Annotated in this window: 95 protein-coding genes, 3 tRNA genes and 3 pseudogenes (2 of these 101 cut by a window edge); 47 read left to right on the top strand and 54 right to left on the bottom strand. The window is 73.0% G+C overall.

Features of this window, described 5'->3' with window-relative positions:
- On the top strand, positions 1-310 hold the end of the coding sequence (locus ACFYMP_RS15325; protein ID WP_388856402.1) for an adenosine deaminase. It extends 695 nt beyond the left edge of the window; the window shows 310 of its 1,005 coding nt (coding positions 696-1,005); the start codon falls outside the window, past its left edge; its stop codon occupies positions 308-310.
- 102 nt (positions 311-412) lie between these two features.
- On the opposite strand, the gene ACFYMP_RS15320 is transcribed toward ACFYMP_RS15325, so the two are convergent.
- Both ACFYMP_RS15320 and ACFYMP_RS15315 read right to left on the bottom strand, forming a co-directional pair.
- Positions 413-1,738: an MFS transporter gene (locus tag ACFYMP_RS15320; protein WP_388856399.1), complete on the bottom strand. Its 1,326-nt coding sequence runs from the start codon at positions 1,736-1,738 to the stop codon at positions 413-415.
- A 469-nt stretch (positions 1,739-2,207) separates the two neighbouring features.
- Positions 2,208-3,512 (bottom strand): 6-phospho-beta-glucosidase, encoded by a 1,305-nt coding sequence (locus ACFYMP_RS15315; protein WP_388856396.1) that lies wholly within the window; start codon positions 3,510-3,512, stop codon positions 2,208-2,210.
- Between the two features lie 36 nt (positions 3,513-3,548).
- On the opposite strand from ACFYMP_RS15315, the gene ACFYMP_RS15310 reads away from it, so the two are divergent.
- Positions 3,549-4,742, top strand: a complete 1,194-nt coding sequence (locus tag ACFYMP_RS15310) for a carbohydrate kinase family protein (RefSeq protein WP_388856393.1) — start codon at positions 3,549-3,551, stop codon at positions 4,740-4,742.
- Between the two features lie 105 nt (positions 4,743-4,847).
- Here ACFYMP_RS15310 and ACFYMP_RS15305 read toward each other — a convergent pair whose 3' ends face one another.
- Both ACFYMP_RS15305 and ACFYMP_RS15300 read right to left on the bottom strand, forming a co-directional pair.
- Complete coding sequence (locus ACFYMP_RS15305; protein ID WP_388856390.1) at positions 4,848-5,084, bottom strand: hypothetical protein; 237 nt, start codon at positions 5,082-5,084, stop codon at positions 4,848-4,850.
- 151 nt (positions 5,085-5,235) lie between these two features.
- A complete protein-coding gene (locus tag ACFYMP_RS15300) occupies positions 5,236-5,769 on the bottom strand; it encodes a hypothetical protein (RefSeq protein ID WP_388856387.1) in 534 nt (177 codons plus the stop codon).
- A gap of 165 nt (positions 5,770-5,934) precedes the next feature.
- Here ACFYMP_RS15300 and ACFYMP_RS15295 point away from each other — a divergent pair, with 165 nt between their 5' ends.
- The 5 genes from ACFYMP_RS15295 to ACFYMP_RS15275 all read left to right on the top strand — a co-directional run bounded on the left by ACFYMP_RS15295 (position 5,935) and on the right by ACFYMP_RS15275 (position 10,296).
- A complete protein-coding gene (locus ACFYMP_RS15295; RefSeq protein ID WP_388856384.1) occupies positions 5,935-6,822 on the top strand; it encodes an alpha/beta fold hydrolase in 888 nt (295 codons plus the stop codon).
- A gap of 72 nt (positions 6,823-6,894) precedes the next feature.
- The gene (locus ACFYMP_RS15290; protein WP_388856381.1) at positions 6,895-7,965 is read left to right on the top strand and encodes a PhoH family protein; all 1,071 of its coding nucleotides are present in this window, start codon (positions 6,895-6,897) and stop codon (positions 7,963-7,965) included.
- 13 nt (positions 7,966-7,978) lie between these two features.
- A complete protein-coding gene (ybeY, locus tag ACFYMP_RS15285; RefSeq protein ID WP_388856378.1) occupies positions 7,979-8,476 on the top strand; it encodes an rRNA maturation RNase YbeY in 498 nt (165 codons plus the stop codon).
- Between the two features lie 43 nt (positions 8,477-8,519).
- The gene (locus ACFYMP_RS15280) at positions 8,520-9,872 is read left to right on the top strand and encodes a hemolysin family protein (RefSeq protein WP_388856375.1); all 1,353 of its coding nucleotides are present in this window, start codon (positions 8,520-8,522) and stop codon (positions 9,870-9,872) included.
- A gap of 1 nt (position 9,873) precedes the next feature.
- The gene (locus ACFYMP_RS15275) at positions 9,874-10,296 is read left to right on the top strand and encodes an MmcQ/YjbR family DNA-binding protein (RefSeq protein WP_388856372.1); all 423 of its coding nucleotides are present in this window, start codon (positions 9,874-9,876) and stop codon (positions 10,294-10,296) included.
- Between the two features lie 100 nt (positions 10,297-10,396).
- Here ACFYMP_RS15275 and ACFYMP_RS15270 read toward each other — a convergent pair whose 3' ends face one another.
- Positions 10,397-11,893: an MFS transporter gene (locus ACFYMP_RS15270; RefSeq protein WP_388856369.1), complete on the bottom strand. Its 1,497-nt coding sequence runs from the start codon at positions 11,891-11,893 to the stop codon at positions 10,397-10,399.
- 190 nt (positions 11,894-12,083) lie between these two features.
- Between ACFYMP_RS15270 and ACFYMP_RS15265 the strand changes: the two genes are divergently transcribed.
- The 4 genes from ACFYMP_RS15265 to era all read left to right on the top strand — a co-directional run bounded on the left by ACFYMP_RS15265 (position 12,084) and on the right by era (position 15,015).
- Positions 12,084-12,920, top strand: a complete 837-nt coding sequence (locus ACFYMP_RS15265; protein ID WP_388856743.1) for a helix-turn-helix transcriptional regulator — start codon at positions 12,084-12,086, stop codon at positions 12,918-12,920.
- Positions 12,921-13,031: 111 nt separating this feature from the next.
- Positions 13,032-13,445 carry an SRPBCC family protein gene (locus ACFYMP_RS15260; RefSeq protein ID WP_388856366.1) on the top strand — a complete coding sequence of 138 codons (414 nt, stop codon included), beginning with the start codon at positions 13,032-13,034 and terminating at the stop codon, positions 13,443-13,445.
- A gap of 123 nt (positions 13,446-13,568) precedes the next feature.
- Positions 13,569-13,934 (top strand): cytidine deaminase, encoded by a 366-nt coding sequence (locus ACFYMP_RS15255; protein WP_388856364.1) that lies wholly within the window; start codon positions 13,569-13,571, stop codon positions 13,932-13,934.
- Positions 13,935-14,064: 130 nt separating this feature from the next.
- On the top strand, positions 14,065-15,015 hold the full coding sequence (era, locus tag ACFYMP_RS15250; protein ID WP_388856361.1) for a GTPase Era: 951 nt from the start codon (positions 14,065-14,067) through the stop codon (positions 15,013-15,015).
- Between the two features lie 233 nt (positions 15,016-15,248).
- Here the strand turns inward: era and ACFYMP_RS15245 are convergent, their stop codons facing one another.
- The 3 genes from ACFYMP_RS15245 to ACFYMP_RS15235 form a co-directional block, all read right to left on the bottom strand.
- Positions 15,249-16,178: a GNAT family N-acetyltransferase gene (locus ACFYMP_RS15245; protein WP_388856358.1), complete on the bottom strand. Its 930-nt coding sequence runs from the start codon at positions 16,176-16,178 to the stop codon at positions 15,249-15,251.
- Positions 16,179-16,646: 468 nt separating this feature from the next.
- Complete coding sequence (locus tag ACFYMP_RS15240) at positions 16,647-16,919, bottom strand: protealysin inhibitor emfourin (protein WP_388856355.1); 273 nt, start codon at positions 16,917-16,919, stop codon at positions 16,647-16,649.
- 85 nt (positions 16,920-17,004) lie between these two features.
- Positions 17,005-18,036 (bottom strand): M4 family metallopeptidase, encoded by a 1,032-nt coding sequence (locus tag ACFYMP_RS15235; RefSeq protein ID WP_388856740.1) that lies wholly within the window; start codon positions 18,034-18,036, stop codon positions 17,005-17,007.
- A 350-nt stretch (positions 18,037-18,386) separates the two neighbouring features.
- Between ACFYMP_RS15235 and leuA the strand changes: the two genes are divergently transcribed.
- Complete coding sequence (gene leuA, locus ACFYMP_RS15230) at positions 18,387-20,165, top strand: 2-isopropylmalate synthase (protein WP_388856352.1); 1,779 nt, start codon at positions 18,387-18,389, stop codon at positions 20,163-20,165.
- A gap of 465 nt (positions 20,166-20,630) precedes the next feature.
- Positions 20,631-21,329: a TerB family tellurite resistance protein gene (locus ACFYMP_RS15225; protein WP_388856737.1), complete on the top strand. Its 699-nt coding sequence runs from the start codon at positions 20,631-20,633 to the stop codon at positions 21,327-21,329.
- 50 nt (positions 21,330-21,379) lie between these two features.
- Here ACFYMP_RS15225 and sigJ read toward each other — a convergent pair whose 3' ends face one another.
- Entirely contained in the window at positions 21,380-22,288 is a 909-nt protein-coding gene (sigJ, locus tag ACFYMP_RS15220; RefSeq protein WP_388856349.1) for an RNA polymerase sigma factor SigJ, read from the bottom strand.
- Between the two features lie 105 nt (positions 22,289-22,393).
- On the opposite strand from sigJ, the gene ACFYMP_RS15215 reads away from it, so the two are divergent.
- A complete protein-coding gene (locus ACFYMP_RS15215) occupies positions 22,394-22,759 on the top strand; it encodes a hypothetical protein (RefSeq protein ID WP_388856346.1) in 366 nt (121 codons plus the stop codon).
- A 168-nt stretch (positions 22,760-22,927) separates the two neighbouring features.
- On the opposite strand, the gene ACFYMP_RS15210 is transcribed toward ACFYMP_RS15215, so the two are convergent.
- From ACFYMP_RS15210 to ACFYMP_RS15165, 10 genes are all read right to left on the bottom strand, one after another.
- Positions 22,928-24,202 (bottom strand): beta-ketoacyl-[acyl-carrier-protein] synthase family protein, encoded by a 1,275-nt coding sequence (locus ACFYMP_RS15210; RefSeq protein WP_388856343.1) that lies wholly within the window; start codon positions 24,200-24,202, stop codon positions 22,928-22,930.
- A complete protein-coding gene (locus ACFYMP_RS15205) occupies positions 24,195-25,403 on the bottom strand; it encodes an MFS transporter (RefSeq protein WP_388856340.1) in 1,209 nt (402 codons plus the stop codon). Before ACFYMP_RS15205 ends, ACFYMP_RS15210 begins: the two co-directional genes overlap by 8 nt.
- Positions 25,404-25,500: 97 nt before the next feature.
- The gene (hemA, locus tag ACFYMP_RS15200; RefSeq protein ID WP_388856337.1) at positions 25,501-26,712 is read right to left on the bottom strand and encodes a 5-aminolevulinate synthase; all 1,212 of its coding nucleotides are present in this window, start codon (positions 26,710-26,712) and stop codon (positions 25,501-25,503) included.
- Positions 26,713-26,742: 30 nt separating this feature from the next.
- Entirely contained in the window at positions 26,743-28,287 is a 1,545-nt protein-coding gene (locus ACFYMP_RS15195) for a 3-hydroxyacyl-CoA dehydrogenase (protein ID WP_388856334.1), read from the bottom strand.
- Positions 28,288-29,091: 804 nt separating this feature from the next.
- Complete coding sequence (locus ACFYMP_RS15190; RefSeq protein ID WP_388856332.1) at positions 29,092-30,012, bottom strand: DMT family transporter; 921 nt, start codon at positions 30,010-30,012, stop codon at positions 29,092-29,094.
- A gap of 60 nt (positions 30,013-30,072) precedes the next feature.
- Positions 30,073-30,975: an NADP-dependent oxidoreductase gene (locus ACFYMP_RS15185; RefSeq protein WP_388856330.1), complete on the bottom strand. Its 903-nt coding sequence runs from the start codon at positions 30,973-30,975 to the stop codon at positions 30,073-30,075.
- Between the two features lie 128 nt (positions 30,976-31,103).
- The gene (locus ACFYMP_RS15180) at positions 31,104-31,943 is read right to left on the bottom strand and encodes an alpha/beta fold hydrolase (protein ID WP_388856327.1); all 840 of its coding nucleotides are present in this window, start codon (positions 31,941-31,943) and stop codon (positions 31,104-31,106) included.
- A gap of 76 nt (positions 31,944-32,019) precedes the next feature.
- Complete coding sequence (locus ACFYMP_RS15175) at positions 32,020-32,220, bottom strand: DUF397 domain-containing protein (protein ID WP_388856324.1); 201 nt, start codon at positions 32,218-32,220, stop codon at positions 32,020-32,022.
- 86 nt (positions 32,221-32,306) lie between these two features.
- Positions 32,307-32,510 (bottom strand): DUF397 domain-containing protein, encoded by a 204-nt coding sequence (locus ACFYMP_RS15170; RefSeq protein WP_388856321.1) that lies wholly within the window; start codon positions 32,508-32,510, stop codon positions 32,307-32,309.
- Positions 32,492-33,331: a helix-turn-helix domain-containing protein gene (locus ACFYMP_RS15165; RefSeq protein ID WP_388856318.1), complete on the bottom strand. Its 840-nt coding sequence runs from the start codon at positions 33,329-33,331 to the stop codon at positions 32,492-32,494. Before ACFYMP_RS15165 ends, ACFYMP_RS15170 begins: the two co-directional genes overlap by 19 nt.
- Before the next feature lie 116 nt (positions 33,332-33,447).
- Between ACFYMP_RS15165 and ACFYMP_RS15160 the strand changes: the two genes are divergently transcribed.
- Positions 33,448-33,678, top strand: coding sequence for a hypothetical protein (locus ACFYMP_RS15160; RefSeq protein WP_388856316.1), 231 nt, complete (start codon positions 33,448-33,450; stop codon positions 33,676-33,678).
- Entirely contained in the window at positions 33,675-33,890 is a 216-nt protein-coding gene (locus ACFYMP_RS15155) for a hypothetical protein (protein ID WP_388856313.1), read from the top strand. The genes ACFYMP_RS15160 and ACFYMP_RS15155 overlap by 4 nt, the downstream gene beginning before the upstream one ends.
- Positions 33,891-33,969: 79 nt before the next feature.
- On the opposite strand, the gene ACFYMP_RS15150 is transcribed toward ACFYMP_RS15155, so the two are convergent.
- A complete protein-coding gene (locus ACFYMP_RS15150) occupies positions 33,970-34,311 on the bottom strand; it encodes a hypothetical protein (protein ID WP_388856310.1) in 342 nt (113 codons plus the stop codon).
- Between the two features lie 419 nt (positions 34,312-34,730).
- Between ACFYMP_RS15150 and recO the strand changes: the two genes are divergently transcribed.
- Positions 34,731-35,477, top strand: a complete 747-nt coding sequence (gene recO, locus ACFYMP_RS15145; protein ID WP_388856307.1) for a DNA repair protein RecO — start codon at positions 34,731-34,733, stop codon at positions 35,475-35,477.
- A 77-nt stretch (positions 35,478-35,554) separates the two neighbouring features.
- Positions 35,555-36,427 carry an isoprenyl transferase gene (locus ACFYMP_RS15140; protein WP_388856304.1) on the top strand — a complete coding sequence of 291 codons (873 nt, stop codon included), beginning with the start codon at positions 35,555-35,557 and terminating at the stop codon, positions 36,425-36,427.
- A gap of 159 nt (positions 36,428-36,586) precedes the next feature.
- Here ACFYMP_RS15140 and ACFYMP_RS15135 read toward each other — a convergent pair whose 3' ends face one another.
- The 5 genes from ACFYMP_RS15135 to ACFYMP_RS15115 all read right to left on the bottom strand — a co-directional run bounded on the left by ACFYMP_RS15135 (position 36,587) and on the right by ACFYMP_RS15115 (position 41,157).
- Positions 36,587-37,519 (bottom strand): VOC family protein, encoded by a 933-nt coding sequence (locus ACFYMP_RS15135; protein ID WP_388856301.1) that lies wholly within the window; start codon positions 37,517-37,519, stop codon positions 36,587-36,589.
- Between the two features lie 266 nt (positions 37,520-37,785).
- On the bottom strand, positions 37,786-38,205 hold the full coding sequence (locus tag ACFYMP_RS15130) for a Fur family transcriptional regulator (RefSeq protein ID WP_363145065.1): 420 nt from the start codon (positions 38,203-38,205) through the stop codon (positions 37,786-37,788).
- Between the two features lie 10 nt (positions 38,206-38,215).
- Positions 38,216-39,178 (bottom strand): metal ABC transporter permease, encoded by a 963-nt coding sequence (locus ACFYMP_RS15125; RefSeq protein WP_388856297.1) that lies wholly within the window; start codon positions 39,176-39,178, stop codon positions 38,216-38,218.
- Between the two features lie 23 nt (positions 39,179-39,201).
- The gene (locus tag ACFYMP_RS15120; protein ID WP_388856294.1) at positions 39,202-40,023 is read right to left on the bottom strand and encodes a metal ABC transporter ATP-binding protein; all 822 of its coding nucleotides are present in this window, start codon (positions 40,021-40,023) and stop codon (positions 39,202-39,204) included.
- 144 nt (positions 40,024-40,167) lie between these two features.
- On the bottom strand, positions 40,168-41,157 hold the full coding sequence (locus ACFYMP_RS15115) for a metal ABC transporter substrate-binding protein (protein WP_388856291.1): 990 nt from the start codon (positions 41,155-41,157) through the stop codon (positions 40,168-40,170).
- 346 nt (positions 41,158-41,503) lie between these two features.
- On the opposite strand from ACFYMP_RS15115, the gene ACFYMP_RS15110 reads away from it, so the two are divergent.
- The 3 genes from ACFYMP_RS15110 to ACFYMP_RS15100 all read left to right on the top strand — a co-directional run bounded on the left by ACFYMP_RS15110 (position 41,504) and on the right by ACFYMP_RS15100 (position 47,274).
- A complete protein-coding gene (locus tag ACFYMP_RS15110) occupies positions 41,504-42,886 on the top strand; it encodes a glycine--tRNA ligase (RefSeq protein ID WP_388856288.1) in 1,383 nt (460 codons plus the stop codon).
- Positions 42,887-43,035: 149 nt separating this feature from the next.
- Positions 43,036-43,881, top strand: a complete 846-nt coding sequence (locus tag ACFYMP_RS15105; protein ID WP_388856285.1) for a pentapeptide repeat-containing protein — start codon at positions 43,036-43,038, stop codon at positions 43,879-43,881.
- Positions 43,882-44,139: 258 nt separating this feature from the next.
- Positions 44,140-47,274 (top strand): ATP-binding protein, encoded by a 3,135-nt coding sequence (locus ACFYMP_RS15100; protein WP_388856282.1) that lies wholly within the window; start codon positions 44,140-44,142, stop codon positions 47,272-47,274.
- Here ACFYMP_RS15100 and ACFYMP_RS15095 read toward each other — a convergent pair.
- The 3 genes from ACFYMP_RS15095 to ACFYMP_RS15085 form a co-directional block, all read right to left on the bottom strand.
- The gene (locus tag ACFYMP_RS15095; RefSeq protein ID WP_388856279.1) at positions 47,252-48,040 is read right to left on the bottom strand and encodes an ABC transporter permease; all 789 of its coding nucleotides are present in this window, start codon (positions 48,038-48,040) and stop codon (positions 47,252-47,254) included. The two genes, ACFYMP_RS15100 and ACFYMP_RS15095, sit on opposite strands and share 23 nt — an antisense overlap.
- Positions 48,037-49,077, bottom strand: coding sequence for an ATP-binding cassette domain-containing protein (locus ACFYMP_RS15090; RefSeq protein ID WP_388856276.1), 1,041 nt, complete (start codon positions 49,075-49,077; stop codon positions 48,037-48,039). The genes ACFYMP_RS15095 and ACFYMP_RS15090 overlap by 4 nt, the downstream gene beginning before the upstream one ends.
- A gap of 251 nt (positions 49,078-49,328) precedes the next feature.
- The gene (locus ACFYMP_RS15085; RefSeq protein WP_388856273.1) at positions 49,329-53,618 is read right to left on the bottom strand and encodes a discoidin domain-containing protein; all 4,290 of its coding nucleotides are present in this window, start codon (positions 53,616-53,618) and stop codon (positions 49,329-49,331) included.
- A gap of 554 nt (positions 53,619-54,172) precedes the next feature.
- Here ACFYMP_RS15085 and ACFYMP_RS15080 point away from each other — a divergent pair.
- The 4 genes and pseudogenes from ACFYMP_RS15080 (at position 54,173) to ACFYMP_RS15065 (ending at position 58,611) form a co-directional block, all read left to right on the top strand.
- Positions 54,173-56,635 (top strand): PQQ-dependent sugar dehydrogenase, encoded by a 2,463-nt coding sequence (locus tag ACFYMP_RS15080; protein WP_388856270.1) that lies wholly within the window; start codon positions 54,173-54,175, stop codon positions 56,633-56,635.
- A gap of 5 nt (positions 56,636-56,640) precedes the next feature.
- Positions 56,641-57,810 (top strand): annotated as a pseudogene (locus ACFYMP_RS15075) (ThuA domain-containing protein); the annotation flags it as partial.
- 260 nt (positions 57,811-58,070) lie between these two features.
- Positions 58,071-58,301, top strand: a complete 231-nt coding sequence (locus ACFYMP_RS15070; protein ID WP_388856267.1) for a DUF6243 family protein — start codon at positions 58,071-58,073, stop codon at positions 58,299-58,301.
- 166 nt (positions 58,302-58,467) lie between these two features.
- Positions 58,468-58,611 carry a hypothetical protein gene (locus ACFYMP_RS15065; RefSeq protein ID WP_388856758.1) on the top strand — a complete coding sequence of 48 codons (144 nt, stop codon included), beginning with the start codon at positions 58,468-58,470 and terminating at the stop codon, positions 58,609-58,611.
- Positions 58,612-58,641: 30 nt separating this feature from the next.
- Here ACFYMP_RS15065 and ACFYMP_RS15060 read toward each other — a convergent pair whose 3' ends face one another.
- On the bottom strand, positions 58,642-60,033 hold the full coding sequence (locus tag ACFYMP_RS15060; RefSeq protein ID WP_388856734.1) for an MFS transporter: 1,392 nt from the start codon (positions 60,031-60,033) through the stop codon (positions 58,642-58,644).
- Between the two features lie 185 nt (positions 60,034-60,218).
- Between ACFYMP_RS15060 and ACFYMP_RS15055 the strand changes: the two genes are divergently transcribed.
- Positions 60,219-61,184 (top strand): helix-turn-helix transcriptional regulator, encoded by a 966-nt coding sequence (locus ACFYMP_RS15055; protein ID WP_388856264.1) that lies wholly within the window; start codon positions 60,219-60,221, stop codon positions 61,182-61,184.
- 42 nt (positions 61,185-61,226) lie between these two features.
- Here ACFYMP_RS15055 and ACFYMP_RS15050 read toward each other — a convergent pair whose 3' ends face one another.
- The gene (locus ACFYMP_RS15050; protein WP_388856261.1) at positions 61,227-62,726 is read right to left on the bottom strand and encodes an alpha/beta hydrolase; all 1,500 of its coding nucleotides are present in this window, start codon (positions 62,724-62,726) and stop codon (positions 61,227-61,229) included.
- A gap of 102 nt (positions 62,727-62,828) precedes the next feature.
- Positions 62,829-64,268, bottom strand: a complete 1,440-nt coding sequence (locus ACFYMP_RS15045; RefSeq protein WP_388856731.1) for an MFS transporter — start codon at positions 64,266-64,268, stop codon at positions 62,829-62,831.
- 235 nt (positions 64,269-64,503) lie between these two features.
- Between ACFYMP_RS15045 and dusB the strand changes: the two genes are divergently transcribed.
- From dusB to ACFYMP_RS15025, 4 genes are all read left to right on the top strand, one after another.
- Positions 64,504-65,655 carry a tRNA dihydrouridine synthase DusB gene (dusB, locus tag ACFYMP_RS15040; RefSeq protein ID WP_388856258.1) on the top strand — a complete coding sequence of 384 codons (1,152 nt, stop codon included), beginning with the start codon at positions 64,504-64,506 and terminating at the stop codon, positions 65,653-65,655.
- A gap of 7 nt (positions 65,656-65,662) precedes the next feature.
- On the top strand, positions 65,663-66,394 hold the full coding sequence (locus ACFYMP_RS15035) for a leucine-rich repeat domain-containing protein (protein ID WP_388856255.1): 732 nt from the start codon (positions 65,663-65,665) through the stop codon (positions 66,392-66,394).
- A gap of 174 nt (positions 66,395-66,568) precedes the next feature.
- Entirely contained in the window at positions 66,569-67,375 is an 807-nt protein-coding gene (locus ACFYMP_RS15030; protein ID WP_388856252.1) for an SAM-dependent methyltransferase, read from the top strand.
- 84 nt (positions 67,376-67,459) lie between these two features.
- Positions 67,460-67,783 (top strand): transposase, encoded by a 324-nt coding sequence (locus ACFYMP_RS15025; protein WP_388856249.1) that lies wholly within the window; start codon positions 67,460-67,462, stop codon positions 67,781-67,783.
- On the opposite strand, the pseudogene ACFYMP_RS15020 reads toward ACFYMP_RS15025, so the two are convergent.
- From ACFYMP_RS15020 to ACFYMP_RS15000, 5 genes and pseudogenes are all read right to left on the bottom strand, one after another.
- Positions 67,767-68,102, bottom strand: a pseudogene (locus ACFYMP_RS15020) (transposase); the annotation flags it as partial. The gene ACFYMP_RS15025 and the pseudogene ACFYMP_RS15020 overlap by 17 nt on opposite strands.
- A 389-nt stretch (positions 68,103-68,491) precedes the next feature.
- On the bottom strand, positions 68,492-69,223 hold the full coding sequence (locus ACFYMP_RS15015) for an RHS repeat-associated core domain-containing protein (protein ID WP_388856246.1): 732 nt from the start codon (positions 69,221-69,223) through the stop codon (positions 68,492-68,494).
- Positions 69,224-69,270: 47 nt separating this feature from the next.
- Complete coding sequence (locus tag ACFYMP_RS15010; protein WP_388856728.1) at positions 69,271-69,702, bottom strand: DUF5753 domain-containing protein; 432 nt, start codon at positions 69,700-69,702, stop codon at positions 69,271-69,273.
- Between the two features lie 55 nt (positions 69,703-69,757).
- Positions 69,758-70,018, bottom strand: a pseudogene (locus ACFYMP_RS15005) (helix-turn-helix domain-containing protein); the annotation flags it as partial.
- A gap of 117 nt (positions 70,019-70,135) precedes the next feature.
- The gene (locus ACFYMP_RS15000; protein ID WP_388856243.1) at positions 70,136-70,867 is read right to left on the bottom strand and encodes an SDR family oxidoreductase; all 732 of its coding nucleotides are present in this window, start codon (positions 70,865-70,867) and stop codon (positions 70,136-70,138) included.
- 154 nt (positions 70,868-71,021) lie between these two features.
- Here ACFYMP_RS15000 and ACFYMP_RS14995 point away from each other — a divergent pair, with 154 nt between their 5' ends.
- Entirely contained in the window at positions 71,022-71,483 is a 462-nt protein-coding gene (locus tag ACFYMP_RS14995) for a nuclear transport factor 2 family protein (protein WP_388856240.1), read from the top strand.
- A gap of 68 nt (positions 71,484-71,551) precedes the next feature.
- On the opposite strand, the gene ACFYMP_RS14990 is transcribed toward ACFYMP_RS14995, so the two are convergent.
- On the bottom strand, positions 71,552-73,504 hold the full coding sequence (locus ACFYMP_RS14990; RefSeq protein ID WP_388856237.1) for a glycogen debranching N-terminal domain-containing protein: 1,953 nt from the start codon (positions 73,502-73,504) through the stop codon (positions 71,552-71,554).
- Entirely contained in the window at positions 73,501-75,279 is a 1,779-nt protein-coding gene (locus tag ACFYMP_RS14985; RefSeq protein WP_388856234.1) for a hypothetical protein, read from the bottom strand. The genes ACFYMP_RS14990 and ACFYMP_RS14985 overlap by 4 nt, the downstream gene beginning before the upstream one ends.
- Before the next feature lie 150 nt (positions 75,280-75,429).
- On the opposite strand from ACFYMP_RS14985, the gene ACFYMP_RS14980 reads away from it, so the two are divergent.
- A complete protein-coding gene (locus tag ACFYMP_RS14980) occupies positions 75,430-76,668 on the top strand; it encodes an ROK family protein (protein WP_388856231.1) in 1,239 nt (412 codons plus the stop codon).
- Positions 76,669-77,330: 662 nt separating this feature from the next.
- Positions 77,331-80,024: a pyruvate, phosphate dikinase gene (gene ppdK, locus ACFYMP_RS14975; RefSeq protein ID WP_388856725.1), complete on the top strand. Its 2,694-nt coding sequence runs from the start codon at positions 77,331-77,333 to the stop codon at positions 80,022-80,024.
- A gap of 178 nt (positions 80,025-80,202) precedes the next feature.
- Here ppdK and ACFYMP_RS14970 read toward each other — a convergent pair whose 3' ends face one another.
- Together ACFYMP_RS14970 and ACFYMP_RS14965 are read right to left on the bottom strand one after the other, a co-directional pair.
- Positions 80,203-80,928 carry a histidine phosphatase family protein gene (locus ACFYMP_RS14970; RefSeq protein WP_388856722.1) on the bottom strand — a complete coding sequence of 242 codons (726 nt, stop codon included), beginning with the start codon at positions 80,926-80,928 and terminating at the stop codon, positions 80,203-80,205.
- Positions 80,929-81,220: 292 nt separating this feature from the next.
- Positions 81,221-82,120 carry a LysR family transcriptional regulator gene (locus ACFYMP_RS14965; protein WP_388856228.1) on the bottom strand — a complete coding sequence of 300 codons (900 nt, stop codon included), beginning with the start codon at positions 82,118-82,120 and terminating at the stop codon, positions 81,221-81,223.
- A gap of 209 nt (positions 82,121-82,329) precedes the next feature.
- On the opposite strand from ACFYMP_RS14965, the gene ACFYMP_RS14960 reads away from it, so the two are divergent.
- Positions 82,330-83,790, top strand: a complete 1,461-nt coding sequence (locus ACFYMP_RS14960; RefSeq protein WP_388856224.1) for an MFS transporter — start codon at positions 82,330-82,332, stop codon at positions 83,788-83,790.
- A 76-nt stretch (positions 83,791-83,866) separates the two neighbouring features.
- Here ACFYMP_RS14960 and ACFYMP_RS14955 read toward each other — a convergent pair whose 3' ends face one another.
- From ACFYMP_RS14955 to ACFYMP_RS14945, 3 genes are all read right to left on the bottom strand, one after another.
- Entirely contained in the window at positions 83,867-84,793 is a 927-nt protein-coding gene (locus ACFYMP_RS14955; protein ID WP_388856221.1) for an oxidoreductase, read from the bottom strand.
- A 110-nt stretch (positions 84,794-84,903) separates the two neighbouring features.
- Positions 84,904-85,716 (bottom strand): SDR family NAD(P)-dependent oxidoreductase, encoded by an 813-nt coding sequence (locus tag ACFYMP_RS14950; protein WP_388856217.1) that lies wholly within the window; start codon positions 85,714-85,716, stop codon positions 84,904-84,906.
- 245 nt (positions 85,717-85,961) lie between these two features.
- The gene (locus tag ACFYMP_RS14945) at positions 85,962-86,546 is read right to left on the bottom strand and encodes a TetR/AcrR family transcriptional regulator (protein WP_388856214.1); all 585 of its coding nucleotides are present in this window, start codon (positions 86,544-86,546) and stop codon (positions 85,962-85,964) included.
- Positions 86,547-86,683: 137 nt separating this feature from the next.
- Here ACFYMP_RS14945 and ACFYMP_RS14940 point away from each other — a divergent pair, with 137 nt between their 5' ends.
- On the top strand, positions 86,684-87,463 hold the full coding sequence (locus ACFYMP_RS14940; RefSeq protein ID WP_363145098.1) for a TSUP family transporter: 780 nt from the start codon (positions 86,684-86,686) through the stop codon (positions 87,461-87,463).
- A gap of 72 nt (positions 87,464-87,535) precedes the next feature.
- Here ACFYMP_RS14940 and ACFYMP_RS14935 read toward each other — a convergent pair whose 3' ends face one another.
- Positions 87,536-88,174, bottom strand: a complete 639-nt coding sequence (locus ACFYMP_RS14935) for a hypothetical protein (protein WP_388856210.1) — start codon at positions 88,172-88,174, stop codon at positions 87,536-87,538.
- Between the two features lie 163 nt (positions 88,175-88,337).
- Positions 88,338-89,180 (bottom strand): aminotransferase class IV, encoded by an 843-nt coding sequence (locus tag ACFYMP_RS14930; protein ID WP_388856207.1) that lies wholly within the window; start codon positions 89,178-89,180, stop codon positions 88,338-88,340.
- Positions 89,181-89,408: 228 nt separating this feature from the next.
- Here ACFYMP_RS14930 and ACFYMP_RS14925 point away from each other — a divergent pair, with 228 nt between their 5' ends.
- The 4 genes from ACFYMP_RS14925 (at position 89,409) to dnaG (ending at position 95,305) form a co-directional block, all read left to right on the top strand.
- Positions 89,409-90,089, top strand: coding sequence for an NADPH-dependent FMN reductase (locus tag ACFYMP_RS14925; RefSeq protein WP_388856204.1), 681 nt, complete (start codon positions 89,409-89,411; stop codon positions 90,087-90,089).
- Positions 90,090-90,245: 156 nt separating this feature from the next.
- Positions 90,246-91,733: a deoxyguanosinetriphosphate triphosphohydrolase gene (locus ACFYMP_RS14920; protein WP_388856201.1), complete on the top strand. Its 1,488-nt coding sequence runs from the start codon at positions 90,246-90,248 to the stop codon at positions 91,731-91,733.
- Between the two features lie 286 nt (positions 91,734-92,019).
- Complete coding sequence (locus ACFYMP_RS14915; protein ID WP_388856198.1) at positions 92,020-93,288, top strand: NAD(P)/FAD-dependent oxidoreductase; 1,269 nt, start codon at positions 92,020-92,022, stop codon at positions 93,286-93,288.
- Between the two features lie 97 nt (positions 93,289-93,385).
- On the top strand, positions 93,386-95,305 hold the full coding sequence (gene dnaG, locus ACFYMP_RS14910) for a DNA primase (RefSeq protein ID WP_388856195.1): 1,920 nt from the start codon (positions 93,386-93,388) through the stop codon (positions 95,303-95,305).
- An 18-nt stretch (positions 95,306-95,323) separates the two neighbouring features.
- Here the strand turns inward: dnaG and ACFYMP_RS14905 are convergent, their stop codons facing one another.
- Complete coding sequence (locus ACFYMP_RS14905) at positions 95,324-95,962, bottom strand: NAD(P)-dependent oxidoreductase (protein WP_388856192.1); 639 nt, start codon at positions 95,960-95,962, stop codon at positions 95,324-95,326.
- Positions 95,959-96,885 (bottom strand): EamA family transporter, encoded by a 927-nt coding sequence (locus ACFYMP_RS14900; RefSeq protein ID WP_388856189.1) that lies wholly within the window; start codon positions 96,883-96,885, stop codon positions 95,959-95,961. The genes ACFYMP_RS14905 and ACFYMP_RS14900 overlap by 4 nt, the downstream gene beginning before the upstream one ends.
- A gap of 124 nt (positions 96,886-97,009) precedes the next feature.
- Between ACFYMP_RS14900 and ACFYMP_RS14895 the strand changes: the two genes are divergently transcribed.
- Complete coding sequence (locus ACFYMP_RS14895; RefSeq protein WP_388856186.1) at positions 97,010-97,498, top strand: MarR family winged helix-turn-helix transcriptional regulator; 489 nt, start codon at positions 97,010-97,012, stop codon at positions 97,496-97,498.
- Positions 97,499-97,883: 385 nt separating this feature from the next.
- A complete protein-coding gene (locus tag ACFYMP_RS14890) occupies positions 97,884-98,933 on the top strand; it encodes an RNA polymerase sigma factor (RefSeq protein ID WP_388856182.1) in 1,050 nt (349 codons plus the stop codon).
- Between the two features lie 22 nt (positions 98,934-98,955).
- On the opposite strand, the gene ACFYMP_RS14885 is transcribed toward ACFYMP_RS14890, so the two are convergent.
- A complete protein-coding gene (locus ACFYMP_RS14885) occupies positions 98,956-99,378 on the bottom strand; it encodes a MarR family winged helix-turn-helix transcriptional regulator (protein WP_388856179.1) in 423 nt (140 codons plus the stop codon).
- Positions 99,379-99,581: 203 nt separating this feature from the next.
- Here ACFYMP_RS14885 and eno point away from each other — a divergent pair, with 203 nt between their 5' ends.
- Together eno and ACFYMP_RS14875 are read left to right on the top strand one after the other, a co-directional pair.
- Positions 99,582-100,940 carry a phosphopyruvate hydratase gene (gene eno, locus ACFYMP_RS14880; RefSeq protein WP_388856176.1) on the top strand — a complete coding sequence of 453 codons (1,359 nt, stop codon included), beginning with the start codon at positions 99,582-99,584 and terminating at the stop codon, positions 100,938-100,940.
- A 148-nt stretch (positions 100,941-101,088) separates the two neighbouring features.
- Positions 101,089-102,603 carry an FG-GAP-like repeat-containing protein gene (locus ACFYMP_RS14875; protein WP_388856173.1) on the top strand — a complete coding sequence of 505 codons (1,515 nt, stop codon included), beginning with the start codon at positions 101,089-101,091 and terminating at the stop codon, positions 102,601-102,603.
- Positions 102,604-102,787: 184 nt separating this feature from the next.
- On the opposite strand, the gene ACFYMP_RS14870 is transcribed toward ACFYMP_RS14875, so the two are convergent.
- From ACFYMP_RS14870 to ACFYMP_RS14855, 4 genes are all read right to left on the bottom strand, one after another.
- Complete coding sequence (locus ACFYMP_RS14870) at positions 102,788-104,719, bottom strand: ABC transporter ATP-binding protein (protein WP_388856170.1); 1,932 nt, start codon at positions 104,717-104,719, stop codon at positions 102,788-102,790.
- Positions 104,719-106,452 carry an ABC transporter ATP-binding protein gene (locus ACFYMP_RS14865; protein ID WP_388856167.1) on the bottom strand — a complete coding sequence of 578 codons (1,734 nt, stop codon included), beginning with the start codon at positions 106,450-106,452 and terminating at the stop codon, positions 104,719-104,721. Before ACFYMP_RS14865 ends, ACFYMP_RS14870 begins: the two co-directional genes overlap by 1 nt.
- 202 nt (positions 106,453-106,654) lie before the next feature.
- On the bottom strand, positions 106,655-108,106 hold the full coding sequence (locus ACFYMP_RS14860; RefSeq protein WP_388856163.1) for an FGGY family carbohydrate kinase: 1,452 nt from the start codon (positions 108,104-108,106) through the stop codon (positions 106,655-106,657).
- Between the two features lie 79 nt (positions 108,107-108,185).
- Positions 108,186-108,482, bottom strand: coding sequence for a hypothetical protein (locus ACFYMP_RS14855; RefSeq protein ID WP_388856719.1), 297 nt, complete (start codon positions 108,480-108,482; stop codon positions 108,186-108,188).
- A 226-nt stretch (positions 108,483-108,708) separates the two neighbouring features.
- Here ACFYMP_RS14855 and ACFYMP_RS14850 point away from each other — a divergent pair.
- From ACFYMP_RS14850 to ACFYMP_RS14840, 3 genes are all read left to right on the top strand, one after another.
- Positions 108,709-108,781: transfer RNA gene (locus ACFYMP_RS14850), tRNA-Asn, on the top strand.
- A gap of 5 nt (positions 108,782-108,786) precedes the next feature.
- Positions 108,787-108,859: transfer RNA gene (locus ACFYMP_RS14845), tRNA-Asn, on the top strand.
- Between the two features lie 235 nt (positions 108,860-109,094).
- A tRNA-Ile gene (locus ACFYMP_RS14840) sits at positions 109,095-109,168 on the top strand.
- 151 nt (positions 109,169-109,319) lie between these two features.
- Here the strand turns inward: ACFYMP_RS14840 and ACFYMP_RS14835 are convergent.
- Positions 109,320-111,209: a tyrosine-type recombinase/integrase gene (locus ACFYMP_RS14835; RefSeq protein WP_161275610.1), complete on the bottom strand. Its 1,890-nt coding sequence runs from the start codon at positions 111,207-111,209 to the stop codon at positions 109,320-109,322.
- Between the two features lie 516 nt (positions 111,210-111,725).
- Here ACFYMP_RS14835 and ACFYMP_RS14830 point away from each other — a divergent pair.
- Positions 111,726-112,691, top strand: a complete 966-nt coding sequence (locus tag ACFYMP_RS14830) for a zinc ribbon domain-containing protein (RefSeq protein WP_388856159.1) — start codon at positions 111,726-111,728, stop codon at positions 112,689-112,691.
- On the opposite strand, the gene ACFYMP_RS14825 is transcribed toward ACFYMP_RS14830, so the two are convergent.
- Positions 112,688-113,167: the 3' portion of a hypothetical protein gene (locus tag ACFYMP_RS14825; RefSeq protein ID WP_093542764.1), read on the bottom strand. It continues 303 nt past the right edge of the window; only the last 480 of its 783 coding nucleotides appear in the window; the start codon falls outside the window, past its right edge; it ends in the stop codon at positions 112,688-112,690. The genes ACFYMP_RS14830 and ACFYMP_RS14825 overlap by 4 nt on opposite strands.

The following is a 113,167-nucleotide window of genomic DNA, read 5'->3' as shown; positions in this document are numbered from 1 at the left end:
GCGCGAGGGCGTTCCGCTCACGCTGTGCCCGCTCTCCAACGTCCGGCTGCGCACCGTCGACACCCTCGCCGAGCACCCGCTGCGCGCGATGCTCGCCGCCGGGCTCAAGTGCACCGTCAACTCGGACGACCCCTCGTACTTCGGCGGCTACGCCGAGGACAACTTCCGCGCCGTGCGCGAGACGCTGGGCCTGGGCCCCGAGGAGCTGCGGACCCTGGCCCGCAACTCCTTCGAAGCCGCCTTCCTCGACGACGAGGAGGAATTGCGGGCCCGCTACCTCGCCGAGGTCGAGGCGCACGACTTCGGCTGACGGGCGGGCTCCCGCCCCGCCGGACCTCCTGGCGGACGCCGGGACGAACCCCCGGACGCGCTGCGGGACGAACCGTTCCTCCTGAGGTCCGCGGCCGGCCGGTCAGCCACCGGACGGCCGCGGACCCGCCGGACCGTACGCGGCCCGCGCCGGGTCGGCGACCGGCACCGCGATCGCGGTGACCGGCTGTTCGGGCGCGCCGAGCCGCGGCACCGTCCCCGAGGGCGCGCCCGCGCCGGCCGCCACGAACGCGGCCGCCGCCCCGCCCCTGCGCCGTACCGCGCCGAGCACCAGCGGACGCCCGCCGGTGTGCAGCGCGACGGCCGTGAGCGGCACCGCGAGCAGGAGCAGGACCGCGCACAGCACGAGCCCCATGCCCGCGAAGCCGACCGTCTCGACCAGCACGCTGCCGCTCAGCGGACCACAGGCCACGCCCAGCGAGGAGGCCGAGCCGACCAGGACCGCCCAGCGGCCGCGCGGGTCCAGCGAGGCGGCCAGGCCGATGAGGTACGACAGCACCACCGGGTAGCCCGTGTTCCACAGGATCTCGCCGCCCGCGAAACCGCCCAGTCCGTCCGCCGAGGCGCTGACCGCGATACAGCCCGCGATGAACACGGTGCCCACCCCGATCGGCACCGCCCGGCCGAGCCGGGAGCCGAGCAGACCCGCGCCGAGTATCCCGAGCAGCCCCGAGCCGAGCGCCACCGCGAAGACCGCGCCGACGGTCACCTCGTCCAGCCCGGCCTGCTCCTGGCCGATCCTGCTGCTCACGCCCCACAGCGCGTTCTGCGCCATGGACCAGCCCACGATCGCCACCGCGAGCACCAGGCCGGAGCGGCGGTACGGGAGCGGGGCGGCGCCACGCCCGGTGGCCGGGGCCCGGCCCCGGTCCGCCGCGCCCACCGCCGGCAGGGACCGCGTCGCGGGCCAGGCCAGGGCGGCGACCACCGCGATCGCGGCGAGCGGCAGCCGGTGCCCGCCGCCCAGGTGAGGCAGCGTCAGGTAGAGGGCGCCCGCGACCACCGAGACGGAGAGCAGTCCGGCGGTCGAGGCGCGGTGCGGATCGCGCAGCGCGGCGATCCCCGAGGCCGCGACCGTCGTCGCCGTACCGGAACCGAAACCGCCGACGACCGTGCCGAGCACGACGAGCGGGACATCGCTGCCGAGCGCGGCCAGCGCGTAGCCGGCCGCCGCGAGCAGGAGGCCCACACGGGCCGCTCTGCGCGCGCCGACCCGCTCCACGCGGCCCGCCAGGGTGAACCCGGCCGTGGCGGAGCTGAGCAGCAGACCACTGCCCACGACACCGGCCTCGGCCGGGTCCAGTCCGAGACCGGAACCGATGCGGCCGACGACGGTGGGGAGCAGGTACGAGGCGAGGTAGCCGGCGGTGAAGAGGGCGACGAGGGGCCGGGCGGGGCGCGGGGACACGGGCTGTTCCAGGGCGTGCGGAGCGACAGGGCGGGGGCCGGGGCGTGCGGTGCCGGAAGGCAGGGCTGTGCCCGGGGGAGGGAACGCGAGAAGACGACGCGAAGAGGGAATTCGCCCCCGTACGCCGGGCTCTGTGGCCGGATCGACGGGTGCGCGAGGCAATTTGTATCAAGCGCGCGCCCGGCGCGAGAAGCCGGGGAAGTGTGACCTGTATCACGTTTTGTTTGGGTGGGGAGTGAGCGGGTAGCCAGGCCGTTTCCGCAGGTTGGGAGCGCTTTCGCGAAGCCCTGGAACAGTGGGTGTCTACGCCCTGTCTACGCCGCGCGTACGCCGGTCACGTGAATCTCGTCCATCCCGCCCCGGCGCACGCCAAGCGCACGTACGCGCACGCTCGGTCACCGGGCGCACGCCGGAAAAGCCCCGCGCGGGCACCGTGTGCGCGGGGCCGGAGTCCGGCAGGGAAGGGCGGCTACCGCGCGACGCGCTCCAGGATGCGGTCCGCGACCGCCGGGGAGTCCACCAGGGGATGCAGGGCCAGCGCGCGCAGCGCCGCCGTCCGGTCCTTGAACACCGCGGCCTCGACCGTCGCCCGCTCCACCGCCTTCAGCTGGAGCATGAGGCCGAGTTCCGCCTCGCCCAGCGGCGCGCACGGCAGGGGCCGGGCACCGCGCGCGTCGACCTCGCACACCGTCTCGATGATCGCGTCGGCCGGCAGTTCCGGCACGGTCGAGCCGTTGCGGACGTTCAGGATCAGCCGCGTCCCCCTCGCGTCGCCCGCGATGGCCCGCATCAGGGCGAGGGCCACCCGGTCGTAGCCGCCGCCCGCGAGGTCCTCCTCCTCGCGCTCCCAACCCCCGCTCGCCGCACGGCTGTCCGCCATGTACGTCTCCTCGCGCTCCCGCCGGGTCCGCTCCCACAGCTCGGCGGCCCGCTCCGGTTCACGCGCCGCCGCCGCGAAGAACGCCTCCTGCTGCTCGGCCAGGAACTCCCCGCGCGTACGGTCCGCGGCGCGCACCGCGGCCAGCGCCTCCCGGCGGAAGTAGTAGTAGTGCAGGTACTCGTTGGGCAGCGAGCCCAGCGCCCGCAGCCACTCGGCGCCGAACAGCCGGCCCTCCTCGAAGGACTCCAGCGCCGCCCGGTCCGCGAGCAGCCGCGCCAGCAGGTCCGTACCGTCCGCCGCCGTCAACGAGCGCAGCCAGCCGAGGTGGTTGAGCCCCACGTAGTCGTAGGTCACGGTGTCCGGACCGGCGCCGGCGGCCCGCGCCGCGCGCCGGACGAGCCCCACCGGCGAATCGCAGATCCCGATGACCCGCTCGCCCAGCACCTGCGCCATCGCCTCGGTCACCGTGCCGGCCGGGTTGGTGAAGTTGATGACCCAGGCCCCGGGCGCGAGCGCCTTGACCCGCTCCGCGATCCGCAACGCGACCGGCACCGTCCGCAGCCCGTACAGGACGCCGCCCGCGCCGACCGTCTCCTGGCCCAGCACCCCCTCCTCCAGCGGGACCCGTTCGTCGGCGACCCGGCCCGCCGTACCGCCCACCCGGATCGCGGAGAACACGAAGTCCGCGCCGCGCACCGCCTCGTCGAGGTCGGTGACCGCGCGCACCGGGGGGCCGCCCGGGACGCCGTCGAGCACCGCGCGGACGACGGACAGCCGCACCGGGTCCGTGTCGTACAGCGTCACCTCGGTGACCTCCGCCGCACGCCCGCCCGCGAGCGCCCCGTACACCAGCGGGACCCGGAATCCACCGCCGCCCAGAATCGTCAGCCTCATGCTGGTGGAACGTACCTCACCGCCCGTGCGCGCGGGATGTTGCACACTGTCCGGACCCGCACCAGGCAAGGGGAGCGCACCGTGAGCACGTACGAACCGCAGCGAACCGACCCGGCGCGGCGCACCGAGCGTCCGCAGTGGACGGAACGGCCCGCCGCCCTCGATCCCCTCGCCGCGATCCGCTCCGCCGAGGGCCCCCCGTGCGACGTCTACCTGACCGGCACCGTCTTCCTCGACATCATCTTCACCGGTCTCGACTCGGCCCCCGTGCGCGGCACCGAGTCCTGGGCCCGGGGCATGGGCTCCAGCCCCGGCGGCGTCGCCAACATGGCCACCGCCCTCGCCCGGCTCGGCCTGCGCACCTCGCTGGCCGCCGCGTTCGGTGACGACCACTACGGCGAGTACTGCTGGGACGCGCTCGAACAGGGCGAGGGCATCGACCTGCGGCCCTCCCGCCGGGTCCCCGGCTGGCACTCCCCGGTCACCGTCTCCATGGCGTACGAGGGGGAGCGCACGATGGTCTCGCACGGCCACGTCGACTCCGCCCAGGAACCGGAGCCCGCCCGGGTACCGGACGCGCTCGCCGCCGTCGCCTCCCTCGCCCCGGGCCGCCCCGCGCCCTGGATCGCGCCCGCGGCGGCCCGCGGCACCCGTGTCTTCGCCGACATCGGCTGGGACGACACGGGCCGCTGGGACCTCTCCGCCCTCACCGACCTCGCGCACTGCGAGGCCTTCCTGCCGAACGCCGAGGAGGCGATGCGCTACACCGGCACCACCTGCCCGCGCGCCGCCGCCCACGCCCTCACCGAGGTCGTCCCGCTCGCCGTCGTCACCCTGGGCCAGGACGGCGCCTACGCCGTCGACCGGCGGACCGGGGAGAGCGCCGAGGTCCCCGCGATCGAGGTGCCCGCCCTCGACCCGACCGGCGCCGGGGACGTCTTCGTGGCCGGCTTCGTCACCGGCAGCCTGGCCGGCTGGCCGCTCGCCGACCGCCTCGCCTTCGCCGGGCTCACCGCCGCCCTCTCCGTCCAGGAGTTCGGCGGCTCCCTCTCCGCCCCGGGCTGGGCCGAGATCGCCACGTGGTGGCGCCACGTCCAGTCCTACGACGACCAGGACCCGGCCGCCCTGCGCCGCTACGCCTTCCTCGACGCGCTGCTGCCGGACACACCGGGGCAGTGGCCCAGGCGCCGGGCGGTGCCGACGATCGGGTTCGGGGCGCGCTCGGTATGAGTCAGCGGCCCTCGGCGGCCACGCGGGCGGACCGGGCGCGCAAGTCGTCGAGGCGGGCGCGCTGACGGCACAGCCGCACGGGGCCAACGGCCCAGAGCGCCAGGCTCAGCAAGTCCAGAGCGCCAGGCTCAGCGAGTAGAGACCGGCGAAGCCCCCGTGCCCCTCCAGCGGTTGACGCACGGCGAACACCGGCCACACCGCCAGGAGGAGCCAGCTGAGCCACCGCATGTCGTGCTGCTTCTGCCGGCTCCTGCTCATCCGCTCCATCTGGTCCCGTGCCGCCGCGTGCTCGCCGGGGTCGGCGGGGAAGCGCCCGCGCCGGACCGCCCGCGCCACCTCCACGTAGCGCCTCGTGATGAGCCCGAGGCCCCCGGCCCGCCGAATCCTGCCCGACGACGGGGAGATGACGGGACCCCTCGGGCCCCCCGCCGAGGCCGCACATCAGCGCACGCGCCCCCGCGGACCGCCGGAGGACAGGCTTCCGGCCGGCCGCTCACCGGACGTCCAGGGCCGCGTCCGCCCGCTGGTGCAGCCGGCGCAGTCGCTCGTCTTGACGGCGCCGGGACGCGGGGTAGCAGGCGATCCCCGTGACGACCAGCACCATGAGCGCGCCCGTCACGGGCCGTCCGGCCGCGAACTGGAGCGCGGCCATGAGCGGGAAGAGGACCAGTTCACCGACGTACAGCCAGCGCGGTAGCCGGCTGGAGCGCGCGAACTGGTCCAGCCGGCCGATCTGGTCCCGGGCGGCGACCTGTTCGCGCCCGTCGGTGGGGAAACGGCCCTCGCGCACGTGCCGCTCCGCCGCGACGTACGTCCCGAGGTCCAGACCCAGGCCCCGCGCCCGGCGCCGTGTCCGGAGCGTCAGTACCAGCGCCAGGCACGCGCACGCCACCGGAAGGACCGCTCCCGTCAGGAGAGCGGCCCGCCGGGACAGCGGGAGGCTCTCGGTCAGGGCCCAGCCGACCAGCGTCCCCACGAGCGCGCTCCACAGGACCAGAAGGACCAGACGCCACAGATAAGCCCTCATGCCCGGTCGCCGTCCCCTGCCCCGCCCATTCCACGCCACATGGCCAACTCCCCCTGGCTTCGCGGATACCCGCGCTCCGGGTACCCACGAGCGACACCGGCAGTGCTGCCGCGGCGCACCGGATATCGCGCGCGCGTCGGGCCCCCGCCCTGCGAACATCCGCCCATGCCCCTCCTCTCCCAGGACCACCACGCCCCGCTCGTCCACTCCGTGACCGGTGCGGGCCCCCCGGTCGTGCTCGTGCACGCCGGGATCGCCGACAGCACCATGTGGGACGAGGCCGTGCCCGCGCTCGCCGCGCGGCACACCGTCCTGAGGTACGACCTGCGCGGCTTCGGGCGCTCGGCCCCGCCCACCGCCGCGTACAGCGACGTCGAGGACCTGCGGCGCCTGCTCGACCACCTCGGGTACGAACGGGTGCACCTTGTCGGCGCCTCCTGGGGCGGGCGGATCGCCCTCGACTTCGCGCTCACCCACCCCGGGCGGGTCCGCTCGCTGGCCGCGTTCGCCCCGCCGTGGCCCGGCTGGGACTGGGGCGCCGCGATGATCGCGTACGACGCGGCGGAGACGGCCGCGCTCGCGGCCGGTGACCTCGACGCCGCCGTCCGCGTCGACCTCGACATGTGGCTGCGCGGGCCCGAGCGCACCGACGCGGAGGTGGACGGCCGCCTCCTCGACCGGATGCGGGGCCCGGTCCGCACCGCCCTCGTCCACCAGGAGGCCGTGGAGCGGTACGCGGCCGGACCCGGCGGAGGCGACCCCGGCGCGCTCACCGTCCCCGCCCTGATCGGCGTCGGCACGCTCGACGTACCCGACTTCCAGGACATCGCCGCCCGCTACGCCCGCGAGATCCCCGGTGCCCGCCTCGTCGCCTTCCCCGGCGCGGGCCACCTCCTCACCCTGGAACAGCCCGAGTCCCTCACCCGGGCCCTCCTGCCGTTCCTCGCCGAAGCGGACGGACAGGGCCCGGGGAGAGGGCCGCGCGCGCCGGGCGCACAACGGTTCGGACGCGGCGCGGAAAAGCTCTACGGGACCGGGCCCGCCGGGTCGTAGGCTGGTAGGCACGAGGTTTTCGACCGGCGAGGACCCGATACAGGAGGTATGCGCAGGCCACAGTGCCGGCCCATGACTCAGACACCGACTGCGAAGACCCCTGCCGACGAGCAGGCGCGCGCCCACTTCACCGTTCCCGCGAGCCATCCGATGGTCACCGTCCTCGGTTCCGGGGACGCCCTCCTGCGGGTGATCGAAGCGGCCTTCCCCGCGGCCGACATCCATGTACGGGGAAACGAGATCACCGCGACGGGTGAGGCGGCCGACGTCGCCCTCATCCAGCGGCTTTTCGATCAGATGATGCTGGTGCTGCGGACCGGGCAGCCCATGACGGAGGACGCCGTGGAACGTTCGATCGCCATGCTCAGGGCGAGCGGGAGCGGCGAGGGCGACGGCGAGGAGACCCCCGCCGACGTCCTGACCCAGAACATCCTGTCCAACCGGGGCCGCACCATCCGGCCGAAGACGCTCAACCAGAAGCGCTACGTCGACGCGATCGACAAGAACACGATCGTCTTCGGCATCGGCCCCGCCGGTACCGGCAAGACCTACCTGGCGATGGCGAAGGCCGTACAGGCCCTCCAGTCCAAGCAGGTCAGCCGCATCATCCTGACCCGGCCGGCCGTCGAGGCGGGAGAGCGGCTCGGCTTCCTGCCCGGCACGCTCTTCGAGAAGATCGACCCGTATCTGCGCCCGCTGTACGACGCGCTGCACGACATGCTCGACCCCGACTCGATCCCCCGCCTCATGGCGGCCGGGACCATCGAGGTCGCGCCCCTGGCCTACATGCGGGGCCGCACCCTGAACGACGCCTTCATCATCCTGGACGAGGCGCAGAACACGAACCCCGAGCAGATGAAGATGTTCCTCACCCGGCTCGGCTTCGAGTCGAAGATCGTGATCACCGGGGACGTCACCCAGGTCGACCTGCCCGGGGGCACCAAGAGCGGGCTGCGGCAGGTGCAGGACATCCTCGAAGGGGTGGATGACGTGCACTTCTCCCGCCTGACCTCGCAGGACGTCGTCCGGCACCGGCTGGTGGGCCGTATCGTCGACGCCTACGAGAAGTACGACAGCGAACACCAGCGCGACGAGGACCGCTCGCGCCAGCCCGGCCGCTCACGCGGTCGCGACGGGAAGTAGACCGGACAGCACCATGTCGATCGACGTCAACAACGAGTCCGGGACCGAGGTGGACGAGCAGGCGATCCTGGACGTCGCCCGCTACGCCCTGACCCGCATGCGCATCCACCCCCTGTCCGAGCTGTCGGTGATCGTCGTCGACACGCCGGCGATGGAGCAGCTGCACGTGCAGTGGATGGATCTGCCCGGACCCACCGATGTCATGTCCTTCCCGATGGACGAACTGCGTCCGCCGTCCAAGGACGAGGAGGAGCCCCCGCAGGGGCTGCTCGGTGACATCGTGCTGTGCCCCGAGGTCGCCAAGAAGCAGGGGGAGGAGGCGCCGACCCGGCACTCCATGGACGAGGAGCTGCAACTGCTCACCGTCCACGGCGTCCTCCACCTCCTGGGCTACGACCACGAGGAACCCGACGAGAAGGCCGAGATGTTCGGCCTCCAGCAGGCCATCGTGGACGGCTGGCGCGCCGAGCACGGACTGACGGGGCCCTCACCCGCCCCGACCGTGTCATGAGCGCCGCCCCCGGCGTCCCCGCCCGGTCCCCCGGAGCGCCCTCATGAGCACGACCCTCGTCCTGGGCGCGGTCGCCCTCGTCGTCGTGGCCTGGCTCGCGGCCTGCGCCGAGGCCGGGCTCGCCCGCGTCTCCGGCTTCCGCGCCGAGGAGGCCGCGCGCTCGGGCCGGCGCGGCGGCGCGAAGCTCGCGCAGGTCGCCGCCGACCCGACCCGCTACCTCAACGTCGCGCTCCTGGTGCGGGTGGCCTGCGAGATGGCCGCCGCCGCCCTCGTGACCTACGCCTGCCTCCAGGAGTTCTCCGCGACCTGGGCCGCGCTGCTCGTCGCCATCGGCGTGATGGTGCTGGTCAGCTATGTGGCGGTCGGGGTCTCCCCCCGCACCATCGGCCGCCAGCACCCGCTGAACACGGCGACGGCGGCCGCGTACGTCCTGGTGCCGCTGGCCAAGGTCATGGGCCCCATCCCGCCGCTGCTCATCCTCATCGGCAACGCCCTGACCCCCGGAAAGGGCTTCCGGCGCGGGCCGTTCGCGAGCGAGGCGGAGCTGCGCGCCCTCGTCGACATCGCGGAGCAGCAGTCCCTCATCGAGGACGAGGAGCGCCGCATGGTGCACTCCGTCTTCGAACTCGGCGACACCCTGGTGCGCGAGGTCATGGTGCCGCGCACCGACCTCGTCGTCATCGAGCGGTTCAAGACCGTCCGCCAGGCGCTGACCCTCGCGCTGCGCTCCGGTTTCTCGCGCATCCCGGTGACCGGGGAGAGCGAGGACGACGTGGTCGGGATCGTCTACCTCAAGGACCTCGCGCGCAAGACGCACGTCAACCGCGAGGCCGAGTCGGACCTCGTGTCCACCACGATGCGGCCCGCGACCTTCGTGCCCGACACGAAGAACGCGGGGGACCTGCTGCGCGAGATGCAGCAGGAGCGCACGCACTGCGCCGTCGTCATCGACGAGTACGGCGGGACCGCCGGGATAGTCACCATCGAGGACATCCTGGAGGAGATCGTCGGGGAGATCACCGACGAGTACGACCGCGAGCTGCCGCCCGTCGAGAAGCTCGACGGGGAGCGCTACCGCGTCACCGCCCGGCTCGACATCGGCGACCTCGGTGAGCTGTACGGCATCGAGGAGTACGACGACGAGGACGTCGAGACCGTCGGCGGACTGCTCGCCAAGGCGCTGGGCCGGGTCCCGATCGCGGACGCCTCCTCCGTCGTGGAACTGCCCGACGGCCGGGAGCTGCGGCTGACGGCGGAGTCCTCGGCGGGACGCCGCAACAAGATCGTCACCGTGCTGGTGGAGCCGGTCGGCACCGGCGCCGGGCACCGCACCGGGGACGAGACCTCCGCGAGCGGAGCGCGGGCCGCCGAGCGGGAGAGCGAGAGGACGGGCTGACATGGGCGCGCACGAGCGCGGGAGCGGGGCCGGCGGCGCGGACGCAGGTCCGGCGGCCGGGCCGCCCCTCGACGCGGCCGGGCTGCGCGCCTTCTGCCTGTCCTTCAACGCCTCCGTCGAGGAGTTCCCCTTCAACCCGACGACCTCCGTCTTCAAGGTCCTCGGCAAGGTCTTCGCGCTGAGCGAGCTGGACGCCGAGCCGCTCAAGGTCTCGCTCAAGTGCGAACCGGAGGACGCGCTGCGGCTGCGCGCCGCCCTGCCGGAGGCCGTCGCCCCCGGCTGGCACCTCAACAAGCGGCACTGGAACACGGTGACGGCCGGGCTGCTGCCCGGCCGTCAGGTGTGCGACATGATCGAGGACTCCTACGACCTCGTGGTCGCCGGACTGCCGAAAGTCGAACGGCTCAGGCTCGACCGGCCCTGAGCCCGGTGCGGGGACCGCGGCCCCTGAGCCCAGTGCGGGGACCGCGGCCCTGAGTCCGGTGCGGGGACCGCGAGCGCGAGCCCCCGAGCCCCGGTGGCCCTCAGGCAGCCTTCCGGCTCCCGCGCAGCCCGAGCCCCACCAGGACGGCGGCGCCCACGACCACCAGCGCGTCGACCAGCAGCGCCAGGCGCACCCCGTGCGCGAGGTCCCCCGCCGTCGTCGCGATCGCGCCGAGCAGCGGGATGCCGACCGTCAGGCCGACCTGCTGGGTGCTCGTCACGAGCCCCGTCGCGAGCCCCTGCTCCTCGTCGGGTACGCCCGAGGTCGCGGTCAGCCCGTACGAGACGATCACGCCCAGGTGTCCCACGCTCGCCACCGAGACCCCGGCCGTCGCGAGCCACACCGAGCCGGACCCGGTCCCGAGGGCGAGCAGCGAGAGCACCGACAGGCCCTGGACCAGCAGCGAGCCGACCAGGACGGAACGCGAGCCGAAGCGGCTGACCAGCCGGCCCGCGCCGACCCCGGCGACGACCGACAGGAGGCCCTGCACCCCGAAGACCAGCCCGGTGCGGAACGGGGACAGGCCCAGCACCTCCTGGAGGTACAGCGTCAGCACGAACACCACGGTGCTCATCATCGAGAAGGTCGCGAGACCTCCCAGGTTGCTCCAGGCCACCGTGGGCCGGCGCAGCATCGGCAGGGACACGAGCGGCTGGTCGGCGCGGGACTCGACGCGGACGAACAGCGCGAGCAGCGCCAGGCCGGCGAGCAGCGCCACCAGGACGTCGGCGCGGCCGAACCCCTGGTCGGCGGCGGTGGACAGCGCGTAGATCACCGCGAGCAGACCGCCGGTCACCGTGACCGCGCCCGGTACGTCGAGCCGGGGCCGCTCAGGGGTCCTCGACTCGGTGAGCAGGACCGGGGCCAGGGGCAGCACCAGCACCGAGAACAGGGTCAGCAGGCCCATCGTGGAGCGCCAGCCCAGCGTGTCGGTGAGCACCCCGCCGGCCACCATGCCGACGGTGAAGCCGAGGGACAGCAGGGTCCCGCTGATGCCGAGGGCGCGGTCCCGCAGCGGCCCCTCCGGGAAGGTCGTCGTCAGCAGGGACATCCCCGTCGGCACGATCGCGGCGGCGCCCAGCCCCTGAAGCGCGCGGCCCGCCAGGAAGGAGGCCGGGTCCCAGGCGAGCGTCGCGAGCAGCGAGGCGGCGCCGAACAGGGCGAGCCCGGTGAGGAACAGCCGCCGCCTGCCGTACAGGTCGCCCAGGCGCCCCGACAGGAGGAGGAAGCCGCCCGAGGGCAGCGCGAACGCGGTGATCCCCCACTGGAGCCCCGCCTCGCCCATCCCGAGGTCCCGGCCGAGCGCGGGCAGCGCCACGTTCAGCACGGAGAAGTCGAGGGCCACCATGAACTGCGCGGCGCACAGCACGAACAGGACGAGCGCGGCGCGCGCGCCGAGCCGGTCCGGGGCCGGGCCGGGAACGGGCGCAGAGGCGGTCGGGGGAGCGGAGGGGCGTGCGGCGCTCGCGGGGGGCGGGCCCGCCGGGGTGGTCGCCGCGGGTTCGAGGACGGTCTCGACGATCCTTGCTTCGGTCATGGCAAAGAGCTTCCGATGACGGGAACAAGCGTGGGGAGCTCCTCCTTATGCTGGTGGCGGCACCACCAGACAGGCGGCCAGGGGGGCTTCAGCGGTGACGACTACGCGGACCGGTACAGAGACGGCGACGCGCCCCGGCGCGCTCGCGGGGGCGGACACCCGGCCCGGCAGATCGCGGCGCCACAGCGAACTGCGCGCGTTCCTGATGAGCCGTCGCGCCCGGGTCAGCCCCGCCGACGCGGGCCTGCCCGACGGCGGCGCGCGCCGCCGCACCCCGGGCCTGCGGCGCGAGGAGGTCGCGGTCCTCGCCGGGGTCGGCGCCTCGTGGTACCAGTGGCTGGAGCAGGGCCGGGACATCTCGGTGTCCCCGCAGGTCCTCGACGCCGTCGCCCGCGTCCTGCGGCTCACGAGCGCCGAACGCCGCCACCTCTACGTCCTCGCGGGCCTCAACCCGCCCGCGCCCGAGGTGGACCCGGGCGACGCGGACATGTGCCAGGGGCTGCAACGGCTGCTCGACCACTGGCTGCCGTTCCCGGCGCACATCATGGACGCGTACTGGAACACCGTCCTGTACAACGACTCGGCCGCCGCCGTGCTCGGGATGAACCCCGACCAGCGGCAGAACTGCCTCATCACCTTCTTCACCGATCCCGTCTACCGCTCCCGGGCCAAGGACTGGGCGGCGATCGCCCCGAGGGTCGTCGCGCAGTTCCGCGCGGCCTGCTCCGAGTGCCCCGACGACGACGGCTTCCAGCTCATCGTCGAGGAGGCGCTGGCCGCCAGCTCCGAGTTCGCCGCACTCTGGGCCCGCAGGGACATCGCCCCCGGCGGCCAGTTGCGCAAGGAACTGGAGCATCCGCAGGCGGGCCGCCTGTCGCTGGAGGGCACCCAGTTGCGGGTACCGGCCAGGCCCGACCTGACGATCGTCCTGCACTCCCCGTGGCCCGGTACCGACACGGCCGCGAAGCTGGAGTGGCTGCTCTCCCCGGAGGGCCGCCGCCGGCAGATGCACGGGATCGCGGGCTGAGGCCCTCCCGGCGCGGTACGGGGCGGCCGGGCGGCGGCGCGCGGGGCCCCCTTCGAGTGGTGCGGCCCTCCCGCCGCCATAGCGGGCCGCCCCCGCGGGCAGAGCGGACACATGGGTGACTACGACAACTCGATCCTGGTCGCGGTGGGAACCGAGCGGCTCTTCTCCTACCTCGCCGACGTGGAGAACCTGCCCGCCTACCTGCCCCGGCTGACCTCCGCCCGTCCGCGCGAGGACGACAAGGTGACGGTCACGGCGCACATCGACCCGCCGGACGCCCCCGAGAAGGACGTCACGAGCGAGGCGTGGATTCACGTCCTCGAAGACGGCAAGAGCCTGGAATGGGGCGCTCCGGGTCCCCATGACTACCGGGGCCGCCTGCACGTGGACCCCGGCGAGGGGCCGGACAGTTCCCGGCTCACCGTCCAGCTCCACACGCACAGCACGGAGGGCGCCCACGTCGACCACGGACTGGAGGAGGCCCTGAACGGCATCAAGGCGGCCGTCGAGAGCGCGGAGCGGTAGGCGGGAGGCCCCGGCCCGTCCGACCTGACCGGGCACGGTGCCCAGGGCGCGGCCGGGCACCCGGGGAGGGCGGCGGGAGGCCCGGCCGCGGGGCCGGGCCCCGGCGGTTCGTATGCTCGGATCATGAGCGAGAGCACCCAGCCGCCCGCCGCGCTGGACCCCGAGGACGGCAAGATCGTCACCCTGGCCCGTTCGGCCCGCGCCCGTAACGGCGTGCCCGAGGGCGCCGCCGTACGCGACGAGACCGGCCGCACCTACGTCGCGGGCAGCGTGGAGCTGCCCAGCCTGCGGCTGAGCGCGCTGCGCACGGCCGTCGCGATGGCGGTCGCCAGCGGGGCCGGGTCCCTGGAGGCCGCCGCAGTCGTCTCGGCCGCCGCCGGGCTGTCGCCGGAGGACCTGTCCGCCGTCGCCGACCTCGGCGGCCCCGCCACCCCCGTCTTCCTCGCCGCGCCCGACGGCACGGTGCGGGAGCGGCTGACGGCGGGCTGAGCACCGGCCCGGAGACACGCGGGGCCGGCCTCGCGGGAGCCGGTGCGGGGGCGCGGTGAGAGCCGGGCCGGGCCCCCGCACGGCCCCGTACGGGCGGCCCCGGTCTGCCGCGCGCGCCGGATCGGGGACAATGGGCCGCATGAGCGAACCCTCCCCCTCCTCCTCCGCCCCGCACCGCGCGGGCTTCGCGTGCTTCGTCGGCCGCCCCAACGCGGGCAAGTCGACCCTGACCAACGCACTGGTGGGCCAGAAGGTCGCCATCACGTCCAACCGGCCGCAGACCACCCGGCACACCGTGCGCGGCATCGTGCACCGCGAGGACGCGCAGCTGATCCTGGTCGACACCCCCGGGCTGCACAAACCGCGCACCCTCCTCGGCGAGCGGCTCAACGACGTGGTCCGCGCCACCTGGGCCGAGGTCGACGTGATCGGCTTCTGCCTGCCCGCCGACCAGAAGATCGGCCCCGGCGACCGCTTCATCGCCAAGGAACTCGCCGGGATCAGGAAGACCCCGAAGATCGCGATCGTCACCAAGACCGACCTCGTCGAGGGCAAGGCGCTCGCCGAGCAGCTCATCGCGGTCGACCAGCTCGCGAAGGAACTCGGCTTCGAATGGGCCGAGATCATCCCGGTCTCCGCCGTCTCCGGCGCCCAGGTCGGCCTGCTCGCCGACCTCATCGTCCCCTTCCTCCCCGAGAGCCCGCCGCTCTACCCCGAGGGCGACCTGACCGACGAGCCCGAGCAGGTCATGGTGGCCGAGCTGATCCGGGAGGCCGCGCTCGAAGGCGTACGCGACGAGCTGCCGCACTCCATCGCCGTCGTGGTCGAGGAGATGCTGCCGCGCGAGGGCCGTCCCGCCGACAAGCCGATGCTCGACATCCACGCCAACCTGTTCATCGAGCGCCCCAGCCAGAAGGGGATCGTTATCGGCCCCAAGGGCCAGCGGCTGCGCGAGGTCGGCACCAAGTCCCGCAAGCACATCGAGGCGCTGCTCGGCACCCCCGTCTTCCTCGACCTGCACGTCAAGGTCGCCAAGGACTGGCAGCGCGACCCGAAGCAGCTCCGCCGCCTGGGGTTCTGAGCCCGGGGCCGCAGGCGGCCGGCAGCCGTGGGGGCGCCGCCCCGGCGCCGGGAACGCCGCGACGCGCCCCCGCGAGGGGAACGTGCACGGGTGCGCCGCGAGGGGTCCCCGGGAGGGGAACGCGCACGGGAACGCCGCGAGGGGCCGCGCCCCCGCGAGGGGAACGTCGTTCCTCCAGACTCCAGACGCGCGCCCGTCTTACGGGGACGTGCCCGCCCTGCCGGAGCGTCCGCCTACCGGGGCGTGCCCGCCTCCAAGGACGTGGCCACCGGGCGGAAACCGGTCCTGGCGTAGACCCGGGCCACGGCCTCGTCGTCGGCCGAGAGGAAGACGTGGCGCAGGCCCCTGGCGCGGGCCTCGGTCACGAGGACCGAGGTGACCGCGCGGGCCAGGCCCGCACGCCTCCCCTGCGGCAGCGTCGCGACGGCGACGACCTCGGCGGTGTCCTCGACCACGTTGAACTGCCCCGAGCACAGCGGCAGCCCCTCCTCCTCCCCGGCGACCGCGACGGCCTTCCCGCCGGCCCGTATCCGGGCGGCGGCCCCCTCGGCGCCCGGTCCGTCCGGGTGCCCGGCCAGCCACTCCCGCAGGGAGGCGAGCCCCTCGGGACCCCGGTCGGTGCCCGGGTGGCCGAAGCCGAGATGCGGGACGGCCAGGGCGGCCGGGAGCGCCGGGTCGTCCGGGCCGAGCAACCGCGCCCGCGGCTGCGGTCCGGGCACGGGCGCGGCCGGATCGAGGACCATCAGCGGGTGCTCCCGGACCTCCAGTCCGGTGGCCTCGACCGCGCTCCGCAGCCCCGGCGTGCTCTCGTCGACCCACTCGAAGCTCTCCGGGACCCGCAACTCCCGCTGCCGGGCCCGTACGCGCCGCACGTCCTCCTCGTTCGCCGCGCGCCCCGTCCAGCCGTACGTGGGCCGCGCGTAGAACCTCCAGTCCTCTTTGCCCAGCAGCGGATCACGGACGAACAGGGTCAGCGGCCCGAAGTCCTCGGCGCGGGCCACGAGACGAGGGACGGTGTCGTAGTACCTCTCCAGGACGGGGAAGAGGGCGGCGGCGCCCCCGGGAGAAAGGCCGGGAGAACCGGGAGAACCGGGAGAAGGGGAGGCGGCGGCGGGCCCGGACGGCCCGGCGGGCGCGGAGTGCGTGGGTTCGGCGGACGGCATGCGGCCCATCCAAGCGCTTCCGGGCGGCCGCCGCACCCGTACCAGGGCGGACCCCGAACCGCTGTCCGGCGACAGCCGGCCGGTGACGGCGGGCCGGGACCGCTCGCCGTCCAGTCCGGCCCCCCCGGAACTCACCCGCCGCACTCGTGGCGCGTCTTCGCGCCGCCGTCCGCGCCGCCGTCCTGTGTCCGCCGGCCCCGCCGTGCGAGCCGGCGTCCCAAGAGCGCGGCCGGCCTGATCGCCAGGTACACGCAGGAGAACACCACGCAGCGAGACGCCGCCCCGGAGGCCCACGCCCTGTCCGTCACCAGGGTCGTGACGGCGCCGGCCGCGATGCCCAGGACGACCGGCGCCCCTGCCCACACCCACCAACGCCTCATGGAAGGCGGATACCCCGCGGGCAGCCCTTGTCGCGTCCCTCCCCGCCCCAAGGGGCGGGACGGCCGCCCAGCCTCCCGGCCCGCTCCTTCAGGCCCCTTCCCGCAACACCCGCGCGAACAGATCGCGTTGGGCGTCGCTCAGGTGGGGGTCGGCGCAGTGGATCGTGCGGTCGCCCACCGTCAGGTCGTAGTGGAAGCCGTCCGGGACCCCGGAGGGGGCGGGGTCCCGGGCCCCGGCGTCGGCGAGGGCGTGCTCGGCGAGCTTGTGCCACTCCTCGGCGTCCGGCAGGTCCTCCGTGTCCACGCTGCCCTGTCGCCGCAGCCCGGCGAAGCCTCCCGTACGCGTCACCTGGATTCGCATGTACTGCCGCCTACCCGCTCGTCCTCGCCGGCTATCCACGCCGGACCCCTGTTCTCCGTCCCCGTCCGCCGCACGGGCCCCGTCCTCAGGACAGGTCGACGCCCACCTCCGACCACGCCTTGGTGACCGCCTCCTGCTCGTCGCGGCCGTCGGCGGCGGCCTTGGTGAGGCGGGCGAAGTCGGCGAACTCGGCACTGGCGGACAGCTCGCCGCCGGTCAGCACGTCGTACCAGATGCGCCCGGCGCGCTCCCAGGCGAAACCGCCGAGGCCCGTGGCGAGCAGGTAGAACGCGCGGTTGGGGATGCCCGAGTTGATGTGCACCCCGCCGTTGTCCTCCTGGGTGTCGACGTAGTCGTCCATCGAGCCGGGCTGCGGGTCCTTGCCGAGCACGTCGTCGTCGTACGCCGTGCCCGGGGCCTTCATGGAGCGCAGCGCCTGGCCCTCGACGCGCGGGGCGAGCAGGCCGTCACCGATCAGCCAGTCGGCGTCCTCGGCGCGCTGCTGCTTCGCGTGCTGCTTGATGAGGGAGCCGAAGACGTCCGAGATCGACTCGTTGAGCGCCCCGGACTGGCCCGAGTACTCCAGGTTCGCCGTGTACTGCGTGACGCCGTGCGTCAGTTCGTGGCCGATGACGTCCACGGGGAGGGTGAAGTCGAGGAAGATCTCCCCGTCCCCGTCCCCGAAGACCATCTGCTTGCCGTCCCAGAACGCGTTGTTGTACTCGCGGTCGTAGTGCACGCTCGCGTGCAGGGGCAGGCCCCGGCCGTCGATCGAGTTGCGCGCGTAGACCTGATGGAACAGGTCGAAGGTCGCGCCGAGCCCCGCGTACGCGCGGTTGACGCTCGCGTCCTTGCCGGGCTTCTCGCCCTCCGCGCGCACCTGGCGGCCCGGCAGCCGCGTGTGGTGCTGCGCGTCGTAGATCGTGCGGTCGGGCTTCGCCTCGGCGGCCGCCCTGGGGGCGGCGGCGGCCCGCACCGTGGCGAGCGCGGCCTCGTGGCGCACCTGCCGGCGCTGGTGGTCGCCGTCCAGCGTGCGGCGCGCGGGGCCGGACAGGGCCGGGTCCGCGTGGGAGGCGAGGTGGTTCAGCAGGTGGGGCGGGATGATCGAGCAGAACATGGGGCGGCCCTCCAGGTGTCGAGTCCGGTCGCTTGGTGTGACGTCCACGACACCCACCGTTACACCTGTCCTTCCTCCTGTCGCCACCTGTGATCGATATTCGTGCGATAGAGGGATAGGTCACCCGTGGATGTTTACCGAGGGCGAGAGCGGGTCCCGCATACTGATACACGGACACGCACAGCGCACGACTCGGCTAAGGTGCGGGACATCATGCGTTTCGGGCTGCTTCTTCTTAGCTGCCGCGGCGAGGGTCTGTAGTCGTAGGCCGACCCCCTCCCCGCGGAGTGAGGTGTTGCGGTTTTCCGCACCGTCGGCCGCCTCAGCGGACCCAAGAGGAGCCCCACGCAATGAGCACCAGCCAGCCTGTCGATCCCGGAACCTCCGCGCGCAGCCCCCTCAGCAACGCCACGCACCTCCAGCGCCCCTCCGGGATGCCGATCCACAAGTACGGGCAGTACGAGCAGGTCGACATCCCCGACCGCACGTGGCCCGGCAAGCGGATCACGAAGGCCCCCCGCTGGCTCTCCACGGACCTGCGCGACGGCAACCAGGCCCTGATCGACCCGATGTCCCCGGCCCGCAAGCGCGAGATGTTCGACCTGCTCGTACGCATGGGCTACAAGGAGATCGAGGTCGGCTTCCCCTCCTCCGGGCAGACCGACTTCGACTTCGTGCGCTCCATCGTCGAGGACCCCGAGGCGATCCCCGAGGACGTGACGATCTCCGTACTGACCCAGGCCCGCGAGGAACTGATCGAGCGGACCGTCGAGTCCCTGGTCGGCGCCCGCCGCGCCAACGTCCACCTGTACAACGCGACCGCGCCCGTGTTCCGCGAGGTCGTCTTCCGGGGCTCGCGCGAGGACGTCAAGCGCATCGCCGTCGACGGCACCCGGCACGTCGTGGAGTACGCCGGGAAGCTGCTCGGCGAGGAGACCGTCTTCGGCTACCAGTACTCGCCGGAGATCTTCACCGACACCGAGCTGGACTTCGCGCTGGAGGTCTGCGAGGCCGTCATGGACGTCTGGCAGCCCGGCCCGGGTCGCGAGATCATCCTCAACCTGCCCGCGACCGTGGAGCGTTCGGCGCCCTCGACCTACGCGGACCGCTTCGAGTGGATGTCCCGCAACCTCTCCCGCCGCGAGTACGTCGCCCTGTCCGCGCACCCGCACAACGACCGGGGCACCGCCGTCGCCGCCGCCGAACTGTCCGTCATGGCCGGCGCCGACCGCGTCGAGGGCTGCCTGTTCGGCCAGGGCGAGCGCACCGGCAACGTCGACCTCGTGACCCTCGGGATGAACCTGTTCTCGCAGGGCATCGACCCGCAGATCGACTTCTCGGACATCGACGAGATCCGTCGCACCGCCGAGTACTGCAACCAGATGGAGATCCACCCGCGCCACCCCTACGCGGGCGACCTCGTCTACACCGCCTTCTCCGGCTCCCACCAGGACGCCATCAAGAAGGGCTTCGAGGCGATGGGCGTACGCGCCCAGCAGGCCGGCAAGAGCGTCGACGAGATCGAGTGGGCCGTCCCGTACCTGCCGATCGACCCGAAGGACGTCGGCCGCTCCTACGAGGCCGTGATTCGCGTCAACTCCCAGTCCGGCAAGGGCGGGATCGCATACGTCCTGAAGAACGACCACAAGCTCGAACTGCCGCGCCGCATGCAGATCGAGTTCTCGAAGATCATCCAGGCCCGCACCGACGCGCAGGGCGGGGAGGTCACCCCGGCCGACATCTGGGCCGCCTTCCAGGACGAGTACCTGCCGAACCCGGACAACCCGTGGGGCCGCGTCCAGGTCAGGCACGGCCAGACCACGACCGACACCGACGGCGTCGACACACTGACGGTGGAAGCCGAGGTCGACGGCGCGGAGACGACCCTCGTCGGCTCGGGCAACGGTCCGATCTCGGCCTTCTTCCACGCCCTGACGGGCATCGGGATCGACGCCAGGCTGCTGGACTACCAGGAGCACACGATGAGCGAGGGCGCCTCCGCCGTCGCCGCCTCGTACATCGAGGTCGCCATCGGCGACAAGGTCCTGTGGGGTATCGGCATCGACGCCAACACGACGCGGGCCTCCCTGAAGGCCGTCGTCTCGGCCGTCAACCGCGCCACCCGCTGACGGCCGCCCGGCGCGGCGGGCGCGGGGCGCCGCCCCTCGCCGCGCCGGACGCCGGACCTCCTCGCAGTCGCCGCACCCCTGTTCGCCTCGCGGGCCCCGCCGGTTTCCGACCGGTGGGGCCCGCGTCGTATCCCGGCCATGTCTCGGCCGAGTAACACGTGGGTACTGACGACATCACGCGGATGTGGCTAACATCACGCCCATGCGGTTCCTCGCCCGGCTGGTTCGGGGGAGCGCCGCCCGCAGCCCCGGGCCGGCCGGGCCCGCCGTCCCGCACGGCGGCACCCGCCGGGCAGGGACGGGGGCGCGGAACGGGAAAGCGCAGCGCAAGGAAGCGCTGCCGCTGAAGGGAGGTGCCTCGTGGCACGAGCCGGAGGTCAGGGCCAGGACCACAGCGGCGACCGGGTTCAGGACGGGCGTACGGGGTACGGCCGCCGGGTTCACGGGGGAGGCGCCCGCGCCCTTCTGCGCTGGGCTGTTCGCACGGGCGCGCGAATCGCCCACGTACGCACGAGCTGGACGACCGTCGGCGACGGCGAGTTCTTCTGCCCCGACTGCGGCGGGGACCGCAACTACCTGCGCCGCACCGGGCGTCGCCGGCTCACCTTCCTCGGTGTCCCGGTCCTCGGGCGCGGCAGGACCGGCCCCGTCGTCGAATGCGGTTCCTGCGAGGGCCGGTTCGGCCCGGAGGTCCTCGACCACCCCACCACCCACCGGTTCGGCGCGCTGCTGCGCGACGCCGTGCACACCGTCGTCGTCGCCGTCCTCGCGGCGGGCGGCACGGCCTCCCGTACGACGATGGAGACGGCCGCCGCGACCGTGCGCGCCGCCGGGTTCGAGGACTGCGGCGAGGACCAGCTCTACATGCTGATGCGGGCCCTGTCGGAGGACCCCGGCTCGGCCGCCTGCCCCGACGACCCGGCCGAGGCGGAGACGGCGGCGCTCACGCTGGCCATAGAGCTGCACGAGTCCATCGACCCGCTCGCCCCGCACCTCGCCCCGGTCGGCCGCGAAACGATCCTGCTCCAGGGCGCCCGCGTGGCCCTCGCGGACGGCCCCTACACGGCGGCCGAACGCGACGCCCTCGAACTCGTCGGCACGGCACTGACCCTGGACGCCGACGAGGTGACACGGCTGCTGGAGGAGGCGCGGATGCCGTCCTGAACGGGCGGGCGCCCTGGCCCGTCGGCTGTCGCCCGTCCTGAGCCGCGGCCTCAGCCCTCCCGCTCCCACGGCCGCAGCTTCTCCGGGTTGCGGACCACCCAGATCCGGGTGACGCGGCCCTCCGCGACCTCGAAGGCGGCCACGGTCAGGACGGCGCCGGCCCGTCGCGCCACCAGTCCGGGCAGCCCGTTGACGGACCGCTCCAGGAGTTCGAGCCCCGGCGCCCGGTCGGCGACGGCGACCAAGTACCGGGCGACGGCGGCGCCGCCCTCGATCGGGTGCGGCGCGGCACCGGCCGCGCCGCCGCCGTCGGCGGTCATCACGGCGGCCGGGTCGAGGAGGCCGACGAGGGCCGCGATGTCCTTGGTCTCCCACGCCTCCTTGACCTGCCGCACGGCCTCGGCCTGCCCCGTCGCCGTCGCCGGCCTCCGCGCCTCGCGCACCCGGCGCCGCCCCGAGGCCGCGAGCTGCTTGCAGGCCGCGGGGGTCCGGCCGACGACGGCGGCGATCTCGGCGAAGGGGTACCGGAAGACGTCGTGCAGGACGAACGCCACCCGCTCGGCGGGCGTCATCGACTCCAGGACGACGAGGAAGGCCATGGTCACCGACTCGTCCAGGACCAACTGGTCGGCGGGGTCGCCCTCGTGGCCGCCGCCCCACTCGGCGCGGCCGGGCAGCGGATCGGGCAGCCACGCGCCGACGTAGCGCTCCCGCCGGGCCCGCGCCGAGCCGAGCAGGTCCAGGCAGATACGGCCGGTCACCGTCGTCAGCCAGGCGCCGGGGGAGGCGATCTCCTCCCGCCGCCGCGGCGGCAGCGCGTACCAGCGCGCGTACGCCTCCTGCACGGCGTCCTCGGCCTCGGCCAGTGAGCCGAGCAACCGGTAGCCGACGTTGATCAGTTGACGCCGTTCACCGGCCGTCCCGTCGGTGTCCTCCCCGGCCGCCTCCGCTGCCTCCATGCCGCTGTCCGCCCCCGTCGCCTTACCTTTCGGCGGCCCGTTTCGTCGGGCTGGTGAGACCTTACCGATCCACTGCCCGCACCGGGCGGAAAAGGGGACCGCGGCATGACCACCCAGGCGACGGCACCGCACCGCTTCTCGTTCCTCCAGGTCGCGATCGCCTTGCAGACCCTGACCGTCTTCGTCCAGGCGATCTCGGCCGGACTGCTGTTGACCTCGCACTACGGGGAGACGATCCACGGCGTCGGGGCCCGCGTCGTGTACGGCGCCTCGATGCTCTACGTGCTCGCCGCCGTCCTCGCGTGGAAGCCGGGCGGCGGCTCGCCCCGGCCGATAGGGCACGCGACCGGCTTCCTCGTCCTCGCCTCGGTCCAGGTCGTGCTCGGCATCGCGCACGTGCCCTCGGTCCATCTCCCGCTGGGCGTGCTGATGTTCGGGCTGAGCCTGGTGGCGCTGGTGCGGCGGCGCTGACGTCCGGTGGGCGGGCGAATGACGGCGGGCGGACGGCTGTACCGCCGGAGGACGGGTGACGCGTCCTCATGAACCGTCCACCATTCAGCGGGGGTTCGGCCGGCCGCCGCCGCCCGGGGCGTCGCGGGGCGGGAAGCGGCTGGACGACCGCACGATGATGCTCGTCTCTCAGGCCGCCGCCCCCAGCGCCAGCACCGAGGTCTGGCTCCCGAAGGCGAACGACAGGGACACCGCGAGATCGAACGAGGTGTCGCGGGCGCCCTCCGCCACGTGGTCGTGGTCGCACTCCGGGTCGGGCGTCGTCAGGTTGATGGTCGGCGCCAGCCGCTGGTGGTGCAGCATCAGAGCGGTGGAGGCCGCGTTGATGATCCCGGCCAGGCCGAAGGTGTGCCCGTAGATCGGCTTGTTGGAGCTGATCGGGGGCAGCGCCCCGGGGCCGCGGCCGGGGTACAGCGCACGCAGGGCCCGGCTCTCGGCGAGGTCGTTGTAGCGGGTCGCGGTCCCGTGGGCGCAGAAGTAGCCCACCTCGTCCGGGCGGCGCCCGGCCTCCTCCAGGGCCTCGACCACCAGACCGGCGGTGACCTTGCCGGTCAGGTCCATGGTGGTGGGGTGCTCGGCCTCGTTCATCGAGGCGTGGGCGAGGACACGGGCGTACACCCGGGCCCCGCGCCGCAGGGCGGTCGACTCCCGCTCCAGGCACAGCACCACGGAGCCCTCGCCGAGGGCGAACCCCTCCCGGTCGGCGCTGTAGGGGCGCACCGCGCGGGACGGGTCCGCGGACTCCGTGGAGAGCACACCGTCGCCCAGCGCCCGGTAGCAGTGCGCCACCTCGGGCAGGATGGGGAACTCGTGGCCGCCGACCAGGACGGCGTCGCTGCTACCCGCCCGCAGCTCCCGCAGGGCCAGGCCGATCGCCTGGTGGCCGCCGACGCAGGCGTTGCTGACGGTCGTGACGAGGCCCTTCGCCCCGGTGTGGATGGCGGCCAGGCTGGCCGGGGTGCCGGGCAGCCCGCGGAACATGGCGCCCTTGTCGTCGTACGCCGTCGGGTCCTCGCCGCGCAGCACCGGTTGCCACCAGGAGAGCGGGCCGCGCGACGAGGAGAAGATCACGCTGAGCCGCCGGGGATCGACGTCCCCCTGGCCGAGTCCCGCGTCGTCGCGGGCCTGAACGAGCGCGGACAGCGCGATCAGGATCTCCCGGCTGTACTTGCGGGCGTGGGAGGGGTCGAGGCCCGGCAGGCGGGCGGCGTGGTCGAAGTCGCGTATCTCGGCCGCCGCGTGCACGGGCACCCCCTCGGCGGGACCGTCGAACCGGGTGAGGGCCCCGATCTGGGACCGCCCGCCCGATACATGCCGCCAGAATTCCGCGGCCGATCCGGTGCCGGGCAGCAGGGTGCCTATCCCGGTGACGACGACGGGGTCGTCGGCAGGTCGGTCAGTCATCGTCGAGAACTCCTTGCCGCGCGGGATCGTCGCGTGTCTCCCGCACCGGGCCGGCGGGGGTGGGGCGTCCGTAGGTGAGGGCCGCGACGGTGACGGCGACGGCCGCGAGGACGAAGGCGGGCACGGCGGTCGATCCGGGGCCCCAGGTGTTGACGAGGAGGCCGCCGAGCACGCCGCCGAGGGCGATGCCCAGGTACAGGGCGGAGCTGTTGAGCGCCACGGTGAAGGGGCCGCTCGCCTCGCTGAGCGAAAGCAGCCGGTGCTGCTGGGGCACGAGGTACATCCACCCCGTGGCACCCCAGACGAACAACGCGACGCCCGCCCCGGTCAGGGACCCGGACCACAGCGGCAGCAGGGCCAGGTCCACCGCCATGCCGCCGACGGCGAGCAGGAGCACCGCCCGGTTGCCCAGCCGGTCGGTGGCGATCCCGGCGAGGGCGTTGCCCGCGACGGCGCCGACGCCGAAGACGAACAGCAGCACCGACAGCGCCCGCCCACCGTGGGTGGCGTCCTGGAGCACCGGGCCGATGTACGTGTAGACCACGTGCTCGGAGGTGACGGCGAGCAGGGTGACCGACAGGGTGATCAGGACGGCCGGATCGCGCAGGCCCGAGAGCCGTTCGGCCAGCGGGTGCCTGCCCGCGGGCGCCAGCCTCGGCAGCGCCGCGCTCCCCAGCAGCGCGACCGCGCCCAGCGCGGCGACCGCCCACAGCGTGGCCCGCCAGCCCGCCACGCCGCCGATCCAGGTGCCGATCGGCACCCCCAGCGCGGTGGCCACGGTCAGGCCGCCGATGACGATGCCCAGAGCCCGGCCCCTGCGCTCCTCGGGGACCAGGGACGCGGCGGCGGCGGAAGCCTGCGGCGTGTACGAGGCGGCGCCGAGCGCGGCGACGAACCGGCCCGCCGCGACCCATCCGTAGGAGTCGCCGAGTGCGGAGACCACGTTGCCGACGACGAACGTGCCCAGCCCGCAGGCCAGTACGGTCCGGCGGGACAGCGAGCCGGTGACCGAGGCGCTGACCGGGGCGAACAGCGCGTACGTCAGGGAGAACACGGTGATCAGCTGACCGGCGGCACCGGGGGAGACACGGAGGTCGTGCGCGATCTCCGGCAGCACACCGGCGATCACGAACGCGTCCGTGCCGATGGCGAAGGCGCCCACCGCGAGCAGCCAGAGCACAGGTGGGGTGGCGTTTTTCACGAGAATCCTTGAGATCTTGGGTGCGGTTTCGGCCGTCGCCCCGGCACGAGAACGGTTTCGGAACGCGTGCCGGGGCGACGGCCTCCGGCCGGTGCGATCAGCGGCTGCGGGGAAGACCGGCCGCCGACCACACGGCGTCGAGCGCCTCGACGAACGCCTCGACGTCCTCGGCCGTGTGACGGGAGGTGGGCGTGACGCGCAGCCGCTCGGTGCCCTCGGGCACGGTCGGCGCGTTCACCGGCTGGACGTATATGCCGTGGTCGCCCAGGAGCAGCGCGCTGACCTCCTTGTTGCGGTGCGGATCGCCGACGAGCACCGGGACCACGTGGCTGTCGCGCGAGATGACCGGGATGCCCCGCGCGGCCAGCCCCTCCTTCAGTTCCGACGCACGCGCCCGCAGCAGGTCCCGCTGCGTGGAGTCGTGGCGGACCAGACGCAGCGCGGACAGCGCGCCGGCCACCAGCGGCGCCGGGGCGGACGTGCTGAAGACGAACGGGGCCGCGAAGGTCCGCACGCTGTCGATGACGGAGGCGGGCCCGGCGATGTAGCCGCCGGCCCCGCCGAGCCCCTTGCCGAAACCGCCCTGGAAGACGGTGATCCGGTCACGGACGCCCTGCTCCTCCGCGTAGCCGGAGCCCTCCTCGCCGTAGATGCCGACCGAGTGGATCTCGTCCAGGTAGGTCAGGGCGCCCAACTCCTCGGCGAGGTCCACGATCTCCCGGACCGGGGAGAAGTCGCCCTCCATGGAGTACAGGGACTCGAAGGCGACGAGCTTGGGCGCGTCCGGGTCGGTCTCCTCCAGCAGCTTGCGCAGGTGACCCGTGTCGTTGTGGCGGAAGATCCTCTTCTGCGCGCCGCTGTTGCGGACGCCCTGGATGATCGACGCGTGGTTCAGCTCGTCGGAGAAGATCACCAGCCCCGGTATGCGCCGGCCCAGCACCGTCAGGGTGGCGTCGTTGGCCGCGAAGCCGGTACTGAAAAGCAGCGCCCGCTCCTTGCGGTAGAGCGAGGCGAGTTCGCCCTCCAGGTCCTCGTGGAAGGTGCTGGTGCCCGAGATGCTGCGCGCGCCGCCGGTGCCCAGGCCCACACCGCGCACCGTGTCGGCGACCGCGTCGACGACCGTCGGGTGGTGGCTCAGCGAGAGGTAGTCGTTGGAGCACCAGACGGTGATCTCGCGCGGGCCGTCCCCGGCGTGGAGCACGGCCCGTGGGGCTGTCTCGGCGCGGCGCTCCAGATTCAGGTACGTCCGGTAGCGCCCCTGCTCCTTGGCCGACGCGACGTCCCGGGCGAGGTGTGACAGAGCCTGCATGCGTGGTGTCTCCGTTTCTGGAAGAGGAGGTCAGACCGCGAGTGGGCCGGCGCGCAGCGCGCCACGGCGCAGCGCGGGGGAGGGGCGGTAGCGCCCGTCCCGGTGTTCGTCGTCGAGGTTCTCCAGCAGGGCGAGGACCGAGGGCAGCCCGATCCGCTCGCCCCAGGCGATCGGCCCCAGCGGGTAGTTGGTGCCCAGGCGCATGGCGGTGTCGACGTCGTGGGCGCTCGCCAGGCCCTCGGCCACCGCGTCCAGCGCGAGGTTGACGAGCATGGCGACGGTGCGGAACACCAGCAGCCCCGGGATGTCGTCCACCGTGCTGACGGCCTTGCCCAGTAGCTGGAACAGGCCCACCGCGGCCTCCCGTGAGGCATCGGACACCCCGCCGCTCACTGCCAGGGCGGTACGGGAGGAGGCGGCGAAGTCCAGGCTCAGGTCGAACAGGACGACCGGACGTCCCGTACGCCGGGCGTGCCGGTCGGCTGTACGCCCGTCGGTCAGACGCAGCAGCGTCCCGTCGGGCAGCTCGAACATCCCGTCCAGCGCGCTGGACGCGGCCGCCGCCACCCGTTCGACGGGGACTCCGGCCGCGACGAGCACGTCCACGAGTCCTCCGGCGGCCCCGGCGTCACCGTGCAGACGCACCTGACGCGGCGGCGGTACGGAGACCGGGGCACGGGTGTCGGGAGCGGGCGGGGCGCCGCCGGGCCCGTGGCCGTAGAAGCCCCGGCCCGCCTTGCGCCCGAGGTACCCGGCCTCCACCAGCTTGCGCTGGACGAGGGAGGGGGCGAAGCGCGCGTCGTGGTGGAAGGCGCTCCACACCTCCCGGGTGACCGCTTCGTTGACGTCGTGGCCGATGAGGTCCATCAGCGCGCAGGGACCCATGGCGAAGCCCCCCGAGCCTGTGAGGACCGCGTCGATGGTGGCCGGTGAGGCCGCTCGCTGTTCCCGGGTGCGCAGCGCCTCCCCGTAGAAAGGGCGTGCCACCCGGTTGACGATGAATCCGGGCAGGTCGGCGGAGAGCACCGGGGTCTTTCCCCAGCGTTCCGCGGTCCTGCGCAGGAAACGGGTGGTGCGCTCGGCCGTGGCCGTCGCGGAGACCACTTCGACCAGCGTCATGAGGGGAGCCGGATTGAAGAAGTGCAGTCCCGCGAACCGGGCCGGGTTCTCCAGGCCGGCGGCGAGAGCGGTCACGGACAGGGAAGAAGTGTTGGTGGCGATAACGGCTTCCTCGCCCACGTGCTTCTCGATGCCCGCCAGGACCGCGGACTTCGCCGCCATGTCCTCGCGCACGGACTCTATGACGAGGCCGGCCGAGGCCGCTTCCGGTAAGTCCTCGGAGGTGGTCAGCCGGTCCAGAGCGGCGAGCGCTTCCTCCTTGCCCAGGCGCCCCTTGCCGACCAGCCGGAGAACGCGGCTCTCGATCTCCTCCCGGCCTCGCCGGGAACTCCCCGCACGGCGGCTCAGCAGGAGCACCCGGTGGCCGGCGAGGAGCGCGACCTGGGATATCCCGGTTCCCATGGCGCCGGCTCCGACCACGGCCACAAGGTCGTCCGGTTGCTTGTGCGACTTCACAGGAATCCTAGGGGAATAGGCTTAGGGACTGAGGCGTCCGAGCTTCTGTGGCAGCGCCCTCACTCAACGTAATCCACCCGCTCGGGGCCTGGCCGGGCGTGCAACACGCCCTTCATGGAAGGTTCATAGGGGGCTATGCGCAGGCGTGTTGTCGAGTGGCTTCTTCGGCGGAGAACCGGTTGGCGGGCCGGGATTTTCCCAGAGTTTCCTCTTCGGCGCATCGGCCGTCGACCAGGGGCGCGTCGGCGCGACGGCGGTGGGGCGGCCGGCCGGAGAGAGACCGTCCTGGCGCGACCGGCCGACCGCGAGGCGGCGCGCCGCCGGTGACCGGACGCCCACGCTCCGCGGGACCCGTCGGGACACCCGGGAACAGCCCCGAGTGTTCCGCGCCGCATCGGGCCCGTGGAGTTCAGGGCATTCGTGCCCGGCGCTCGTGCGTGTGCCGGATACTCGGGCCGGGCTCGCGGCTTTCCGCGCGCGTGTGCCGCGCCGGTTCCACATCTCCCCTCCCGAGTAGCTGCGGCGCCCGGGAGCTGACTGCGGACGCTCTCGCACGACGGACCACGGTCGGGTGATGAGCGACATGAACTGCCCGTTGCCGGGCGCTGGTTCGTCCGGCCGCTGCTGCCCGGACATCGCGGTGCGGGAAGCGGCGGGAGGACCGAACGGGCCCCAACGGGATCGGGGGGGAAGTGTCGCACCGGGACCCCTTGGCGTGACGTGCCGGAGCGGTACGGTGGAGCCCCGAGCGCTGATCCCCAGGTGGGTCGGCCGCCCCCTCGTCCCCTCTGTTTCGGCGCCCGTTCAGCCGGCCGGGCCGGTGCCCCGCGTCGCGCCCACGGACGCGGCCACCACGCACAGCACCGCGATCCACTGCGACAGGTGCAGCGACTCGCGGAGCACGACGAAGCCGATGAGGGCCGCCATCGCCGGCTCCAGGCTCATCAGGATGCCGAACACGCGGGGCGGGACTCTGCGCAGCGCCTCCAGGTCCAGCGTGTACGGGATCACCGAGGACAGCAGCGCCACCCCGAGCCCGGCGATCAGCACCCACGGCTGGATCAGCGCCGTCCCGCTCTCGGCCACGCCGAACGGCACGGCCACCAGCGCCGCGACGGCCATGCCCAGCGCCAGCCCGCCGCCCTCCGCGGTGTGCCGGCCCAGCGCCGCGCCGACGAGGATGTACAGGCCCCAGGCCGCTCCCGCCGCGAGAGCGAACAGCAGCCCCACCACGTCGAGTTCGCCGCGCCCTTCCATCAGCAGGACCACTCCGCCCGTCGCGAGCAGCGCCCAGAAGGCGTCCAGCCACCGCCGCGACCCGGCCAGGGCCACCGTCAGCGGCCCGAGGAACTCGACGGTCACCGCGATCCCCAGCGGGAGGCGGGACAGCGCCTGGTAGAAGCACAGGTTCATCCCGCCGAGCACGACGCCGTACGCGAGCACCACGGCCCACGTACGGCGGTGCACGCGCGGGGACGGCCGCCACACCAGCAGCAGCACCGCCGCCGCGAAGAACAGCCGCAGCGCGACCGTCCCGAAGCTGCCCACCGCCCCGAACAGGTGCTTGGCCACCGCCGAGCCCAGCTGGACACTGACGATGCCGAGCAGGACCAGCGCCGTGGGCGGGACCGCGTCGAAGGTACGTCCCGCCATCGCGGTCAGCGAGACGGAGCGGGCGCGGGGAAAGGGGCCGCGTCCGCTCCCGTCGACGTTCATGGTGGCCATGCGGGCATTCTCAACGACCGGGCACGACACGGCACATGCTTTTCGCCCCGCAGACGCGGGTCAGCCGACCAGCAGGACGAGCTTCCCGCGCGGACGGCCGTCCTCACCGGCGCGGTGCGCCGCCGCGACCTCGGCGAGCGGGAAGGTGTGGACGGCCGGGAGCGCGAAGCGCCCGGACTCGATCAGCTCACCGATCCCGGCCAGCGCGTGGAGCGCGCGGCCCTCGTCCCCCCGGCTGAACCGCACCCCGTGCTCCCGCGCGCCGGGGAAGTCGGCGAGGGTCACGACGTGCTCCGGACCGCCCGCGAGCGCGATCAGCTCGGGCAGTACGCCGCTCCCGGCGACGTCGAGCGCCAGGCCGACGCCTTCGGGCGCGAGCGCGCGCACCCGCTCGGCCAGGCCCGCGCCGTACGCGACGGGTTCGGCGCCCAGCGAGCGCAGGTAGGCGTGGTTCGCGGGGCTCGCCGTGCCGATCACCCGCGCGCCGCGTGCCACGGCGAGCTGCACGGCGGCGCCGCCGACGCTCCCGGAGGCACCGTTGACGAGCAGCGTGGCGCCGCCTCCGGCACCGAGCTGATCGAGCGCGCGGGTGGCCGTCTCGACGGCGGCCGGCAGCGCGGCCGCCTCGGCGAAGCCGAGCGAGGGCGGGAGCGGCGCCCAGTGGGACAGCACCGCCAGTTCGGCCTGCGCCGCCCCCTCGGTGCAGAAGCCGAACACCCGGTCGCCGACCGCCACGTCCGCGACGCCCGCGCCGAGCTGGTCCACGACCCCGGCCGCCTCGTAGCCCATGGTCTGCGGAAGCTCCTCGTCCATCAGCCCCGCGCGCTTCTTCCAGTCGCTCGCGTTGACCCCGGCCGCGCGCACCGCGATCCGCACCTCGCCGGGCCCCGGAAGAGGATCGGGAAGCTCCACGATCTCCAGGACCTCCGGGCCCCCGAAGCGGCTGAACTGGGCTGCCTTCATCGCGTGTTCCGCTCTCGGCTCCGGGGCGTCGCCCGTGCCGGGTTCGACCGTGTACGTCCTTCGCTCCGCACACCCTAGGTGTACGCCGCGGCAGGTGGACGGCCGGGCGCGCCCAAGGAGGCGAGCGCTCACCCGAGGAAGGCCGCCGTCGCCCTGACGAACAGGCCCGCGTCGTCCAGCCACGGGTAGTGGCCCGCCTGCGGCTGTACGAGGAAGACGGCCTCCCCGAACAGCTTCGCGAAGGCGGCGACCGCCGGGGGCGGGCTGTTCAGGTCGTACTCCCCGGCCAGCAGCAGCGCCCGGACCCCGCTCGCGGCCAGCCCCGCCCGCGTCTCCTCCGGGTCGAACGCGCCCTCGGAACCGAAGGCGGCGACCGCCTCCGGATTGTCCGGCTCGCTGGTGGCGGCATGGAAGGCGCGGGTGGCGTCGTCCCAACGGCCGTACTGAAACGGGGCGATGGCCTCCCAGTCGGCGTTCGCTCCGGTGCCGCCGGTGACCGCCTCCAGAGCCGTGTACGCCGCCGGGAACCAGGGCTCGTCCGCGCGCAGCCGCGCCGTCTCGCGCCGCGTGGCCCCGTCGATCCCGATGCCGACCGCACGGGTACCCGGCGTGATCAGGGCCAGCGCGTTCACCCGCTGCGGGTGGCGGGCCGCGTACCGGGCGGCGAGGTTCGCGCCCGCGCTGTGCGCCAGCAGGTCCATCCGGTCCAGCCCGAGGTGCGCCCGCAGCGCCTCGACGTCCTCCGCCATCCGGTCGCAGCGGTAGGACCCGGTGTCCTCGGGAACGCCGGAGGCGCCGGTGCCGCGCAGGTCCAGGACGCACAGCCGACGCCGGGCCGACAACCCGCCGAGATCCCCGAGGTACGCGGAGTCGGTGGGGCCCCCGGGAACGCAGATGACGGGGTCCCCCTCGGTGCCGTGGACGCGGTAGGAGAGCGGGGTGCCGTCGAAGGCGGGGAAGGTGGGCATGACGGGGAGGCTGGCATCGATCAGCCCGTCCCGCAACGAGCTTGTGTGGTGGGCGGCCGTGTCGCCGGGGGCACGGTCAGCGGTCGACGGTCACGTCCTCGATGAACCGGGTCCAGGTGGCGCACTGGAAGAGGAGGACCGGGCCGGTGGGGTTCTTGCTGTCGCGGACGGGGACGGGGCCTACTGGGAGGTCAGCGACTTCGAGGCAGTTGTCCCCGTTGCCGCCGCTGTAGCTGCTTTTGCGCCACACCGTTGCTGTCGCATCGTCTTCGCGCATAGCCGGTACTCCTTGGCTGTTGGTGCGAGCGGAATCGGGGCCATGGGTGATGGGTGTGCCCCTGAACGAATCCGATGGCCTGCCGGTCAGCGCGGAAGGGTGCCCACCACGTCTTCGATGAACTGGGACCAGACAGGGCCGCGGAAGAGCAGGACGGGACCAGTTGGCTTCTTGCTGTCACGGACCGGAACGACGCCTGGGCAGGTGGTGACCTCCAGGCAGTCGCCACCATCGCCGTTGCTGTGGGTGCTTTTGCGCCACTCAGCAGTCGTCAGGTCGCGCTCGCGCATCGCCGGTACTCCTCGGCCGCCGACGAGATCAGTTCGAGGGACGCCGCTGGCGACAACGCGTCGGCCCTGAGCTGATCGTACGTATCGGTCAGCTTCGAAACCAGGCGTGGATCGTCCAGAAGCGACCCGGAGTACAGCCCCTCTGTGTAAGCCACACCCGGCATGTCCTCGAACGCCATGAGACGGAAAGATCCGCTCATGCCCGCGGTGGCACCAGCCCGGAAGGGGAGTACCTGGAAACTGAGCCAGCGCGATCGTGCCATGGTGGCGATGTGCTCAAGCTGCCTTGCCATGACCGGATTGCCACCCACAGCGATGTGGAGCGCCGCCTCGTGAACAATCGCGTTGTAGAGCGGGCGAGTCACGTCGGCCAGAAGTCGTGCTCTACCCACGCGGGCCGCCACTTTTTCCTCGACAAACTCATCAGTGGCGTACGGGTGGGCGGCGATGATCAGGCTTCGCGAGTAGTCGGCCACTTGAAGTAGCCCCGGGATTGCCATGGGATAGAAGTCCAGCACCTTTGTGGCCTGGGCTTCCAGTGCGGCTACCTGAGCGAAGTATTCGGCGTGTCCGGACTTACGGATCAGTTTCCTGACCATGCGGGCCAACATGCCGCCTGTCCGTAGTACTTCATCAATCCGCTCCGCCACGTCGAGCTGCGGCTTCCGTTGGCCGATCTCGAACTGGGCCACATAACTCCCCGAGATGAAGACCAGGGCCGCCAGCCCCGACTGCGTCAACCCCGCCGCCACCCGCGCCCGCTTCAGCTCCTCCCCGAAGTACTCCCAGGTCAGGATCTTGAACTCTTCGTCAAGGCTCAACGCCCGCTCCTCACAGTGCTGGTGTACGCCCACAAAGGCTTCTCACTGTAGGGAGTAACGCCCATCGTCGTGGTGAGGTTCAGGCACCTCACCACTTCTGATGAAGGGCAATCACCATGTCGAACAAGCGGACGCACGCGGCGGTTTGTGTGGACGAGGCCAAGGAAACGGTCGAGGAATTGCGCGCGGCGCTTTCCGCCGTGGGGATCAAGCTGCCGTCCCTCGGGCTCGATCTCGCCTCCGTGGCCCGGGAGAAGCCGTGCCCGCACATTCAGCTCGGCGGGTGCGCGCCGGAACTCGCCGCGCGGCTCGCCGCCGTACTGCGCCGCAAGACGGCCGCCGCGTGAGCGTGCTCGTCGGGACGTACGCCGTCGACACGCGCACCGGGCGGGTCGGGCTCGTCGTGACCGCCGACGAGAGCGCCGTGCGGCTCAGGCCGATCGGCGTGGGCGACGTCTGGGACGCCGCCCCCGCCACCGTACGGACCGCGACCGTCCTCGAACGGGTCCGGGCCTGCACGGCGTACGCCAACGCGCGCAGCCGGGGCGAGGTGCTCTGAGCGGCCACCGGGCGGGAGCCGGATTCGTAGCCCCCGCCGCGCGGACAGCGGCGGGGGCTACGGGCGGCCGGTCGCCGGATCAGGACCGGCACTGGCCTTCGCGTACCAAGGCGGTCCCCACGACCCACTTCGCCGTGCCGATCTTGATGAAGCCGTTGCTCGTTGTCGAGCCCGTCACCAACTGGCCTTTGGCGAGCGAACCGACGATCGGCGCGGTGGGGCGGGCCGCGCTCCTGACCGGGGTGCTGTCGGCCTTCACCCGGTACGGGCAGTAGACCTCGGCCGCCGCCGCACTCCCCGCCTGCGGCGAACGGGCGGCGGGTCCGGTGATGTGCGAGTCGGCGGTGGCGGTCGTGACGGTGGCGGTGGTCAGGGCCGCGGCCAGCGCACAGGCAAGGGTGATACCTCGGGCACGGGACATGTGGTTCTCCTCCGCTGCGGTTCAGTACAGGAGTGCCCGACCGGGCCGGGCGTTCCCGAACCTAACCGGCGCGGAAATCCCTCGGCGGGAACCTTCCACAGCCTTCACAAGGAGATTCAAGGCGTCCGCTCCCGGTCGCTCCCTTCGTACCGTCTCCCGGGGCGCGAGTCCTGCCTCAGTCCTCCGCCCCGCCCGCCGTCCCCAGCCGCTCCGGCTCCGCCGGGCTCAGCCGCAGCGCGCCCGCCGCCGGGTTCTCGTCCAGGCGCGCCGGGTCGCCGGTGCCGGGGACGCGTGGGTGCCTCCCGCGGCCGCGTCCGTACGCGATCGCCCCCGGCCCCCCCGCGACGCGTCCGGACCGGGGCGTCGCGCCCTCTCGCCCCTCTCCCCGCCTCACCCCCTCCGTACGCGACAATGGCCCCATGAGTCTGTTCCGCGACGACGGCATCGTGCTGCGCACCCAGAAGCTCGGGGAGGCGGACCGGATCATCACGCTGCTGACCCGGGGGCAGGGGCGGGTGCGGGCCGTGGCGCGGGGGGTGCGGCGGACCAAGTCGAAGTTCGGGGCGCGGCTGGAGCCGTTCTCCCACGTCGACGTGCAGTTCTTCGCGCGCGGCAGCGAGCTGCTGGGGCGCGGGCTGCCGCTGTGCACGCAGAGCGAGACCATCGCCCCCTACGGGCGGCACATCGTGACCGACTACGGGCGGTACACGGCCGGTACCGCGATGCTGGAGACCGCCGAGCGGTTCACCAACAACGAGGGGGAGCCCGCCGTGCAGCAGTACCTGCTGCTCGTCGGCGGACTGCGCACCCTCGCGCAGGGCGAGCACACCCCCTCCCTCGTCCTCGACGCCTTCCTGCTGCGCTCGCTCGCCGTCAACGGCTACGCGCCGAGCTTCACGGACTGCGCGCGCTGCGGGCTTCCCGGGCCGAACCGGCACTTCTCCGTCTCCTCGGGGGGAGCGGTCTGCGGGGACTGCCGGGTGCCCGGTAGCGTCGTACCCTCCTCGGAGGCCCTCGCCCTGCTCGGCGCCCTGCTGACCGGCGACTGGGCCACCGCGGACGCGTGTGAACCGCGTCACGCCAGGGAGGGCAGCGGGCTCGTGTCCGCCTACCTTTCCTGGCACCTGGAGCGCGGGCTGCGGTCCATGCGGTACGTCGAGAAGTAGGGCGGACGGCACGCGCGGGCAGGGGGGCGGCCAGGAGCCGGCCGTACGAGTAGTCAACACCGGGAGATGTGAGACCCATGGCAGGACGCGGGATTCTGGGACGGCAGCGCCGCGAGTACAAGGTGCCCGAGCCGCACCCCTCCGGGGCGACCCCGCCCAAGCTCCCCGCGGAACTGATCCCGGGCCACGTCGCCTGCGTCATGGACGGCAACGGCCGCTGGGCCAAGCAGCGCGGGCTGCCCCGCACCGAGGGCCACCGGGTCGGCGAGGGCGTCGTCCTGGACGTGCTCAAGGGCTGCATCGAGGTCGGGGTGAAGAACCTGTCGCTGTACGCCTTCTCCACCGAGAACTGGAAGCGCTCCCCCGAGGAGGTCCGCTTCCTCATGAACTTCAACCGCGACGTGATCCGCCGCCGCCGCGACGAGATGGACGAACTCGGCATCCGCATCCGCTGGGTGGGCCGGATGCCCAAGCTGTGGAAGTCCGTCGTCCAGGAACTACAGGTCGCCCAGGAGCAGACCAAGGACAACGACCTGCTCACGCTGTACTTCTGCGTCAACTACGGCGGGCGCGCCGAACTCGCCGACGCGGCCCGGCGGATGGCCGAGGAGGTCGCCGCCGGACGGCTCGACCCGGGCAAGGTCAACGAGAAGACCATCCAGAAGTACCTGTACTACCCGGACATGCCGGACGTCGACCTGTTCCTGCGCCCGAGCGGTGAGCAGCGCGTCTCCAACTACCTGATCTGGCAGAGCAGTTACGCCGAGATGGTGTTCCAGGACGTGTTGTGGCCCGACTTCGACCGCCGCGACCTGTGGCGCGCCTGCGTGGAGTACGCCTCCCGCGACCGCCGCTTCGGCGGGGCCGTGCCCAATGAGGAACTGGCCAGGATGGAGGCCGCGATGCGCGGTGGGCCGCAGCCCGGGGCCGGAGCCCTCGGCGAAGGCTGACACCGCCGCGGCACCGGGGCCGGTGGCGCCACCAGGGCCCGGAGCGCCGGGCTCCGGGCCCAGGCGGCGCTCCGGGCCCAGGCGGCGCTCCGGGCCCTGGTGGCGCTCAGGCCCTGATGGCGCTCCGGGCCCTGGTGACACTCAGGCCCGGCGGGGCGCTCAGGCTCGGGCCAGGGCGAACACCGTGCCGTCCGGGGCGCGCAGCAGACCGCGTCCGCGTACCGTCCGCGTCGCGTCCTCGACCAGCAGCGAGGCGCCCGCCGCGAGCGCCGAGGCCACCGCGGCCTCCACGTCCGGCACCAGGAACTCCGGCTGCCAGCGGGCCCGGGGGCCGGCCGGCCGGTCCGCTCCGCGCCGCCCCCGGGGCGCCGGGGCCACCGACAGGAGCCGCTCCGGGCCGCGCAGCAGCACCGTCTCGGAGGGCAGCCGGCGCGGGTCCGCCGAGAGCACCGACCGGTAGAACGCGACCGAGTCGACCGCGTCGGGGCTGTACAGCCGGTGCCGGGCGATTGGAGCGGGCCGGCCCGCGTCGGGGCCCGGCTCCCACAGCGTGAAACCCGCGCCCTGCCGGTCGGCGGCCAGCACCCCGCGGCCGCCCTCCAGGGACAGCGGGCCCACCGCGACCGTCCCGCAGCTCTCCCGGACCCGCTGGGCCGCCGCCCACACGTCGGGCACCGTGAAGCACGGCGCCCACAGGCCCGGGGCGGTCCGAGCGGAGTAGGAACGGCCCAGGGTGAGCACCTGCGCCCCGGAGGCGTCCAGACCGCGCCACAGCGCCCCGGGACCGTCGCCCGGCTCGAAGGTCCAGCCCATCACCCGGCCGTAGAAGGAACGCGCGCTCACCGGGTCGGCGCACTGGAGACCTGTCCACGCGACCCGGCCCGCCCCGGCCACCGCCGACGCGGCCCCGGCCGCGCCCACCGCCCGCAGCGGCGCGTCCTCGTGCGAAAGCGCGGTCTTCGCGGCCCGCGCGGCCCTGGCCACCGACTCGGAGAAAGCCTCCGCCGCCTCGGACACGGCGCCCGCCGCCTCGGACACGGCGCCCGCCGTCCCGCTCACTGCGCCCGCCGCCTCGGTCACGGTCTCGGTCACCACAACCTCCGGGAATCCGTCACGGACAACCTCCGGGAATCACCCAGGGCGCGACGCGTACGTCACCTCGTGCGACGTGCGCACACCCACCATGTTTCCCGCCGCCTACCCGCGATCCGCCGGAAAATCCCCACTCAGTCCATGATCTTCCGGACGAAGCCGCGGAACATGCCCCCGGCAACGCGAAGGGAGGGCGCGAGGCGATCCGCCTCACGCCCTCCCCGGTGGTCCGGCCCGGTGTCCCGCCAACTCGCGCGCTGACGCGCTCAGTCCGCGCACTCCCGCACGCAGTCCGCGCAGGTCCCGAAGATCTCGATCGTATGCGCCACGTTGACGTACCCGTGCTCGCTCGCGATGGCCTCGGCCCACTGCTCCACCGCCGGCCCCTCCACCTCGACCGCCTTCCCGCACATCCGGCACACCAGATGGTGGTGGTGCTCCTCGGAGGCGCACCGGCGGTAGACCGCCTCGCCCTCCGTGTTGCGCAGGACGTCCACCTCGCCCGCGTCGGCGAGCGACTGGAGTGTGCGATAGACGGTGGTCAGCCCGACGGAGTCGCCACGGTGCTTCAGCATGTCGTGGAGATCCTGGGCGCTGCGGAATTCGTCGACCTCGGACAGGGCCGAGGCCACGGCGGCCCGCTGCCGCGTGGAACGGCCGCGTACCGGGGGTCCAGCGGTGGTCACCGTTGCCTCCTCACGTCTGCTGGCTGGTCATTGTGCCAGGTGTTCCCGGGTCCGCGCCCGTGGCGGACGAGGCGCGAGCGGCCACAACCGCCCCCCGCCCCGCCTCCGGGAGGACACACTCGGCCGGATCACCCGCCCCGTGCGCCACCGCCCGGGACCGCGCCGTGCGCCGCGCCAGGGGCGTCGCGAGCAGGGACAGCACGACGAACACGCCGATGGCCATCAGCACGATCGTCGCGCCGGGCGGCACCTCGCGGTAGTACGACAGCGAGGTCCCGCCGAGGGTCGTGGCCACCCCGATCGCGACGGCGCCCGCGAAGGTCGCCGCGAAGCTCCGGCTCAGCTGCTGCGTCGCCGCCACCGGGATCACCATCAGGGCGCTCACCAGCAGCAGCCCCACGATCCGCATCGCGACCGTCACCGTGAGCGCCGCCGTCACCGCGATCAGCAGGTTCAGCAGCCGCACCGGCAGGCCCGTGACGCGCGCGAACTCCTCGTCCTGGCTCACCGCGAACAACTGCCGGCGCAGCCCCACCGTCACCAGCACCACGAGGGCCGCGAGCACGCACATCGAGACGACGTCGCCGCGCGAGACCGTGGAGAGCGAACCGAACAGGTACGAGGTGAGGTTGGCGCTGGAGCCGCCCGGCGCCAGGTTGACGAGCAGTACCCCGCCCGCCATGCCGCCGTAGAACAGCATGGCCAGCGCGATGTCCCCGCGCGTCTTCCCGTACCAGCGGATCAGCTCCATCACGACCGCGCCCGCGACCGACACCGCCGCCGCCGTCCACACCGGGGAGGCGGACAGCAGGAAGCCGAGGCCCACGCCGGTCATCGCGACGTGGCCGATCCCGTCGCCCATGAGCGCCTGGCGGCGCTGGACGAGGTAGATGCCGATCGCGGGGGCGGTCACGCCGACCAGTACGGCGGCCAGCAAGGCCCGCTGCATGAAGGGGTCGTGGAGCATGTCCATGAGAGTGCTGCCTTCCTGGCCGGTCAGCCGAGCAGTCCGGAACGGACCGGCTCGGCGCCGCTGTGCGGGTGGACGTGGTCGTGGCCGGGCAGGGCGTGCTGGCCGACGGCCTTCGGGGGCGGCCCGTCGTGCAGGACGCAGCCGTCGCGCAGGACGACCGCGCGGTCGATCAGCGGCTCCAGCGGCCCGAGTTCGTGCAGCACCAGCAGCACCGTCGTACCGAGCGCCACCTGTTCGCGCAGCGTCTGGGCCAGTACGGACTGGCTCACCAGATCCACCCCGGCCATCGGCTCGTCCATGATCAGGACCTCGGGCTCACAGGCCAGCGCGCGGGCGATCAGGACCCGCTGGTGCTGACCGCCGGAGAGCGCGTCCACCGAGTCCTTCGCCCGGTCCGCCATCCCGACCCGCTCCAGCGCCCTGCTCACGGCCGCCCGGTCCGCGCGGCCCAGAAATCCGAGCCGGCCGCGGGAGAGCCGCCCCGAGGACACGACCTCGGTCACCGTCGCGGGCACCCCGCTCGCGGCGGTCGTGCGCTGCGGCACGTAGCCGATCCGCGACCAGTCGCGGAAGCGCCTGCGCGGGGTGGAGAACAGCTCGACCTCCCCGCCGCTCACCGGGACCTGGCCGATCACGGTGCGCACCGCCGTCGACTTGCCCGAACCGTTCGCGCCGAGCAGCGTCACGACCTCGCCGCGCCGCACCTCCAGGTCGATCCCGCGCAGCACCGGGCGCGCCCCCAGCTCGGCGTGGACGCCGCGCAGCGCGATGACGGGCTCGCGGGAGCCCGGGGAGCCGGTCGGGCGGTTCTCGCCGCCCTCGCCGGACGGGGTGAGGGGAGTCATACGCGCGCCTCCTGGGGTGCGGACCGCGGTGGTGCCGCGGTGGTGCGGATGTCGGGGGAGACGCCCGGCGGGTGCGGGCCGTCACGGACGGGTGGCGAGGCCCCTCAGGGCCCTGTGACAAGGGACCCGGAGAGGTCCCTCAGGTCAGGAGCGGGCGCCGAGGGCCTTCTGGAGGGCCCGGAGGTTCGACTCCATGACCTGGAGGTAGTCCTTGCCCCGGGACTTGTCGGTGATGCCCTCCAGCGGGTCGAGGACGTCCGTCCTCAGCCCGCTGTCCCCGGCCACGGTCTTCGCCGTCTTGTCCGAGACGAGCGTCTCGTAGAAGACGGTGCTGACCCCGTCCGCCTTCGCCATGGCGTGCAGGTCCTTGATCCGGGCCGGGCTCGGCTCGCTCTCCGGGTTCAGCCCGCTGATGGCCTCCTCGGTGAGGCCGTAGCGCTCGGCGAGGTAGCCGAAGGCGGCGTGCGTCGTGATGAAGACCTTGGTCCTCGTGTTCCTCAGGCCCTCGGCGTAGGCGGTGTCGAGCTTGCCGAGCTTGCCGAGCAGGGTGGTGGTGTTCTTCCGGTAGGCGGCGGCGTGGCCGGGGTCGGCCTTCTCCATCGCCTTGCCGACGCCCTTGGCGACCTCGGCGTACTTGACCGGGTCGAGCCATATGTGGGGGTCCTGGCCGCCCGCCTCGTGGTCGTGGTCCTCGTGGCCGGCGTGCTCCTCGTGCGCGGCCGCGTGCCCGCCGACCTCGTCGCCGTGCTCCTCCATCTTCGTGAGCGTGGCGGCGTCCACCTTGTTCTTGACCGAGGACTGGGCGACGACCTCGTCCACGGACGGCTGGAGGCCCTTGAGGTAGAGGATCAGGTCGGAGCGCTCGACCTTGGAGGTCTGCCGCGCGCTGATCTCCAGGTCGTGCGGCTCCTGACCGGGCTTGGTCAGGCCGGTGACGTTCACGTGCGTTCCGCCGATCTGCTCGGCGAGGTACGCCATCGGGTAGAAGGACGCGGTGACGTCCAGTTTCCCGTCGCCGGAGCCCGAGTCCCCGGAGGAACAGGCGGAGAGCAGGGTGGCACCCAGAGCGGCGACCGCGGCGGCGGCGGTCACGGATATGAGGCGGGGACGACGACTGGTGTTCATGACACTCATTTTCAACAAACATGGAAACGATTGTCAATAATCGTACGGTAGGGATGCGGGGCGCCGGTCGCGGGCCACCGTGAGAGCCGCCCCGCGGGCCGCCCGGGGAACGCCCGGGGCCCTCGCCCGGAGGGTCCCGCGAGGGCCGCCCCGAGGCCCCGGCGGCGCGGTGCGGGCCCCCCGCCGCGGAACCGATTTGATCCCGGGGGCCGGGCCGCCGGTAACCTGAGTCATTCGCTGGGCAGCGGCGGGTCCGCGGGACCCGGCGGATGCGTACGAATCCGTGCAGAAGAGCTCCAGGTCCGCGCGGGACCGGCGCAGAAGACCGCTTCGTCGTCGTAATGAAGAGAGCACCGTGGCCGCCGACAAGATCGACACCATCGTCAGCCTGAGCAAGCGCCGTGGCTTCGTCTACCCGAGCAGCGATATCTACGGCGGCCAGCGCGCCGCCTGGGACTACGGACCGCTGGGCGTCGAGCTCAAGGAGAACATCAAGCGCCACTGGTGGCGCTACATGGTCACCTCGCGTGACGATGTCGTCGGTATCGACTCCTCGGTGATCCTCGCCACCGAGACCTGGGTGGCCTCGGGTCACGTGGCGACCTTCTCCGACCCGCTGACCGAGTGCACCTCCTGCCACAAGCGCTACCGCGCCGACCACCTGGAGGAGGCGTACGAGGCCAAGCACGGCCACCTCCCCAAGGACGGCCTCGCCGACCTCAACTGCCCCAACTGCGGCAACAAGGGCACCTTCACCGAGCCCAAGGAGTTCTCGGGCCTGCTGAGCACCCACCTCGGCCCGACCCAGGACACCGGCTCCGTCGCGTACCTGCGGCCCGAGACCGCGCAGGGCATCTTCACCAACTTCGCCCACGTCCAGCAGACCTCGCGCCGCAAGCCGCCCTTCGGCATCGCGCAGATGGGCAAGTCCTTCCGCAACGAGATCACGCCCGGCAACTTCATCTTCCGCACCCGCGAGTTCGAGCAGATGGAGATGGAGTTCTTCGTCAAGCCGGGCGAGGACGAGAAGTGGCAGGAGTACTGGATGGAGCAGCGCTGGAACTGGTACACCGGCCTGGGCCTGCGCGAGGAGAACATGCGGTGGTTCGAGCACCCGAAGGAGAAGCTCTCCCACTACTCCAAGCGCACCGCCGACATCGAGTACCGCTTCCAATTCGGCGGCTCCGAGTGGGGTGAGCTGGAGGGCGTCGCCAACCGCACCGACTACGACCTGTCGGCGCACGCCAAGGCGTCCGGCCAGGACCTCGCCTACTTCGACCAGGAGGCCGGCGAGCGCTGGACCCCCTACGTCATCGAGCCCGCGGCGGGCGTGGGCCGCACCATGCTGGCCTTCATGCTCGACGCGTACAACGAGGACGAGGCGCCCAACGCCAAGGGCAAGCTGGAGAAGCGCGTCGTGATGCGCTTCGACCCGAGGATCGCCCCGATCAAGGTCGCCGTGCTCCCGCTCTCCCGCAACCCGCAGCTCTCCCCGAAGGCCAAGGGCCTCGCGGCGGCGCTGCGCCAGCACTGGAACATCGACTTCGACGACGCGGGCGCCATCGGCCGCCGCTACCGCCGTCAGGACGAGATCGGCACCCCGTACTGCGTGACCGTCGACTTCGACACCCTCGACGACAACGCCGTCACGGTCCGCGAGCGCGACACGATGAAGCAGGAACGTGTCTCCCTCGACCAGATCGAGAGCTACCTGGCCGGCCGCCTCATCGGCTGCTGACCCCCCTCCGGTGAACCCGGACCCGGTCCCGGCCGCGTGCGACGCGCGGCCGGGACCGGGCCTTTCCCCCGCGCGTTGATCTCTCTCCCCTCCTCGCAGTCCCTCCCTGCCAGCCCCCCCGCCGCCCTTCCTCGCACCAGGAGCCGACCGTGCCCGAGCCGACCGTGCCGAGGACGCGCGCGCTCGAACTCACCGCGAACTGCGCGGACTGCTTCGGCCTGTGCTGCGTCGCGCTGCCCTTCACACGCTCCGCCGACTTCGCCCGGGACAAGGCGGCGGGCACCCCCTGCGGCAACCTCGGCGCCGACTTCGGCTGCGTGATCCACGAGGGGCTGCGCGAGAACGGCTGGTCCGGCTGCACCGTCTTCGAGTGCCACGGCGCGGGCCAGCACGTCTCGCAGGGCACCTTCGCGGGCGTCGACTGGCGCACCCGGCCCGGTACCTCCGCCGCCATGTTCCGCTCCTTCGGCGTGATGCGTCAGCTCCACGAGATCCTGCGGTACGTCACCGAGGCGCTGGAGCGGGCGGAAACCGCCCCCGTCCACGCCGAGCTGGCCGAAATACGCGCCCACGTAGCCGAGTTGAGCGAGGGGACGGCGGCGCAGCTCACCGCCCTCGACGTCCCGGCCCTGCGCGCCGCCGCCAACGGCCCGCTGACCCGCGCCGCCGCACTCGTCCGCGCCGCCGCCCGCCCCGGCCGCGCCCCCGACCACCGGGGCGCCGACCTCATGGGCAGCACCCGGCTGCGCGGCGCCGACCTGCGCGGGGCGAACCTGCGCGGCGCCTACCTCATCGCCGCCGATCTGCGCGGGGCCGATCTGCGCGGCGCCGAACTCCTCGGCGCGGACCTGCGCGACGCGGACCTGCGCGGGGCCGACCTGCGCGGCGCCCTCTACCTCACGCAGGCCCAGGTCAACGCGGCACGCGGGGACGGGACGACGCGCGTGGCCGCGGAGTTCACGCGGCCGGGGCGCTGGGGCGGGCAGGGCGGCTGAGGCTCTGCCCGTACGGTCCTCGCGCACGCTCCCCGTACGGTGTCGGCGCACGCTCTCCATGCGGTCCTCGCGCATGCTCCCCGTACGGTGTCGGCGCACGCTCTCCATGCGGTCCTCGCGCATGCTCCCCGTACGGTGTCGGCGCACGCTCCCCATGCGGTCCTCGCGCACGCTCCCCGTACGGTCGCGCGCACGCTCCGCCCACGGGCCGGCCGTCCGGCCTGCCGGCCGTGCCCACCCGCTGGCTACTCTGCACGCGTGGCCATCGAACTCGCCCTCCTGACCGGCGTCTCCTACCGGGGACAGGAGATCACCGCGCCCCGGCTGCGGGCACTGCTGGCGCTCCTCGCCGAGGACCCGCGCGCGGGCTGCGGCACCGGGCGGCTCGTGGCCGGGCTGTGGCCCGAGGACCGGCCGGAACACCCGGCCAAGGCCGTGCAGGTGCTCGTCTCCCGGCTGCGCGCCCAACTGGGCGCCGAGGTGATCGCGCGCACCCCCACCGGCTACCGGCTGGCCCTCGACGCGACGCGCGTCGACAGTTCCGCGGTGCTGCTGCACGAGGCCGAGGCGGCGCGGCTGGCCCGCGAGGGCGACCACGCCGGGGCGGCGGACGCGGCGCGGGCCGGACTCGCGCTGTGGGAGGGCGCCGAGGCGGCCGCCGCAGCGGAGGAGGCCCCGGACGACCCCCTGGCCGCCCTGCGAGAGGGGCGGAGCCGGGCCCGCGCGTCCCTGGAGCGGATCAGGGCGCTCGCCCTGTCCCGCGCGGGCCGGCCCGAGGAGGCGGTGGGCCCCCTCACCGGACTGGCCCGGCTGCGGCCCCGCGACGAGGAGGTGCTCGCGGCCCTGCTGCGCAGCGAGGCCGCCACCCGCGGCGCCGCCACCGCGCTGGCCCGGTACGAGACCCACCGGCGCTCTCTGCGCGAGGAGCTGGGCACCGAACCGGGGCCCGCCCTGCGGTCCGCGCACCAGGAACTGCTGCGCGTCCAGGCGCCCCCGGCACGGCACGGCGTACCGCACGAGCCCAACCCGCTGCTCGGCCGGGAGAGCGACCTGCGCGCCGTGACCGGGCTGCTGCGCACCGCGCGGGTCGTCACCGTCACCGGGCCCGGCGGCCTCGGCAAGACCCGGCTCGCCTACGCCGTCGGGCGGTCCGCCGAACAACGGGTGACGCACGTCGTGTCCCTGGCCGGGGTCACCTCCGACGAGGACGTGGCCGGGGAGGTGGCCTCCGCCGTCGGGGGAGAAGGACGCCGGGCCGGCACGGACCTGCCCGGCGCGATCCTCGCGGCGCTCGGGACCGGCCCCGTCCTGCTCGTGCTCGACAACTGCGAACAGGTCGTGGACGGGGTGGCCGGCCTGGTGGGCGCCCTCGTGGCACGCTCCGGCGAACTGCGGGTGCTCGCCACGAGCCGCGCCCCGCTCGGGCTCAGCTCCGAGGTCCGCTACCCCCTGCCGGAACTCACCCCCGCCACCTCCGCCGCCCTGTTCACGCAGCGGGCCGAAGCCGCCCGGCCCGGCGCCGAACTGCGGGAGGCCGAGGTCGCCGCGCTCTGCCGCCAGCTCGACGGACTGCCGCTCGCCCTGGAACTGGCCGCCGCCCGGGTCCGCGTCCTGCCCGTCCCCGAGATCACCCGCCGGCTGCGCGACCGCTTCGGGCTCCTGCGCGGAGCCTCCCGCGACGCCCCCGAGCGCCACCGCACCCTGCTCGCCGTCGTCGAATGGAGCTGGAACCTGCTGGAGCCCGAGGGCCGGGCCGCGCTGCGCGCCCTCTCGGTCTTCCCCGGCGGCTTCACCGAGGAGGCCGCCCGGTCGATGCTCGGCGAGGACGGCCCGGACGCCCTCGCCCTGCTGGAACAACTCGCCGACCAGTCCCTGGTCAAGGCCGTCGACAGCCCCTCCGGCCTGCGCTTTCGCATGCTGGAGACCATCCGGGAGTTCGGCGCCGGGCGACGCGCGCGGGCCGGCGAGGAGGAGCGGGTCACCGGTCGCTTCCTCGGCTGGGCCCGGGAGTACGCGCGCGCCCACCACGACGTGCTGTACCGCGAGGACAACCAGGAGCCCTTCGCGCGGATACGGGCCGAGCAGGACAACCTCGTCCTCGCCCTGCGCCACGCCCTGGCCCGCGCCGACGGACCGGCCACCGCCGCGCTCACCGCCGTACTCGGCTCGCTGTGGTCGGTCGAGTCGAGCTGGAACCGGCTCGCGACCCTCGCCGCCGAGACCGGACCGCCGCTCTCGCACTTCCGCCCCGGCCCGGCCGACGTCGAGGTCGCCCGCAGCGCGGCCGTCGTGTGCGTGACGAGCCTCTTCATGGGCTACGGACCGCACGCCGTACGGCAGCTCGTCACCCTGCGCGCCCTGCCGCCCGCCGAGCCCGACACCCTGCCGCGCGCCCTGGCGGTCCTGCTGTGCGCCGTACCCGAGATGCACGGGCCGCGCTTCACGCGCCTGACCGAACTGTGCGCGGCGAAGGAGCCGCTGCTCGCGGCGGTGGCCGAATGCGTCGCGAGCTACGTGTGGGAGCGGCAACTCGACACGGAACGGGCCCTGGAGGCCGCCCGCCGGGCCTTCGCCGTGCTGGGCGCGCTGCGCAACCCGGCCCTGCGGATGCTGAGCCACGGCCGGGTCAGCGAACTGTGCCTGCGCACCGAACGCGGCGAGGAGGCGTACCGGCACCTGCGCTCCGCCCTGGACGCGCTGGACGACTTCGAGGACTGGCCCGACGCGATCGGCATCCGCTGGGCCCTCGTACTGGCCTGCCTCCAGCGCGGGGAGACCGAGGAGGCCGAGCACTGGCTGGAGCTGGCGGCCGGCGGGCACCAGGACGAGGCCGCGCTCGTCTTCACCCCCGACCTCGTGGCGCGCGGGGAGATCGCCCTCCGCCGCGGACGGGTCGACGAGGGGCTGGAGCTGTGGCGCCGGGCGGTGGACCAACTGGGCCGCGCCGGCGCCCCGTACGCCGACGACCCCTTCCTGGACACCTGGACGCTGGAGGTCGTCGCGGGCGCCGTGGCCGCGCACGCGCTCGCCGGACGCCCGCGGGAGGTCGCCGGCCTGACGGACCGGCTGCTCACCCGGCTGCTGACCCTGCTGGCCGCCCCGGCCGGTACCGGCTCCCCGGGCGATCTGGCCCTGGGCGGGACGGTCCTGCACGCGCTGAGCCTGGCCCGCCTCGCCGAGGGCGACACCTCGGCGGTGCACCTCGCGGCGCTCGCCGAACGGCTGCCCGCGGCACGCGAGTTCCCGCCGCTGTCCGCGCGGCGCGCCCGGCGGGCCGCCCTGGACGCCGACGCGGCGGCGTACACCGACGCGGTGTCGGAGTACGCCGCCCTGAGTCAGGCCGAGTTGAGAGAGGCCGCGCTGCGCGCGCTCACGCCCGCGGATCACGGTTGAACCGGGCCGTCGACCACAGCGCGCCGACCACGATCAGCAGCACGCCCCAGCCGGTCGCGCACCACAGGTCGCGGGCGCTCACCCCGCCCATCAGCAGACCGCGCACCGACTCGATCACCGGCGTGAAGGGCTGGTACTCGGCGAACCAGCGGAACCAGCCCGGCATGGAGTCCACCGGCACGAAGGCGCTGGACAGCAGCGGCAGCACCATCAACGGCATACCGGTGTTGCTCGCCCCCTCGGGGTTCGGGCTGACCAGGCCGATACCGACCCCGATCCACACCACCCCGAGACTGAACAGGGCCAGCAGGCCGGCCGCCGCCAGCCACTCGGCCACATTCGCGTGCGGCCGGAAGCCGATGGCCACCGCGAAGCCCAGGACGAGGGCCAGCGCCAAGAGGGTCTGTACGACGCTGCCCACGACATGGCCGACCAGCACGGAGGCCCGGGAGATCGCCATGGTGCGGAACCGGGCGATGATGCCCTCCGTCATGTCGGCGCACACGGACACGGCGGTGCCCAGAGCGGTGCCCCCCACCGTCATCAGCAGGATGCCGGGGACCAGATAGGCGAGGTACGCGGAGCGGTCCGCGCCGCCGGTCAGGCCCGCGCTCATGACGTCCCCGAAGACGTACACGAAGAGCAGCAGGACGACGACCGGCGTCAGCAGGAGGTTCAGGGTCAGGGAGGGGTAGCGGCGGGCGTGCAGGAGGTTGCGGCGCACCATCGTGGACGAGTCGCGCACGGCGAGGGACAGGGAAGTCATCGGACGGTCTCCTTGGCGGTGGACGCGGACGGGGAGGCGGTGGGCGTGGAGGCGCCCGGGGTGGCGGCCTTCGGCACGGTCGCGGAGGGTTCCGCGGCGGGGTGGCCGGTCAGGGCGAAGAACACGTCGTCGAGGTCGGGCGTGTGCACGGTCAGCTCGTCCGCCTCGATGCCCTCCGCCTCCAACCGGGCGAGCAGGGACCGCAGTTCCCCCTGGCTGCCGCCGCTGGGCACGGTCAGGCACAGCGTCTCGTCGCTCCGCGCGGCCTCGCCCAGGGCGTCCGCCGCGTGCCCGTACGCCGCGGGCGCGGCGAACCGCAGCCGGACGTGCCCGCCCGGGACGAGCCGCTTCAGCTGTGCCGCGGTGCCCTCGGCGACGATCCGGCCGCCGTCCAGGACCGCGATCCGGTCGGCGAGCTGATCGGCCTCCTCCAGGTACTGCGTGGTCAGGAAGACGGTGACGCCGCCCGCGACCAGTTCGCGCACGAGGGTCCACAGCGTGTGCCGGCTGCGCGGGTCGAGACCCGTCGTCGGTTCGTCGAGGAACAGCACGCGCGGCTCGCCCACCAGCGTCATGGCGAGGTCCAGGCGTCTGCGCATCCCCCCGGACAGGGCGGAGGCCGGTTTGCGCGCCACCGCGCCCAGGTCCAGCCGCTCCAGCAACTCTGCCGCGACCCGGCGGCCGGTCCGGCGCGGGAGGTGGCGCAGGTCCGCCATGAGGCGCATGTTCTCCTCCGCCGTGATCAGGTTGTCCACGGCGGAGAACTGCCCGGTCACCCCGATCGCGGCGCGCACCGCCCCCGGTTCGGCCGCGAGATCGTGCCCGGCCACCCGCAGCTCGCCCGCGTCGGCCCGGACCAGGGTGCTCAGGACGCGGACCGCCGTCGTCTTGCCCGCCCCGTTCGGGCCCAGGAGCGAGAAGACCGTGCCAGCCGGCACCCGCAGGTCGATCCCGTCCAGGACGGTCTTCTCCCCGTACGCCTTGCGCAGCCCGGTGGCGAGGATCGCCGGGGCCTCGTCGTTCGTTGTCGTCGTCATGGGCAGAGCGTGCGCCGCACCGGATTCGGTAGGGATTCAGCGCGGTTTCAGCGCGGGGCGGGGGCTGAAACCGGCCTCGCGGGGGAGGGGCGGGCCCGCCCGCCGGGCGAGGCGGCCGGGCCGGACGCGCGACGAAGGGCCCGCCACCCCCGGAAGGGAGGTGGCGGGCCCCTGCGTACGCCGCTCACGTGCTCACGTGCTCAGTCGCTCACGTGCGCGGCGCACGGTGATGCGGTGCGGTGCTCAGGTGCTCACTGCACGTTGATCTTGAAGGTGGACGTCGTGTTCCTGATGTCCTGGAAGTTGCCGCTCATCGTGAGGCCCTTGAACGTGGCCTCGCCGACCGCCGGACCCTGTCCCGGCTCCGGCATCTCGTTGGCCCAGATGCCCCAGCCGGAGCGGGCGTCGTAGGCGTCGCCGCTCTTCTTCGCCCCGGTGATCGAGATGTCGGTGAAGATGGTGTCCTTCACCGGGAACTGCGGCTGTCCGCCCACGTAGTTGGTCTGGAACATGATGCCGCCGTAGGTCGGGTCCACGATGTCCACGTCATTGATGCGGATGCCCTGGAAGACCTTGGAGGCGGAGAAGATCCAGATCGCGGGGAAGACCTGCGAGCCCCAGAAGTGGCCGCCGGCCCGCACCAGGGACACGTTCTCGATCGTCGTCGGACCGGTCCCGAAGCCGTTCATCGGGTAGCCGAAGTCCAGCGAGGACACCGTGATCCCGGAGTACACCAGGGTGTCGGCGATGTGGATGTTGCGGAAGGTGTTGTCGTAGCCGCCGTAGACCGCGAGGCCCGCCGCGCGCCAGGTCAGCGTCGAGGACAGGTTCTCGAAGACGTTGTTCTTCTCGTCGGCCCCGCCCGCGTCGATCGCCGAGAACAGCGCGAAGCTGTCGTCACCGGTGGCGCGCGCGTCGTTGTTGACGACGTGGTTGTCGGTCGAACCGTTGGTCATGTTGATCCCGTCCGCGAACATGTCGCGGATACGGGAGTTCTTGATCGTCACCTTGTCGGTGTTGGCGCCCCAGTACAGGCACACCATGTGCTCGACCCAGATGTTGTCGATCGTGACGTCCGAGATGTTCGAGAAGTCGAACACCTTGCCCGGTCCGTCGATCCGGGACGTGTAGTTGCCGAAGTAGGTGAAGTTGGCGAAGGTCGAGCCCTTCGCGCTCGCCTCGGCGCGGAAGCCGACGTCCGTGTTCTCCTGCGAGGACGGGGCGTGGAAGCGGGTGAACCAGGGGCCGGCCCCGGTCACCTGGACGGCCTTGCCGTAGACCTGGAACTTGCTCGCGGTCTCGTAGTCCCCGGCGGGCAGGTAGACGCCGACGAGCTTGCCCGTCGTGTCCATCCGGACCTTGTCGAGGGCGTTCTGCACGTCCTGCTGGCCGAAGCCGGCGGGGGTGACGTACGCGGCCGGGTCCGGGTTGGGCAGCGCGGTGGCCTGCTCGGTGTTGATGAAGTCGATCGCGTACTTCGAGGAGTTCGCGCTGTCCTTCTGGAGACGGATCTTCGAGCCCGCCGGGATCGTCTTCCCGAGCTGGAGGTTGGCCTCGTCGTAGATGTGGCGGGGCGCTCCGGAGCCGGGCGAGTTGCCGGGCGCCGTCTCGTTGCCGTAGAGCCACGCGTACTGCGAGGTCAGGTCGATGGGCTTGAGGAGCTGCCCGTCGACGTACACGTTGAGCGTCGCGTTGGTGCCGCCGCCACCCGCCGAGTCCGGGATGGAGAACCGGGTCACCAGGGTGTTGGTGGGCGCCTTCGTCGTGAACTCGACGTACTCACCCGTGTTGTTGAGGGTCACGGCCTTGCGGCCGGAGGCCTCGCCCGCGAGGTCGCCCACGGTGCGGTTGGGGCCGACGACCTTGGCGCCGCCGCCGACGGCGGCGTCCTCCGCCTCGTACATGTCGTAGGGCATGTCCGCGCCGCGTCCGACGAACAGCGGCTGCGTGGAGGTGTTGTTCTGCCGCTTGACCGGCAGCTCGTTGGCGTCGTCGGCGACCACGGTCTTCACCGTGTACTTGCCGTTGACCGCGGTCCAGGAGCCGAGGCTCACCGGGGAGGTGGTCGCCCCGGGCGCGATCGCGCCGTTGTAGGTGCCGGTCAGGGTCTTGACCGTCGCGCCCTTGGCGTCCTGCACGGTGACGCTGAGGGCGTGCGCGCCGGAGGCCGAGGCGGTGATGCCCTGGTTCTTCAGCGCGACGGAGAAGTTCACGTTGTCGCCGGCCGAGGCGCTGGTCGGGGACCACGAGGTGGTCGCGACCAGATCGGAGCTGGAGACCTGCTTGACGACCAGCGGGTCCGGGCTCGTGTAGGTGTTGTTGGCCTCGTTCTGCTCGACGACCTTATTGGACTCGTCGACCACGGCGCTGACCTGATAACTGCCCGCGTCCCGCGTGCCGATGGAGCCGGTGACGGTCTTGCTCTCCCCGGCCGCGAGCGCCGGGACGGCCGCCGTCCCCGCCTTGTCGCCACCGAGCTTGAAGGTCAGGTCGGTGGCCTTGGCGGCCTGGCTGCCGCTGTTGGTGACGGTCGCGGTCAGGCTGATCGCGTCCGACTCGACCGGGGCGGCCGGGCTGGAGGTGATCTTGGTGACCTGGAGATCCGGGTTGGGCGCGGGCACCCCGATCACCTGGAACTCGGCGATCTGGCCGGCCGGGGCCCCCGTGTTGGAGGTGATCCTCAGCTGGACGTCGGCGAACCGGCCGGAGACCGGGATGGTCACCGTGTTCTGGCTCGACGGGCTGAAGGTGTAGTCCTTGGCCGCGACCGCGCTCGTGAAGCCCGAGGCGTCCTGCTCGCGGCCCAGCACCTGGATGTTCTGGGTTCGGTTGCCCCAGGAGCTGTCCGGGTTGAGCTTCAGCACGACCTGGCTGACGTCGGCGTTGGAGCCCAGCTTCGTGGTGAGCGTGTTCGGGTAGCTGCCGCCCGCGCCCTCCCAGTAGGTGCTGGTCTGGCCGTCGTTGGCGTTGGCGGCCACGAAGGTGAAGACGCTGGAGTTCGCCTCGATCGGCTTGCCCTGCGCCAGGTTGGAGCCGGGGCCGGTGGTGCCCGGACGGGTCACGCTGTTGCTGTTGCCGGAGACGTTGCCCGCCGCGTCCTTGGCCCGCACGTAGTACGTGACCGAGGAGCCGGCCGCCGGGGTGTCGGTGTACGTCGTGACGTCACCGGCCACCGACTTGAGCAGCTTGTCGTTGCCGTAGACGTCGTACGCGGTGACCTTGACGTTGTCCGTGGACGCCTGCCAGGTCAGCTTCACGTCGTTGCCGGACTGCGTGAAGGCGAGGCTGCCGGGCGCGGTGGGCGCCTGGGTGTCCCCGGTCGACTGGCCCTTGCGGGTCACGCTGTTGCTGTTGCCCGAGACGTTCCCGGCCGCGTCCTTGGCCCGGACGTAGTAGGTGACGTCGGCGCTCGCGGGCTGGCTGTCGGTGTACGTCAGGACGTTGCCCGCGACGCTCGCGCGCAACTGGCCGTTGGCGTAGACGTCGTAGCCGGTGACCCCGGTGTTGTCGCTCGCGGCCTTCCAGTTGAGCTTGATCTGGCCGCTCGCGGGCTCGGTGTAGGACAGATCGGCCGGGGCGGTCGGCGCCTGGGTGTCGCCGGTCGCCGGGCCGTAGACCTCCAGCTCGGCCAACTGGCCCGCCGGCCACGCCGAGTTGGCGGTGATCAGTACGCGTACGTAGCGCGTGGTCGTCGCGTCGAAGGTGATGTCCGCCGACTGGTCGTTGCCCGCGTTGAAGGTGTACGCCTTCGAGGCGGCGAGGTCGGTGAAGTCGGAGTTGTTGGTCGAGCCCTGGATCTTGAGCGTCTGGCTGCGGCTCTCCCAGCCGCTGGGCAGCCGCAGGGTGACCTGATTGACCCGCACCGAGGAGCCGAGGTCGACCTGCACCCACTGCGGGAAGGAGTTGTTCTTGCTCTCCCAGTAGGTGGCGCGGTTGCCGTCGCCCGCGTTGGCCGCCCCGTAGACGTCGGCGTGCCCGCTCTCCGTGAAGGGCTTGCCCTGCGCGAGGTTGGGGGTCGCGGCGGCCTCGGTGAGGACCTGCATCTCGGCCAGCTGCCCGGTCCTCGCGACCGAGTTGGCGGTGAACTCGGCGCGTACGTACCGGGTGAGGGTCGCCGGGAAGGAGACCTTCACGGTGTTCCCGTTGCCGGGGCTGAAGGTGTACTGGGCGGAGGTCTTGAGCGTCGTGAAGCTCTTGCCGTCCGCGCTGCCCTGAAGCGCCAGGGTCTGCTTGCGGGTGGCCCAGTCCGCGGGGAGGCGCAGGACGACCTGGCGCACCCGCTTGGTGCGGCCGAGGTCGGTCTGCACCCACTGGGCGGACTTCTTCGCGCCCTGCCAGTAGGTGCGCGCGTCCCCGTCGGTGATCGCGGTGGCGGCGTGCTTGGCGACGGCGCTGCCGGCCGTGGTCCGCGCGCCGGCGGCGGCGTTCGGGCCGCCGGCCGCCGAGGCGCCCAGGGCGGGCAGGCCCAGGACCATGACGCTGGAGGCGACGACGGCCGTGGCCGTACGCCATCTCCAGCGGTGTGTGTCGATGCGGGTCATGCGGGGGTGTCCCTCTCTGCGGGGCCCCGCGCGCGGGATGCGCGCGGAGGCGGCTCTTCGGTGGAGCAGAGCGGTGGTGCGGTCCGGGCTCGGGGTGCGGCGCCCGGGGGTGGCACCGCACTGCGTACGGCTGGCGGCAGCACGCAGCTCACACGCAAGAACTCAGCTTCTTGCGCTCAATTATTGGAGAATTGCAGAGAGTTGTACGTCAGTCCACGGTCGGGACAGAGAAAATTGCCCGAGCATGTCAACGGCCGGGCGCGGGCCGCGGCTGCCGCGCGCCCGGCTGTAATGGTCCCAACTCATTATTTTGGGAAGGCCATTGACAAATTCTGGGCCGCTCGCCACGATGCAGAACGCTGTAACCACCGCGCGAAACACCCAGCTAGAGCCGTCCACACGTGGTAGTCCCACGCTGCGGCGCGACACGCGAGCCGCCTGTCCGCCCAGGAGCACACAGCACCCCCTACGGCGCGGTGGCCCGTTGGTACGAGTGCAAGCGCGGCCGGCGCGCGCCTTGCCTGACACCCCCACGAGGTCAGGAAGGAAGCTTCATGTCAGTACGCCCGAGAAGGACCGGGTCCCCGGCGAGAGCCGGACTGCGAGTGGTCACCGCACTCGCCCTGGTGCTGGGGTCGGGAGCCGTGATCGGCTCCGCGAGCGGAGCGGGGGCAGCCCCGCAGGACATCCCCGCCGCCGACTACCAGCAGGTCGAACTCGCCCGCGGAGCCGCCGAGATCGGCGGCGAGGGCATGTCCCTGTCGGTGCTCCCCGACCGTTCCGTCGTGCACACCTCGCGGGACGGCACGGTACGGATCACCGACGCGGCCGGGAACACCCGGACCGCGGGGAAGCTCGACGTGTACAACCACGACGAGGAAGGACTCCAAGGCGTCGCGGCCGACCCGGACTTCGACACCAACCGCTGGATCTACCTCTACTACTCCCCGCCCCTGGACACCCCCGCGGGCGACGCCCCCACCACCGGCTCCGCCGCCGACTTCGACCGCTTCAAGGGGCACCTGAACCTCTCCCGGTTCACGCTCAAGACGGACGGCAGCCTCGACAAGGCGAGCGAGAAGGTCGTCCTCGAAGTCCCCAACGACCGGGGCCAGTGCTGCCACGTCGGCGGTGACCTGGACTTCGACAGCAAGGGCAACCTGTACCTGACGACCGGGGACGACACCAACCCCTTCGAATCGGCCGGCTACAGCCCGCTCGACGAACGCACCGACCGCAACCCGCAGTTCGACGCGCAGCGCTCCTCCGGCAACACCAACGACCTGCGCGGGAAGCTGCTGCGGATCACGCCCACCGACGCGGGCGGCTACACCGTCCCCGCGGGCAACCTGTTCGCGCCGGGCACCGCGAAGACCCGTCCCGAGATCTACGCGATGGGCTTCCGCAACCCCTTCCGGATGTCCGTGGACAAGACCGACGACACCGTCTACCTGGGCGACTACGGTCCCGACGCGGGCGTCACCGCCGCCGACCGGGGACCGAGCGGGCAGGTCGAGTTCAACCGGATCACCAAGGCCGGCAACTTCGGCTGGCCGTACTGCACCGGCACCAACACCACCACCGAGACCTACAACGAGTGGACCTTCCCGGACGGCCCCTCCGGAGCCAAGTACGACTGTGCGGGCGGCCCCGAGAACAACTCCCCGCACAACACCGGGCTCAGCAAGCTGCCGCCCGCCAACCCGGCCTGGATCAGGTACGCCGGTGACGCCGGCTCCCCGCCCGAGTTCGGCAGCGGCTCCGAGTCCCCGATGGCCGGCGACGTCTACCACTACGACGCGAACCTCGACTCGCCCGTGAAGTTCCCCCAGGAACTCGACGGCCGCTTCTTCGCCACCGAGTACGGCCGTAAGTGGATCAAGACCGTGGAGGTCGAGGGCGACGGCTCCCCGGGCGCCATCGAGGACTTCCCGTGGACCGGCACCCAGGTCATGGACTCCGAGTTCGGCCCGGACGGCGCGATGTACGTCCTGGACTACGGCACCGGCAGCGACAACCAGGCGCTGTACCGCATCGAGTACCTGGCCGGGAGCAACCGCAGCCCGGTCGCGAAGGCCGCCGCGGACAAGACCTCCGGGGCCACCCCGCTGGCCGTGAAGTTCTCCTCAGAGGGCAGCTCCGACCCCGAGGGCGGGACGCTCTCCTACGCCTGGGACTTCGGTGACGGCGCCGGCTCCACCGAGGCCAGCCCGAGCCACACCTACACCGAGGCCGGAACCTACCGCCCGACGCTCACCGTGACCGACCCCGAGGGCCTGAGCGGCACCGCGAGCCTCGTCGTCACCGCCGGGAACACGGCCCCGACCGTGAACCTCACGGCGCCCGCCGACGGACAGCTCTTCTCCTTCGGCGACAACGTGCCCTTCACCGTGACCGGCTCCGACCCGGAGGACGGCGCCCTGGACTGCGCCAAGGTCAAGGTCACCTACTCCCTCGGCCACGACAGCCACACCCACGCGATCACCTCCAAGAACGGCTGCACCGGGACGATCAACGTGCCCAACGACGGGGAGCACGACGCGGCCGCCAACCTCTACGGGGTCTTCGACGCCGAGTACACCGACAGCGCGGGCCTGACCACCCACAGCGTCCGCAAGCTCCAGCCGCGCCACCGGCAGGGCGAGCACTACACCAAGATGTCCGGTGTGGAGGCCGCCGCGCACGGCACCGCCGAGGGCGGCACCGCGGTCGGCTACACCGACAACGGCGACTGGATCGCCTTCGAGCCGTACGCCCTCTCCAACGCCACCTCGATCACCGCGCGGGTCGCCTCGGGCGGGGCGGGCGGCACCCTGGAGGTCCGCGCGGGCGCTCCCAACGGAACCCTGCTCGGCTCCGTGGACGTCAGCCCGACCGGCGGCTGGGAGACCTACAAGGACCTGAAGGCGGACCTGAGCGGGGCGCCCTCCGGGACGACCAGCCTCTACTTCGTCTTCACCGGCCCGACCGGACAGGGCAGCCTCTTCGACCTCGACTCCTTCACCCTCGGGACGTGAGCGCGATGACACAGCACCGACGCCTCGGCAGACGCGTGGCGGCCCTCGCCACGCTCGCCCTCACGGGCGCCCTGGTGGCCCCGGCCACGGCGGGCGCGGCGGCCGACCCGTACGAGGTCCTGGTCTTCTCCAAGACCGCCGGCTTCCGGCACGACTCGATCCCCACCGGCGTCGCGACGCTCAGGGAACTGGGCGCGGAGAACGACTTCACCGTGACCGCGACCGAGGACGCCGCCGCCTTCACCCCGCAGAACCTCGCCGGGTACGAGGCGGTCGTCTTCCTCAGCACCACCGGCGACGTCCTCGACGACGCCCAGCAGAACGCCCTCCAGTCGTACGTGGACGGGGGCGGCGGCTACCTCGGCGTGCACGCCGCCGCCGACACCGAGTACGACTGGCCCTACTACCGGCAGCTCGTCGGCGCCTGGTTCCAGAGCCACCCGGCCATCCAGGACGCGACCGTCGTGACCGAGGACCACGACCACCCGGCCACCCGGCACTTCGGCCCGACCTGGCTGCACAACGACGAGCTGTACAACTACCGCACCAACCCCCGCGATCAGGTGCGCGTCCTCCAGAGCCTCGACGAGTCCACGTACGAGGGCGGCTCGATGGGCGGGGACCACCCCATCACTTGGTGCCACCCGCAGGAGGAGGGCCGGTCCTTCTACACCGGGCTCGGCCACACGAACGAGTCGTACGCGGACCCGGACTTCCGGAAGCTGCTGCTCGGCGGGCTCCAGTACGCGGCCGGTCAGGCCGAGGCCGACTGCACGCCCCCCGAGGGCGGCGGCACCCAGCCCGCGACGGTCGAGGCGGAGTCCTTCAGCTCCGGGTCGGGCGTCCAGGCGGCCGGGCACGCGGCGGCGAGCGGCGGGGCGACCCTCGGCTACATCGAGGACGGCGACTGGGCCGGGTACGCCGACGTCGCCACCGACGGCGCGGCCTCCTTCACCGCGAAGGTGTCCTCGGCGGGAGCGGGCGGCACGATCCACGTCCACGCGGGCTCGGCCACCGGCCCCGAACTGGGCAGCGTCGCGGTCGCGCCGACCGGCTCCTGGGAGACCTTCACGACCGTCTCCACCCCGCTGGCCGCGGGCGGTGAGGGCCCGCTCTTCCTGCGCTTCTCGGGCGGCGGGGGCTCCCTCTTCGACATCGACAGCTTCTCGCTGACGGCGGCGGAAGGAGGGGCCGCGCGGTAGGGCTTCTGGTCCCCGGCGGGCGGCACCGCGCAAAACGCGGTGCGCGGCCCGCCGGTGACGCGGTACCGTCTGACCCATGTTCTTCATGACGCCGATCTACGAGTGAGAGCGCGGCGGAGGCCCGGGGCAAGCGACCCCGCCCCTGACCGCCCCCTTCCGTCGTTCCCCCACCCTTCACCGCGCCCGAGCGGCGCGCTGCCGTGGCGCGGTCCTCATCGATCGGAGCAGGACACATGGCGAAGAGCCGAAACAACCTTCTGGGCGTAGGCGGCCAGCGCGGCAAGCTGCCCAGGCCCGGCCAGGCGGGCCACACCGGCCCCGCCGACCGTCGCGCGGCCGAGGACCACAAGCAGGAGCTGGCCCGCAAGATGCGCGAGAAGCTGACCGGCACCCCGCAGCCCGACCCGGAGCCGGAGTCCGCGACGGACCAGGCCCAGGAGAGCGGCGGCGAGCGCAACAGCTGACGCGAGCCGGGCCCGCGAGGGCCCACAGCACCACCGCACGAGCGACCGCCCGGCCCTGGGGGCCGGGCGGTCGTCGTGTTCCCAAGGCCGCTTCGCGGACCGCGTATGTCCTTGACGACACCAGTGGCTTACGCGCCGACGCAGGGTGGACCGTACGAGCAGAACGGTGACCGGTCCGGACGGCGGACCGGCGGCCGACGTGGCGCGAGCCCTCGGAACCAGCGCCGAGGGGGAGACGGTGAACAGCGCTCTGCGTGAGGTGCTGGACATCCGGCGGCGGTACGGACCGGCGGACGGCAAGTGCCAGTGACGGCCGGCGGGCGCCACCCGGCCCGCTCCCTCACACCAACGCCCTCGGCAACCGCGCACTCAGCCCCGCCGTCAGCAGCACCGCCCCGATCTGCACCAGCAGGGTCGTGACCAGGGCCGTGCCCATCCCGGCGGAGGGGGCCAGGGACAGGAACAGGGTGCCCAAGGTCGCGACGCCCAGGGCCAGGGCGGCCTGCTGAGTCGTGGTCATGACCCCGCCCCCGACCCCCGCGCGCTCCGCCGGGATCTCGGAGAGCACGATCCGCATGACCACCGGGAGCTGGAAGGACTGGCCGAGACCGGTCAGCACCATCCCCGGCGCCAGACCGAGCACACCCAGCTCCGGCCAGCCCGCGTGGACCGTCACCACGACCACGCCCAGGCCCAGCGCCTGGAGCAGCGCGCCCGCGGTCACCACCGCGCTCCCGAAACGGCGCACCAGCCGGGGACCGGCCAGCGAGCCGAAGAAGAAGGCGACCGCCGCCGGGGTCAGCGACAGACCGGCCTCGACCGGGCCCATCCGCAGGCCCCGCTGGAGCGCCACCGCCACCACGAACATGAACCCGCCGAAGCCGATGCTGAACGGCACCAGGATCAGCAGCCCGCGGCGCACCGACACGATCCGGAACAGACTCGGCGGGACGAGCGGCGTACGGCCCGCCCGGTCCGCGCGCCGCTCCACCGCCAGGAAGGCGGCCGCCGCGCACGGGAACAGGGCGAGCAGCACCCAGGTCCACAGCGGCCAGCCGGCCGCCCGGCCCTCGGTCAGCGGCAGCAGCAGCGTCACGAGCCCCACCGCCAGCAGAGCTGTACCGGGCAGGTCCACCGGGGCGGGCGCGGCCGACCGCGTCTCCGGCACCGAGCGCACCGCGCACAGCAGCCCCACCGCCGCCACCGGCACGTTGACCAGGAAGATCGCCCGCCAGCCGAGCCCCGCGACATCCGCGGAGACGAGGACCCCGCCCAGGATCTGGCCGGCGACCATGGACAGCCCCGCCGTCGCCCCGTACAGACTCATGGCCTTCGCGCGGCGCGCCCCGGCCGTCGTGGACTGAATGGTCGCGAGCACCTGCGGCAGCATGAACGCCGCCGCCGCGCCCTGCGCGACCCGCGCGCCCACCAGGACGCCCGCCGTCGGCGCCAGACCGCAGGCCAGCGAGGTCAGCCCGAAGGCCGCCATCCCCACGAGGAACAGCGCCCGCCGCCCGAACAGGTCCCCGATCCGCCCGCCGAGCACCAGCAGCACGGCGTACGCGACCCCGTACCCGGCGACGACCAGTTCCAGCGTCGCCTCCCCGGCACCCAGGTCCCGGCCCATGTCCGGCAGCGCCACGTTGACGATGAAGAAGTCGACGAGCGGCAGCGCCGCCCCCAGCAGCACGGTGAACAGTCCGGCGGAACCCAGAACCGCCCCGTGCGCCACGACGACCGGCCCGGGGTCCGCCCCCGGGGACGCCGCGCGCGTTCCGCTCTCACTTACGTTGGTGTCACTCACGCAAGGCAGCCTGCGCCCCTCGCGAAAGGGGTACCAGAGTCTTCTTATACGGGTACTGGGCCCACCTGGCTGGGTCCCTGGCCCTGACCGCCGGTGTGCGGCAGGCTGGAGGCATGACGCGTACGACGACGGGATCGGTCCAGGTCCTCCCGGCCCCCGGGCCCGCCCCCGCCCCGCTGCCCGGCCCCGCGTCGCAGGACGAGACGCGGGCCCGCCGCCGCGAGCTGGCCACCTTCCTGCGCAGCCGCCGGGAGCGGATCACCCCGGAGCAGGTCGGGCTGGTGCGCGGGCGCAGGCGCCGGACGCCGGGGCTGCGCCGCGAGGAGGTCGCGCAGCTCGCCGCCGTCGGGGTCACTTGGTACACGTGGCTCGAACAGGGACGGGACATCCAGGTCTCCCCGCAGGTCCTGGACGCGGTCGCCCGCGCCCTGCTGCTCGACCCGAGCGAACGCGCCCACCTCTTCCGGCTCGGCGGCGCCGTGGACCCGGCCCCCGGCACGCCCTGCCCCTCGATCACCCCGGCGGTGCGGGCGCTGCTGGAGCAACTGGAACCGGTCGCGGCCTGCGTGCAGAACAGCCGGTACGACATCCTCGCGTACAACAGGGTGTTCGGACGGCTGCTGTGCGACCTGGACACGGTGGCTCCCGAGGACCGCAACTGCATGATCCTCGCCCTCACCCACGAGGGCTGGCGCTCCTCGCTCACCCAGCTGGACGGCACCGTACGGGCCATGGCCGCCAAGTTCCGCGCCTCGATGGCCGACCACCTCGCGGAGCCGGCCTGGCGCGCGATGCTGGCCAGGCTCATGGAGTCGCCCCAGTTCCGCGAGGTGTGGGAGCGGCACGAGGTGCTCGCGCCCCGCTCCAGGACCAAGCACTTCCGCAACACCGAGGTCGGCCCGCTCAGCCTCGTCCACACCGATCTGTGGCTCGGCCCGGCGGACGGCCCCCGCCTCGTCACCTACGTGCCCGCCGACGAGGAGAGCCGGCACAGGCTCGGACAACTCCTGCTCCTGGCACGGGAGAAGGAGGAGCGAGACGGCGAGCGGGAACCGGCGGCGGCGCCGGTCGCGGCCTGAGGACCGCGACCGGACCGGGCGCCTCCCGCCCGGCCGGGGAGGTCAGGCGGGGCAGCGGACGTCGCCCGACGGGCGGCGGCCCCTCGTCAGGAACTCGGTCACCGTCCGGTCCCCGCAGGCGTTGCCGTTGTTCAGGTAGACCCCGTGGCCACCGCTGTCGACGCTCACGAGCCGGGCCCGCCCGCCCAGCGCCGCCCGCATCCGCAGGGCGCCCGCGTACGGGGTGGCCGGGTCGCGGAGGTTCTGGATCATCAGGATGTTCGACGGGCCGTGCGCGTTCAGGCGTACCGGCTCCTGGGCCGGCGGGTTCTTCCAGAAGGAGCACGGCGTGATGTTGGCCGGCATCCCCGCCGTGAGCGGGTACCGCGCCCGGTCCCGCGCCACCCGCGCGCGGTAGGCGGGCACGGACGCGGGCCACCGCACGTCGTTGCAGATCACGCCGATCGAGACCGCCGCGTCCTCCTGCGGCAGGGGCCGCGCCAGCTCGGGCGGCAACTCCGGTGTGAGCGCCGGGTCCTGGGCCTGCCGCAGCAGTCCGGCGAACGAGGCGAACAGGTCGTCGTCGTACAGCGCGCTCTGTAGCGCCTGCCGCAGCCCGTTCCCGGTCAGCGGGGTGCCCGGGGTCGTGGACTCCTTGGGGGAGCGGTCCAGTCGCGCGGCGAGTGACAGGAACAACGGCTCGACGTCGCGGGGGTGTTCGGCGATCCGTTCCCGGCCGCGCGCCGGATCGGCCGCCCAGGCGGCGAAGTCGGGGAAGCGGTCGGCGGCGCCGCGGGCCATGTTCGCGAGCCAGCCCCGCGCGACCCGCGCCGGGTCCGGGTCGCCGCTGCTGTCCAGCACGACGCGGTCCGTGCGCCGGGGGTACTCCTGGGCGTACACCGCGCCGACGTACGTGCCGTAGGAGGTGCCCCACACCGACAGCCGCTCCTCGCCGAGCGCGGCCCGCAGCCGGTCGATGTCGCGCACCTCGTTGGCCGTCGACAGGCTGCGCAGCACCTCCCCGCCGTCGCGGTCGCAGGCCGCGGCCGTACGACGGGCGCGGGCCAGGTTCTCGTCGACCGAGCCGTCCGCGCCCGGCCAGGACCGCAGCGTCGAGAGGAAGCGGTCGCCCGCCTCCAGACCGCAGCTCGCGCGCGAACTGCCGCCCACCCCACGGGGATCGAGGCTCACGAGGTCGTAGGCCCCGCCCGTGGCGGCGCGCAGCGCCTCGCCCTGCTGCGTGATCCGCGCCACCCCCGAGCCGCCCGGACCGCCGGGGATCAGCAGGAGCGTGCCGCGCCGCTCGGAGGGCCGGCCGGAGCGCAGCCGGGACACGGCCACGGTGAGCGCGCGCCCCTGCGGTCTGCGGTAGTCGAGCGGTACGGACAGCTCGGCGCACTCCTGACCGGCCGGCCCGGCCGCCTTGGCGCAGGGCCGCCAGGAGAGCGCTTCGGGGGCCGGGCCGGCCGCCGTCACCGGGGGCGCGGTGAGGGACAGCGTGGTGGCGACGGCGGCGGCCGACAGGCCGAGGAACAGGGCGCGTTGGGTGCGTGTCGTGGTCATGGGACGAGCCTCGCGGACCGGGTCGGCCCCCTCCCATCCGGCTGCCGGGCCGGTGCGGCCGGGGGCGTTCCCCCGTACGTGTGGGGGGCGGGCCGGGCGGGGTCAGTTCCCGGCGACGCCGGCCTGGGCGGGGCTCGCGGGCTCGGCGTCCTCGATCGCGAGGCGCCGTGCCGTACGGCGGGCCGTGCCCGCCGCCCAGCCGCCCGAGGTGAGCAGGCCCAGGAGCAGGACGGCCACCCCGCAGCCGGTCAGGACCCACCACGCGGGGCGGGCCGCGCCGGAGAAGGTCGCGGCGTAGGAGGAGGGGTCGATGCGGGAGGCGATCACGGCGCCGATGACGGCGACGCCGAGGGTCGAGCCGGTCTGCCGGCTCGTGGAGGCCACGGCCGCCGCGACCCCGGCCTGGGCGCGCGGCATCCCCGAGACGGCCGTGTTCGTGATCGGCGCGTTGATGAAGCCGAAGCCGAGACCGAACAGGGCGAAGCCGGTCAGCAGGCTCCACGTGTGCTCCTGCGCGTCGAAGCCGGCGAAGGCCGCGCCGCTCGCCGTCATCGCCGCGCCCGCGATCAGCAGCGGCACGCGGGTGCCGCGCGAGCCGACGAGGCGGCCCGACAGCGGCGCGCACACGAAGGACAGCGCGGCCATCGGGAGCATCATCAGCCCGGCGTCGAGCGCGTTCAGGCCCCGCACGTTCTGTAGATACAGCGTGTTCAGGAACAGGAAACCGGCCAGCGCGGAGAAACCGCACACCGCGATCACCGTGGCCCCGCTGAACGGGGCGCTGCGGAAGAAGCGCAGGTCGATCAGGGGCTCCGGGCGCCGCCCCTCGTAGCGCACCAGCCCCAGCAGGGCCAGGACGACCACCGCCGCGCAGGACAGGATGAGCGGCGAGGTCCAGCCCGCGTCCGGCGCCTCGATGATGCCGAAGGTCAGCGCGCCGAGCAGGGCGATCACGAGGAGCTGCCCGACCGGGTCGGGGCGGCGCGCCCGCGCGGCCCGGGACTCGGGCACGTAGCGCGCCGTGAGGACGAGCGCCGCGACACCCACCGGCAGGTTGACCCAGAAGATCGACCGCCAGCCGACCGAGTCCACGAGCAGACCGCCGATCAGCGGACCGGCCGCCATCGAGACGCCGACGACCGCGCCCCACACCCCGATGGCCCGTGCCCGCTCGCGCGGGTCGGTGAAGGTGTTGGTGATGATCGACATGGCGACCGGGTTGAGCATCGAGCCGCCGACCGCCTGGACCATCCGGAAGACGATCAGCAGCTCCAGGCTGGGCGCGACGGAGCACAGCGCCGAGCCCAGCGTGAAGACGAGCAGCCCGATACGGAAGACACGGCGCCTGCCGATCCGGTCGGCGGTGGAGCCCGAGAGCATCAGCAGCGAGGCGAGGACCAGGGTGTACGCGTCGATCGTCCACTGCATCCCGGAGACGCTCGCGTGCAGCTCGCGCTGCATCGAGGGCAGGGCGACGTTCAGCACGGTGTTGTCGAGACTGACGATCAGCAGGCTCATGCAGCAGATCGCGAGGACCAGCATCCGGCGCCGGTGACTCAGGACGGGGGGTGAGCCCCCCGGGGAGGAGCTGCCGGGGAGGGGGGCACCGGGGGAGGGGCTGCCGGGGGAGGCACCGGGGGCGGGCGGCTCGGCGCTCGGGGAGGCGGGCGTTTCGGGCATGGCGGCAAGCCTAGTCGATAGTACGGTTAACTAACTAATAAATCGGTGCTGTGGACACCGGAACACCGGCCGCGGCCGAGTGCGGGACAATGACTCCATGTCCCTTGCGCTCCCCGCCGTCGCCACCCCGCTGACGATCGGCCCGCACACCGTCCAGCCGCCCGTCGTGCTCGCCCCCATGGCGGGCATCACCAACGCGCCGTTCCGCACCCTGTGCAGGGAGTTCAGCGGCGGCAAGGGCCTGTTCGTGAGCGAGATGATCACCACGAGGGCGCTGGTGGAGCGCAACGAGAAGACGATGCAGCTCGTCCGCTTCGGCCCGAGCGAGACGCCCCGCTCGATCCAGCTCTACGGAGTGGACCCGGCCACCGTCGGCAAGGCCGCCCGCATGATCGCCGAGGAGGACCTGGCCGACCACATCGACCTGAACTTCGGCTGCCCCGTGCCGAAGGTCACCCGTAAGGGCGGCGGCTCCGCCCTGCCCTACAAGCGCAACCTGCTGCGCGCCATCCTGCGCGAGGCGGTGACCGGCGCGGACGGCCTGCCGGTCACCATGAAGATGCGCAAGGGCATCGACGAGGACCACCTCACCGCGCTGGACGCGGGCCGGATCGCCGTCGAGGAGGGCATCAGCGCGATCGCCCTGCACGGCCGCACCGCCGCCCAGCACTACGGCGGCACCGCCGACTGGGAGTCGATCGCCCGCCTCAAGGAGCACGTCCCCGAGATCCCGGTGCTCGGCAACGGCGACATCTGGAGCGCCGAGGACGCGGTCCGCATGATGCGCGAGACCGGCTGCGACGGAGTGGTCGTGGGGCGCGGCTGCCTCGGCCGCCCCTGGATCTTCGGCGACCTCGTCGCCCTCTTCGAGGGCACCGCCGCGCCCGCCGCCCCCTCCCTGCGCGAGGTCTCGGCGGTCATGCTGCGCCACGCCACCCTGCTCGGCGAGTGGCTGGGCGACGAGGCGCGCGGCGTCATCGACTTCCGCAAACACGTCGCCTGGTACCTCAAGGGCTTCTCGGTCGGCTCCGAGATGCGCAAACGGCTCGCGATCACCTCCTCCCTCGCGGAACTCGCCGAAGGGCTCGCCGCCCTCGACCTCGACCAGCCCTGGCCGAGCGCCGCCGAGGGCCCCCGTGGCCGCACCTCCGGCAAGAACCGCGTCGCCCTCCCGGACGGCTGGCTGAACGACCCGTGGGACTGCGCGACCCTCACGGAGGACGCCGAGTCGGACACCTCGGGGGGCTGACGCGGGGGTGGGGGACACGCTCGACCTCTGGAAGCGGCACTGCGGGCGGGTCCCCGAGGAGGTGTGGGAGCGCACCGGCCTCACCACCCTGATCCTCGCGGACAACGAACTGACCGCACTGCCCGCCGCCGTAGGGCGCCTGCGCGCCCTGCGCACCCTCGACCTCGGCCACAACCTGCTCACCGGACTGCCGGAGGAACTCGGCGCGCTCACCTCCCTGAGCGACTGCCTCTACCTGCACGACAACCGCCTCACCGCACTCCCCGACAGCCTGGGCGCGCTCACCGCCCTGCGCTACCTCAACATCGGCGAGAACCCCCTGACGGCGCTCCCCGCCGCGCTCGGCGGCCTGAGCGCCCTCCTCGAACTGCACGCCCAGCACGCACACCTGCGCACCCTGCCCGACTCGCTCGGCCGGCTCACCCGGCTGCGCGAACTGCGGCTGCGCGGCAACGCGTTGACCGCCCTGCCCGCCACCTTCGCAAAGCTGCGCGCACTGCGCCGCCTGGAACTGCGCGACAACCGGTTCACGAGCGTCCCCGCCTGCCTGGCGGGCCTTCCCCTGCTGCGCGAACTCGACCTGCGCGGCAACCCGCTGACCACCCTGCCGCGCTGGCTGACCCGGCTGCCCGCGCTGGAACGACTCGACCTGCGCTGGACGGGGGCGGCGGCGGAGGCGGAGGCGGAGGCGGGCGTACGCGGGGAGCTGGAAGCGCGCGGGTGCGTGGTGTGGACCTGAGGGGCGGCCGGGCGGGACCGGTGCACACGAGGCGGACCGAGCCGGACCGGCGAACCCAGGGAAACCCTGGTGTCCGGTGGGGCCTTGGGGGATCATGAGCATCCCGGGGACGGCAGGACACGCCCAACCCCGCTGGTGCTGTCGCCGAGTTGATTACCGAGAGAAGACGACGTCATGAGTTCGCCGCTGGAAGACCGCCTACGCCACATGGAGGAGAGCCTGAACACGAGCGTCCCGCACTCCGCGCGGATGTGGAACTACTGGCTCGGCGGCAAGGACAACTACGAGGCGGACCGCCAACTCGGCCAGCGCATGGCCGAGTTGTACCCGCAGATCATCGAGATCGCCCGTGCCTCACGGAAGTTCCAAGCGCGCGCGGTGCGGTACCTGGCCGCCGAGGCCGGAATCCGGCAGTTCCTCGACCTCGGTACGGGCCTGCCCACAGCCAACGCCACGCACGAGATCGCGCAGGAGGCCGCGCCCACCTCCCGGATCGTGTACGTCGACCACGACCCGATCGTCCTCGCCCACGCGCGGGCCCTGCTCACCAGTGGCCCCGAGGGAGCCACCGACTACGTGCACGGCGACCTCACGGACGCGCGTGCCGTGCTGAAGGAGGCGGCCCGCACCCTGGACCTCAGCCGGCCGGTCGCCGTCCTGATCATGTCCACCCTCGGTCACGTCGCCGACAGCGGCGAGGCCCACGCCCTGCTCCGCTCCTACCTCGACGCGCTGCCCTCCGGCAGCTACCTCGTGCAGTGCGACACCATCGAGACACCCGAGTCCAAGGCCGCCTCCGACGACTACGCGGACGGCGGCGCGATGCCGTACATCTCCCGCCCCAAGGAGGAGATGGCCCGCTTCACGGAGGGCCTCGACGTCCTCGACCCCGGCTTCGGCTCGATCAGCCTGTGGCGCCCCGAGGAACCGCCGACCGGGGAACCCCTGGAGCAGTGGGGGTTCGTGGGGCGCAAGCCGTAACCGGGCGGCGGGCCCGGGGGCCGCTCCTAGTAGGGCTTTGTTACGTCTTTGGGCAGGTGGTCGTTCTGGTGGTTTCCTGCTGGTATGAGGGTGGATGAACTTGCCGCGTGTCGGGCTCGGTTGGAGGAGTTCGCGAGGGAGGTGTTCGCGCCTCTAGCGCGTGCTGATCAGCGAGTGAAGGGCGGGCTGTACCTGCGAGGCCCGCTGCTGGACGGGCGTCGCAAGTCGATGCAGCCGATGGCTGGACGGCTCGGCGTGGACCATCAGCAGTTGCAGCAGTTCATGACCTCGTCGACCTGGCCGGTGGACATCGTCCGCGCCAGGCTGGCCCGCCGGGCAGTGGCGGTGGTGCGGCCGCAGGTGTGGGTGGTGGACGACACCGGGTTCCCGAAGGCAGAACCTCGCTGATCTTCGGGGACTTGCGGCACCACGGTGGCAGGATGGCCGAGGAGAACCGCTTGCGCTCGCCGGTGGCCTCGTCGACGCGCTTGTCGTTCACCCGCGGGGCTTTCACCTCGACCACCCCGGCTGCGGTCGTGACCTTCCTCGGCTGGTGATAGCCGTTGCGGACGACCAGGCGGTGCCCGCTCTCCCCGCGCTGGTCAGCCAACTCGGCTATATAGGCGTTGACTTCAGCCTCCAGGGCGGCGGCCAGCATCCGCCTCGCACCCTCGCGAACGATGTCGTCGATCAGGGAGCCGCTCTCGGCCGTTCCATCGGCATTCACTACGCAGCACGGGCGTGCCTTCGCGGCCGACGGTGCAACGTCGGCCTACTCGATGACCAGAAGTCGATCACTCGGGAAGGTACGCCCTTCGCGTTCAGCCCGAGGCCGATCCACAGGTCATGCGCATTGCTAAAATTCCGGAGGCCGGAAGCACTATCGCTTTCGACCCACCGGAATGGAATCGGCTACTAGCCGATTTCTCGGACTCTAAGAACGCCGGGCAAAGCGTGCCACTATAAGCGCTATGGCCGCAATTCCCGCTGCCGACAGGAGCGCTATCTTAAGCGCCCCCCCGGAAAATGCACTGGAGATCACCGCAGCTGCTAGTGCTAGAACCAGAACTGCCGATACTGTAGAAGATCGCGTTGCTGCCACTTGCTCATCTCTCCTCAGCACTCATCGGACAGACCGCATCCAAGCGAAAGGCCGAAGCCTGCCTCGGCGCCGATCAGGCCGGCCGCGCCAAGCGCACTCAGCGAAGCTCCACCCGTGGGGGTCGCCGCGGCAACCCCCACCACGGCAAGCCCGACGCTCATCGCGTCCGTAATAGACCACTGACCATTCGGATCAGTGTTGTTGATCGGATCGCCGCCTGCATAGGCATAACGGTTTCCGCGTGCAGGGTCGCCGAGGAAGCTGTACTGGTCTTGGGTGGTGAAGCGGCCGGTGGTCGGGTCGTACCAGCGCCGGCCGAATTTCACGTAGCCGGTGGTGCGGTCGTAGGTGCCGCCGACGAAGCGGTAGGGGTTCTGGACGGCGGCGGTGCCGGTGGGCTTGTCGATCTGGACGGCGCCGTAGGGATCGTGTAGTCGAAGATCGCCGGACTGGTCGGTGGACTGGTTGATGAACTGCACCGGGTTTCCGATGCCGTCGACGATGTAGTACGCCTCGTACCCGTTCGTGGTGCGCAGGGACAACGGCTGGCCGGTGGTGGGGTCGTGGTCGATGTAGGCCGTGCCCTCCTTCAGCTCGACCTGCTCGACCACCGGCATCCCGTACTGGTCCGGGGCGCCGTACACGTAGTCGACGTCCTCGCCCTTGTCCGTAGTCTGGTGGGTGAGCTCGTTGGCGTCCTCATCGGCGTAGGTGTACGTGCCGTTGCCGGTCTTGGCGGTGCTCATGCGGCCGGCCGCGTCGTAGGTGAGCTCCGACAGCTTGGGGGTTTTGGTCAGGCCGCCCTTGGCGTCGTAGCTGTAGCCGGATGTGGTGATCTGGTTGGCCGCATCATACGCGAGCGACTGGTCGGTGCTGCCATCAGAGTTCCGGAGGACGAGGTCTCTGTGTAAGCCACCGGCGGCGTGTCCTCGAACTCCATCAGGGTGAGCATCGCGCCCATCGAGGCGTGGGCACCTTCGGCGGTCGGCAGCACCTGGAGGACGATGTCCCCGTGCGAAGCCAGGGCGGCGATGTGCTGCAATTGCGCGGCCATCACTGCGTGTCCTCCGACCGGTAGCCGCAGGACATGTTCATGGAGGATGACCCAGAACTGAGGGCGCGCCGCGTCGCGCAGAATCTCCTGCCGTTTGAGCCGCACGGCGATCTGCTCTCGGAAGTACTCCAAGGCGGCGAACGGCTGGGCCTCGATCAGGGTTGCCCGCATGTAGTCCGTGGTCTGCAGCAGTCCAGGCACGACGGTCGGGGCGAACTCCGCGATGCTGTTGCGGCTTGCGCTGGCCGGTCTCGAACTGGGCGATGTAACCGGCCGAGACGAACACCAGGCTGCCCAGTCCGGACTGGGCGAGACCGGCCGCCGTCCTGGCGCGCTTCAGCTCCTCGCCGAAGTACTCCCAGGTGAGGATCTTGAACTCTTCGTCGGTGCTCAAGGCTCGTCCCTTGTGCGCAAGTTGCGCATTGCCGTCGCATGTGCGGCATCGGTCCCAACCTACGAGACGCCGAGCGGGTCCACCCTCCGTCACCCGTACTTCGCACCCGTACGAGGGCCCCGACGCGGAAGGAGAACCGTCACGTCGAACGAGCGTGCGGCGAGGGGGTGAGGGGCGCGGATCGAGCGGCCGCCCCTCCCCGGCCGCCCCCTACGCCCCGTGCCCCCCGTCCACCGAGAACTCGGCGCCGGTGATGTAGGCCCCCGCCGGGCCCGCCAGGTGGGCCACCGTCGCGGCGACCTCGTCGGCGGTGCCGAAGCGGCCGAGGGCGGTCATGGCCGACTGGTTCTGCGCGTAGGGGCCGTCCGCCGGGTTCATCGCGGTGTCGGTGGGCCCGGGGTGGACGATGTTCGCCGTGATGCCACGGCCGCCCAACTCCCGTGCCAGCGCCTTCGTCAGGCCGATCAGCGCCGACTTGCTCATCGCGTACAGGGTCCCGCCGGGGCCCGGTACGCGCTGGGTCATGCAGGTGCCGATCGTGATGACGCGGCCGCCCTCGGGCAGTACGGCGGCCGCCGCCCGCGAGGTGAGGAAGACGCCGCGCACGTTGACGGCGAGCACCCGGTCCACGTCGGCCGGGGTCAGGCTCTCCAGCGGGCCCAGCAGGCCCACGCCCACGTTGTTGACGAGGACGTCCAGGCGGCCCAGTTCCCGTACCGTGCGGGTCACCGCCTCGGCCGCCTCGGCCGCGTCCCCGGAATCGGCCCGCAGGGCGACCCCGTACCGCCCCAGGGACCGGACCTCCCGCACGACCTCCTCGGCCGCCTCCTTGCCCTCGACGTACGTGACCGCCACGTCCGCCCCGGCCCGCGCGAGCCGCAGCGCGCTCGCCGCGCCGATCCCCCGGCTGCCGCCGGTCACCAGTGCCACCTTGCCGTTCATGTGTTCCGCCGTCCGTAGCCGTTGTCCGCTGTCAGTCGTCAGCAAGTCGTTGCTTGTTCAATGACAGCGGGGCGGGGCCCCGGATGCTGGCAGCATTCCGACCTGGCGTTCCCGGACTTGACCTCAAGCCCGCTTGATGACGGAGGCTGCGATCATGACCACACACACGGATCACGCGGAGATCGGCGCACTCGTCGACCGGTACTTCCGGGCACTGGACGCACGGGAGTTCGCCGCGGGCTGGGCCAGGGACTTCTTCACGGACGAGGCGCGCATGGAGATGCCGGTCGGAGTGGACCAGGGCGCCGAGGCCGTCCGCGCCACCGAGCGGGCCCTGCGCCGCTTCGACCGCACCCAGCACCTCGCCTCCGGGGTCATCACCGACACGGCGGAGGGGGCGGGGCGGGCCACCGCCTCCTGGAACGCCCTGATGACCCACGTCCACCGCGAGGCCACGCTCCGGGAACGCGGCGAGCGGGCCGACCCCCTGTTCCTCGTGGGCGGCCGCTTCGAGGCCGAACTCCACCGCACCCCGGACGGCTGGCGCTTCACCCGCCTGACCGTCCGCCCGATCTGGACGAAGGGCCAGCCGCCGCCGGGCGTCAGCGAGGGCTGAGCCCCCGGCCGGTCACCGCGCGGACCACCGCCCGCCCCCGGGAAGGCGACCCGCGCGGCCCGGCCCGCTCAGCCCGCCCCCACCGCCGTCAGCAGGGCCAGCGGGGCCGCCGCCGAACGCGATTCGCGGGTGCAGGCGTGCGGGTACGGGACGGGGGAGGGGTACTCCTCGCGGCTGTAGCCGGCGAGGACCTCGGGCAGGCGGTGGCCGTCGGCGGACGCCGCCTCGGTCAGGGCGCGCGCGATCCTCGACGCCTCGTCGTGCAGGCCGTAGCGGGCCAGGCCCAGGGCGATCAGGGCGTTGTCGTGCGGCCAGACGGAACCCCGGTGGTAGGACAGCGGGTGGTAGGCGGGCTGCCCGGCGGCGAGTGTCCGCACGCCCCAGCCGGAGAAGAAGTCCGGCTCCAGCAGCCTGCGGCCCACCGCCTCCCCGTACTCCTTGTCCAGCAGGCCCGACCACAGCAGGTGACCCGCGTCGGAGGCGAGCGCGTCGACCTGATGGCCCTCGCCGTCCAGGGCCAGCGCGGGGAACGCGCGGTCCCGCATCCAGAAGTCCCGCTGGAAACGGTCCCGCAGGTCGAGGGCGGTCTGCTCCAGCAGGTCCGCGTACACCTCGTCGCCCCACACGGCCCGTGCCAGGTGGGAGGTGCGGCGCAGCGCGTCGTAGGCGTAGCCCTGCGCGCCCGCGGCCATCACCGGGCCGCTCGGCCGGCTGCCGTCCGCCGAGCAGATCGCGCCCGGGGAGTCCTTCCAGTTCTGGTTGGCGAGACCGCCCTCGTCGGCGCGGTAGACGAGGTAGCCGCGCGAGGTGAGCCCGCCGTGGTCCAGCATCCAGCCGACCGCCGCCCTGGCGTGTTTCTCCAGGCGCCGCGCGAGCGCCGGATCGCCCGTGCGCTCCGTGTACGCGCCGAGCAGGACCAGGAACAGCGGGGTCGCGTCCACCGAGCCGTAGTACCGGCCGAAGGGCACCTGGCCGAAGTGCGCCAGTTCGCCGTGGCGCACCTCGTGCACGATCTTCCCGGGCTGCGCGACCAGCCCCTCCGTCTTCTCCGTCGCCTGCGTCGCCGCGAGCGCGGCGAGCGTCGCCGCCGCCGGGGCCGCGCGGTAGGGGAGCAGGAACAGCGAGGTCAGCAGCGCGTCCCGGCCCAACAGGGCCTGGAACCAGGGGGCTCCGGCCGCCGGGACCCGCACCTCCTCCCCGTCCGGTCCGCGCGCCGGTACCTGGAGCGAGGCGAGGTCCGCGAGTCCGCGCGTACAGGCCGCGCCCAGCTCCGGCCGGCCCGCCGTGAGCGCGGTCTCCACCGAGTCCGCCGCGAACGCGGCCGCCTCGTCGGCGAGTTGGCGGGCCGCCTCCGCCGGGCTGTGCGGGGCGGTGCGCTGCTCCGGCAGGCCGTGGGGGCGGGCCAGGACCCGCAGGCTCACCTCGGCCGAGCCCTGCGGCTGCGGCTCCAGGGTCCACACCAGGCGGCGCGCGCCCGTCCCCGTCTCCTCGACCGCCTCCGGCGCGGGCCGCGCGGTCACGCTGGTCGCCGAACTCCAGTCGCCCCGGCGGTAGGTGAATTCGAGGCCGCCCTCGTCCAGCACCTTCCGGCCGCGCACCGCGCCCGTCTTGCTGTACGTCCGGAAGTCCGAGCGCAGTTCGAACTGATCGGTGAAGTCCGCGTCCACCGTCAGCCCGACCCGCACGGAGAGCGGCGCGGGGCGGTTGCTCGTGATCCGTAAGGTCTCCACGAACACACCGTCCACGACGGCCTGTTCACGGAAGACGGTGTACGGCGGCGGATCGGTCCGCCCGCCGCGCGGGGTCAGCACCGCGCGCAGCGTGTCCCCGCCGCGGGACGGCACGAGGACCTCGGGCACCCGCCCGTCCACCGTCAGCTGCCAGCGGCTGAGATGGCGGGCGTCGTGGACGAACAGGCCGTCCGGCGAACTTCCCCGTACCCCGGTGATGTCCCCCGCCGCGTCCACGGCCGCGAACGTCGCCCCGTGGACCAGTACGTGCTGTGCTGAGCGTGCCGTCATCCCTCAGTCCCTCCCTCGGCCAGCAGGTCGAGGGTCAGGGCCGCCGTCCAGCCGAACCGGCGCGCCCCGCACCCCCGCCCCGTATACGGATCGACGTACTCCGCGAAGTCCGTGGCGCCCGCCGTCTCCAGCAGCGCCCGGCGCAACTCCGTCGCGCGGGCCCGCTCACCGTGCGCGCGCAGACCGCGTTCGAGCAGCCAGTTGATGTTGAACCAGGCCGGTCCCCGCCAGTAGCGCTGCGGGTCGAAGGCCGGTGAGGTCAGATCGTGGCTCGGCACCATGCGGGCAGGCCCGCCCAGCCCGAAGCGGGGGCCGGACACCGTGTCCACGAGCCCCGCGACCACCTCGCGCGGCAGCTCCGGCAGCAGGAGCGGAATCAGGCCCGAGACGCCGCGCTCCCGCACGAGCGGCCGGGGGTCCCCGCCTCTTTGCGTGCCGGCCGCCACCTTCTCCGGGACCGCCGGCCCAAGCCCGGCGGCCGTCTCCCCGGCAGAACCCGGCCGCGAGCGGACGGTGTCCCGCAGGACCGTTTCCCCGGGCGCGAGCGCCGCCGCGGCCTCCCCGGTCGCGAACGCCGCCGCGCCGCCCCGCGGTCCCGCGGCCCGCACCGGGGCCGTCTCCGCAAGCGGCTCCCCGGCCTGCGCGGGTACGGGGGCGTGCCCCGCCGGGGACGGCTCCGCGCCCAGATCCCGGCACAGGAACATCCCCGCCTCCCCGTCCCACAGCCGGGTCACCAGGGCCCGGGTGAGCCGCCGGGCCCGCTCCCTGCGGGGGCCGGGGGCGCCGCCGAGGACCCCGGCGATCTCGGCGAGGGCGTACTCCGAGGCGATCAGCAGCGCGTTGAACGCGGGATCCTCCACCGCGAACAGGCCCCCGCCGCCGAGCCCCGAACCGGGCGCCGCGTCGTCCGCGTAACCACGGTCGCGGTACTCGGCCGCGAGCCGCACGTACCGCCCGTAGTCGAGATCGGTGGGACGGTCCTCCGGGGCGCCGTGGTCGAGATCGGCCCTGCGGTACGAACGGGCCTCGGCCGGTACGACACGGGACAGCGGCGCGTCCCAGCTCGGGCTGTTGTCCATGCCCTGCTCCCACGGGTGGACCACCGACACCAGGCCGCCGCCGCCCAGGTCCCGGCACTCCAGCAGATAGCGGTGCCAGGCCGCCAGCCGGGGGTACATCCGCTCCAGGAAGCCGCGCGAGGCGGAGAGGCCCGGGGCGGCGCGGTGCACGAGCCACACCGCGAGGGCGTGCACCGGGGGCTGCACGATGCCCGAGGTCTCCGGGGCGCCGGGCGCCGCCTCCGCCGAGGAGGAGCGCCAGAAATCGGGGCTCGGGAAGTACGCGTCGAGCGGTACGGAGGGGTTGAAGACGATGTGCGGCACCCGGCCGTCGGCCCACTGCGCCGCGAAGAGCGTCTCCAGCTCCCGCTGGGCGCGTAAGGGCGACAGGTGGCGCAGGCCGATCGCGATGAAGGCCGAGTCCCAGGACCACTGGTGCGGGTACAGGCCGCGCGAGGGCACCGTCGAGGTCCCCGTCCAGTTCTCCGCCAGCACCTCCGCCGCCCCGGCCCACAGCCGGCCCGCCGCCGTACCCGCGTCCGGGGCCGCGCCGGAGGGCGCGTCCAGGACCGTGCCCGGGGTGATATTGGATGCGATCCGTGCGGAGCCGCTGGTCGCGGCCGGTGCGGAGGGGGGAGGCTGTGCCGGGGAGAGCGTGTGGCCACCGGGAGGGGAGTCGGCGTTGAGAAGACTGCGGCGGGTGGTGGTTCGGGACATGCGCTCCACGTGTTCTCCCCCGAGAGGTCCGGAGACGGTCCGGGCAGCGGGCAGCCCGGAAGAGCGGTACTGGGTACCGTAGGGTTACGTCTATTTAACACGCAAAACTCAATATGTAATGCGGAGTTGCCAAACGCAAGGGGGTTGGACATGGCCGGGAACCAGGCGAGCGCCGGGGACCTGCTCCATCTGGTGCGCAGTGGTACGGCCACGACGCGCGGCGCGCTCCAGCGGGTCACGGGCCTGTCCCGGGCCACCGTCGGACAGCGTCTCGACCGGCTGTTCCGGGCCGGCTGGCTGCGCGAGGGCGCGCCCGGCCCCGGCGTCTCACCCCTCGGCGGACGCCCCTCCGTGCGCCTGGAGTTCGAGGACCGGCACGCCGTCGTCCTCGCCGCCGACCTGGAGACCAGACATGCCCGTGCCGCCGTCCTCGGCCTCTCCGGCGAACTGCTCGCCGAGCACACCGGGCCGCTGCGCGTCGAGGACGGCCCCGAGGCCGTCCTCGGTGAACTCGGCCTCTGGTTCGGGCGCCTGCTGGAGAAGTCCGGGGCCTCCCCGGACACCGTGTGTGGGATAGGTCTCGCCGTGCCGGGGCCTGTTGACCGGGGGTCGGGCCGGGTCGTCCAGCCGCCCATCATGCCCGGCTGGGACGAGTACGACATACGCGGAAGAATACGGCGGGCCTTCGCGGAGGCCACCGGGGCCGGCGGGGGTGCCGGGGACACCGCGACCGGCCTCGCCCCCGGGCCCCTGCCCGTCCTCGTCGACAACGACGCGAACCTCATGGCGTACGGGGAGCAGCGCGCCGGATACCCGGACTGCTCCGCCTTCGCGCTGGTCAAGGTCTCCACCGGGATCGGCGCGGGGGTCGTCGTGGACGGCGCGATCTACCGGGGGGTGGACGGGGGAGCGGGTGACATCGGGCACATCCGGGTCCCCGAGGGGGAGGGGGTGCTGTGCGCGTGCGGCTCCTACGGCTGCCTCGCCGCCGTCGCGAGCGGCCGGGCGCTGGCCCGGCGGCTCACCGAGGCCGGGGTGCCCGCCTCCTCCGGCTCCGACGTCCGCTTCCTGCTCGCCGACGGGCATCCCGAGGCGACGGGCCTCGCCCGCGAGGCGGGCCGCCGGGTCGGCGAGGTGCTGGCCACCGTCGTGACGCTGCTCAACCCCGGGGTGCTGATGATCGCGGGCGACCTCGCGGGCACCCCCTTCCTCACCGGCGTACGCGAACTCCTCTACCAGCGGGCGCTGCCGCGCAGCACGGCCGGGCTGGAGATCGTGACCTCGCGGCTCGGCGAGCGGGCGGCGCTCGCCGGAGCGGGGGCGCTCGTCGTGGAGCACCTGTACGAGCCGGCCCGCGCCGAGCGGCGGCTGGCCGCGATGGGCCTCTGACCCACGCCCTTCTCCCTCCGCCCTTCTCCCCCTTCCCCTCGTCTCACCCCTTCCCTCGTCTTCCCCTCGTTCTCGTCACGCTGAGTGAGTGGCGGCGCGAACGGGCGACACCCGGCCGGCCGTTTCCCGGTCCCGGAAGCCGGCCCCGTGTCGGGGCTGAGGGCGGGGGCCGCGAACGGCACGGGATGACAGGAGCGCCCCGGGTGCGCCCCCGGGCCGTCCGCATGCTGGGAGAGCCCGCCCCGGAGGCACGTGATTCCCGCCACGCTTGAGGGGGCTATTGCTCACATGAGCGAGTTGGGGGCGTATTCAGGACCCTAAGAATGGCACTGAGTGCCATGACGGTAGCGTTCAACTCGTGAACTCATATGCCGGGGAGTGGCGCTCATGTGAGCGGAATTAACCGGAATGACATATTCCGATTCGAAGTAGTGAAGCCCGGCCCGGTCCGTGCTTCCACCCCTCCCACTTTCGATCTGCTGGCAGACGGCTGGTTCCGGCCCCAGGACACGCAAGCGCACGTACCGCCGGGCCTTCGATCTGGGTATGTTCCTCGCCGTCAGGGCAGTCGGAAGGGCGAGGAGTCGAGTCCTGTGTCGTCACAAGCGAAGAGCACGGATAACCCCGCGGTACGGAAGACCACCGGACCGGACACCGGGACGGTGAAGTTCGTCTACGACTTCACTGAGGGCAACCGTCATCTCAAGGACCTGCTCGGCGGCAAGGGCGCGAACCTCGCCGAGATGACCAACCTCGGCCTGCCCGTCCCGCCCGGTTTCACCATCACGACCGAGGCGTGCAAGACGTACCTGGAGAGCGGCAAGGAGCCCGCGGCCCTGCGCGACGAGGTGAGCGCCCACCTCGACGCGCTGGAGGCCACGATGGGCAAGAGGCTCGGCCAGGCCGAGGACCCGCTGCTCGTCTCGGTCCGCTCCGGCGCCAAGTTCTCGATGCCCGGGATGATGGACACCGTCCTCAACATCGGCCTGTCCGACGCCTCCGTCGCGGGGCTGACCGCCCAGGCCGGGGACGAGCGCTTCGCGTGGGACTCCTACCGGCGGCTGATCCAGATGTTCGGCAAGACCGTGCTCGGCGTGGACGGCGACCTCTTCGAGGAGGCGCTGGAGGCGGCCAAACGAGCGAAGAAGGTCGCGACCGACGTCGAACTCGACGCCGCCGACCTCAAGAAGCTCGTCAAGCAGTACAAGAAGCTCGTCGAGCGCGAGGCCGGACGGCCCTTCCCGCAGGACCCGCGCGAACAGATGGACCTCGCGATCCACGCGGTCTTCGACTCGTGGAACACCGACCGCGCCAAGCTCTACCGCCGTCAGGAGCGCATCCCGCACGACCTCGGCACCGCCGTCAACGTGTGCTCGATGGTCTTCGGCAACCTCGGCCCCGACTCGGGCACCGGCGTCGCCTTCACCCGCGACCCGGCCAGCGGCCACCAGGGCGTCTACGGCGACTACCTGCAGAACGCGCAGGGCGAGGACGTCGTCGCCGGAATCCGCAACACCGTGCCGCTCGCCGATCTGGAGCGGATCGACAAGCCCTCGTACGACGAGCTCATGCGGATCATGGCGACGCTGGAGAACCACTACCTGGACCTGTGCGACATCGAGTTCACGATCGAGCGCGGCAAGCTGTGGATGCTCCAGACCCGCGTCGGCAAGCGCACCGCGGCCGCCGCCTTCCGCATCGCGACCCAGCTCGTCGACCAGGGCCTCATCGGTGAGGCGGAGGCGCTCCAGCGGGTCAGCGGCGCCCAGCTCGCGCAGCTCATGTTCCCCCGCTTCGACGACGAGGCGCGCACCGAGGTCGTCGGCCGCGGCATCGCCGCCTCGCCGGGCGCGGCCGTCGGCAAGGCCGTCTTCGACTCGTACACCGCCGTCAAGTGGTCGCGCTCGGGCGAACAGGTCATCCTGATCCGCCGCGAGACCAACCCCGACGACCTCGACGGGATGATCGCGGCCGAGGGCATCCTCACCTCGCGCGGCGGCAAGACCTCGCACGCCGCCGTCGTCGCCCGCGGCATGGGCAAGACCTGTGTGTGCGGCGCCGAGGACCTGGAGGTCGACACCAAGCGGCGCCGCATGACGACCGCCTCCGGCACCGTCGTGGAGGAGGGCGACCTCGTCTCGATCGACGGCTCCAGCGGCAAGGTCTACCTCGGTGAGGTCCCCGTCGTGCCCTCCCCGGTGGTCGAGTACTTCGAGGGCCGCATGCACGCCGGGGCCGAGGAGGCCGACGAGCTGGTCGAGGCCGTGCACCGGATCATGGCCTACGCCGACCGCACCCGCAGGCTGCGCGTACGCGCCAACGCCGACAACGCCGAGGACGCCCTGCGCGCCCGCCGCTTCGGCGCCCAGGGCATCGGCCTGTGCCGCACCGAGCACATGTTCCTCGGGGAACGCCGCACCCTGGTCGAGACGCTGATCCTCGCCGACACCGACGCCGAGCGCGAGAAGGCCCTCGAACAGCTCCTGCCGCTCCAGAAGCAGGACTTCGTGGAGCTGTTCGAGGCGATGGACGGACTGCCGGTCACCGTGCGGCTGCTGGACCCGCCGCTGCACGAGTTCCTGCCCGACATCACCGAACTCTCCGTGCGCGTCGCGCTCGCCGAGGCCCGCAAGGACTCCAACGAGAACGACCTGCGCCTGCTCCAGGCCGTGCACCGGCTGCACGAGCAGAACCCGATGCTCGGACTGCGCGGGGTCCGGCTCGGCCTCGTCATCCCCGGCCTGTTCACCATGCAGGTACGGGCCATCGCGGAGGCCGTGGCCAGTCGCAAGGCCGCGAAGGGCGACCCGCGCGCGGAGGTCATGATCCCGCTCGTCGGCACCGTGCAGGAACTGGAGATCGTCCGCGAGGAGGCCGAGCAGGTCATCGCCGAGGTCGAGGCCGCGAGCGGCGTCCAGCTCAGGCTGTCGCTCGGCACGATGATCGAACTGCCGCGCGCCGCGCTGACCGCCGGGCAGATCGCCGAGGCCGCCGAGTTCTTCTCCTTCGGCACCAACGACCTCACCCAGACCGTGTGGGGCTTCTCCCGCGACGACGTCGAGGCCAGCTTCTTCACCGCCTATCTGGAGAAGGGCATCTTCGGCGTCTCCCCGTTCGAGACCATCGACCGCGAGGGCGTCGGCAAACTCGTCGCCGACGCCGCGAAGGCCGGCCGGGCCACCCGCCCCGACCTCAAGCTCGGCGTGTGCGGGGAGCACGGCGGCGACCCCGAGTCCGTCCACTTCTTCCACGAGGTCGGCCTCGACTACGTCTCCTGTTCCCCCTTCCGCATCCCGGTCGCCCGCCTGGAGGCGGCCCGCGCCGCGGCCACGCCGTCCTCGGACTCGACCCGCTGACCACCTGACCCCGGGGCCGCCGCCCGTTCCGCCCACCCTCACGGGACCGGCGGCGGCCCCGGGCACGTAAGAGGAAGGGCGGCGCCTTGTGCGGAGGCGCCGCCCTTCGGTGCGCCGCGCCCCCCCTACGGCCGGGAGGCGCCGGGCACGGCGGGCCGCCGGGAACCCGCCCCCGCCCTCAGGCCGAGGGCGTGCCCTCCGCGGTGCCCGGTGGGTCCAGGTGAGCGGTGTCGCCCCAACTGGTCAGCCGGAGCGTTTGGCCGTCGCCCCGCCAGTGCGAGACCGAGGCGTTCGGTACGGGAGGCAGGTGCTCCGGGGCGGTGGCGCCGATGCCGGTCAGCACGTGACGCAGGGCGAGGACCACCCCGTCGTGCGCGACGACCAGGACCCGGCGCCCGGGGGCGGCGCGGCCCAGGTCGGTGAGGAACTGGCCGACGCGCAGGGCGACATCCGCGAAGGACTCACCCCCGGGCGGCCGGTACCACCAGTCGCCCAACAGCGCGCGCCGCGCCGCCTCGTGCGGCGCGCGGGCCCGTACGGCGGAGGGCGGGTGCAGTTCGAAGACGCCCGTCTCGCGGTCGCGGAGCCTCTCCTCGATCAGCATGTCCAGCGGCGCCGCACCCCGCTTCGCCGCGCTGTCCGCCATCGCCTGCCAGGTCTGCCGTGCGCGGGTGTAAGGAGAGCAGATCACCAGATCGGGTCCGGTGCCGGGGGCCTGGTCCGCCAGCCGGGCGCCCAGCGCCCCGGCCTGAGCGAGGCCCTCGGCGGTCAGGGGGATGTCACGGTCACGCCCCGGCACCGGGTCCGGCGCCCCGGACTCCGCGGCGGCGGCGAACGCGACGTTGGCCACGCTCTGGCCGTGGCGGACGGCCCACAGCGCCCGGAGCGGGCAGGGCGGGACCAGGCTCGCACCCGCCCCGCGGCCCGGCTCCGGACCGGGACCCGGCCCTGCCGCCGTACGCGTACCGCTCACCGCGCACCCACCCGGGCCCACGCGGGCGGCTGGACGGGGAGGGAGGGGGACGGGGCCGCCCCGGGGCGGGACAGCTCGACGAGGTCGTCCACGCGGGATCGTCCCTTCTGCGGCCGGCGCGGGGGCGCCACCGGTCTCCCGGCCGGCGCCGAGGTCACCGTAGCTCCCGACGTCCCACAGGAGCGCCGACGACACCGGGGCGCCGCCGGAACAGCGGTACGGCCTACGGCACGAGGGCGGCGCGTGCCGTCGCCAGGAAGGCCGGGACGCTCGCCCGCGCGTGCTCGGCCCCGTGCCACCACGTCATCGTGACGTCCGTCCGCGCGGCCTCCTCGCCCACCAGCGGGACGGCCGCGACCTCGTGGCGGGACGCGGGCCCCGCCACGGCCGTCTCGGGCAGCAGGGCGCAGCCCATACCGGCCGCCACGCACCGGCACAGCGCGGCCAGGCTCGCGACCTCGGTGTCGACGACGGGCGCCCCGGGGCCCAGAGCGCGGATCAGCGCGTCGAGCATCTCCCGGAAACCGCAGCCCGGCGGGGTCGCGAGGAAGGGCTCGCCGCGCAGGTCCCGGCCGCTCACCCGCGAGGCCGACGCGAGGCGGTGACCGGGCGGGGCGACGACCACCAGGCGCTCCGTGCCGAGGCTCTCGCTGGTCGTCAGCTTGTCGCCGGGGGCCGCGCCGTAGGTGAGCGCGACATCGACCTCTCCGCGGCGCACCCAGTCGTACACCTCGCCGCGACCGCCCTGGCGCACGGTCACCCGCACCCGCGGGTACAGCCCGCGGTAGCGGGCGAGCACGGCGGGCAGCCGGTGCGCGCACAGCGTCTCCAGTCCGCCGACGGTCAGCACTCCGCTCGGCTCCCGCGCCTCCTCGCCGACGGCGGCCCGCGCCTCCCGTGCGAGCAGCAGCATCCGGTCCGCGTACTCGACCAGCCGCTCACCGGCGGGGGTGAGGGACAGCCTGCGGTGCGCGCGGTCGAAGAGGCGCACGCCCAACTCGGCCTCCAGCGACTGGATCTGCTCCGTCACGCTCGACTGCGCGTAGTTCAGCTCGGCGGCGGCGCGCGTGAGGTTGAGCGTCCCGGCCACGGCCCGGAACGCTCGCAGGTGACGCAGTTCCATGGTCCGTCCTCCCCCTCCATCGGTCCCCCCGATGGTGCCATCGGCACATCCCGCTTCCGCAACCGGCGGAGCGTCGCGAGGATTCCGGAAGCCGGTCGCCGCCCACTCCCTCCCGCGCCCCCTCCCGTGCCGGCGGCCGGCCCCCTCCCTCTTCCTGCGACCGCCCCGCACGCCCTTCGCCTGCCCCGTCCCCCTTCCCGGAGGCCCCCATGCCCAGCCAGTCGGCACGTACCGTCCACGCAACCGAAGACGCCCCGGGAAGCCCTCCCGGCACGCCGGCACCGGCGGCCGCGCGGTCCGGCGGACTCCTGCTCCTCGGGATCTCGCTCGGCTACTTCATGGTGCTGCTGGACACCACGGTGGTCACGGTCGCGCTGCCGGCGATCGGCGCGGAGCTGTCCGGTTCGCTCAGCGGGCTCCAGTGGGTGTCCAACGGCTACACGCTCACCTTCGCCGCGCTGCTCCTGACCGCCGGTGCGCTCAGCGACCGCTACGGCGGCCGGAAGGTCTTCGTGACCGGGCTGTGGCTGTTCGCCGCGTTCTCCGGCGCCTCGGCGGCCATCGGCTCCCTCGGCGCGCTCATCGCGCTGCGCGCCCTGCTCGGTGTGGCCGGGGCGCTCCTGCTGCCCACCTCGCTCGCGATCATCGCGCACGCCTTCACCGAACCGGCCGTGCGGGCCCGCGCCCTGGGGGCCTGGGCCGCGATCAGCGGCAGCGCGCTCGCCGCGGGACCGCTGGTCGGAGGCGTCCTCAGCGACTCGCTGGGCTGGCGGGCCGTCTTCCTGATCAACGTGCCGGTCGCGCTCCTGAGCCTGGTCCTCGTCGTACGACACGCCCCGGCCAACGTCCCCGGGGCCGCCCGGGGCCTCGACCTGCCCGGCCAGGCCACGGCCGTCCTCGCCCTCACCGCGCTGACCTACGGGCTGGTCGAGAGCGGGCCGGAGGGCTGGGGCTCCCCGCGGGTCCTCGGGTCCTTCGCCCTCTTCCTCCTGAGCGCGCCGCTCCTCGTGGCCGCCGAGCGCCGTACGCCCACCCGGCGGCGCTCGCCCATGCTGCCGCCCGGCCTGTTCCGCGACCGGACCCTGTCCTGCGGACTGTGCGCCGGGCTGCTCGTCAACTTCGGCCTCTCCGGCGTGCTGTTCGTGCTCTCGCTGTCCTTCCAGGAGACGCACGGACACTCGGCGTTCACCACCGGGCTGCTGTTCCTGCCGCTCACGCTGCCGACCGCCTTCAACCCCGTCCTCACCGGCAGGCTCGTCGGCAGGATCGGGGCGCGCGGTCCGGCGATCACGGGCTTCCTGATGATGGGAGCGGGGGTGCTGGTGCAGTCCGCCGCCTCGGACGCGGACTCCACGGCCGCGCTCGCCACGACCTGCGCGGGCCTGCTCGTCATGGGCTTCGGCGTCTCCTTCGCCATCCCGCCGCTCATGACCGCCGTGGTCGGCTCGGTGGCCAGGGAACAGTCCGGCATCGCCTCGGGCGCCCTCAACTCCGCCCGCCAGACCGGCGCGGTGCTGGGCGTCTCCGTCCTGGGGGCGGTCATCGGCTCAGGGGCCCCGGACGCGAACGGCACCCGGTACGCGCTGCTGACCGCCGCTCTCTCGCTGCTCGCCGGGGCCGGTGTGGTCGCCGCCTGGCTGCGGCCGGGCGGCGGACCGGCGGGGAAGTGAGCCGGCCGGGCGGGCGGCGGGGGAGAGGCCGCCCGTTGTCCCGCGCCGGTGAGAGCGGGGCTCCGGCCGGGCCGGCTCAGCCCGGCAGCCCCTCGTAGGTCACCCCGGTCAGCTCCCGTGAGGCGTCCCAGAGCCGGCGCGCCGCCTCGTCGTCCAGCGTCCAGGGGGCACGCCAGGACGGGGCGGGGGCGCCGCGCCAGCCCGCGAGGCGCGGCCCGGTGAACGAGTCGCCGCGCACACCGGGCGCGGTCGCCGCGAACAGGGTCGGCAGGGCCCCCCGCTCCGCCGGCTGGGCCACGATCCGGTTGCCGAGTTCGACGGCCTTCTCGGTCCGCCTGCGCCCCTCCATCCGCACACCCGCCGTCTGGAGGTTGGTACGCGCGTAACCGGGGTGCGCCGCCGCGGCCACCGTCGAGAGCCCCGCCGCGGCCAGCCGCCTGCTCAGCTCGTGCGTGAACAGCAGGTTCGCCGTCTTCGAGCGCGCGTACGCGATCCAGCGACGGTACCCGCGCTCGCTGTTGAGGTCGTTGATGTCGATGTTGGCCATCAGGTGCATGAAGCTGGACACCGTGACGACGCGGCTGTCCGGCGTCCGCGTGAGCGCGGGCAGCAGGAGACCGGTCAGCGCGTAGTGCCCGAGATGGTTGACGCCGAACTGCCGCTCGAAGCCGTCCGCCGTGCGGCCGTACGGCAGCGCCATGACGCCCGCGTTGTCGATCAGCAGGTCGATCCGCCGCTCCGCGTGCCGGTCCGCGAACTCCCGCACCGAGGAGAGGTCCCCGAGGTCCAGCCGGGAGAACTCGGCGTGCGCGCCCGGGACTTCGGCGAGCAGCCGGGCCGTCGCGTCCCCACCGCGCCCCTCGTCCCGGCACGCGAGGACCACGTGCGCCCCGCGCCGCGCCAGCTCCCGGGCCGTGACGTAGCCGATCCCGCTGTTGGCCCCCGTGACGACCGCCGTACGGCCCCCCTGGTCGGGAATGTCACTCGCACTCCAGCCGGACATGACGCGGGCTCCCTTCACCTGATCCACACGGTCACGCGTCGCCCTGCCGCCGGGCACGGGGACGCTGGGGACCGCCTGCCCGCCACCCTAGCCAGCTACGCCCGGACACCTCAGGCCGCCGCCCCGCCGTCGACCACGAGATCCGCCCCGATCGTGGAGGCCGCGGCCGGTGAGGCCAGGTGCAGTACGGCCGCCACGACCTCCCCGGTGAAGGACACCCGGCCCAGGGGCGACTGCGTCTTCATACGCTCCGCCCGGTCCGCCGGACTCTCCCCGGGGCGCAGCGACATGGCGGTGTCGACCGGGCCCGGACTCACCGCGTTGATCCGCACGCCCTCCGCCGCGTGGTCCAGGGCCGCCGCCCGGGTCAGCGCGGACACGGCCGCCTTCGAGGCGATGTAGCCGGCGAGCCCCGGGAAGCGGCGGTGCGCACCCAGATTCGAGGCGATGTTGACGATCGCCCCGCCCGAGGACTGCGCGCGCATCCGGGCGATCTCCTCCCGCAGGCAGTGGAAGACGCCGGTCACGTTGACCTCGAAGAGGGTGGCCCAGTCCGCGTCGCTCAGCTCCGTCAGCGGGGCGCCGCCCCGGAAGACCCCGGCGTTGTTCACCGCCACGTCCAGCGAGCCGAACCGTTCCACGGCCCCGGCCACGAGCCGGCCGACCGCCGCCGGGTCGCCCACGTCGGTCGGGGACACGACGGCCTCGGCGCCCGCCGCGCCGACCTGGGCGGCCGTCTCCTCCAGGGCCTCGCGGCCCCGGCCGGCCAGCGTCAACGACGCGCCCTCGGCCGCGAAGCCGAGCGCCAGCGCACGGCCGAGCCCGGACCCCGCGCCCGTCACGAGCACGGACGCGCCCGAGAAGCGCGAGGGGAAGGCCGTGGGAGCGGGGGCGGGACGGGGAACGGAGGCGGTCGGTGTCATGAGAACTCCCTTGTCGGGTGCGGAAGTGCGGAAGTGCGGAAGTGCTGAGACGTCGCGTGCGCGGGTGCGCGGGTGCGCGGGTGCGCGGGTGCGCGGGGGCGTGCGCCGGTGCGGGGGCGTGAGGATCGCCGGGCGTCAGTTGTCAGGTGTGCCCGGACGGAATCTGGAACGGTCGTTCCTGAACCGATGCGCGGGTGCGCGGGTGCGCGAGTGCTGCGCGGGACCGGCGGCCGTCGCCGCGCGGCTCAGTCGAGCAGGGTGAGCGCCTCCCGGGCCGCGTCCCGGACGCGCGCCGGATCGGCCGAGACCTTGCCCACGACGCGCATCCCCTGGAGCAGTACCAGCAGGAGACGGGCCAGCGTCGCCGGGTCCCGCTTTGGGGGCAGTTCGCCCTGCGCCCGCGCGCGCAGCAGGGCCGAGTGCAGCAGTGTCTCGACGTGCGCCCAGCTGCGCTCCACCCGGTGGGCCGCCTCCGCGTCGCGCGCGCCGAGTTCGGCGGCGGTGTTCGTGACGAAACAGCCCCGGCCGCGCGTGGTGGCCTTCGCGGCCTCGTCCGCGAACCGCAGGACCACCGCGCGCACCCCGGGCAGCGCGGGGCCGGGCGCCGACAACTCCTCCAGCAGGCGCGGGTCCTGGCAGGCCCCGTACCGGTCGAGCGCGCGCAGGTACAGTTCGCGCTTGCCGCCGAAGGTCGCGTACAGACTGGCCCGGCCGATGCCGAGCGCGGCCACCAGATCGGCCATCGTGGTGGCTTCGTACCCGCGCTCCCAGAACAGCTCCATGGCCGTGCCGAGAGCCGCCTCGGGATCGAACTCCTTCGCTCTGCCCATGGGGCGAACCTAGAGGGAGATGGAACGTCCGGTCAAGAAAAACCGGGTCCCGCCTCCCTGCGGTGGCGCGGGACCTGCCGCAGCTCCCCGGGAGCCGCCCGAACGGTCGGACATCGCGGCCTCATAGGGTCGTGCCCATGCCCGACATACCTTTGACCTCGGTGTTCGTCCTGTGCCTGGCCGCGCTGGCCGCCGGCTGGATCGACGCCGTCGTGGGCGGCGGCGGACTCCTGCTGCTGCCGGCCCTGTTCCTCGGTGTCCCGCACGTCGCCCCCGCCCAGATCCTCGGCACCAACAAGGCGGTCGCCGTCGTCGGCACCGGCGCGGCCGCCGTCACCTACGCGCGCCGCGCCCCGGTGAACGTCAGGACCGCCGTGGGCATCGGGATCGCGGCCGTGTGCGGATCGATGACCGGGGCCTTCTTCGCGGCCGGTATCGACAGCGACCTGCTGCGCCCGCTCATCATGGTCGTCCTGCTCGCCGTCCTGGCCTTCGTGATGCTGCGGCCCTCCTTCGGCACCGCGGTCCAGGGACCGCCGGCCGGGCGCGCCCGCGTGCTCACCGCGATCGGCGTCGCCGGGCTCGGCATCGGCTTCTACGACGGGCTGTTCGGGCCGGGCACCGGAACCTTCCTGGTCATCGCGCTGACCGCCGTGCTGCACCTCAATCTGGTGACCGCCTCGGCCACCGCGAAGATCGTCAACGTGTGCACGAACCTCGGCGCGCTCGGCATGTTCGCCTACCACGGCACCGTGATGTGGCAACTGGCCGCGCCCATGGCCCTGTGCAACCTCGTCGGCGGGATGACCGGCGCCCGCACCGCGCTCAACCGGGGCAGCGGCTTCGTGCGCCTCGTCCTGGTCGTGGTCGTGGTGACCCTGGTCGGGAAGCTCGCCTACGACCAGTGGCTGGGCTGAACGGCCCCGGTGCCCGGCGAGGGGCGACCGGGGCGGGGGCCGCCCGCGGGCCCCGCCCCGCCCCCTCCGCCGTCACAGCCCGACGCCGCGCGCCCTGCGGTGCAGCAGCCACGTACCGGCGGCCGCCGCGCACGCGAGCACCCCGACCCCGCAGGCCACCCGCACGGGATCGCCGCCCAGCGGGCCTGGACCGGCCGCGGCGGTCCGCGCCGCGCCCCCCGCGCCGCCGCTCCCCGCGTCGGTCCCGGTGCCGCTTTCCGTACGGTTCCCGGCGCCGCCCCCCGCGCCGCTCTCACCGGCCGCGTGGCCCGCGGGGCCGTACGCGCCGTCGAGTCCCGCCGTCCCCACCGTCAGGTCGCCGCGGACGTCGGCCTTTCCGCTCCCGCAGCGCGCCACGACCTCGTACGTGCCCGGTTCTACGGTCGCGGGGACGGTGAACCTTCCCACCGACTCGCCCGCCGCCGCGTCCGCGCCCAGCGGGAAGCTCCCCTCGCGGACCGCGGGCGCCGAACCCGTCGCGGCACCGGAACCGCACGCCGCCGTCCGCACGGTCACCGTCGTGCCCGGCGCGACCGAGGCCGGCTCCAGCCGGAGCGCGGGCCCGGCCGCGGGACCCCGGTCGGCGTGCGCCGCCGCCCCCGGGACCCAGACGATTCCGGCGGCTACTACGGCGGCGGCTGCCGCACCCGTCCGCAGACGTGTCGTGGGCATGGTCCTCCTTCCGCGCGGGGCCCGGCCGCGGCTCTGCGCGCACGGCGCCGTACGCGCCCCGCCTACGAGGTAAGCCGGGTACGCCACCGCCCGCCCGCTCAGCAGGGGTGAACGGGTGACGCCGCATCAGCGCGACACCGCCGTACGGAAGGCCGCGGGGGCCTCAGACCACGTCCCAGGGGACCGCCCCGTACACCTCCTCCAGCCGGCCGTACAGCCGGTCGTCGACCGCGAACTCCCGCTCGTCCACGGCCTGTACGGGGGCGACGCCCTGCGAGTTGCAGACGAAGGCGGCGCGGAAGCGGCCCAGCTCCGCCAGGCGCACCGGCTCCCGCGCGACCGGGGAGCCCGCCGCGGCCAGCCCCGCCGCGAGCAGCCGCAGTGTCGTCCCCTCCAGCGAGGGCCCGTCGGGCGCCACGAACCGCTCCCCGTCGTGGAACAGGACGTTCGTCACCGCGCCCTCGCTCACCAGACCCTCCGGCCCGGTCAGCAACGCCTCGTCGAAGCCCTCCCCGGCAGCGACGCGCCCCGCGTGGATCTGCCCGAAACCGCCGAGGTGCTTGACGTGCGCGAGCGGACGCACATAGGCGACCGAGCGCAACCGCTTCGCCGACCGGCCCGCCTCGACCGGCTCACGCACCGTCACGAACAGCGAGAGCGCCTCCAGCGGGCGGTGCACGTAGATCCGGACGGCCGCGTCGAGCAGGTCCCCGCCGAGCGCGTGCCGCACCCGTGCGCGCACCAGATCCCCGTCCGGCTCCAGGCCCCACAGTTCCCGCGAGCCCTCCGCGAGCCGGTCCAGGTGCGCCCGAAGGCCCCGCACCCTCCCGCCCCTGATCTGCATCGCGGTGAAGTGCCCGTCGTTCACGACGGCCCGCCACAACAGGTCGTCGGCCGTGGGCGGACGGCCGTCGACCTCCATGCGCAGGATGCCGAGCGAGCGCTGGAGCGGGCCGGGAGCGGAGCCGGGCGAGGGGGCCGGACCAGGGGTGTCTCGTCCTGTCATGACGCCACGGTAGTACCGCCCGGCGCGGGCCCCGGGGCCCGCCACGAACGGCGGCACGCGACGGGGGAGCCGACAGCCCGAACGATCCGGCACGCGGCGCGGCCGGCCCCGAACCGGCCGGCGGGGGACGGAAAGCCCGCGGGGAGGCGGTCCGACACGCGCCACCCGGCGGAACTCGCCCCCGTGCCGACTTGACCTCAACCAAACTTGACATACGAGTCTCACGTCATGGACATCGCTCAGGCTCCCACGCACACCCCCGCCCCCTCCTCCGGCCCCGGCCCGGCCGATTCCGCCGTCCCCGCCCCCGCGCCCGTCCTGTCGGGCCGGGACCGGCCGCTGCGGACGACGCTCGTCGTCGGCAGCAACCGCGAGGGCCGCTTCGGCCCCGTCATCGCCGACTGGGTCCTCTCCCGGATGGCCGCACGCCCGGGGCTCGTCCCCGTGACCGTCGACGTCGGCACCACCACCCTGCCCGCCGCGATCACCAGCCGCCCGGAGCCGGAACCCGCCCGTGAGCTGTCCGCCACCTCGGCGGCGCTCGCGGCCGCCGACGCCTTCGTCGTGCTCACCCCCGAGTACAACCACTCCTATCCGGCCCCGCTCAAGAACCTCATCGACTGGCACTTCGACGAATGGCAGGCCAAACCGGTCGGCTTCGTGTCCTACGGCGGGGTCTCCGGCGGGCTGCGGGCCGTCGAGCACCTGCGCGGCGTCTTCGCCGAACTGCACGCCGTCACCGTCCGCGAGACCGTCTCCTTCGCGCACGCGGCCGGCCTGTTCGACCCCTCCGGCCGCCCGCGCGACCCGGCCACCGCCGAAGCGGCTCTCGACAGGCTGCTCGACCAGCTCGACTGGTGGGGCCACACCCTGCGAGAGGGCAAGGACATCCGCCCGTACGGATCGTGAGCCCGGCCCGGCGGGGGCCCGGCCGGCGGGGAGACACCGCGAGCGGCCCGGCCCCGGGGCCTGTGGCCCGTGGTCGGCCCGGCACCGTGCACCGCCCGTCCGGCCCCGCCGCCCGTCCGGCCCGGAATGTCGTTTCCGCCGTCTACCCTCGGACCCATGGCAGGAACCGAGGGACCAGGCAGGACGGCACCGGGCGCGCGGCCGAACGCGGAAGAGGGACGGGCCGAAGAGGGACGGGCCGGGGCGCGCGCACGGACCGCGGCGGCGACCGGCGGCGACCGCCCGGCCGGACCGGGCGAGGGCGCCCGCCTCGCGCGCGCCGGGGCCACCGGCCCCGCCGTCGCACCCGCCTACGACGTACCCGCCTACGACGCGGCCGCCACCGAACGCTGGGCCCCCGAGCCCGACAAGCGGCCCGGCCGCACCTCCTTCCAGCGCGACCGCGCCCGCGTCCTGCACTCCTCGGCCCTGCGCAGGCTCGCCGGGAAGACCCAGGTCGTCACCCCGGGCACCCGGGGCCACGTGTGGGACGCGAGCCCGCGCACCCGGCTCACCCACTCCCTGGAGTGCGCGCAGGTCGGCCGGGAACTGGGCGCCGCGCTCGGCTGCGACCCCGATCTGGTGGAGACGGCCTGTCTCTCCCACGACCTCGGCCACCCGCCCTTCGGGCACAACGGCGAGCAGGTCCTGAGCGAACTCGCCTCGGACATCGGCGGCTTCGAGGGAAACGCCCAGTCGCTGCGCCTGCTCAGCCGCATAGAACCCAAGCGCTTCGTGCGCTCCGAGGAGAGCGGCGAGGACGAGAGCGTCGGCCTCAACCTGACCCGGGCCGCCCTCGACGCGGCCACCAAGTACCCCTGGCGCCGGGGCGAGCACCCCAAGGACCCCGGCTCCGTGAAGTTCGGGGTGTACGAGGACGACCTGCCGGTCTTCGCGTGGCTGCGGCGCGACGCCCCGCCGCACGAGACCTGCTTCGAGGCGCAGGTCATGGACTGGTCCGACGACGTCGCCTACTCGGTGCACGACGTCGAGGACGGCCTGCACGCCGGGCACATCGACCCCGGTGCCCTGCTCGCCGAACCGGAGCGCGCCGAGATCGGGCGGGTCGCCCTCGAACGCGGCCACGTCCCGCGCGACGCCGACCCCCAGGAGCTGTCCGACGCCCTCGACCGGCTCCTCGCGCAGGACTGGTGGCCGCACGGATACGACGGCTCCGCCCCCGCGCAGGCCCGGCTCAAGGACGCCACGAGCCAGCTCATCGGCCGCTTCTGCTTCGCCGCCGAGAGCGCGACCCGCGCCGCGTACGGACCGGGGCGGCTGACCCGGTACGGCGCCCGCCTCGTCGTCCCGCGCTCCGCCCGCCTCGAATGCGGCACGCTCAAGGCCGTCGCCGACCTCTACGTCATCCAGCGCGCCGAACAGGAGGTCATCCGCGCCGAGCAGCGCGTCGTCGTCGCCGAACTCGCCGAGGCCCTCACCGCACGCGCCCCCGAAGGACTCGACCCGCAGTTCCGTGCCCTGTACCGGGCGGCCCCGGACGACCGGTCGCGCCGCCGCGTCGTCATCGACCAGATCGCCTCCCTCACCGACGCCTCGGCCCGCTCCCTGCACGCCGACCTGACCGGCCCGGGGCGCGGCCGATGAGCACCCCGAGGTCAAGTCGTACGTGTGTGCGAGCCATCCCCCGTGCCGGTGAACAGGAGGTACGCGAGACGCCCCGCATATTCGGCCGGCGCGTGCCCTCCGTCCGTGCGCCCCGCCGCTGCACGGGCGCGACCTCGTGGGATACGGTCCGTCAGACCCCGTGGGCGGCACAGGGCGTCACGGGGCCCGGCCGGATCGGCGGCCCCCCTCTTCCCCCTTCACGCCGCGTGCGGGACGCTCGCCTAGTGGTCGAGGGCCCGGACCGAAGGTACTGAGGAGGCATCACGTGGTCGACGCGGATCAGACGTTCGTCATCGTCGGGGGTGGGCTGGCCGGGGCGAAGGCCGCCGAAACCCTGCGCGCGGAGGGCTTCACCGGCCGGGTGATCCTGGTCTGCGACGAACGGGACCACCCCTACGAACGACCGCCCCTGTCCAAGGGGTACCTCCTCGGCAAGGAGGAGCGCGACAGCGTCTTCGTGCACGAGGCCGCCTGGTACGCGAGCGCCGACATCGAACTCCACCTCGGCCAGCCCGCCGTCGCCCTCGACCGCGAGGCCCACACCGTCACCCTCGGCGACGGGACCCTCCTGCAGTACGACAAGCTGCTGCTGGCCACCGGCTCGGAACCGCGCCGCCTCGACATCCCCGGCACCGGCCTCGTCGGCGTCCACCACCTGCGCCGCCTCGCGCACGCCGAACGGCTGCGCCGCGTCCTGTCCGCCCTCGGGCGCGACAACGGGCACCTGCTGATCGCCGGGGCCGGCTGGATCGGTCTGGAGGTCGCGGCCGCCGCACGCGGCTACGGGGCGGAGGTCACCGTCGTCGAGGCGGAACCCACCCCGCTGCACGGCGTGCTCGGCCCCGAGGTCGGCCGCCTCTTCACCGACCTGCACAGCGACCGGGGCGTGCGCTTCCACTTCGGCGCCCGGCTCACCGAGATCATCGGCCAGGACGGCGTCGTCCTGGCCGCCCTCACCGACGACGGGGAGGAGCACCCGGCGCACGACGTGCTCGCCGCGATCGGCGCGGCCCCCCGCGTCTCCCTCGCCGAGTCCGCCGGGCTGCGCCTCGCCGCGCCCGGGGAGGGCGGCGGGATCGCCGTGGACGCCTCGCTGCGCACCAGCGACCCCGACGTCTACGCGGCCGGGGACGTCGCCTCCGCGCCCCTCGCCCTGTTCCCCGGCCCGCCGCAGCGCGTCGAGCACTGGGCCAACGCGCTCAACGGGGGACCGGCCGCCGCCCGCTCCATGCTCGGCAAGGACACCGTCCACGACCGGGTGCCCTATTTCTTCTCCGACCAGTACGACCTCGGCATGGAGTACTCCGGGTACGCCCCGCCCGGCGGATACGACCACGTGCTCGTGCGCGGCGACGCCGGAAAGCGGCAGTTCATCGCGTTCTGGCTGCTGGACGGACAGGTCCGGGCCGGGATGAACGTCAATGTGTGGGACGTCACAGAAACGATCCAGGCCCTCATCCGCTCCGGTGTCCGCCCCGATCCCGAGGCCCTGTCCGACCCGGGCGTGGAGCTGTCCTCCCTGCTGCCGGGCTGAGCGGGCGGCCGCCGCCGGGCCGGGCGCGCGGGCCCGTACGGCACTCACGCACCGCGTACGGAGAAGCACCCGGCTCGCGGCACCGTAGAATTTCCGCGTGGCTGGCAGGATCAACGACGAGGACGTGAAGGCGGTCAGGGACGCGGTCCCGATCGACGCCGTCGTCTCGGAGTACCTCCAGCTGCGCAACGCGGGCGGCGGCAACCTCAAGGGTCTGTGCCCCTTCCACGACGAGAAGTCCCCCTCCTTCCAGGTCAGCCCCAGCAAGGGCCTGTTCCACTGCTTCGGCTGCCAGGAGGGCGGCGACACCATCACCTTCGTGATGAAGATCGACCACCTCTCCTTCTCCGAGGTGGTCGAGCGGCTCGCCGCCAAGGCCGGCATCACGCTGCGCTACGAGGAGGGCGGGTACAACCCGAGCCACCAGCGCGGCGAACGCATCCGCCTCATCGAGGCCCACCAGGCCGCCGCCCAGTTCTACGCGGAGCAGCTCGGGAGCGCCGAGGCCGAGGTCGGCCGCCGCTTCCTCGCCGAACGAGGCTTCGACCAGTCGGCCGCCGAGCACTTCGGCGTCGGCTACAGCCCGGCCGGCTGGGACCACCTCACCCGCTACCTGCGGGGCAAGGGCTTCAGCGACAAGGAACTCATCACCTCCGGCCTCGCCCAGGAGAGCCGCGGCGGCCGGCCCATCGACCGCTTCCGCGGCCGCCTCATGTGGCCCATCAAGGACATCGGGGGCGAGGTCGTCGGCTTCGGCGCGCGCCGGCTGCGCGAGGACGACAACGGCCCGAAGTACCTCAACACCCCCGAGACCCCCGTCTACCACAAGTCGCAGGTCCTCTACGGCATCGACCTCGCCAAGAAGGACATCGCCAAGAGCAGCCGCGCGGTCGTCGTCGAGGGCTACACCGACGTCATGGCCTGCCACCTGGCCGGTGTCACCACCGCCATCGCGACCTGCGGCACCGCCTTCGGCACCGAGCACATCAAGATCCTGCGCCGCCTGCTCATGGACAACGGCAGCGCCCGCGTGATCTTCACCTTCGACGGCGACTCGGCCGGGCAGAAAGCCGCCCTGCGCGCCTTCGAGGACGACCAGAAGTTCGCCGCCGAGACCTACATCGCGATCGCCCCCGACAACATGGACCCCTGCGACCTGCGCCTGGCCAAGGGCGAGGAGTCCGTACGGGAACTGGTCGAACCCCGCGTCCCGCTCTTCGAGTTCGCGCTGCGTCACATCGTCTCCCGCTACGACCTGGAGACCCCGGCCGGCCGCGCCGCCGCCCTCGACGAGGCCGCCCCGGTCGTCGCCCGGGTCAAGAACGTGGCCCTGCGCCACGCGGTCGCCGTACAGCTCGCCGGGATGCTCGGCTACGGCGTCATGGACCAGCAGGAAGTCGTCAAACGCGTCGCCACCGTGGCCCGCTGGGCCCGCGAGCACGGCGGCGAACGCGCGCCCTCGGGCGGCTCCCGGCGCGGCGGCACCGCGACCGCCGAGGCCCCCGCCCGCCCGGCCGCGCCCGCCGGACCCGCCCTGCACCTGCGCAACCCCGCCCAGATGACCGAGCGCGAACTGCTCAAGCTCGCCCTCCAGCGCCCCGAACTGGTCTCCCCGGCCTTCGACGCGTACGGCGTGGACGAGTTCACCGCCCCCGCCTACGCGGCCGTCCGGCAGGCCATCGCCGACGCGGGCGGCGCCGAGGAGGGCACCCGCGACTCGATGGCCTACCTCACCGCCGTACGCGAGGCCGCCCCCGACGACCGGGTCCGCGCCATGGTCACCGAACTCGCCGTCGAGGCCATCCACCGCCGCGTCGTCGACGAGATCTACGCCGGAGAACAACTGGTCCGGGTCCGGCTGCGCGCCGTCCAGCGCCGCGTCCGCGAACTCCAGGGCGCCTTCACCCGCGTCAGCGCCCAGGGCGACCCGGCGAGGACCACCGAGATCCAGAACGACCTGTGGGTCCTGGAGCAGTACGGCCGCGCCCTCCAGCAGGAGGGCGCGGCGGCGCTCTGAGGCGGCCGGACCGGGCGGTCAGTACCCCACGGTGAACCGCCGCCCCCGGTGCCGGGGCCGTTCCGCCTCGTCCAGCAGGGCCACGGCCAGGTCCTCGGCGGAGATCGCCGAGCGGCCGTCCGCGTCCACCACCAGCTCCTCCCCGCCCACCCGGTAGCGGCCGGTCCGCGCACCGGGCTCCAGGAGCGCGGGCGGGCTCAGGTACGTCCAGTGGGTGCCGGGGTGAGCACGGCACACCGCGAGCTGCCGCGCGCAGGCCGCCGCGATCGGCCGCCAGGACGGCGGGAAGTCCGGGGCCTCGGCCACCGTCGTCCCGCCACCGCCCGGCACCCGCAGCGTCCCGGCCCCGCCCACCAGCAGCAGGCGTACGCCCGCCGCCTCCGTTCCCCGCACCAGGCCCCGCGCCGCCTCCACCAGCGCGTCCTCCCGGCCGGGTGCAGGGCGGGTCGCGCCCACCACGAGGTCCGCGCCCACCGCGAGCCGGGCCACCCCGGCGGGGTCGGTGGCGTCGCCCCGCGCGGGCCGGGCCGCCGGGTCGAGGGCGGCGAAGCGGGCCGCATCCCGGACGACGGCCGTCACCTCGTGCCCGCGGGCCAGGGCCTCGGCAACGGTCCGGCCGCCGACCAGGCCGCCCGCTCCGAACACGGTGATCTTCACAGGGTGTGCTCCTTCTCCAGAGGAATGGCGGGGATCGGGGCGGGCGCCGTGAGTGGCCGCTCCCGGCGCGGCCCACCGCCCCTGAGCTGGGCCACCGCGAGTGACCCGAGAACGAGGAGCGCGCCGAGCCCCTGGAGCGGGGTGAGGTGCTGACCGGCCACCAGCCAGCCGAGCGCCGTCGCGACGACCGGGCTCAGCAGTCCGAGAAAGGTCACCTCGGTCGGCGTCAGGGCGTGCAGGCCCCGGAACCACAGGACGTAGGCGAGGGCGGTGCCGACCACCGCCAGATAGCCGTACCCCAGGAGGCCGGCCCCGTTCGGCACCGGCGGCGGGCCCTCGACGGCGAGTGCGAGGGGCAGCAGCAGGAGCCCGCCCGCCGTGAGCTGCCAGCCGGTCGTCGTGAGCGGGGGAGCGGGGGAGCGCCACCGTTTGCTCAGCACCACACCGGTCGCCATGACGCAGGCGCCCCCGAGCGCGGCGAGCAGTCCGGGCCCGTCGAGCCGCGCCTCGGCGCGCAGCACCAGCAGGCCCACCCCCACGAGCCCGGTGAGGCCCGCGCCCAGCACCCGGGCCGACACCCGGGTCCCCAGCAGGCCCGCGCTGAGCGCCACCACGACGAGCGGCTGGAGCGCGCCGAGCGTGGCGGCGACCCCGCCGGGCAGCCGGTACGCGGCCACGAACAGCAGAGCGAAGAAGCCGCCGATGTTGAGCGCCCCCAGGACCAGGGAGCGCCACCACCAGCTTCCGCGCGGCAGCCTGCGGGTGAGCAGGACGAGCGCGAGCCCGGCCGGCAGCGCCCGCAACAGCGCGGCGAGCAGGGGCCGCCCGTCGGGCAGCAGTCCGGTCGTGACGAGATACGTGGTCCCCCAGACGGCGGGAGCCACGGCGGTCAGGGCCAGGGTTCCGATCCGATTACTTAGCACTAAGGGAAAGTACCTCAGCGCTAAGAGAAGGGGAAGTGCCTTAGTGCTGAGGGATCTCGGAGGGGGCGGGCGGCCCGGGAGGGGCAGGTCCCTCAGTGCTAAGGGACTGCTCTAGACTCGCGCCATGGCGGATCACGTGGACCGGGTGCTGGCGCAATGGGCCGCGGAACGCCCCGATCTCGACGTCTCGCCGATGGCGGTCCTCGGGCGGCTCAAGCGGCTGACCCGGTTCGCGGAGGCCGAGATGCGCCGCACCTTCGCCGCGCACGGCCTGGACGCCGCCTCCTTCGACGTGCTCGCCACCCTGCGCCGCAACGGACCGCCGTACCGGCTGACCCCCGCCGCCCTCATGCGGGAGGCGATGATCACCTCCGGCGCCGTCAGCCAGCGCCTCGACCGGCTGGAGGGGCGCGGGCTCGTGCGGCGCGTCCCGAGCCCCGACGACGGCCGCGTCGTCCTCGTGACCCTCACCGACGAGGGACACGCCCTTCTCGACACGACCCTTCCCGACCACCTCGCCACGGAGGGCCGCCTGCTGGCCGGCCTCGACACCGGCCGGCGCGAGGCGCTCGCGGACGCGCTGCGGATTCTGCTGGAGTCCCTGGAGCCGTAGCCGCAGTGGGGGCCGCGCCGACGGCGGCGGGGTTCACGCCCCGTGCGCCCCAAGGGTTCCAGGGCTCCGGGGCCGCCGGGCCGCGCGCGCCGCGCGGGCCCAGAAAGTCCCCGCACGCCCCTCGTGGGCGGTCCGTGTCGTGCCCCACACTGAGTCCGGTGCCCAGGGTCGGTCACCGAGCCCCCTCCGCCGGGCGACGGGAGGAGTCCGAGGACTGACCCCGGTCCTCGGAGCGCGGACGGTCCGCCTCCGCGAGCCCGCTCTTCGCTCTCCGCTCTCCGCTCTCCGCTCAACGTGTCCGGGACGGACCACGGCCAGGCCGTCGTGCGCGTCCCCGAGCCGCACGCCCCCGCAACGGCAGCGATCACTCTGGAGGCCGCCCCCCGTGCGCACGCAGCCCCTCCCTCAGACGGACAGCCCGATCGCCGTACCGGTCCAGCGGCCCGCGCCCGGGGCGGAGGCGGACGCGGCCCCCGGGTCCCTGCCGCTACCGGCGCGCCCCCGGCCGCGGGCCGAGACCACCGGCACCACCTCGGACCTCTTCCGCCAGTACCTGCGGGAGATAGGGCGCATCCCGCTGCTGACCGCCGCCGAGGAGGTCGATCTCGCGCGGCGCGTGGAGGCGGGGCTGTTCGCCGAGGCGAAGCTCGGCTCGGGCGCCGTCCTCGACACCCGGCTGGCCCTGGACCTCGACCGGCTCGTCGTCCTGGGCCGGGTGGCCAAACGCCGCCTCATCGAGGCCAACCTCAGGCTCGTCGTCTCGGTCGCCAAACGCTACGTGGGCCGCGGCCTCACCATGCTCGACCTCGTCCAGGAGGGGAACCTCGGGCTGATCAGGGCGGTCGAGAAGTTCGACTACACGCGCGGCTACAAGTTCTCGACCTACGCGACGTGGTGGATCCGCCAGGCGATGTCCCGCGCGCTCGCCGACCAGGCCCGCACCATCCGGGTCCCCGTGCACGTCGTGGAGCTGATCAACCGCGTGATCCGCGTCCAGCGACGGCTGCTCCAGGAACGGGGCACCGAACCCACCGACGAGGAGGTCGCCGCCCACCTCGGCCTGCCGCCCTCCCGGGTGGGCGAGGTCCTGCGGCTGGCCCAGGAACCCGTCTCGCTGTACGCCCCGGTCGGCGAGGAGGACGACGTCTCCTTCGGCGACCTCATCGAGGACGCCGACGCGGCCTCGCCCGCCGAGTCCGCCGCCTTCCTCCTGCTGCGCCAGCACCTCGCCGCGGTCCTGTCGACCCTCGGCGAACGGGAACGCAAGGTCGTGCAACTGCGCTACGGGCTCGCCGACGGCCGTCCGCGCACGCTGGAGGAGATCGGCCACCTCTTCGGGGTGACCCGCGAACGCATCCGCCAGATCGAGTCCAAGACCCTCGCGAAACTCCGCGACCACGCCCACGCCGACCAGTTGCGCGGCTACCTGGACTGAGGCGGCCGGACCCGGCCGCGCGTCAGCGCGCGGCCAGCCGCTCCATGAGGGCCGCGCTGCGCGCCAGCACCTCCCGCTCCTCGCGGGTGAGTTCGGCCTCGATGGCCTGCGCGAGCCAGCCGGCCCGGCGGCCCCGCTCCGCCTCCAGCGCCGCCCGGCCCGCCGGTGACAGCTCCACCAGGGTCTTGCGGCCGTCGCTGGGGTGCTCCCGGCGGGTGACCAGGCCCTGGTCCACGAGCAGGCCCACCGCACGGGCCATCGACTGGGGCCGCACCCGCTGATCGACGGCGAGATCGCTGGTGGTCATGGCCCCGTCGCGGTCCAGGGCACCGAGTACGGCGACCTGGCCGAGCGGGATGCGGTCCTCGTGCTTCACGCGCCGCGTGAGCTTACCCATCGCGGTGCGCAGGTCGGTGGCGACGGCGGCGGGTTCCGGGCTGGGCATAGGGCACTTTAACGCGCGCTCGCCACCGGGACTGAACACCCTCGCTGTACAGCTGACCTGCGCAGGCACACTGAACAGCATAAGTGAACAGTGCATCTGAACAGAAAAGCTGAACAGCATTGCTGTAGAGTCTGTTTCTGTCGCGGCGCGCGCCAGTGCTGTCGCAGCAGGGCCGCGGCGTGGAACAACGGGAAGGACCTCCCATGGCCCCCGCAGCAGCCGAGACCGCCGCCCTCCTCCAGTCCGTCAGTCCCGTCCCCTCCGTCAGCCCCCTCTCGTCCGTCACCCCCCTCCGGTCCGTCACCGCCCGCCGGGTGCTCGACAGCCGGGGCAACCCGACGGTCGAGGCCGACGTCCTCCTCGCCGACGGGTCCTTCGGCCGCGCCCTCGTCCCCTCCGGAGCCTCCACCGGCACCCGGGAGGCCGTGGAACTGCGCGACGGGGAACCGGAGTTCTGGCACGGCAAGGGGGTCGACCGGGCGGTCGCCCACGTCAACGGGGAGATCGCCGCGGCGGTCGTGGGCCGCGCGGCCGAGGACCAGGCGGGCCTCGACGCGGCGCTCATCGCGCTCGACGGCACGCCCGACAAGTCCCGGCTCGGCGCCAACGCGCTCCTCGCCGTCTCCCTCGCCACCGCCAAGGCGGCCGCGGCGGCCCACCGGCAGCCGCTCTACCGCTACCTCGGCGGCGCCGACGCCCGGCTGCTCCCGCTGCCGATGATGAACATCGTCAACGGCGGTGCGCACGCCGACAACCCGCTGGACTTCCAGGAGTTCATGATCGCGCCGGTGGGGGCGCCGACCTTCGCGGAGGCCGTCCGCGCGGGGTCCGAGATCTTCCACACGCTGCGCCGCGACCTGCTGGCCGCCGGGCACTCCACGGGCGTCGGCGACGAGGGCGGCTTCGCCCCCGCGCTGCGTACCGCCGAGGAGGCGCTCGACTTCGTCGTCGCGGCCGTCGAACGCGCCGGATACCGTCCCGGCACGGACATCGGCCTGGTCATGGACCCGGCGTCCTCCGAGTTCTTCCGGGACGGTACGTACGTGTACGCGGGGGAGGGCGTGCGCCGCGACCCCGCCGAGCACGCCGCGTACCTGGCGGGGCTGATCGACGCGTACCCGGTCGTCTCCGTCGAGGACCCCATGGCCGAGGACGACCTGGAGGGCTGGCGCGAGCTGACCGCCCGTGTCGGCGACCGCTGCCAGCTCACCGGCGACGACGTGTTCTGCACCGACGAGGCGCTGGTGCGCGAGGGCATCCGCACCGGCGTCGGCAACTCGGTCCTCGTCAAGGTCAACCAGATCGGCACCCTGACCGAGGCCCTCGCCACGGTCACCACCGCACACCGCGCGGGCTGGACGGTGGTCATGTCCCACCGCTCGGGAGAGACGGAGGACACCACGATCGCGGACCTGGCGGTGGCGACCGGCTGCGGCCAGATCAAGACCGGCTCCCTGTCCCGCTCCGACCGCACCGCCAAGTACAACCGGCTCATCCGGATCGAGGAGGAGCTGGGCGCCTCGGCCCGGTACGCGGGCGGGTCGGCGCTGCGCCACTCGTGAGAGGAACCTTCGCCCGGGGCGTGAAGCTCTCGTGGACACCGGGCCGGCGTCTACAACCGGTCGGGGTCCCCCCGCGTCCTGTTCTGTGAACAGGTTCCTCACCTCACAGGATCGTGTGGACAGGGCAGGACGACCGAAGGAAGTCTCGATGTCAGTAACGCGAAGCCCCGGTGCCGGCCACTCCCGTGGAGCCGGACGGAGCCGCGCGGCGGCCTCGCTGGGCGCGGCGCTCCTGGTGGCGGGGGGCCTGAGCATCTGCACGCTCACCCCCGCCCAGGCCGCGCAGGGCAAGGCCGCCGCCGCGGACGACTTCAACGGCGACGGCTACGCGGACCTCGTCGTCGCGGCCCCGGGCGGCACCGTCTCGGGCAAGGCGGAGGCGGGCTACGTCGCGGTGACGTACGGATCGGCGAAGGGGCTCGACCCGGCCGACAGGAAACTCGTGAGCCGCTCCACGGGCGGGGTGCCCGGACCGGCCGCCGCCCAGCAGCGGTTCGGGCAGTCCGTCAGCAGGGGCGACCTCGACGGGGACGGCTTCAGCGACCTCGTCATCGGTTCCGCCGACGCCGGCTCCGGCGCCGTCGTGCTGTGGGGTTCCGCCTCGGGCCTGACGGGCGGCACCGCCCTCGCCGGCTTCGGCACGGCCCCGCAGGTGGGGGACTTCGACGGGGACGGGAAAGCCGACCTCGCGCTGTTCGGCGCGGCCGACGTCGACGGGGACGACCCGAGCACCCAGCAGGCCGGCCTGTGGAAGGGCCCGGTCTCCCGGGCCGGCGAACCGGCCGCGCGACTCGACTTCCTCGACCCCTCCCAGTGGTGGGGATACGGCGACGACGGCGCGGCCTGCGCGAAGGACGACAGCTGCGTCTCGGGACCGCACTCGGTGGCCGGACCGGTGGAACCGAAGGCCGTCGGCGACGTCAACGGCGACCACCGCCAGGACGTCGCGGTCTGGGAGTACGAGGGCGACGGGGTGTGGGCCAACCACGTCCTGCTCGGCGGCCCCACCGGCTTCAAGGACGGCGGGGAGGTCGGGAACCTCGCCTCCAGCGGCGAGGACGGGGCCGTCGGCATCGGTGACGTGGACGGCGACGGCTTCGGCGACGTCGTCATCGGCAGCGGGGAGGGCACCGCGAAGGTCACCCTCGCCTACGGTTCGGCCAAGGGCACCTCCTCCGGCCGGGTCAGGACCTTCGACCAGACGCTGCCCGGGTTCTACGGGGCGCAGGAGAAGGGCGACCACGTCGGCTCCTGCGTCTCGGTCGCCGACGTGACCGGCGACGGCCGCGCGGAGATCGCCCTCGGCATCAGCGGGGAGGACTTCAGCGGACTGACCGACGCGGGCTCCTTCGCCCTGCTGCACGGCTCCGCCTCCGGGGTCACCGGAGAGGGCAGCCAGGTCATGCACCAGAACACCGCCGGCATCCCCGGAGTCGCCGAGAAGGGCGACAAGTTCGGCGCGGCCTGCGCCCTCCTCGACGTCAACGGCGACGGCCACCGCGACCTGACCGTCTCCTCGACGGCGGAGAACGCCTCGGCGGGCGCGGTGTGGTCCCTCGACGGCACCGCCAAGGGCCTCACCACGACCGGCGCGAAGGCCTTCGGCCCGACCGACGTCAAGGCCCCGGCCACCAAGGCCCGGTTCGGCGCGGCACTGCGCTGAGAGGACTGGGAGGACTGGGAGGACTGGGAGGGCTGAGAGGGCTGAGAGGGCTGGGAGGACTGGGAGGGCTGAGAGGGCTGAGAGGGCTGGGAGGAAGACGGTGGGGGCGGGCGCCCGGCGCGCCCACCCCCACCACTGTCAGGTCTCAGGTCCCCCGGTCACGTGCCCCGCGGGGCGGGACACCTCACTCCACCTCGGCGACCGCCTGCGCGAACTGCGCCGCGTACAGCCGCGCGTACGCCCCCCGCGCCGCGAGCAGTTCCTCGTGGGTCCCCTGCTCGACGATCGCGCCGTTCTCCATGACGAGGATCGTGTCCGCGTCGCGGATCGTGGACAGCCGGTGCGCGATGACGAAACTGGTCCGTCCCGCCGCCAGCCGCGCCATCGCCTTCTGGATCAGCACCTCGGTACGCGTGTCCACCGAACTGGTCGCCTCGTCCAGCACGAGTATCACCGGGTCGGACAGGAAGGCACGGGCGATCGTGATGAGCTGCTTCTCACCCGCGCTCACCCCGGTCCCCTCGTCGTCGATGACCGTGTCGTACCCCTCGGGCAGCGTCCGCACGAACCGGTCCGCGTGCGCCGCGCGGGCCGCCTCCTCGATCTGCTCGCGGGTGACGTCCTCCGGCGCCCCGTAGGCGATGTTCTCCGCTATCGTCCCGCCGAACAGCCAGGTGTCCTGGAGGACCATGCCGATCCCGGCCCGCAGTTCGTCGCGCCGCATCCGCGCGATGTCCACGCCGTCCAGGGTGATCCGGCCGCCGGTCACCTCGTAGAAGCGCAGCAGCAGGTTGACGAGCGTCGTCTTGCCCGCGCCCGTCGGCCCGACGATCGCGACGGTGTGCCCGGGGTCCACCTCCAGCGACAGGTCCTCGATGAGCGGCTTGTCCTCCTCGTAGCGGAAGGACACGTGCTCGAACTCGACACGTCCGCGCAGCTGCGCGGGCCGCTCGGCGTCCTGCGGGTCCGCGCCCTGCTCCGGGGCGTCCAGCAGCTCGAAGACCCGCTCCGCCGAGGCCACCCCGGACTGCACGAGGTTGGCCATCGAGGCGACCTGCGTCAGCGGCATCGAGAACTGCCGCGAGTACTGCACGAAGGCCTGCACGTCGCCGATGGACAGCGTGCCCGAGGCGACCCGCAGACCGCCGACCACGGCCACCAGCACGTAATTGATGTTGGAGACGAACATCATCAGCGGCTGCATGATCCCGCTGTTGAACTGCGCCCTGAAAGCGGCGTCGTAGAGCCCCTGGTTGTGCTCCTCGAAGGTCCGCGCCGACTCCTCCTGGCGGCCGAAGACCTTCACCAGGGCGTGCCCCGTGTACATCTCCTCGATGTGCGCGTTCAGCTCCCCGGTGCTCTTCCACTGCCGCACGAACTGCGGCTGCGAACGCTTGCCCACGCGCGTCGCCACGAGCGCCGACAAGGGGACCGTGACCAGGGCGACCAGCGCGAGCAGCGGGGAGATCCAGAACATCACCACGAGGACGCCGATGATGGTCAGCACCGAGTTCACGAGCTGCCCCAGCGTCTGCTGGAGCGTCTGCTGCAAGTTGTCCATGTCGTTGGTCGCGCGGCTGAGCACCTCACCGCGCTGCCGCTTGTCGAAGTACGACAGCGGCAGCCGGGCCAGCTTCGACTGCACGTCCTCGCGCAACTGGCGCACGACCAGATTGATCGCCCGGTTCGACAGCCGGGTCGACACCGCCATGAGCAGGCCGCCCACCGCGAACACCACCGTGGCCAGCAGCAGCACCTCGCCGATCGCGTCGAAGTCGATGCCCTGGCCGGGGGTGAAGCGCACCCCGGACAGCAGGTCGGCCAGCCCGCCGTCGCCCCGCTCCCGCGCCGCCTGGACGGCCTGCTCCTTGGTGATCCCGGAGGGCTGCGTACGCCCGATGATCCCCGCGAACAGCAGGTCCGTGGCGTGCCCGAGGATCTTCGGGCCCGAGACCGAGCACGCGACGCTGAGCACGCCGAGGACGAGCATCCCGTACAGGAGCCGTCGTTGCGGCCGGAACCGGCCCAGCAGCCTCTTCCCGGAGCCCTTGAAGTCCGTGAGCCCCTGGGCGCCCGCGCCCGCGCCCGCCGCCATCCGTCCGCCCGGACCGGCCATCACGCGGCCTCCGCTTCCGTCAGCTGGGAGAGAACGATCTCCCGGTACGTCTCGTTGTCCGCCATCAGTTCGTGATGGCGCCCCACCCCCACGACCCGGCCCTCGTCGAGGACCAGGATGCGGTCGGCGTCCCGGATCGTCGCGACGCGCTGGGCGACGATCACCACGGTCGCCCGCGCCGTCTCCCGGCCGAGCGCCGCCCGCAGCGCCGCGTCCGTCGCGTAGTCGAGCGCCGAGAACGAGTCGTCGAACAGGTAGATCTCCGGACGGCGCACCAGCGCCCGCGCGATGGCGAGCCGCTGCCGCTGACCGCCCGAGACGTTGGTGCCGCCCTGTGACACGGGAGCGTCGAGCCCGCCCTCCAGCCGTTCCACGAACTCCCTGGCCTGCGCGACCTCCAGCGCGTGCCACAGCTCCTCGTCGCTCGCCTCCGGGTTCCCGTACCGCAGGTTGGTCGCGATCGTCCCCGAGAACAGGTACGGCTTCTGCGGGACGAGCCCGACGGTGCGCGCGAGCAGCACCGGGTCCAGCTCCCGCACGTCCACGCCGTCCACCAGGACCTGCCCGCTCGTCGCGTCGAACAGCCGGGGCACGAGGCCCAGCAGCGTCGACTTCCCGCTGCCCGTGGACCCGATCACCGCGGTGACCTCGCCGGGCCGCGCGGTGAGCGACACGTCCTTGAGCACGGGCTCCTCGGCGCCGGGGAAGAGGAAACCCGCGTCCCGGATCTCCAGGTGCCCGTGCCGGCGCAGCTCCGTCACCGGAGCGGTGGGCGGTACGACGCTGGAGGAGGTGTCGAGCACCTCCTCGATGCGCTCGGCGCACACCTCGGCGCGCGGCACCATCATGAACATGAAGGTGGCCATCATCACGGCCATCACGATCTGCATGAGGTACGACAGGAAAGCGGTGAGCGAGCCGATCTGCATGCCGCCGCTGTCGATCCGGTGCGCGCCGAACCACACGACCGCGACACTCGACAGGTTCACGACCGTCATCACGGTGGGGAACATGAGCGCGAACAGCTTGCCGGTGCCGATCGACACCTCGGTCAGGTCCGTGTTCGCGGTGCCGAAACGCCCCCGCTCGTAGTCGTCCCGCACGAAGGCGCGGATGACCCTGTTGCCGGTGATCTGCTCCCGCAGTACCTGATTGACCGTGTCGAGCCGCTTCTGCAAGGTGCGGAACAGCGGCCGCAGCCTGCGCACGATGAGGCTCACCGAGATACCGAGCACCGGGATCACCGCGAGCAGGACGCCCGAGAGCGGGATGTCCTGGCCGAGGGCCAGCACGACCCCGCCGACGCACATGATGGGCGCCGAGACCATGAGCGTGAACGACATCAGCGTGAGCATCTGCACCTGCTGCACGTCGTTCGTGGTCCGGGTGATGAGCGTGGGGGCGCCGAACTGCCCCAGCTCGCGCGCCGAGAAGGTCTGCACCCGGTCGAAGATCGCGGCCCGTATGTCCCGGCCGACCGCCGAAGCCGTCCTGGCCCCGAAGTAGACCGCCCCGACGTTCCCGGCCATCTGCACGACCGAGACCAGGAGCATGAGCGCCCCGAAGCCCATGATGTAGCCCGTGTCGCCCTTCACCACCCCGTTGTCGATGATGTCCGCGTTCAGCGTGGGGAGGTACAGCGCGGCGCAGGTCTGGAGGAACTGCAGGGCCACCAGCAGGGCGATCGGCCGTTTGTAGGGGGACAAAGAAGACCGTAGAAGTCGTATGAGCACACTGCGCCCTGTCGGAGAGATGGATATGCGGCCACCCCATCCTGAGGGACGGGTCCCCGTGCTGTTCAAGCGATTAATTCAAGGACCGGTCAAAATCCCCGGAACGTGACCTTCCGAGGTCTTAGGACCACCGACCGTCCGCGGCGCGCGCCCCGGGGAGCGCGCCGGACCCGCCCGCACGCCCCGCTCCCGCACCCCGCTCTCACACCGCGTCGAAGGCGCCCGGATGCGTCTGCTCGCGCACCGCCCCGTACTGCTGGCGCACCGCCCCGCCGACCGCCCGCTCCTCCTCGTCGGCCTCCAGCACCTGGGAGGAGGCGCCCTGCCAGGCCGGCGGGGTGCGCGGATCGAGCCGGCCCTCGCTCACCCCGAGTGCCCAGGCCGCCTGCCGGGCCGCGCCGATCGCCGCGTACTCGGCCGGCTGCGGTACGGCGACCTGCGCGCCGAACAGCGAGGGCGCCGCCGCGCGCACGGCCGGCAGGTCCGCGGCCGCGCCGAGCAGGAAGACCCGGCGCACCTCGACACCCCGGCCGCGCAGTACGTCGAGCGCGTCGGCGAGCGAGCACAGCATCCCCTCGAACGCGGCCCGCGCGAGGTGCTCCGGCTTCATCGACTCGCGCCGCAGCCCGCTCAGGCTGCCCGCCGTATGCGGGAGGTACGGCGTCCGCTCGCCCTCCAGATAGGGCAGCAGCACGAGACCGTGCGCGCCCGGCGTCGACTTCATCGCGAGCGCCGAGAGGCCCTCCAGGTCGGTGCCGAGCAGGTCCGCGGTGCCGCGCAGCACCCGTACCGCGTTCTGCAAGTGGACGACGGGCAGGTGCATCCCCGTCGCGTCGGCCAGCGAGGTGATCATCCCGCCCGCGTCGGCGAGGGCCTCCTCGTGCACCGCCATGACGGAACCCGAGGCGCCCAGCGACACCACGGCGTCGCCGGTGCGCACGCCGAGCCCGAAGGCCGCCGCCATCGTCTCCCCGGTACCGGCGGAGATCAGCAGCCCCTCCGGGGTGGTCCCGGCCGCCTCCGAGGGGCCCAGCACCTCGGGCAGCGCGGCCTGGTGGCCGAGGGCCAGTTCGGCCAGGTCGGGCCGGTAGGCGCCGGTGGCCGCCGACCAGTAGCCGGTGCCGGAGGCCCCGCCCCGGTCGGTGGTGCGGCGCGCGGGGCGGCCCAGCAACTGCCACACGAGCCAGTCGTGCGCCTGGAGCAGGGACCGGGTACGGCGCGCGGCCTCCGGTTCCTGGCGCGCGAGCCAGCGCAGCTTGGTCACCGGCTGGGAGGGCCTGGGCACACAGCCCACGGCCTCGGCCCAGGCCTGCCGCCCGCCGAAATCGTCCAGCAGACCGGCCGCCGTGCCCTGCATCCGCTTGTCGTTGCCGGTCAGCGCCGGGCGCACCGTGGCGCCCTGCTGGTCGAGCGGTACGAGCGTGTGCTGCTGGGCCGAGACCCCGATGGCCCGTACCCCTTCGAGCACCCCGCCGGTCGCGGCCTCACCGAGCGAGAGCAGCCACGACTGCGGATCAGTCTCGTACGGGTCCGAGCCCTCGGGCCCGGCCGGGTGCGGAGCGTAGCCCTGACGCAGCACGGCTCCGGTGTCCGCGTCGCACACGACGATACGAGTGGATGCGGACGAACTGTCCAGTCCCGCGACTATCCCCATGACAGCGAATTCTGCCCCACGCGCGCCGCGGGGCCGCACCCGGCCGGTGAGCCGGGTGCGGCCCCGCGGTGGCGCGGTCTCACACGGTGCCGCTGCCCCAGTCGTCGCCCTTGTGGTCCTGGCCGCTGAGGGAACGGACCCGGCGGGCCACGCCCTCCGGCATCCGGTCGGTCACCTTCACGGAGACCACGTGCAGGGCCTTGCCCGCGGCGACCCGTCCCTGCTGCGTGGCGGTCTCGGTCGCGTTGCGCACCGCGGGGTTCTGCGAGACCTGCCGTGCGTAGGTCGCGATCTTCTCGTAGCGCTCACGCCCGGCCTTGGTCCCCAGGACGTAGCCCAGGGCCGCGCCCGCGACGAATGCGATCCGGTAGCGCATGGTGGCGGCCACCCTTTCCCTCAAGTTTCGGTCCGTCCGGCCCAGCCGTCCGGTCTGCCATGAACAGCCTCACAGGTGCCTCGGCAGTGCGGGTTCCCCGTCCGGCGATCCCCAGGCCCCCTACCGATGGGCAAAGCACCCCCCTGCTTGCGCTAATGTATGTGTCGCAGCGAACGCGCGCCGCACGGCGAAGCCGCAGGTGGGTACGTTCGGTGCAAGAGGTCGATCCCCTGTAGCTCAATTGGCAGAGCAGCCGGCTGTTAACCGGCAGGTTACTGGTTCGAGTCCAGTCGGGGGAGCGCGGTCTCCTGTAGCTCAATTGGCAGAGCAGCCGGCTGTTAACCGGCAGGTTACTGGTTCGAGTCCAGTCGGGAGAGCAGAACGGAAGGGCCCCCTCGGGGGCCCTTCTCCGTATGCCCGGCACCCTCGCGCCCCGTCCGCGAGCGCACGGGAACAGACCTCCGACGGGGCACGATCCACCCCGAACCGGAACCACCCGCTCCTGACCGTGGTCTTCAGGTTCGCGTGTGGCCGACCATCCGAGGCGGGAGATCGTATGACCGGCTATGCTGCGGCAGACGGCGCGCACACGTGTACGCGACGCGCCGGAACGGGGCGGTAGCTCAGCCGGTTAGAGCAGCGGACTCATAATCCGTCGGCCGAGGGTTCGAGTCCCTCCCGCCCCACCGCAAGGTTCTTCCAGAGAACCGTTTCTACCTGCGGAAACGTGAGAACGGGGGGCGCCACTCCAAGGTGGCGACCCCCGTTCAATCGTTCGGACCAAGATCCAGGGGACACACAGGGGACACGGGACGGCTCAGGGGACAGAAGCCCCCCTTACGCGGCCTTCCGTCGCCTGTTCGGAGCCTTGCGAGCGGGCCGGATCGCAGCCGGGGGCAGCCCGGTCGGCAACGCCCACTCTGCTGCGTCCGGTGACTCGGTCCGGGCGACGGTGAAGCGCACGAGGGAGAAGTCCGCCCGCTGCTCCTCCGGGTACTGGTCGTTGAAGTTCTCCACCCGGACCAGCTCCAGTTCGTTGGCGGTGGAGTGGTCCCGTATCCACCTCACGGCCGCGTTGGCGGCGTCGTCCTGGCCCCGGCCGGCGAGGCTGATCACCCCGAGGACGTCTGCTCCGGGTTGCGGCTGTGCTCCGACCGCCCAGGTGTCGCCAGACTGCCGAGCGCCGTGGGCGAAGAAGACGGCGACGCCGTTCTGCCAAGCCGTCTCGGGGATGGTCAGCGCGGTGCGCTCCTCGAAGGGGATGTCGCGGGGGACGACGGCCATGACCGACTCGGCCTCGGCCCGCATCATCTCGGGCAGCACGCTGGTGTAGGTGTCGGAGGTGATCTGGCGTGACGAGTGGCCCAGCTTCTCCTGGACCACCTTGATGTCGTGGCCCGCGAGCAGGGCGAGGGTGGCGGCGAGGTGGCGCAGGTCGTGCAGGCGGACCGGCGGTAGGCCGGACAGCTCCACCAGGCGGGCGAAGCGTCGCGATATCCAGTCGGGGTGCAGCTCCTCGCCGTTCTCGTGCGTCCAGACCCGGCCGCTCTCGACGTAGGCGTCTCCCCACTCCTCTCGCATCCGGTCCTGTTTCGCCCGGACGTTGACGAGGTTTTCGCCGGACTCCAGGCTCAGGGACAGGGTGCGAACGCTGTCGGCCTTCGGTGCTTCGCCGTACAGCTTGTAGGCAACCTCCACGATCTGCTGGGAGATCCGTAGCCATAGGGCGTCGGTGCTCACCTCTGTCCACGGTAGAGCGGCCATCTCGCCGCGGCGGGGGCCGAGGAAGATGAAGCTGTGCCACAGCTCGTAGAGCCAGTCGGTCATGACGAAGTCGAGGAATTCGCCGGTGAGCTGCGGCGTCCAGACCATGACTGGGCCGGGCCGCTCACCGGTGCGCTTCCAGTGCTCCACGCGCTCAGGCGTCCAGACGAGCGGCTTGGGGCGCGTGACGGCAGGAAGCTCCACGAGCTTCGCCCAGTTCCTGGGGAACGCCTGCTCGCGCTTGATGCCCCAGGACAGGGCGGAGGAGAGCGTGTCGTTGATGCGGTGCATGGTCGCCGCCGACGTCGGCTTCCGTAGTCCCTTCTTACCCTCGCGCAGCGCAGCGTTGGCATCCAGGAAGGCCCGGCGAGTGATCCGCCGCTCCTCCTTCTTGGCGTAGCCCGCGGTCCTCACCCAGGCTTGGTGGGCGGCGTCGCGGTCCTTCTGGAGCTGGTCGATACGGAGTCGGTGAAGGATGCGTTCGGCGTTCTCCTTCTCGATCGCGTCGTACATCTTGTCCAGGTGGCGGACCTTGAGGTCGCGGCGCTTGATGTGGCCGAGGTGAGGGATCAGGTAGTTGGTGATGTGCTCCTCGTAGCCGTGGACGGTGGTGCGAGCCAGTGACTTCTTCGCCTTGATCCATCGGAGGAAGTAGTCGGCGCACTTCTCGTCGGACAGCACGTCGGTGCCGGCGGACGCGGCGTCGTACAGCTCTTTGGCCTTGGTCTTGGCGTCGTCGAGCTTCTTGAAGCCGCCGCGACGGACCCGTGCGCGCTTGCCGCCTTCGCCGGGCTCGGCCTCGAAGTAGAAGTACCAGGTGCCGTGCCCCTTCCCGAGTTTGGGGCAGGACAGGCCAATGTCTCCGATCTTGGGGTTGCCGTCGGAGTCGAGGACCGGCTTGCCGTCCTTGTCCGTGAGCGGTCCCTTGCACTGGCAGCGCCGGTAGTAGCTCGGCTCGAACATCCCGCGTCCCCTGCTGTCGGCTGTTGATTGGGTCACAGCCAGCCATCGGTGTCGTACGAATCCGTACGTGTCTGGCGTGATCTCATTCGATCTTGCTGGGGCTGTCGGACACTGCTGTAAAGTCGTTTTCCAGTTGGCGCGGGGGAGACAGGCGACCAACGACATGGCTGCTCAGGAAGCGGGCGGACCGACCGGCGCGATGGGACTGGAGGAGCTGCTAGCCCTCCCGGCAACGGTGAACATCACAACGGCCGGTCGCGCGCTGGGCATTGGCAGGGACAAGGCGTACGAACTGGTACGACGGGGCACGTTCCCTGTCAGGACGTTGCCCCTCGGGGGCACGGTCCGAGTTCCTACCGCTGAACTGTGGCGGGTGCTGGGCGTCGAGCCTCGCGCGGAGGTGAGTCCATGATCACGACATATGCACGATTCTGAGGTGTTCGTTGTTCTATCAGCACTGTGACCTATCTCGCTGGTAAATTAGTACATGTAGGGGGTCGGGTAGAGGGGTAGAAGATGCCAAGGCTCTACGGTTTTGAGGACATGGCGTACCAGCGCGTACGCGAGGCGGAGGCCGAGGGAATCCGGGCCGCCGCCTCGCGTCGTCGCGCGAGACAGGCGTTCGATGCGATCACGGATTGGATGACCGAGGCGGGCTACGTCACCACGCTGGGCAATCCGTTCAAGCCCGATGTTCTGGCCGGTGTGCTCTATCACCCGGCCATCGCCGGTTTGAGGGAGACCGAGGACGGCGAGCTGGTCGACAGCGGAGGTCCCCGGATCATCGAGGTCGATGAGTTCATGGAGATCCGTGCCATGAGGCCGGACAAGGAGCGTGCCGGCCAACGGGAGTACCTGCTGTCGGGGCCTCTCAGCGTGTGCGGCCTGTGCGGCACCACCCTGGGGGCGTCGCCGTCGAACGCTGGAGCCCGTGGGCACCGCTGCCCTCCGCCCACGAAGCAGCATCCGGACGGCTGCGGCAAGGTCCGCATCAACGCCGACCTGTACGAGACGTACGTATCGGAACAGGTCCTGGGCGAGCTGGCCAAGCCGGAGGTGGCGGAGCTGATCGGCGCTGCACGGGAGGAACTGCTCTCCCAGGCAGCCGACTTGGACAAGCAGGTCGCTTCGGCCCGCCGACGGCAGGAGAAGCTGGGTAAGGACTACGCCGCCGGATCGGGCATGTCGCTCCCGGCCTTCAAGGCGGCCGACAGGGAGCTGACGAGGCTGATCCGGGAGAAGTCCACGGAGGCCCGGCACCTGAAGCAGGTCGAGCACGTCCCCGTGGGCTCGGTCCCCGATCTCGTTCGCTGGTGGACGCACGCCCCGTTGAAGGCGAAGAAGGGGCTGGTCGTCCTGCTCCTGGAACAGATCGCTGTGTACCCGGCCGCGTCCAGGGGCTCGCGCACCGTGGACGCGGACCGGGTGGCCTTCACCTGGCGACAGTGGGACGCCGTTGAGCAGGGGCCGCGCTCCGCCTAGACGTTGAGGCTGGGGCGGGGCGCCACAGGCCGTCGGCTGTTTCTGAGGACGGCCATCGACAGCCCCGCCGCGATGCCCGTGATGGACAGCCCCGCGAGCGCCGGGCTGATTACGTTGTCAAGCGCCAGGGGCCAGGCGAAGCCGTTCTCGTACGCGAGGATGTAGCCGCCTCGGCTCACCGCGTACAGCGTCCCGAACGTTGCCCCGGCCGCCGTCACGGCCAGGCCGGCGGCAGCCGCGCGACCCTGCTGCCAGACACCGCGGGCGAGTCTGGTGGCGCGCATCGCCACTTCGGCCCCGGCCGCCGCGAAGAAGCCGAGGTACGTCATCAGGTAGGTGCGCACGTCGTTGAACTCGGCGTACGACGTGGACAGGTCGACGTCGAGGCGCGACGGGTTGGTGCGGCGGAACTGCCAGATGAGCAGGCCGGACACCACGACGACGAAGCCGACGCGACAGGCGATGTTGACGTCGTG

The sequence above is a fragment of the Streptomyces sp. NPDC007088 genome (assembly GCF_042869355.1).
In the GTDB taxonomy this organism is placed as follows: domain Bacteria; phylum Actinomycetota; class Actinomycetes; order Streptomycetales; family Streptomycetaceae; genus Streptomyces.
The sequence above is the reverse complement of the archived record's forward strand: the minus strand, read 5'-3'. Positions and strand labels throughout refer to the sequence as shown.

Bases quoted from the DNA above. Each gene is read 5' to 3' on its own strand.
- ACFYMP_RS15315 (WP_388856396.1), bottom strand. From the start codon at position 3,512: ATGAGGCTGACGATTCTGGGCGGCGGTGGATTCCGGGTCCCGCTGGTG.
- ACFYMP_RS15310 (WP_388856393.1), top strand. From the start codon at position 3,549: ATGTTGCACACTGTCCGGACCCGCACCAGGCAAGGGGAGCGCACCGTG.
- ACFYMP_RS15300 (WP_388856387.1), bottom strand. From the start codon at position 5,769: ATGAGGGCTTATCTGTGGCGTCTGGTCCTTCTGGTCCTGTGGAGCGCG.
- ACFYMP_RS15295 (WP_388856384.1), top strand. From the start codon at position 5,935: ATGCCCCTCCTCTCCCAGGACCACCACGCCCCGCTCGTCCACTCCGTG.
- ACFYMP_RS15290 (WP_388856381.1), top strand. From the start codon at position 6,895: ATGACTCAGACACCGACTGCGAAGACCCCTGCCGACGAGCAGGCGCGC.
- ybeY (WP_388856378.1), top strand. From the start codon at position 7,979: ATGTCGATCGACGTCAACAACGAGTCCGGGACCGAGGTGGACGAGCAG.
- ACFYMP_RS15280 (WP_388856375.1), top strand. From the start codon at position 8,520: ATGAGCACGACCCTCGTCCTGGGCGCGGTCGCCCTCGTCGTCGTGGCC.
- ACFYMP_RS15275 (WP_388856372.1), top strand. From the start codon at position 9,874: ATGGGCGCGCACGAGCGCGGGAGCGGGGCCGGCGGCGCGGACGCAGGT.
- ACFYMP_RS15270 (WP_388856369.1), bottom strand. From the start codon at position 11,893: ATGACCGAAGCAAGGATCGTCGAGACCGTCCTCGAACCCGCGGCGACC.
- ACFYMP_RS15260 (WP_388856366.1), top strand. From the start codon at position 13,032: ATGGGTGACTACGACAACTCGATCCTGGTCGCGGTGGGAACCGAGCGG.
- ACFYMP_RS15255 (WP_388856364.1), top strand. From the start codon at position 13,569: ATGAGCGAGAGCACCCAGCCGCCCGCCGCGCTGGACCCCGAGGACGGC.
- era (WP_388856361.1), top strand. From the start codon at position 14,065: ATGGGCCGCATGAGCGAACCCTCCCCCTCCTCCTCCGCCCCGCACCGC.
- ACFYMP_RS15245 (WP_388856358.1), bottom strand. From the start codon at position 16,178: ATGCCGTCCGCCGAACCCACGCACTCCGCGCCCGCCGGGCCGTCCGGG.
- ACFYMP_RS15240 (WP_388856355.1), bottom strand. From the start codon at position 16,919: ATGCGAATCCAGGTGACGCGTACGGGAGGCTTCGCCGGGCTGCGGCGA.
- ACFYMP_RS15235 (WP_388856740.1), bottom strand. From the start codon at position 18,036: ATGTTCTGCTCGATCATCCCGCCCCACCTGCTGAACCACCTCGCCTCC.
- leuA (WP_388856352.1), top strand. From the start codon at position 18,387: ATGAGCACCAGCCAGCCTGTCGATCCCGGAACCTCCGCGCGCAGCCCC.
- sigJ (WP_388856349.1), bottom strand. From the start codon at position 22,288: ATGGAGGCAGCGGAGGCGGCCGGGGAGGACACCGACGGGACGGCCGGT.
- ACFYMP_RS15215 (WP_388856346.1), top strand. From the start codon at position 22,394: ATGACCACCCAGGCGACGGCACCGCACCGCTTCTCGTTCCTCCAGGTC.
- ACFYMP_RS15210 (WP_388856343.1), bottom strand. From the start codon at position 24,202: ATGACTGACCGACCTGCCGACGACCCCGTCGTCGTCACCGGGATAGGC.
- hemA (WP_388856337.1), bottom strand. From the start codon at position 26,712: ATGCAGGCTCTGTCACACCTCGCCCGGGACGTCGCGTCGGCCAAGGAG.
- ACFYMP_RS15190 (WP_388856332.1), bottom strand. From the start codon at position 30,012: ATGGCCACCATGAACGTCGACGGGAGCGGACGCGGCCCCTTTCCCCGC.
- ACFYMP_RS15185 (WP_388856330.1), bottom strand. From the start codon at position 30,975: ATGAAGGCAGCCCAGTTCAGCCGCTTCGGGGGCCCGGAGGTCCTGGAG.
- ACFYMP_RS15180 (WP_388856327.1), bottom strand. From the start codon at position 31,943: ATGCCCACCTTCCCCGCCTTCGACGGCACCCCGCTCTCCTACCGCGTC.
- ACFYMP_RS15175 (WP_388856324.1), bottom strand. From the start codon at position 32,220: ATGCGCGAAGACGATGCGACAGCAACGGTGTGGCGCAAAAGCAGCTAC.
- ACFYMP_RS15170 (WP_388856321.1), bottom strand. From the start codon at position 32,510: ATGCGCGAGCGCGACCTGACGACTGCTGAGTGGCGCAAAAGCACCCAC.
- ACFYMP_RS15160 (WP_388856316.1), top strand. From the start codon at position 33,448: ATGTCGAACAAGCGGACGCACGCGGCGGTTTGTGTGGACGAGGCCAAG.
- ACFYMP_RS15150 (WP_388856310.1), bottom strand. From the start codon at position 34,311: ATGTCCCGTGCCCGAGGTATCACCCTTGCCTGTGCGCTGGCCGCGGCC.
- recO (WP_388856307.1), top strand. From the start codon at position 34,731: ATGAGTCTGTTCCGCGACGACGGCATCGTGCTGCGCACCCAGAAGCTC.
- ACFYMP_RS15140 (WP_388856304.1), top strand. From the start codon at position 35,555: ATGGCAGGACGCGGGATTCTGGGACGGCAGCGCCGCGAGTACAAGGTG.
- ACFYMP_RS15125 (WP_388856297.1), bottom strand. From the start codon at position 39,178: ATGGACATGCTCCACGACCCCTTCATGCAGCGGGCCTTGCTGGCCGCC.
- ACFYMP_RS15120 (WP_388856294.1), bottom strand. From the start codon at position 40,023: ATGACTCCCCTCACCCCGTCCGGCGAGGGCGGCGAGAACCGCCCGACC.
- ACFYMP_RS15115 (WP_388856291.1), bottom strand. From the start codon at position 41,157: ATGAGTGTCATGAACACCAGTCGTCGTCCCCGCCTCATATCCGTGACC.
- ACFYMP_RS15095 (WP_388856279.1), bottom strand. From the start codon at position 48,040: ATGACTTCCCTGTCCCTCGCCGTGCGCGACTCGTCCACGATGGTGCGC.
- ACFYMP_RS15090 (WP_388856276.1), bottom strand. From the start codon at position 49,077: ATGACGACGACAACGAACGACGAGGCCCCGGCGATCCTCGCCACCGGG.
- ACFYMP_RS15085 (WP_388856273.1), bottom strand. From the start codon at position 53,618: ATGACCCGCATCGACACACACCGCTGGAGATGGCGTACGGCCACGGCC.
- ACFYMP_RS15080 (WP_388856270.1), top strand. From the start codon at position 54,173: ATGTCAGTACGCCCGAGAAGGACCGGGTCCCCGGCGAGAGCCGGACTG.
- ACFYMP_RS15070 (WP_388856267.1), top strand. From the start codon at position 58,071: ATGGCGAAGAGCCGAAACAACCTTCTGGGCGTAGGCGGCCAGCGCGGC.
- ACFYMP_RS15055 (WP_388856264.1), top strand. From the start codon at position 60,219: ATGACGCGTACGACGACGGGATCGGTCCAGGTCCTCCCGGCCCCCGGG.
- ACFYMP_RS15050 (WP_388856261.1), bottom strand. From the start codon at position 62,726: ATGACCACGACACGCACCCAACGCGCCCTGTTCCTCGGCCTGTCGGCC.
- ACFYMP_RS15045 (WP_388856731.1), bottom strand. From the start codon at position 64,268: ATGCTGGTCCTCGCGATCTGCTGCATGAGCCTGCTGATCGTCAGTCTC.
- dusB (WP_388856258.1), top strand. From the start codon at position 64,504: ATGTCCCTTGCGCTCCCCGCCGTCGCCACCCCGCTGACGATCGGCCCG.
- ACFYMP_RS15030 (WP_388856252.1), top strand. From the start codon at position 66,569: ATGAGTTCGCCGCTGGAAGACCGCCTACGCCACATGGAGGAGAGCCTG.
- ACFYMP_RS15025 (WP_388856249.1), top strand. From the start codon at position 67,460: ATGAGGGTGGATGAACTTGCCGCGTGTCGGGCTCGGTTGGAGGAGTTC.
- ACFYMP_RS15015 (WP_388856246.1), bottom strand. From the start codon at position 69,223: ATGAGCACCGCCAAGACCGGCAACGGCACGTACACCTACGCCGATGAG.
- ACFYMP_RS15010 (WP_388856728.1), bottom strand. From the start codon at position 69,702: ATGCGGGCAACCCTGATCGAGGCCCAGCCGTTCGCCGCCTTGGAGTAC.
- ACFYMP_RS15000 (WP_388856243.1), bottom strand. From the start codon at position 70,867: ATGAACGGCAAGGTGGCACTGGTGACCGGCGGCAGCCGGGGGATCGGC.
- ACFYMP_RS14995 (WP_388856240.1), top strand. From the start codon at position 71,022: ATGACCACACACACGGATCACGCGGAGATCGGCGCACTCGTCGACCGG.
- ACFYMP_RS14990 (WP_388856237.1), bottom strand. From the start codon at position 73,504: ATGACGGCACGCTCAGCACAGCACGTACTGGTCCACGGGGCGACGTTC.
- ACFYMP_RS14985 (WP_388856234.1), bottom strand. From the start codon at position 75,279: ATGTCCCGAACCACCACCCGCCGCAGTCTTCTCAACGCCGACTCCCCT.
- ACFYMP_RS14980 (WP_388856231.1), top strand. From the start codon at position 75,430: ATGGCCGGGAACCAGGCGAGCGCCGGGGACCTGCTCCATCTGGTGCGC.
- ACFYMP_RS14965 (WP_388856228.1), bottom strand. From the start codon at position 82,120: ATGGAACTGCGTCACCTGCGAGCGTTCCGGGCCGTGGCCGGGACGCTC.
- ACFYMP_RS14960 (WP_388856224.1), top strand. From the start codon at position 82,330: ATGCCCAGCCAGTCGGCACGTACCGTCCACGCAACCGAAGACGCCCCG.
- ACFYMP_RS14955 (WP_388856221.1), bottom strand. From the start codon at position 84,793: ATGTCCGGCTGGAGTGCGAGTGACATTCCCGACCAGGGGGGCCGTACG.
- ACFYMP_RS14950 (WP_388856217.1), bottom strand. From the start codon at position 85,716: ATGACACCGACCGCCTCCGTTCCCCGTCCCGCCCCCGCTCCCACGGCC.
- ACFYMP_RS14945 (WP_388856214.1), bottom strand. From the start codon at position 86,546: ATGGGCAGAGCGAAGGAGTTCGATCCCGAGGCGGCTCTCGGCACGGCC.
- ACFYMP_RS14940 (WP_363145098.1), top strand. From the start codon at position 86,684: ATGCCCGACATACCTTTGACCTCGGTGTTCGTCCTGTGCCTGGCCGCG.
- ACFYMP_RS14935 (WP_388856210.1), bottom strand. From the start codon at position 88,174: ATGCCCACGACACGTCTGCGGACGGGTGCGGCAGCCGCCGCCGTAGTA.
- ACFYMP_RS14930 (WP_388856207.1), bottom strand. From the start codon at position 89,180: ATGACAGGACGAGACACCCCTGGTCCGGCCCCCTCGCCCGGCTCCGCT.
- ACFYMP_RS14925 (WP_388856204.1), top strand. From the start codon at position 89,409: ATGGACATCGCTCAGGCTCCCACGCACACCCCCGCCCCCTCCTCCGGC.
- ACFYMP_RS14920 (WP_388856201.1), top strand. From the start codon at position 90,246: ATGGCAGGAACCGAGGGACCAGGCAGGACGGCACCGGGCGCGCGGCCG.
- ACFYMP_RS14895 (WP_388856186.1), top strand. From the start codon at position 97,010: ATGGCGGATCACGTGGACCGGGTGCTGGCGCAATGGGCCGCGGAACGC.
- ACFYMP_RS14885 (WP_388856179.1), bottom strand. From the start codon at position 99,378: ATGCCCAGCCCGGAACCCGCCGCCGTCGCCACCGACCTGCGCACCGCG.
- eno (WP_388856176.1), top strand. From the start codon at position 99,582: ATGGCCCCCGCAGCAGCCGAGACCGCCGCCCTCCTCCAGTCCGTCAGT.
- ACFYMP_RS14875 (WP_388856173.1), top strand. From the start codon at position 101,089: ATGTCAGTAACGCGAAGCCCCGGTGCCGGCCACTCCCGTGGAGCCGGA.
- ACFYMP_RS14870 (WP_388856170.1), bottom strand. From the start codon at position 104,719: ATGGCCGGTCCGGGCGGACGGATGGCGGCGGGCGCGGGCGCGGGCGCC.
- ACFYMP_RS14860 (WP_388856163.1), bottom strand. From the start codon at position 108,106: ATGGGGATAGTCGCGGGACTGGACAGTTCGTCCGCATCCACTCGTATC.
- ACFYMP_RS14855 (WP_388856719.1), bottom strand. From the start codon at position 108,482: ATGCGCTACCGGATCGCATTCGTCGCGGGCGCGGCCCTGGGCTACGTC.
- ACFYMP_RS14835 (WP_161275610.1), bottom strand. From the start codon at position 111,209: ATGTTCGAGCCGAGCTACTACCGGCGCTGCCAGTGCAAGGGACCGCTC.
- ACFYMP_RS14830 (WP_388856159.1), top strand. From the start codon at position 111,726: ATGCCAAGGCTCTACGGTTTTGAGGACATGGCGTACCAGCGCGTACGC.